We start from the raw sequence: 115,343 nt of genomic DNA on the forward strand, positions 1-115,343 counted from the left end.
CTGTTTCTCCGGAGTTTCAGGGGAGTACGGCGAAAAAGAAGATCGGCGGGGGTGACGGAGGTGGGGCTTCCATGGTGACGGGGTTGGTTTTTGACATAAAAAAATACGCAATTAACGACGGTCCGGGTATCAGGGTGGCTGTGTTTCTCAAGGGGTGCCCACTGAACTGTGCGTGGTGTCATAACCCGGAGAGTATCTCGCCGAAGGTTGAAAAAATGTATAACCCGGACAAGTGCATCGGCTGCCAGTACTGCATTGAATCCTGCCCGGAGGATGCATGTTTTCTTACCCCTGACGGTATCGTAACCGACAGGAATCTATGCACCGGCTGTGGAGAATGTGCAAAGATATGCCCGACCCAGGCTGCCGAGATGTCAGGCAGGGTGGTAACCGTTGTCGATATCGCAGAGATCGCCGAGAAAGAGCGTCTTTTCTTCGATCAATCCGGGGGCGGCGTGACTATTTCCGGCGGAGAGCCGCTTCTCCAGCCTGAGTTTCTCAAGGCCCTGCTGGATGAACTGGGCGCGAGGTCGATCCACAGGGCGGTGGATACCACCGGATTTGCACCAAGCGAACTGATGCTGGATGTGGCCGGGCGCACCGATCTCTTTCTGTACGACCTTAAGATGATGGATTCCAACCGTCATAAAAAGTGGACGGGGGTAGGCAATGAAAAAATCCTGCACAACCTGCGTCTTCTCTCCGAGACCGAAGCAGAGATACATATCCGTATTCCGCTGATCAGGGGAGTCAATGACGATATCGACAATATCGAACGAACCGCCGCTTTTATCTCCTCGTTAAAGGGAGGTTCAGCCAAAACCATCAACCTGCTGCCTTACCATAACATTATGGTGAACAAGTATAAAAAACTAGGCAGGTACTATAATCCCGGGGAAATTTCAGAACCTGGGAACGAGGATTTGTCAGCCATAGTGGAGATATTTTCCAAATACGGCCTGAGCGCGACTGTGGGCGGATAACAGGTATGTGAGAGTGGGCCGTACCGCTCTGTTTCACCACTGTCCTGGCTACTTGGCAAGGTGGCTGCATACCACACAGGATTTGTCAGAATACTAAAGGCGGAGCCGCTTGGGTTCCGCCTTTATTGTCTGCGCCCAGAGTCGCACAGGTTTGGCGATGCTCTTGACAGGGCCAGTCCGCTTCTTATTCTTCATATATCACGATGTGGTGCTAGAATTGGTTCAGGAATTTACGGCAGCAACTGCCGGCGGTGCCATGGCGCAGAAAAAAACGTGTGGAGAGTAAAATGATCATACATCAAAGAGAAGTCGCATACAGTGAGGATTATGAGAAATTTTTTCAAGCGCTCGTAAAAGCCAAGAGTCATCTGGAGAAAAAATTTCCCGAAGTCTCCGTCGAGCTCATGTACAACCTGGCAGGACAGAGAGGGTGGGCGACCATCCAGACACGGTATCGGTCGCTGGCAGACTATGAGAGGATTGATGGTGAGATGGATAAAGACGAGGAGTACGTGGCGTTGCTCAGGTCGGTGATCGGCGATACCGGACAGCTGCCGACCGATCAGTTTTTCAGGGTAATTGAGACTGCGTAATTTTTCCCGGCGGCCTGGTTGTAACCATCCGGCCGGCAATAGAAGGCGCAGGTGAAATCAGGCCAGGGGCGGGCGGGGCTGACGGGGTTCGATCGCACCGCTTGGCCTTGGTGTGTGCGGTGCGGCTGGTAAATTTCATTTATAGTCTGGAGTAAATCGTGCAAACCCTTTATTATGGCTGTTGCCCTGCATGGCAGCGACCATGTGGCCCCGGGAGGATAGCTGCCAATCCTGTCGACAGCGTAATCAAACTGCCATGACCTTGCAGCAGCGATCAACCCAGGGAAAAGATCATTGTCGCCATCGGCTGTCCCGAATGTGATTTCCTGGCAACCCGAACCAGCTTGCAACTATCCGGAAAAGCGATGTCCGGTTCAACGAAGAAGAGAAGAGGTCCCATGAACAGTAGCGGTTATCAGTTTGAGACAGGAATGTATCGTCCCCCGAGTGAAGGAGGGAGCGCATCTCTTCTGGTTCGGTTTACCAGAAACTGCCCCTGGAACCAGTGTACTTTCTGCGCCATGTACAAGACGGAAAAGTTTCAGCTGCGGCCCGTGGATGAGATCAAAGCGGACATCGATGCGATGGCGGCTTTGGCCGGCGACCTGAAATCGGAATCGATCCGTCTGGGCGGAAACGGCCGGGTTACCAGGGAGGCTATACTGGCCCTGGTTGACCGATGCCCCGAGTTGAACTATCACCAGGGGGCCGACATGTTTATCCAATGGCTGCTTGCCGGCGGAAAAACTGCCTTCATCCAGGACGGCAACTCTCTGATCATGCCCCCCGACGACCTGATCGAGGTACTGAGCTATCTGAAAGCCTCGTTTCCCTCTATCGATAGAATAACCACCTATGCTCGGGCAAGGACCATTGCCCAGAGATCTCCTGAAACTCTGCAGGCTATCAGGGCGGCAGGACTGGACCGGGTTCATCTGGGACTGGAAACCGGCGATGACGAACTACTCAGGCGGATCAAAAAGGGGGTGGACAGCCAGGGACACGTCACCGGGGGGCAAAAAGCCATGGCCGCCGGGTTTCAGGTCTCCGAATACTGGATGCCTGGGTTGGGCGGCAAAGAGATGTCCCGGCAGCATGCCCTCAATACGGCGCGGGTGCTTAATGAGGTCAACCCCCACTATATCCGTTCACGGCCCTTCAGGCCCATTCCCGGCACCCCGATACACGACCAGGTCAAGGCTGGCGAGACGATTTTGCTCTCCCCGAAAGAACAGCTTCAGGAACTCAAACTGATGATATCGGCTCTTGAGGTCACCTCGAAGGTCTGCTTCGACCACGCCGGCAACTACTGGCGCACCTCGAAGGGGGACCTTGTTTTCTCCCATGGTTACGAAGGGTATCAGTTTCCCGATGAAAAAGACCTCGTGCTGGAACGGATCGAGCAGGGGTTGGCTTTTGACCGGCAGCAGGAAAAATTTATCCGCCTGTGACACCGGTTCTTCGGTCTTGCGCCTGGAATCAGCCCGACCTGCACGGGAGCCGGGTTGTTTTTTTTAAGAAGGTCCGGCCGGTGGACGACAGCCACCCGGCCTGTTAATAGAGGATCTTGTTGGACCAGTGGACGGCGAACTTGACGAGCTCGGTAAAGTGTTTGAGCTTCAGCTTTTCCTTGAGGTTTTCGCGGTAGGTGCCGATGGTCTTGATGCTCAGGTGGAGACGTTCGGCGATCTCCTTGGTGGAGTATCCCTCGCCGATCAGCCTGAGCACTTCCAGCTCTCTGTTGGTGAGGATGTCCAGGGGCGACCCGCTGTCACCCGCCGCCTGGTTGGTCAATCGTTTGAAGACCTTCTCCTTCACGCTCTGGCTGGCATAGATGTCGCCGCCGAGCACCTTGCGCACAGCCTCCACCACCTGCGATATCGCCTCCTGCTTCATTATGTAGCCGCTGGCGCCGGCGAGTAGAGCCCTTTCGGCATAAAGGGATTCGTCGTACATGGAGAGAACCAGCATCGGGAGTCCTTCATACTGTTTCTTTATCTCCTGGACCAGCTCGATTCCGTTGCCGTCTTTAAGGGAGATATCGATGATAACCAGGTCCGGTTTGAGGTTGTCGATGGCCTCCGGAGTCTTCTTCATCAGTTCAATACTGCCGCAAACCTCAAGGTCTTCTTCCTTGTTGATGAGTTCCGTCATGCCAAGGCAGAATATGGGATGATCGTCAACGATCAGTATCCTGTTTTTTTTCAGCGGTGTCATCTTCTTCCCTGTTCATGGCTCTATGGCGAAATGGCCGGCTGTCCCGTCTCCGGTGTTTGTGGTATCCTGATGCCCGGAGTTTTTCATAAACAGATGAATAACGGTGCCTCCCCCTTCCGGGGTGGTGATCTCGAGGAACGCGCCGATAACCAGGGCGCGGTGCTGCATTATCCTGAGACCGATGCCGCCGTTTTTCCGGCCGATGTCGATTCCCGTGCCGTTGTCCGTTATTTTCAGATGAGTATACCCCCCTTTTCGGTAAAGGGAAATATCAATACGTGAACCACAGGAGTGTTTGACCGCGTTGTTTACCGCTTCCTGCACGATATAGTAGAGGTGTGTCGCCAGGGTGTTGTCGCTAAAGACAATGGAGGTGTCGCCATCAAACGAGCAGGTGATCCCCGATGAAGCGGTGGTCTTTTCCGCGATCTCTTTCAGCGCCGACTGCAGGCCGAAAGAGACCAGGTGCACAGGACATAGTCCTCTGGCCAGGTTTCTTGCCTTTTCAGTCGCCTCATGGATCAGTCCGATGATGTGGGATGCGAGTTGCGCTCCCTCGATGTGGTTGTCCTCAATGGTTTTTTTCAGGGCTGACGCCAGCCCGCCGGTACCTATCAGGTGGGGGCAGAGGTCGTCGTGAAGGTCCTGGCCTATGGCCTGGCGGACATTATCACCGATATCCATGAGTCGTTTGGTCAGTCTCTTGGTTTCGGTTATGTCGCGCAGGATCACCACGCTTCCGGCGAGTTGCTGATCGTGCCCGCGAAAAGCGGCGCCGCTTATACTGACGGTCCGGATATCGCCCCGGCTTGTGTATCGTTTGGTCTCGGTCGCCTCAAGGGACTTTCCGGCCTTGATGGCTTCGATCATGAGCTGTGTTTCCGGCCAGTTTTCTTCCGGAACGAAGTGGTCGAGTTTTTTTCCCATGCATTCACCAAGGCTCCAGCCGAAGACTTTGTGAAACGCAGGGTTGAAGTAGGTTACCTTCCCTTCCATGTCGTAGATGACTATGGGGTCGGCGGCCGCCTCCATGACCAGCCGGTAACGGGCTTCGCTTATCCGAAGATTTTTTTCGGTCTCCCGCCGGCTTCTGATCTGGTTCTGCAGGTTGCTGCTGTATTCTTCAAGTTGCTGCATGAAGTTATTGTAATACTTTGCCAGTTCGCCTATCTCATCTTTGGAGGCAACCGGCATACGCTGGCTGAAGTCACCCATGGAAATGGAGAGGTGGCCCATGAGCCTTCTGAGCGGGGCGGAGATCGATTCGCTTATGCCGAAGGTCAATAAAAGGACCAGCAGCATGGTGACGCCGAAGGTTATCGACCCGAGAATGGTTACGGTTTTCAGGGGACCGTAGAATTCGTCGTAATAGCTGGCGGCGCCGACGAACCAGTCGTACTCCTCGATGTGGTTGAAGATGCAGAATTTGCGGCGGGACTGCTGTTCGCCTGGGTTCTTCCACGGGTATTCGATCCTGCCTTTCCTGTTCTTGAGTATGTATTCAAGACCCTCGTTGGGGATCTCCTCGATGGTCAGAATGTTGATTCCTTCGAGTTCGGGGTGAATTATGGCGGTACCGCTGGCGTCCATGACAAAGGAATAGCCGCTCTTGCCGAATTTGAGGTCGAGCACACTCTGTCTGAAATCGTCGATATTTACCAGTCCGTTAAACTCTTCCCGGTACGACGAGACGCAGACAAACCAGTCCCAGGGTTCGAAGTAGATGGTGTAGAGGGCTTTGGGCCGGGGGCTCTGTTCGTCGGGGTTTTTCCAGTCGTATTCAAGATAGCCTTTTTTTCTGACGATCAGATCCTTGACGAACGAGTATTCGGAAACGTCTGCCTGCAGCAGTTCCTTTGACGGATGGACTACCACGATCCCGTTGCCGTTGAGACAGTATATATAGCCCGATTCGCCGATGGTCTGGCTGAGAAGAACATGGGCGGCCTGCTGCTTGGCCTCCTGCTCGGTCAGGATCCCCCGGCGGTGTTCCCGGTAGAAACCGTTTATGATCTCAACATTTTTTTCCGCGGCGCTCCGCAGGTAGTTCTTGATGGATACGGCGGCGGAGGTCTTGACCATGTTGTAGATGGTCGTTGTGGTATTGTTGAGCTCGCTCTCGATATTGGCCTTGATGGTGTTACGGATGATGAAATAGAAGGTGGCGAATCCGATCAACAGGGAAAGCGCGTACAAAAGCGAGTAGGAGATCAGCAGCTTGTTGCGGATTCGCGTTTTGGAAAACATCCTGTAATAGTCCCCCTGAACCTGTTATTTGTAAGAATTCCGGCTGACGATAACTCTCTCTATAGCTCTTATTGCTCCTGCAGGCAAAGGAAATACGGGATAAAAAAGAAGGAAGGGAAGAGTATCCCGGAGTGTTGCGAGGTTCAGGGCAGGCAGAGAGGAGAGCCGGGTTGTGAACCTCTTCCCTTCGTTTTGCGATCCGGCGGTAGGCCGCCGGATACTGTTTTTTTTCATTTACATCTTTATGTTCATACGCTTGGCATGTTCCAGCAGTTCTTCCCTGAAATCCGGGTGAGCGATGGAAATGAGCGCCTTGGCTCTTTCCCAGGTCGATTTGCCCTTGAGGTTTACCATCCCGTACTCGGTGACCACGTAGTTGACCATGACCCGCGGCAGGGTGGTGATAGTGCCGGGTTCGAGAAACGGCCTGATCCTCGACTTCCGGTTTCCTTCCTTGTCGACAACGCTTGAGGCAAGGCAGATGAATGCTTTGCCGCCGCGGGAATGGTAGCAGCCATAGGTGTAGTCGAGCTGTCCGCCGGTACCCGAGATATGTCTGGTGCCGCACGACTCCGAGGAGACCTGGCCGAACAAGTCGATTTCCAGGGCGTTGTTGATGGCTATGGCCTTGTCGTTGGCGGCGATATTGTTGAGATGGTTGGTGTAGTTTACCGGATAACTGCTGCAGGACGGATTGCAGTCGAGAAAATCGTAAAGTTTTTTCGACCCCAGGGCGAAGGTGTAGACAAATTTTCCGTAATCCTGCCTCTTGTTGCGGTTTGAAATGCAGCCCGACTCGTAGATATCGACATAGCTGTCACAAAGCATCTCGGTATGGACGCCGAGGTCGCGCAGGTTGGAGTTGGATATCAGCTTGCCGATGGCGTTGGGCATGGCGCCGATGCCGAGCTGCAGGCAGGAGCCGTTTTCGATCTGGGAAACGACCAGCTCGGCAATCTGCTCATCGACGTCTGAAATTACCGGGTCGGCCATGCTGAACAGTTCCTCGTGATCACTTTCGACAACCCCGTCCACCTCGGAGATATGAATCTGTTCCTCGTTGCCGCCGTAGCAGTAGGGCATGTTTTCGTTGACCTCGACGATCACCTTCCTGGCGGCCGCTATCTGTGCGCGGGTAAAAGAGTTTGACACTCCGAAGTTGAAGAACCCCTTGCTGTCCATGGGGGTGGTCCTGAGCAGCATGACATCGGTGTTGATGTCGTTCTTTTCGTAATAGCCCGGTCCCTCATGGTAGAGAAGGGGGATGTAGTTGCAGCATTTCTGGTCGTGCAGTTTCCGGTCGGCTCCGGTAAAGTGCCAGCTGTTGTAGCTGAAGCTTTTACCTTCCGGGTCAGCCTTGGCCACAGCTGCCAGGCCCGGAAAGCCAAGGGCCCGTATTTTCACGTCCTCTACCTTGCCGACCCTTTTCGCCAATTCCCTGTCAAGGGTTATCGGTGTGGCGAGAAAACATCCGTAATCAACCCAATCACCGGAGCTTATCATCTCAACTGCATCACTGGGCGTCATCAACCTGTTGTCGTATGCTCTTCCGAAATCCACTGTGTTTCTCCTTCCATATAGGGATGTTGTTGTCCTCGGTATCAGTTTCCCGGTATAGTCGATGAACAGCATAAAGGATCTTGACATTTCCGTGCAATCGGCTGGGGTCTGAAATTTGTCTGGTGTTTTTACCGAATCTTTCTAGGTTAATCACCTAGTCCTGCCGCTCCCCCTTTCTTCGTCAACCCTGTCTGAGGGTAAGCTGTCGTTTTCCTTGTAAATTTAAGTCCTCTAGGCTATGGACCTAGGGCGCCTCAGTAAATTCTGCAGAGAGGAATAGGTTCCCTGCCGATTGCCTTGCAGGGAGGAATCAAATAACCTTGTTGCCGGTTTGCCAACCATACCCGCAGCCGGATGAGAACAGTGGTTTTTTCCTTTTTCAACCGGCAGAAATGAAGGAGAAACACAACGATGTCTTACTCAACCTCCGTCAACCGCGACACTTTAACCCCTGTATCGTTTCTCAAGCGCAGCGCGCAGGTGTATCCGGACAAGGTCGCTGTTGTTTACGGACAACGAAAATATACGTACCGGCAGTTTCTTGACCGGGTTGCAAGGCTGGCCGGTGCGCTGGAAGCGGCAGGAATAGCTGCCGGTGACAAGGTCGTCTTCATCTGTCCCAACACGCCTCCGGTACTGGAGGCGCATTTCGCCGTTCCCATGCTCGGTGCGGTCCTGGTGACCGTCAATCCCCAGCTGACCAGCAATGAATACCACTATATCATCGACCATTCCGACGCCAGAGCACTGTTTGTCGATGACGAGTCCGGCGATCGGCTGCTGCCGGTGATCGACCATCTGGGTGGAGTTCGCCTGGTGGTCAACATCTGTGAAAATCCTGGTTCCCCGGTTCTGTCGGGGCCCGAGTATGAATCGTTTTTGAACACCGCTGCCCCGGTTGCTCTGACAACCGGCAGGATCGACAGCGAGGACGCGCTCATTGCCATCAACTACACTTCCGGAACCACCGGCAGGCCCAAGGGAGTTATGTACAGTCATCGCTCCACCTACCTGCATTCCCTGGGTGAGGTCATCGAATCGTCGCTCTCCCCGGATTGTGTCTATCTCTGGAGTCTGCCCATATTTCACTGCAACGGGTGGTGTTTCCCCTGGGCGGTCACGGCGGTCGGCGGAACCCAGGTCTGCCTGCGGCGCAACAGTCCCAGAGAGATATTCCGCCTGATAGAAAAAGAAGGCGTCTCTCACCTGTGCGCTTCTCCGACCGTGCTGCAGATGATGGTATGCTACCCGGAATCCCGGAGGGTCAAGCTGCGCCGGCCCCTGCAGGTCATCACCGCCGGTTCCTCGCCATCCCCGGCGGTCGCCCAGGGGATGGAGGAGATTGGGGCCAACATCAGTCATGTATACGGTCTCACCGAGCTCCATGGCCCCCACTCGATCTGCGCATGGCAGTCATCCTGGGTCGAGCTGGATCCTGACAATGTGTCGAGGATGAAGTCTCGCCAGGGGGTGCCGTATACCACCTCCGTGCACATGTCCGTGGTCGATCCGGAGACCATGCAGCCGGTACCGGCCGACGGGAAATCCATTGGCGAAGTGGTCATGCGCGGCAACAACGTCATGCTCGGTTACTACAAGGACGAGGAGGCGACCGGGGATGCCTTCCGCGGCGGCTGGTTCCACAGCGGCGACCTGGGGGTGGTTCACCCGGACGGTTACGTCCAGATCGCCGACAGAGCCGACGACATTATCCGCAGCGGCGAGGATCTCGTCTCTTCCCGTGAGATCGAGGATGTGATCTACCAGCATCCCGATGTTTTCGAGGTCGCCGTCGTTTCCGCACCGGATCCGGTAAAAGGAGAGGTGCCGAAGGCGTTTGTGGTGCTCAAGCAGGGGGCCAACCCGGCGGCAGAAGAGATCATCGACTTCTGTGTCCGCAACTCTGCCGGGGCTAAAGCCCCGAACAGCGTGGTATTCAGCAATATCCCCAAAACGGCCACCGGAAAGATAATCAAGGCCGAGTTACGCAATCGTGAGAGAGCATCAGGGACCGGGCGTGATGAGTGATAGTCGCCGGCGATAACTCAAGACAAGATGCCGGAACAATGAGCGGAGGTCGGTGGGCCGCTTTTGATCAATAATTTCTAACAGCTGAAGGAGGCGTGCAGGGTATGGAAAAAGTTGTCGTTGTCAGTGGAAGCAGGACCGCGGTAGGAGCCTTCGGGGGCAGCCTCAAGGATGTGGCCGTCGTTGATCTGGGAGCTGCGGTTATCCGCGAAACCCTCTGCCGGGCCGGGGTCCGACCGGTTCCCCCCCGTGACTACGCCGATACCGTGCCGCAAAAGCTGTCCGGTCGGCAACAGGTGGATATCGAAAAGGAATGCGGACGGTACGATTCTTCGCTTTGTGAACTGGTAATAGACGAGGTGATCATGGGCAATGTCCTGCAGTCGGGACAGGGACAGAACACCGCCCGGCAGGCCATGATCAGGGCGGGCATCGCCAAGGAAACACCGGCGTTTACCATCAACAAGGTGTGCGGTTCCGGGCTCAAGGCGATCGCTCTCGGCGCCCAGTCGATCATGACCGGCCAGGCCGACGTCATTGTCGCCGGCGGCCAGGAGAACATGAGCCGTGTGCCGATGGCGCTGATGAAGGGAAGGTGGGGCCACCGGATGGAAGTGAGCGGTATCGGCGAGGTGCACGACCTGCTGGTCTATGACGCCCTTTACGAGATTTTCTACGGCTATCACATGGGGGTGACCGCAGAGAACATTGCCCGCCTATACCAGATCAGCCGTGAAGATCAGGACCGCCTGGCGCTGATCAGTCATGACCGGGCGCTTGCGGCAATCGACAGCGGTCTATTCAACGACGAGATCGTTCCTGTGTCATTTATGTCGCGCAATAAAGAGGTCATCGTCGACAGGGATGAACGGCCGATGCAGACCAGTATGGAAAAACTTGCCAACCTGCGTCCGGTGTTCGACAGAAACGGGTCGGTAACCGCCGGAAACGCCTCCGGAATCAACGACGGGGCCGCAGCCGTTCTGCTGATGAGCGAGACTAAGGCCCTTGAACTTGACCTTAAGCCGCTGGCTGTGATCGAGGGGTTTGCCTCCGGCGGACTTGATCCGGCCTATATGGGACTCGGACCGGTGCCGGCGATCAGGCGGGCGCTCAGTCTTGCCAAAATGGAACTTGACGATATCGAACTGATTGAACTCAACGAGGCGTTCGCTGCCCAGGCCATCGGCTGCATGCTCGAACTCGGTATCGATATCGAGAAACCGAACCGGTGCGGCAGCGGCATATCCATGGGGCATCCCGTCGGCTGCACCGGCGCCCGCCAGATGGTGACCGCGCTTAACCAGATAGAGAAAAACGGGTACGGAACCGGGCTCATTTCCATGTGCATAGGCGGTGGTATGGGGATGGCGATGGTGGTTACCAATCCGAATTGATACGGCAACTGAACCTCTTGATAAAACAGCAACGGTGAGATTTCCCACCAGGAGAACAACATGCAGATACGAACCTTCGGCGTTATCGGGGCAGGACAGATGGGCGCCGGCATCGCCCAGACGGCGGCAGTAAGCGGGCTTCATGTGATACTTCAGGACATATCCGAAGATTTTGTCGGCCGGGGGGCGGCCCTGATTCGTAAGAATCTCGCGAGAAACTGTGAAAAAGGAAGGCTCAGCCACGACGATTTTGTAGCGGCAGCGGCGAGGATCATCACCACAACGGACATTAGTGCCATGAAGGATGCTGATTTTGTCGTCGAGGCGGCTTCTGAAGTTGAAAAGATCAAGTACGAAATATTCAGCCAGCTCGATAAACATTGTCCGGCGCACACCATCCTTGCCTCCAATACCTCTTCGATTCCCATTGGCAGGATCGCCGCCAATACACGACGACCGGAGAAGATTATCGGTATGCACTTCATGAATCCGGTTCCGGTCATGAAACTGGTCGAGGTCATACGGGCGCTGCCTACTTCGGAAGAGACCTTCCGGACCACGCTTGAACTCTCCCGCATTATGGGGAAGACGCCGGCGGAGGCGCATGACTATCCGGGGTTTATCGCCAACCGTATCCTGCTGCCCATGATCAACGAGGCTGTATTCTGCCTCTACCAGGGAGTCGGCAGCAGAGAATCCATAGATACGGTAATGAAGCTCGGCATGAACCATCCCATGGGGCCTCTTGCCCTTGCCGACCTGATCGGCCTGGATACCTGCCTGGCCATTCTCAACACCCTTCACCAGGGACTCGGAGACCAGAAGTATCGTCCCTGTCCGCTGCTGCGGCAATATGTAGAGTCCGGATGGCTCGGCAGAAAAAGCGGTCGGGGATTTTACGACTACAGCCGGGATCGGTAGAGGATGCGAGGGGCCGGTGTCGTGACGACCTTTTATTCAAGGCGGATGGTAAATTCCGCCTTGATAATCATATTTTCGCCCCAGCCGCAACATCTTGAAAAAACAGATAACAGCCTTCTGATTGCAAGCACGGCCTGAACGGGAAGGGGAGTTGTACCCGCTTGAATGCCGGAGGGACCGGGAAGGCGACGGATAAAAACAATAAACGGGAGAATCATCATGAACTTCGAGTTGACAGAAGAACAGAACCTTATTCGCGACATGGTACGAAGTTTTGCTGAAGCAGAAGTGGCGCCAACCGCCGATGAACGTGACGAAAATGAGTTGTTCGATCGCGAGCTGATGTTTTCCCGGCTTGCCGAACTGGGACTTACCGGAATTGTTTTTCCCGAGGAGTACGGCGGCGCCGGTGCCGACTACATCAGCTACGCCATCGCTGTAGAGGAGTTGTCCCGGGTGTGTGCCTCGACCGGGGTGACCCTCTCGGCCCATCTCTCGCTCGGATCGAACCCGATTTATCTTTTCGGCAGTGAAGAACAGAAAAAAACATTTCTTACCCCTCTTGCCCAGGGAGAGACCATGGGAGCTTTCGGCCTGACCGAACCTTCCGCCGGCTCCGATGCTGGGGGGACCAAAACCTATGGTGTCCGTGATGGCGATGACTGGATTATCAACGGCAGCAAGGTGTTCATCACCAACGGTGGTGAGGCGGACACCTATGTAATTTTTGCCCGTACCGACAAAGATGCGCAGAAACATCACGGTATCAGTGCATTCATCGTAGAGAAAGGTACACCCGGCTTCACTTTCGGCAAGAAAGAGAAAAAAATGGGAATCCGTTCATCCCCGACCCTGGAGCTTGTCTTCGAGAATTGCCGCATCCCCGGATTCAACCTGCTGGGCGAGGAAGGTCAGGGGTTCAAGGTAGCGATGAAAACCCTTGACGGCGGACGTATCGGCATCGCTTCACAGGCTCTTGGTATCGCCCAGGGAGCGCTGGATGCCACCAGGGCCTACGTGAAGGAGAGGGAACAGTTCAACAGACCGCTGACCGCTTTCCAGGGGGTCCAGTTTCAGCTGGCCGACATGGCGACGCAGGTGGAGGCGGCCCGGTTTATGGTTTACAACGCCGCTTATCGCGCCAGTTCCGGACTCGCCTATTCCCAGGAATCGGCTATGGCAAAACTGTTTGCAAGTGAGACGGCGATGAAGGTCACCACCCAGGCTGTTCAGCTGCACGGCGGTTACGGGTATACTCGCGAATTTCCGGTTGAGAGAATGATGCGGGATGCGAAAATTACCGAGATTTACGAAGGAACCAGCGAGATCCAGCGTGTTGTGATCGGGGCGGCTCTTGCCCGGTAACTGTTCCCAGATTTGTTGAAACATTGCAGCTATCCTGCGCCGGTTAAACCGGCCCGGCAAGCAGGCGCCTGCGCAATACAACCCTTGTCTGGAGTGAACAATGGAAATCAGCCGTGAGATTTACTGGAACGTCGGCCATGGGGGCGCCACCCTGGTTTCCAACTGCCCCTTCTGTCTTACCCTGTTTGAGGACGGCGTCATCAAGGGGGCCGGGGTCGAGGACATGCTCAGGCCAAAGGATATTGCGGAAGTCCTGGTCGAGCGGCTTTAAAGATAAACGGAAAAAAGAGCCCGACCACACTGCTTGCCGACACAACCATCAGTTAAGCCAAGCTGTACAGACCACGCCCTTTGCCCGACTTGTCAACAGGATAGCGTGTCGTTCAAAGGGCGGAAACAGCGGGAGGATGAAAATGAAAATTCTGGTATGCATCAAGCAGGTTCCGGATATGGAATCAAAATTTAAAATAGATGGCGACGGCCTCTGGTATGAACGGGACGAACTTGCCTGGCGGATGAACGAGTATGACGAATATGGCGTGGAACAGGCGGTGCAGTTGAAAGAGCAGACCGGAGGGGACCTCACCGTACTCTCTATCGGTCCGGAACGGGTGAAGGAGACCATGAAAAAGGCGCTGGCCATGGGATGCGATCGGGGGGTGCATATCAGCGACGACCTCTGCCATCTCAGGGACTCGTTCGAGATCGGTTCGATGATCGCGGAATTTGCAAAAGACAAAGGATTTGACATGATTTTTACCGGCATGCAGTCCCAGGACCGTGGCAGTGCACAGGTAGGCGTCATTGTCGCAGAACTGTTGGAGATGGAGGGGATCACCACAATCGTCGGCTTTGATTACCACCAGCACAGGATCACGGTCAGACGTGAGCTGGAAGGCGGTGTCAAGGCGGTTGTTGAGGCGCCGCTTCCGGCCGTTGTTACCTGCCAGCTCGGACTCAACATTCCACGCTACCCCACCTTGCCAAATATCATGAAGGCCAAGAAAAAGGAGATGGTCACTGTTGACGGTGATGAACTCAACAGGGTCGGCAGCCTTCAGCAACCGGGCGCAATGTCCGTTCCCGTCAAGCAGGGCGGGGGCCTTTATCTCGATGGGCAGGTGGAAGATATCGCCGAGAGGCTGCTTGCGATCATCAAAGAAAAAACCAGCGTGCTCGCGTAACGGGGAGAACAAGATCATGAAAACCTTACTGGTGGCTGAATACAGACAGGACACCCTGCAGGAAAATTACACCGAGCTGATAGCCTTTGCCAAGCGGTTCGGACCGGAAATGGCGATGTTTCTTGTCGGCAACGGCTCCGGAGAACTTCCCCGCTTCCAGGGTCCCCTCTATCTTGCGGAGGCATCGGAATGCGGCGAATACAATCCCGGACTGCACAAACGTTTGCTGCAAGACGTGGTGAAAAAACAGCAGCCGGATATGATCGTCTTCTGCCACAGTTCCTACGGGTGGGACCTGGCACCGAGACTGGCAGTTGGGCTCAAGGCCGCCCAGATTTCTGAGGTTGTGGCGGAACAAGATGGTAAATTGACAGTTCCTGCCTGTAACTCAAAACTCTCAAGAACTGTCGAAATTACTGATAAACCGGTGGTCGTCACCCTCCAGGCGGGGGCTTTTCCCCTCGGCTCTGATCCCGACGGAACTCCCGAGATCATTGCGGTCAGCGCCGAATATACCGGAAACAGCAGGTTGACGGGCTACGAAGCGGCGGAACGCACCGGGGTTGACCTGACCAGATCGGAGGTGATCGTCAGCGCCGGCAGGGGGATCGGTAAACCGGAAAACGTGCCCATTATAGCCGAGCTCGCCAGGGCTCTCGGCGGGGAATACGGCGCCAGCAGACCGGTGGTGGACTCGGAGTGGGTCGAACACAATCGCCAGGTGGGTACAACCGGACTGACCGTCTCCCCGAAACTCTACGTGGCGTGCGGTATTTCCGGGGCGGTGCAGCACCTTGCCGGTATGAAAAAATCGGAGTTTGTGGTGGCTATCAACACCGACCGTGATGCACCTATCGGCGAGGTCGCCGATGTTTTTGCGGTGGCCGACCTGAAGCAGCTGGTTCCCGTTCTCACTGAAAAAATCCAGGCGCGGTGATCCCCCTGGTCCCCGGAAGGGTCCATTCTTCCGGGGACGGAGCTAGACTTTCCCGCCGATCACTGCTGTTCTTGTCCCCGCCCCGTTATTGTTCTGTAACTGGTTCCAGAAGACTGGCAAGTCTTGACAGGGACCAATGAATAACAATACTATTCAGAACAATAACGGTACATATCCGGCAATGATTTTCATCTATGCTCTGTAACACTGCTCCCATCTTGTTCTTTTTCAGCTGAGAAGAAAAACAGGTAACTATCAGGGAGCAACGCCCGGTAATACCTTCATATAAGAACCGTTATTGCAGATGGTAAAGGCCCCGGCCCAACTCACCCACTGAAGGGAGGACTGTTTATGGGACCAGCACCGCAGCCGGTCAATGAAGCTCTTTATGGCAAATGCATCGAAGTCTCGAAAAGGGTTCGGTGGGATCTGGACAAGGATGTTATCCGGGGGCGATCGTTTCAGCTTTCCCATAAGTTTCTTCCGGACGGACTTTCCGGAATCGACCGGTTTGACTTCCTTGGCGAAGACGATAAACGGCTGGTCAGCCAGGTTCAGGGCCGGACCTATGCCAATATGTTCGGCTTCGTCGAACGATTCATCACCGCGAAAGTGCTCGACTGTACCAGGGACCATTGGCTGGGGAGCCAGGTCGCCCTGGAATCGCTCGTTCGGTTCTGTGACGAGGAGCTGAAGCATCAGCTGCTGTTTCGCCGGATTGAAACGATGATGGCCGAGGAAATGGTCCCGGGGTATATATTTGTGCCCGACCCGGACGCTGTTGCCAAAGCCGTGCTGAACTATTCCACCTGGGCGGTGTTGGGGCTGATCCTGGAAATAGAGCTCTTTACCCAGGAGCATTACAAAAAAAGCATTGAACCCGACAGCAACCTCTCCGAACTGTTCAAGGATATCTTCTTGTTCCACTGGAAAGAGGAGGCCTCCCACGCTATGATCGACGAGCTGGAGTGGGAACGGGAAAATAATAAAATTTCCGATGAGGAACGTGACCGGGCGGTCGACGAGCTCATCGCTATTGTAGCGGATGTGGACGGGATTCTCCAGCTCCAGAGCGCAGCCGATGCAGAATATTTTATCAAAGTATCCGCCGATTCCTTCTCCGGGGATGAGGTGCGGCAACTCAAGACGGGTTTTTTGAAGGCTTATCGCTATCAATACATCTTCTCCGGAGTAAAACATCGCCGATATCAGGAAATGTTGACAAACAACACCACCGAACCACAGCGTCGGCGACTCGAACAGGCGCTGGGTGGTATCGAGTCTTCAGCCCGTTGACCAACCATAATGGAGGTAGGGCAATGAACAATAGTATCAATTCATTAAGACTTGCAGTTCTTCTCATCTTTTGTTTGACCGGTCTGTTATCGACTTCTGCCTCCGCAGAGCAGTACGACAGCCTCAAAGGTCTCAAGTCGGTCAGGACTATCTTCGATTTCCGGGACGGCAAGCCCGGGTCAGCCTTGATCCATCTAAAACTGGTCCACGACACCTTCAGGGATCAGGCCATTCAGGCAGTTTCCGACAAACCTGAGATGGTGGTGGTTTTCATGGACTCTTCGGTCTTGCTGCTGTCGAGTGACCGGGATAAATTCTCGGAGGTGGATAGGATGCGGCTTGAGGAATTTGACCAAACGCTTGAAACCATGGTCAAGGACGGCGTCCGGCTTGAAGTCTGCATGTTTGCGGCAAATCTCTGGGGGGTGCGGCCGGAGAGTATTCCGGTTGACATTGACCGGGTTGCAAACGGTTGGATCGCCTCACTTGGCTACCAGCAGAAGGGATTTGCCCTGGTGCCGGTCTTTTGAGCCCCGAGGTGCGGCCGGGATGGAACGATAATCTGGTGCACCGCTTCTGATCAACCAGCCGGGCCGACGTCGACAGGCCGATAAAGACAGACGCGGCCCCTTGGGTTGATTATTTTGCCGGAAAAAATTACTGGATGCGCTCGATTGTCACCTCGACCACCGGGTTGCGCCAGTCGTATAGAGCTGCATCGAGGCCGTCCGGGCCGCCAATACCGTGAATTCCGGAATGAACGTGGATGTATCCCTCACCGTTTTGATCGATCCCGTCTCCGGTTACGGGGTTGTCATCCGTTGCGCCGAGAGCGCCAATACTCTCGGCGCTTTCCTCATTCTGCTCGCTGCCGGCATCGTAACCGTTGGCCCAGACGCGGGTGATCTCACCGATCCCTTTGGGCAGTAATGCGCCGCGTACGGCGTAGAACGCGTCGTTGGTTGCCCCGAGCATTGCCGCGGCGCTCAGGTACCTGGCGTTGTCAGAAGCGTGGATGATGATGGAGTTGGATTCGCCCGGGAGCAGGACGGGCGGCGTCCGATCCGTCAGCAGGGCCACCGCCTCCCAGACAGCGTCCGAACCGCCAACCTCGTTTACCAGGGGGACAGGAGAGCCGGTCTCCGCAGCCGTTGCCAGGCCGAAATATAACGGGTATCCGGGGTCTCCCGGGGCTGGGGTCGACCCCAGTTCGAAAAGCCTGAATTGATCGGTATGTGTTGCAATTACCGATGGCGCGACCGGCTGGCCCGGGGTTGCGTTTGAAATCGTGACAAGATACATGCGCTCTCCCCCCTGGCCGTTGGAACGGGCCATGGCGTCGGACGTTATGATCATGGCGCCGGCACCGATCACCGCCGCCAGCAGAACGATTTTCCAAGGTATTGTTTTCAGATCCATAGTGACCTCCTCTGGCCCTCATATCGGGGGCCATTGCAGAATTGAATATGTTCTTGCACCAGCCGACACAGATCAAGGTGAAAATTGGTTCTGTGTTGTTGTTATGGTAATGGCGCTGTGTAAAGACAGGTTAAAGCGCGAGTAAAGATTTTATAAAGAGTGCGCTCTGTAAAAAATGGCGACCTGTCGGGAGGACAAAAAACATCTCCCTGCTGCTGGAAAATATCCGCGGCGGCGATTGTTAATCGCAAATAGTCTTCCAGCACTTCACCCGGATTGTTTTTCTGTGCTATAAGACAGGTAAGCCGGATAATTCAGCCCGAGACGATCTCTTGGCTGAATGACCATAACGGTGCTTTGATTTCCTGTGCATCTGATTGATTAACTCAAGGGGAGGAGCGGAGTTGTTGATCCTCCGGGAGAAGAGACGACATGACGGATAAAACAGCGGATCTGGCAGGACCGGGAATAGGCGATTATAACAAGCTCATGGGGGAGCTGCCCGATAATTATCAACCTCTTCTGTCACCGCTTTCCAGGATGAAAGCGGTTTTCGCGATCAAGAATTACATAGAGGCCAACCTGTGCCGGGAACTCAACCTGAATATGGTCCAGGTGCCTCTTATCGTTGACAGAGACAGCGGGGTCAACGATTACCTGGACCGCGACGGCTCGCGGACGCCGGTGGAGTTTGATTGCGGGCTGGGGCTTGAAACACCGATCAGGGCCCAGGTCGTGCAGGCTGCAACGAAGTGGAAACGCGTGGCGCTTGGCCAGTTCGGCTGCAAGGCGGGCGAGGGGATCTGTACCGATATGAGGGCGGTGCGCAAGGACTACTTCCTCGACCATGATCACAGCGCTTACGTGGACCAGTGGGATTGGGAGCTGGCCATCACCCCTGAAGACCGTACAATCGATTTCCTCAAGGATATAGTTTCACGGATATGGAAGGTGATAAAAGGAGCGGATACCATGGTGCAGGAGATGTATCCGCAGCTGAAAAGTTGCGGCTGTCCCGATGTCCCGGATAAACTCAAATTCTTCCATGCCGAGGAGATCCTGGCGCTTTACCCCGACCTGCCCCGGAAACAGCGTGAAACAAGGCTTCTCCTGGACCACGCTCCGGCGGTTTTCATAATCGGCATCGGCTGGCCTTTAAAAGACGGATATCCCCACGAGATGCGCGCCGCCGATTACGACGACTGGGCAACCGAGACCATGGTCGAAAACGGCGAGCAGTACCATGGATTAAACGGTGATATACTGGTGTGGAATCCGGTGACCCGGCGACGACATGAGTTGTCGTCAATGGGGATAAGGGTTACCCGCGAAACCCTTAAAATCCAGCTTAAGATGTCGAACCAGGAGGATTTTCTCAGCCTCCCGTATCACCAGGCGATCATCAACGACCGGATCCCTCTCAGTATTGGCGGCGGTATCGGCCAGGCCAGAACCTTCATGTACCTGTTGCGTACGGTCCACCTGGGAGAAGTGACCGTCTCGGTGTGGCCGGAAGCGCTCAAAGATATCTGCAGGAAAAAAAATATCCATCTGCTCTAATAGAGATGCGGCTGCGGCGAACAGAACGTTCCGGTAGGTGCGAGGCTTTGGTGGGATCCTTGTTGACGAAAACATAAGCTCCTGTCTGCGGAGATCCCGGCAGACAGGAGCAATATTTGGGTGAACGTGCTAAAAAATATATTTTTCCTCCCGGCTGACGGCGTCGGCCAGAAGCCGTTTTGCCCCAAGTAGATCGCATGGCCCTAGTGGTGCTTCTGCCGCCAGAAACGCGATAATTTCTTCATCTTGTAAAAACAGGGCACATTTCTCAGCACCGGTGATGAAACTGCTTCTTCCGGTAAAAGCACAGATCTTGATCACGGCGCGGTACAGCTCTTGTCTGGCCGCACTGGCCTGAAAAGATGCTTTACCTGCACGAAGGACAGCGCTTTCAAGGGCGAAGATCTGTATCGCCATATCGGCCAGCGCCAGAAGGACTTCCTGTTCCCCGCCGATAGTGTCGCCGAATTTTTGTGCGGCGCGTCCGCTGAGCGCGAGATAGGTCCGTTTCATGGTGCGCAGCAGTTGCCGTTCTTTACCAAACAACTCCTCGTCCTCAAAGTGGCCGGCGTCATCGGCCTGTTGCGATGGCAGCTTACGCATGAGCAGGGTCGGAATCAGCAGCCGGTTGATCTCGTTGGTTCCCTCGTAAATCCGCTGCACCCTTTCGTCGCGGTACATCTGCTCGATGGGATATTCGGCAATGTAGCCGTACCCGCCGTGAACCTGAAGCATCTCATCTATTACCCTGGCTGCCGCTTCGGTGCAGAAAACCTTGGTCAGGGCACATTCCGCCGCATACTCTTCTATCCCTTTCTGGTAATCGGCGTAATAGTCGTCACTGTCTCGGTCAAGGAGCGCGAGTCTGCTGTCGATCATTCCGGCCAGGCGGTAGACGACCGCCTCGGAAGCAAAGGTGAGGGCGGTCATGTCAGCCAGCTTCTCCTTGATTGCGCCGAAGGTACTGATCGCTACGCCGAACTGCTTGCGCTCGTTGGCGTAGCGGGCGCCTTCGGCCAGGCCATATTTTTCCTGGCCGACACAGAGCGCGCCGAGCTTGAACCTGCCTATGTTCAGGACATTGAAGGCGATTTTATGCCCTTTGCCGACTTCTCCGAGGACATTGTCAACGGGGACCTTCACCCCGTCCAGGATCACCTGGCGGGTGGAAGAACCGTGTAACCCCATCTTCTTTTCTTCCGGACCGAAAGAGAGGCCGGAATAGTTTCTTTCCACCAGGAAGGCGGTGAAGTATTTCCGATCCACCTTGGCAAAAACGGTAAACAGATCGGCAAAACCGGTGTTGGTGGTGAACTGTTTGGTGCCGTTTAAAATATAATGTTTTCCGTCTTCTGAAAGGGTTGCCGTTGTCTTGGCGCCAAGCGCATCGGAACCGGAATCCGGTTCCGTGAGGCTGTAGGCACCGATATACTCGGCGCTCACAAGCTTTTCCAGGTAGCGCTCTTTCTGCTGCCTGGTGCCGTAATAGATCAGCGGCAGCATGCCGATACCGGTATGGGCCATATAGGTCAGACCGAAATTGCCGGCCCAGGCCAGTTTTTCGGTAACCACCATGGAAGTCGCCTTGTCAAGGTTCATGCCGCCGTATTCTTCCGGAGCGTCGATCATCATCAACCCGAGCTCGGCGGATTGCCTGAGTTTTGCCACCAGCAGTTCAAAGTCCCCGGCCTCCAGCCGATCATTGACCGGTTGGAGCTCGTTTGTCACAAACTGCTCAGTTGTTCCGGCTATCTGTTTGTGCTCGTCGGAAAAATCCTCCGGCGTAAAAACATCCTGGCAGCGGATATCCTCACTCAGGAACCCGGCGCCGCAACCATAAGTCGTTGTCATTGTTATTCCTCTTGTTTACGTTATGCTATGGCAGCTTTCAGTTTTTCAGGGTCTTGCCGGTCTTCAGCGTATGGCGGATGCGCTCAAGGGTTTTTGGATTACCGCAGAGCCGCAGGAGGACTTCGAGTTCAAGATCGAGCAGGTGCTGTTCCGTTATAGCCGTCCCCGCCGCCACGTCTCCACCGGTCATGACGGCCGCGAGCTGGCCGGCAATGTCCAGGTCGTAATCGGATATCGACTTTATCCCATCGCTTTGATGAAGCCGCTCCATAAGGCTTGCTGCGGCGCTGCGGCCGGCAGCTCTCAGCCCTGCTGGCGGGTGCGGCTGCCGGTATGAGCCGGCAAGAGCGATAACCTTCTGCCTGGCCTCAGGGATCAGCCTGTCCTGGTCCATGACGACGCTGTCGCCCCGGCGCAGGTATCCCATGGCAAACAGCTGGTCGGCTGCGGCGGAGGTTTTTGCATGGACCATGTTGCGGAAAAATTTTTCAAGAAAAAGAAGGGGATCGACGTCATACTGCAGACCGAGCAGCATGGCCCGTTCCGACATCTCCTTGGTGCCTCCTCCTGCTGGAATGAGCCCCACTCCGACCTCCACCAGTCCCATGCAGGTCTCCGCAGAGGCTGCCATACTGTCGGCATGAAGGGCTATTTCACAGCCTCCGCCGAGTGTCAGGCCAAATGGGGCGGCCACCACCGGGATGGCGCAATATTTGATGGCTGTTACGGCACCCTGGAACCTCCTGATGAAAGACTCTATCTCCTTAAAATCTTGTGATTCGATCGCCTCTGCCATATAACTGAGGTTGGCCCCGGCGGAAAATGTTCTGCCGTGGTTTGCAATCACCAGACCGACGCCTTCACGCTCGGCCCGCTCAACGGCACGGTGCACCATCTCCACGGTGTCTGTATCGAGGCTGTTCATTTTTGAGTGGAACTCAAGACCGAATACCCCGTCCTTGAGGTCGTGGATTGAAGCACTGTTGTTGGCTGCCACCACCGAACCGGTCCGGCGCAGCACGCGCAGGTCCAGAGAGGGTTTGTTGTCGGCCGGGGGGATGAACTTTTGCTGCTGCAGATCCCAGATCATTTGTGTCGACCCTTTTCGTCCATAGAAATGGTCCACTTTTTCCAGGGAGTTTGGAACCGTCAAACCATCCGCCTTCACCCGGTCGATGAAAGATTTCACCCCGATCGCATCCAGCATCTCAAAGGGGCCGAGGGACCAGCTGTACCCCCACCGCATGGCCTGGTCGACGGCGACTATCTCGTCGGCTATCTCCGGAATGCGCCTGACGGTATACAAGAGGGTATCGCGAAGATTGAGCCAGACAAAGCGGCTTGCAGGGTCGTCCGCGGCCAGAACCGTTTTTAGTTTTTCCCCGGGATCCGATATCTTTTTTACCGCCGCCAGGACTGCAACTTCCGGTTTTTCTAGCGGCCGGTAGCAGCTGTTGCGGTAGTCGTAGCTCATAAAGGTACCGTCAGGCTGGCGGCGGTAAAAACCCTGCCGGGCCTTACGGCCGATCAGGCCTTCGTCCACCATCTGCCGGACAAAGGCTGGCAGCCGAAACACCTCGCGGCTCTCGTCAGACTCCAGCAGCCGATAACTGTTTTCGGCCACCAGCACCATCGTATCGACACCGATCAGGTCGAACAATCTGCACAGCGCACTGTTCGGGCGGGCGGTGGCAGGTCCGAAAACCGCGTCCACTTGTTCCACGCTCAGTCCCATCTGTTCCATGTGATGAAGGGCATTGCACAGGGAGAATACCCCGATCCGGTTGGCTATGAAATTCGGGGTGTCCTTGCCCCGCACTATCCCCTTGCCCAGACGGCGGCTGCAGAATTCGGCCAGGTTCTCCAACAGTTCCGGGTCGGTCTCCTTGGCGGGCACCAGTTCGAGTAACCGCATGAAACGGGGCGGATTGAAAAAATGGGTGGCCATAAAACGGCTTCTCACCTCTTGGGGCAGCGTTGCGGCCATCTCATTGATGGAAAGACCGCTGGTGTTGGTGGTGAGAATGGCACCTGGTTTGAGGTTGCAGACGACCTTTTCCCGGAACAGGTGCTTCTTGATGTCCATATTCTCGATAACCGCCTCGATAACCCAGTCACACTCCTGCAGCTGCTCGATATCGTCGTCGAAATTTCCGGCCGTTACCAGCCGCCTGGCATCTTCGCTGTAGAAACCCTGGGTTTTCGCGGCTGTTTTTATTCCGGATTCGGCCAGGCGGTTGCGTACCTTCCGGTCCTCTATCGTCAACCCTTCCGCCTTCTCCCGGTCGTCGGGGTGTTGCGGTACCATATCAAGGAGCAGCACTTTCATGCCGCCGTTGGCCAGCTGGGCTGCGATACCTGCTCCCATGACCCCGGCGCCGAGGACTGCCGCCTGTTTCAACTGTTGCATAGTCGACCTCCAAAAGTTTTGTTCTAAACGTTGCCGGCGATGGCTCGATGTGCGAGAAAACTTTCTCCTGATCAGGTGAAAATCTCCTTGTATGTCTCGCGCATGGCCCTTTTCAGGATCTTGCCGGTGGGCGTCTTCGGCAGCGCGTCGACAAAGACGATTTTCTTCGGCACCTTGAAGGAGGAGAGCGTTTTCCTGCAATGATTCATGAGTTCGTCATCCGACAGCTCTGCCCCGGATTTGATCTTGACCACCGCGGTGACCGCCTCGACCCAGCGTGGATGATTAATCCCTACCACCGCAACTTCCTCGACCGCCGGGTGCAGGTAGAGCGCTTCCTCCACCTCTCTTGAGGAGACATTTTCCCCTCCGGTCTTGATCATGTCCTTTTTCCGGTCAACCACGGTGATATAACGGTCCAGATCGAGGATTCCCAGATCTCCGGAATGAAACCATCCGCCCTTCATGGCCGCTTCGGTTTTTTCGGGTTCCTTGAAATACATGGTCATGACATGGGGGCCGCGACCGCAGATCTCTCCGGGGATGTCCGGTTCGGTGATCTCGTTGTTGGTGTCGTCTTCGATGCGGGACTCCATGTGCAGTCCGCCTTTTCCTGCGGCGCCGAGTTTTTCCAGGGCATCTTCGGCTTTGAGGATGGTGTGGTAGGGGGCCAGTTCCGTCTGGCCATAGTAGTTGTAGACTCCGGCTTTGGGAAATTTTTCGAGTATTTCCCGGAGGACCTCTTTGGGCATGATCGATGCCCCGTAATAACACTTCACCAGACTGCTGAGATCATATCTGGCAAAATCGGGGTGGTTGAGTATGCCGATCCAGACGGTCGGCGGGGCGAAGAACATTGTCGCCTTCCACTGCTCGATGGCTGCCAGGATTTGCCCCACATCAGGAGACATCAGGATATTGGTTCCGCCGATCCAGAATATCGGGTTCATGAACACATCCCTCTGGGCACAATGATAGATGGGCAGCGCGTTGATGTTGATATCGGCAGGATCGTAGCGGCCGTCGATAATACAGCCAAGGTACTGGGCTATGAGAGCCTGGTTGCTGATGATGACCCCCTTGGGCAGTGATTCGGTGCCGCTGGTGTAGGTCATCTGGGCCGGGTCCTCGATACGGAGGATAACGTCGGGTTCGGTGGCCGGAGCGGCTGAATACCATTGATCGAAGTCGATGAAATCTGCAGGCGGCGCCATCCCTGCGCCCTGGGCTGACCAGATGAGATGGCGCACCGAAGGAATCCTGTCGAGCACCGCTTCGACCTGGCTGTAGAGGCTGTCTTCAACTATGAAGACGGTGCTTTCCGAGTGGTTGATGCAAAAAGCGATATCCTCGTCTTTTAACAGATAATTGACCGCCAGGTAGATCGCCCCCAGCTTGGCACAGCCCATCCAGGTCAGGAAATGATGGTGGGTGTTATGGGCCAGAATTGCCACCCTGTCATACTTTTTTACCCCGAGATCGGCGAGCGCGTTGGCCACCTGGTTGCACTGGTCTTCAAGCTCGGTATAGGTAAGGCTGATATCACCGAACACCAGGGCGGTTTTTTCCGGGAAGTGATAACGGGTTCGCCGGATCATGTCGGCCACGACCCAGCGGCTTGTCCTGTTGTTCCGGTTCATCAAGAAATCGATATTTTCCTGGTTGATTGTGCTGTAGCGAAGTCGGTCGTCCTGAGATAGCGATACGTATGGCATGATGTTGTTCTCCTTGGCAAAGGGTAATTATTCGTGCAAACGTCTACATCTTCCTGGATTGTCCTTATCCGGTAAAAACTCCTTATGTTTGTTGTGACTGGACAGCTTGGCCTGCGGCCAGGGTCAGACCATTTCAATGGCGCAGGCCATGGAAACCCCACCGCCGCCGCAAAGTGTCGCAAGGCCCAGAGACTTGCCGCGCTTTTTCATGGCATACATCAGGGTTACCATAATGCGCGCCCCGGTGGAACCCACCGGATGGCCGAGGCCGATGCCGGAACCGTTGACGTTGGTTATCTCGCGGTTTAACCCCAGCTCTTTCTCACAGCCGAGATACTGGGCGGCAAAAGCTTCATTGACCTCGATCAGTTCAAAATCATCAAGGCTCAGCCCGGAAGAAGAAAGCAGATTCCGTACCGCCGGGACCGGCGATAGTCCCATGACCGAGGGATGACACCCCCCCCGGGCCACCGCCCTGATTGTCGCCATCGGCTGCAGTCCCAGCTCTTTTGCCCGATCGGCGGACATGAGGAGCATCCCGGTGGAACCGTCGTTTATGCCGCTGGAATTTCCCGCCGTGACTGTTCCGGTCTTACCAATGAACGCCGGCGGAAGGGCGCGCAGCTTGTCCATGGTCATCCCGGGACGGAAATGTTCGTCTTTGTCAAAGATAATGGTTTCCTGCCGTTTTTGGGGCACCTCTACCGGCACTATCTCCTCGCTGAAGGAGCCGTCCCCGGTCGCCCGCTCCGCTTCGTTGTGGCTTCTCAGGGCAACCTCGTCCATCTCCTCCCGGGTGATGCCGAGATGCTGGGCGATAAACTCCGCTGTATTTCCCATGATATACGGCTTGCCGACAAACATGCTGAGCGGAGGCCTGGTAGCGTCGACCGGTCCGTCTTCAGGATGGGGGATCAGGTGCGAGCCGCAATGCAGTGCCCGGATCAGGTTGTCGACAAAGGTTTGGTCCTGGAGCCTGCAGCCCCAGCGGGCGCCGGGTACCGAATAGGGTACACTTGACATGTGCTCGGTCCCCCCGGCGAGGATGATGTCGGCCATTCCTGCCTGGATCATCGCCATTCCCGAAACAGCCGCTTCCATCCCTGAAATGCAGACCCTGTTGATGGTAGCTGCGGTCACCGTTTCCGGAATACCGGCGAGAAGGGCGCCTACCCTGGTGACGTTCAGGGTGTCCGCCGACTCCATGCAGCAGCCGTAGCGGATATCATCGATCAGCGCCGGATCGATACCGGCCCTGGAAATCGTCTCCTTCATGGTTACGCTCGCAAGGACCGCACCGTTGAGGTCGCGCAGGGTTCCGCCAAAAGCGCCGATTGCGGTTCGACATGCAGCTACGATGACAACGTCTTTCATGGTTTTCCTCCTCTTTTTCCGTGTTCTGCCCGGTGGTGGGACAGGTGTTATCTGTCTATGCTTTTATGCCGTTAAAGATGAGATCAGATATAAACCGGGCCGTCTCGCTGGTGGCCACCGGTTCGTCGAATATGACCCGGTTCAGGCACGAATGCTCCAGGGTGCCGAAGATGGCGTTGCGGATATAGGCGGGCGGCAGGTCGCTTCTGATTTCACCCTGGGCAATCCCCTCCTTGATAATGCCGATGATGATGGTGTTGAATTTCTGGACCAGGGTGTAGGCTTCACTTTCGAAATACCTCTCCGAATTTCTCACCTCAAGCAGGATGATCCGGGCGAAAACCTTGTGGTTGGCGTATCGCTCAATGCTTGACCAGATAATCTTTTTCAGCCTGTTCAAGGCGCCGTCTATTCCCTGGAGATCCCTGTCGATCTGGTTGAGAAATATCTCGTAATGCTCTCTGAGGACATGGTGCAGCAGGTCTCGTTTGTCCTTGAAATATTTATAGATAAGGCCTTCGGTTACTCCCGCTTCAACGGCGATCTCTGCAATGGTTATTGTCTCAAACGACCGGTTCTCGAGCAGGTTTCGCATGGCCTGAACAATTTTCTTTTTCCCGGGCGGCAGGGATGTGGATTTTGGCTTCATGTTAAATAAAATTTACTTTTCTTTCGTAATATTGCAGGAATTTGCAATGTGTATTGTTGTAACATATTAAAATAAAAGATAGATATATTTTGGTAATTAAGTAAATAAAATTTACTTACCTGAAAAAATATTGTCAAGGTGTTTTTCTCCACCGGAGCCGGAGACGGTCAAAACAGGGGAAGTAGTTTGTGACTCAAGAAGTTTGAGGATCAAAATAGTTGACGGTGAAAATATATCTGATATGCTGCCCCTAAAACACAATCTGTTGAGGAGAAAATAGTGTATGGAACTTGAAACTGTTCTTGTGGCGGCGATTCAGTCGAGTTTTCTGCTGGGACTGCTTCACGGCGTCAACCCTTGCGGTCATTCCTGGCTGGTGCTGGCGCCGTTTGTCTCCGGTGAAACAAAAGGTACGCGCGTAGCGCTGATCACGGCGATGTTTCTTGGCGGGACGGCGCTGGCCTGTCTGGCGCTGGGGGGGAGCCTTGGCGGTGTTTCCCGGATCATGCCAGTGTCGGCGGGGCTGTGGGTTGAAATAATAACTTCGGTGGTGCTCATTGTAATAGGGGCTCTGCTGCTCTACGATCCGCACATCCTGCACAGCCACGATCACGATCACGACCATGACCACGATCATGACCATCATTGTCACTGTGATGACCGCGGGTTGCGGGCCCGGCTTAAAAAACTGACCGGGAAAAAAGAACTTCTTCCTGGGGCACTGTTTGCGATAGGTTTTGTCAACATGATAATTCCCTGTCCAACCGTTGCGCTGATGTACTCTTACGCGTTGAATTCCGGCAGCGTACTGGCGGCTGTTATCGTTTTCGGCACATACGCCGTTTCAACGGCGATTGCTGTAGCTGCGGTTATCTACTTGATTTTTAAAGTGACCAGCATGGCTTGCCGCCTGCAGAAAGATTGGGTTGAACCCCTGATAATGAGGTCTGCGGGGGTGGTGATTATTATTTTTTCCGGCTATGGGATATATCACTTGGTTGCCGCATAGCGCAAATTGGAGACTGGGCACCATGACCATAGAAACCCTTACCAATCAATTGATAGAACTCTATGACAAGGTGTCCTCATGGGAGCATTCCGTTGTCAAGGACAGCGGATTGTCGCCGGCGCAGATGCACACCATAGAGGTCATAGGCCACAGGAAGAACCTCAGGATGAAGGAGCTTGCTGAAAAGCTCGGGGTCACCACCGGAACCCTCACCATCGGCGTCGACAACCTGGAAAAACTGGGGTTGGTTGCAAGAAAACCTCACACTACCGACCGAAGATCGTTTTTTGTGGTGCTGACGACCGAGGGAAAGAGGATATTCGCAGAGCATCACCGTTTTCATGAGGACTTCACCAGGGAGATCTCCGTGGAGCTTGATAATCACGAAGTTGAAGCGCTCTGCGGTCTTTTGGGTAAAGTTCTCGACAAGATGTGATGTCGTTGCCATCCTGGCCGGTTGCAGGCGGCAGCTAGATTTTTTCAATCCACCCGCTGCACGACCTGCATCCACGTTTTTTCGGTAGCGACAACAAAAGCCGTCGTGATTGTTTTTTATGGGAGCCAGCCGCAGGGCGATTGGCTTTTACCGCTTATCCGCACCCTTCGCCGCTGCCGCCGCAGGTGGTGTCGCTGCAAGCAATCCTGCGGCCGCGTAATGTCTCGGTTTTCCGGTCGTGGTAAATAACCTGCAGCCCTTCCTCGATAAAGCCTGCTGCTTCCACCACCTGTATGTTGTAGCCGGCAAGGATTTGCCGGGGAGTGGCGCCTGCTCCGCTCACCAGCACGCTTCGGCAGTCGCCCAGAATCCTTGCCAGCTTATGCCATCTCTTGATGCCGCCCCCGGCCCTGGGGGCCTTTCGCTGCTCGACCTTGCTGTATCCCGTGGTGTGCTGTTCCCAGATTGAGAAAGAGACAGCCTCTCCGAGGTGTTTGTTGATGAGTATGCCTTCTTCAGTGGCAACGGCAACGTAGGGACGCTGGCCGCCACCAACACCTTTTGGGGCCGAGCAACTGCTCAGGCATCCGCGGAACTCTTCCGTTTTGTCCTCGTCCAGAAGTCCCGCGGCATCGGCCCGGCATCTGGTGCAATGTCGCATCTGGGGGAGATGTTTTTCCGCGCTGCTGCGGATTTCCTCCATCATCTCCGGGGCCGGCTGGGGGATGTCGCCAAACGGGGTGTTGACATTTGGGAACATCGCCATGGCATTGAAGAGATCCGCCCCGCACCGCTTCACGGTTTTTGCCACCTCCTCGATATGGTGGTCATTGATGCCCGGGATCACAATGCAGTTCACCTTGACGGTGATGCCGTGCTGTTTGAGCTTTTCGATCGCTGCAAGTTGTCGTGACAGAAGCAGTTTCGCTCCCTGCAGCCCTCGGTAGACGACATTGCCGTCCTTGACCCACGAATAGATTTTCCTGCCTATCTCCGGATCGGTCGCACATACGGTTATGGTTACGTGGGACACCTCGAGTTCGGCAAGCTCCTTTATATACGAAGAGATGTTCATACCGTTTGATGAGACGCAGAGCAGGATGTGCGGATGTTTCTTGCGCACTGTCCGCAGGGTGGCCATGGTTTTTTCGCCATTGGCAAACGGGTCTCCGGGGCCGGCTATGCCGGCCACCGTGATTCGCGGTTCCTTTGCAACAACGCGGTCCACGTAGATTCCTGCCTGGGCGGGGGAGAGCAGGTTTGAGGTGACCCCGGGGCGCGACTCGTTTACGCAGTCATATTTGCGGTCGCAAAAATTGCACTTGATATTGCATTTCGGGGCAATGGGCAGGTGGACCCGTCCATATTTGCCCTTGACGTCTGCATTGAAACAGGGATGTCTACTTATGTCTGTGTGTTTGGAATGGTTCATGATATTTATCCTTTCCCGGCAAATAAAAAACAGGAGTGACAAAAAGCCGTGGTTACATATAGCTGTAGCCCACCGGCGAATCGCTCTGCTTCCTGTCGATGATTGTGTTGGCTATAAGATCAAAAAGAGCTTGTGCGCCCCGATATCCGAGATGGAGGATGCGCTGTCCGCCGATACGGTCGTGAATAGGAAAGCCCACCCGGATTAAGGGCAGGTTCTCTCTTCTGGCCAGCGCGTACCCCTTGGAGTTGCCGATAACGATATCGACGCCGATATCTTTTGCCAAAGCTTCGATGTCGTAGAAATCGACGCCGTCCCTGACAATGGGGGGCGGGCAGTCGAAGCCTTTTGTTATCTCTTCGATTCCGGCCTTGAATTTTCCGCTTTTGCCGCCCGATGCGCACAGCACCGGATGGATGCCTGTTTCCACCAGAAAAGAGGTCATGCCGATGACCAGCTCTTCCTCGCCGTAGATGACCGCACGTTTGCCGAACAGGTATTTGTGGCCGTCGACCATGCTGTCGACAAGACGTCCCCGCTCTGCCCTGTATTCCGGCGGTATCGGATTGTTGCTTAATTTTTCCAGCAGGTCGAGAAAAGCGTCTGTTGCCCGGATGCCCATAGGGAGCCCGGTACGGTGCAGCGCAACATTGAATCTGTCCGCCAGGAATCTGCCTCCGGTTTTCTCGGGCAGGCTCCAGCCAAGTTCGAGCGACGCCACCGCGCCTCCCATCTTTTTTATCGACTCAACAGGGGTGCCCCCCTCGGGGATGAGCGGGTAGTCGTCCAGGGCGGGACCGTCCAGGGTGTCGGAGTAATCCGGTATGATGGTGGCCTGTTGCTTGAATTTCCGGCAGACCTCCTTGAGGTACCTGATATCGGCGGGTGAGACGAAACCGCTGAACATATTCAGGCTGTTGGTTGTCTCCGATCCCGCTGCCAGCTGCTCCACCACCGCGGCAACGGCGGCTGTGAACCCCTCCATGTGCGTGCCGGAATAACTGGGAGTTGATACATGAACCAGTTCCGGGGAGTCCTCGGTGGAGAATTCCCTGTTGTATTCAGCCAACAGCATGGGAACGTTGTCGCCGATTGTCTCGGTAAGACAGGTGGTGGCGACCCCGATGAGTTGCGGGCAATATTTAGCCGTTACGTTTTTCAGTCCGAGCTTGAGGTTCGGGCCTCCGCCGTATATGGCATTTTTTTCTCCCAGTGATGACGAAGCGATATCTATCGGTTCGTTGTAGTGGCTTATGATGTAGCGGCGCATGTAGGTGGCGCAGCCCTGGGAGCCGTGAAGGAAGGGGACGCATCCCTCAATTCCCCGAAAAGCGATGGACGCCCCGAGGGGACTGCAGAGTTTGCATGCGTTTGTTGTTGCAGTGTAATTCGTCATTTTAGTCATGATTGTTCTCCTCTGCTCTTCGCGGTACAAATTGCCAGACGGGGCTCATGACGGAGCTGTATACTTCCCGGGCGAAATTGAGCATGCCTGAGAATCCGGCGAGCATCTCCTTTCTTTCATGGTTGTGGTCGCAGAAGGCGACTCCAAGCTTATAAGCAATGGGGCGTTCTTTTACGCCGCCGACAAAAAGGTCGACGTCTTTTTCCTTGAGAAAGCTCGATAGCTCAAGGGGATTGGAGTCGTCAACGATGATGGTGCCGTCGTCGGTTATTTCCTCAAGCTCCAGATAGTCTTCCCTGGTGCCGGTCTGCGAGCCGACCATTACAACCTTCATGTCGAGAAGGCGAAACGCCTTGACCAGGGAAAAAGCCTTGAAGGCGCCGCCTACATATATGGCGGCTTTTTTCCCGGAAAGACTTTTTCTGTATCCGGTAAGCTCCGGCAGCAGATCTTCGAGTTCTTCCTTTACGACCTGCCGCGCTTTTTTTATAAGTTTCGGGTCGCCGAAATGACGGGCGACGCTGTAGAGCGCTTCGGCCATGTCTTCAATACCGAAATAGGAGACGCGGATTGACGGTATGCCGTACCGCTCTTCCATTATCTTCGCCAGATCAGATGTCGCTCCCGAGCACTGGACCACGTTGAGCGCGGCGCCGTGGCTCCGCTGTATATCGGCGACCCGCCCGTCTCCGGTTATATTGGCGACACACTCGATACCTATTCGCCGGAAATAATCACGAATAAGCCAGATTTCTCCCGCGAGGTTGAAGTCGCCAAGAATGTTTATCGAGTAGCTGGAGATGTTGGCAGTGTCTCCCGTGCCGACCAGCCTGGCCATGGCGGTGCAGGCTGCCTGGTATCCCGCCCGCTTGTTTCCCTTGAACCCTTCCGATTGAACCGGCAGTACCGGAATCCCTTTCTCTCTGCTCATTTTGCGGCAGACAGCTTCAAGATCGTCGCCGATTATGCCGACGATACAGGTGGAGTAGACAAAGGCGGCTTTCGGTTTATGCAGGTCGATGAGCTCATCCAGGGCTTTGGCTAGCTTTTTTTCACCGCCGAAGATGACGTCTATCTCCTGGAGATCGGTTGAGAAAGAGAGCCTGTGCAGTTCGGGGCCACTGGAGAGAGCTCCCCGTATATCCCAGGTATAGACGGCACAGCCGATCGGGCCGTGGACCAGATGCAGGGCGTCGGCAATGGGGTAGAGTACTACCCGTGAGCCACAGAAAACACAGGCTCGCTGGCTTACGGCGCCGGCAAGGCTGTCTTTGTTGCAGTCAAGAGCAAAGGCGCCTTCTCCTTTGCGGTGGATCTGGGCCGAACGTGTTTTGAGCGGTGGTATGGTACTCATCGGTGTAGTCCTTTTACTGTTGGTTGTTGTTGCCTGTAGTACAGCAAAGGACGTGCCAGTAGGAAAAAAAGTTGTATCTTGCTGAATTTGCATATTGTTTTTCGAGGCGATGGGTTGTTTTGAAAAAGTGACGTTTGTCGTATCCTGCAAAAACGACAAAATTGCAGGGAGGAACTCTTTTTGTCGGGCTGGCAACAGGAGATCGCGATAAACGCCAATCGCCTGTTGTCCCAAAACGTTGCCAAGCTCTGCTCGGCTACGATCCGATGCCGGAGTGTTGATGGCAGGTAACAGATTGTCCTCTGGTGTTTTGGTGTTTGAAAATCTGCAGGCCCAGTGGAAAATATGGACGGGGGTAGGAGAAAAGGATCCGGCCTCAATATTTCCCTGTAAACCGGGCCGGAGCAAGAGAGTAACGTAAGATGAAAATATTCAGGTTAATAACGGCAACAGAAGATTTCTGACCTCACGGCCGATGGCCAGGATCTTTATTGCGTCATCTCGGGTAAGAGGGTGGGTGACGTAGCTGTCGAGATCGCATATTTCCTGAAATTTATCAAGAAATTGCAGTTTTTCTGCAAAGCTTTCAGAAAGGTTGATATGTTTTTTCAGGGCGTATGCCAGGTCCTCCATGGTGTGGTTTTCCGCCAGGTCGCCGTGTTTCATGAGAAACGCCATGATGAGCTTTTCTATTCCCATGCAGGCGATGTTGTACAGGATAACCGGCGTAAATATTTCCGATCTCTTGATCAACGCCCTGTCGGCAGTCCCCAGAAATTGCTCGCCGTCCCGCAAGTATTCCTGCCAGTTGTCTATCTGTACAATATTCATCATGTCCTCATGCGGTGTGGTATTTACGCAAACAGATCAGTTTCGTCTCCCGCCAGTTTTGGCTCCTATAGAACTGCAGTGCCTGGTGGTTTTTTTTGTCTGCCAAAAGCTGCATCCGGCCTGCGCCGCAGCTTCGGCCCCACCCGGCCAGAGCGTCAAGCAAAGTGGAGCCGATTCCCTGTTGCCGGAACATGGCATCGACAATTACGTCTTCGATAACAAGGGCGGGGGCCCCTTCAGCCGTAGATATCAGTATCTGTCCGGCAGCCATGCCGATGACCACACTGTTGAGTTCCGCCACCATGATCCGCCCGTTTGGTGCCGCAAGCAGCAGTTCCAGCCCTTTTGCCTGTTTTGACGGGTCATAGGTGAAGTCTTCTTCGATGTCAAAGAGCTGCTTGAGCAGCCCTGTCATTGCCGCGAGATCACCTTGCTGCGCAGGTCTTATTTTCATGTCGCTGTTATTTGATGAGGTATTCGTCAGGGGGACTGTTATCTTCCACCCCGTCGAGGACGGCGTCTATCGCCTCCTCGCTGCCGATGTTTTTAAACCACCAGTTTTCCGGCTGGATAACCATAATCGGTCCGGATTCGCACTGTTTGAGGCAGCCGGTGGTTATGATCTGCATGTCCAGGCCGCGGTCCAGGATCTCTTCCTCGATATACTGGGCAAATCCGTCGGTCTGCTTGTGACAGATGCCTTTGGGGTCGCCGTTTACTCTGAAACTTTGGCAGAGAAGAATTTGTTGCTGCGGGAGTGCCATGGTTATTGCTCCTTGTTGTTTTTTTTCTTGTTGTCGCCGTAATACAGTCTGTCGACCGTTCCCTCGATATTATCGCGGGCAAGGACGACTGTAACGCCCTCTTTGGACAGAATGTTTTTTGGAGAGTCTCCGGCGCTTGCAGTCAGCAGCGCAAAACAGTCCGACAGTATCGTCGCCGCTTCCTCCCACCTGGCCTTTCCGGAACCGGGCTCGGGGGCGTCCCTTGTCTCAAGCAGGCACGGCAGCCCGTCGTCGCGCGGTCCGTAGATAAGAAACCTGTCTGCGTGGCCGAGGTGAAGGTTGACTTCCATGCCGTCGGAGCTAGTCACCGCCACGTTGGGTTTTTCTTCGGTCGGTCCGGCAAGACCGGAGAAGGCGGTCGCTGCGGCGCTTATACTTGCCGTGAGGTTGCGGGAATTGATCAGTGGCCCGGTGATCGGAAGATACTTCTCAGTTTCCCCGCTTACGGCTTCAACTTCTTCGGTCGTGGGAGAGGCGAGATCCACCTCGGTCCCGGGTTCGAAAGAGTAGGGTACCAGGGCGATGGTGTCGGCTCCGAGTTCCTGCATCTCCCGGCCGATGCCGGAGACGTGGTTCAGATTGTATCCGGGGTAAAGGGTTGAGCGGATACAGACCGTCAGGTTGTGAAACTTCAGGGCCGGTACGCCATGGCGCTGCTGCTGTATCAGTATCTTCGCCGCTTGCGATATTTTGAGAGTTTTTTGCCCCGGCCTGATCCATGCGTAGAGTTTTTCCAGTACCTCGGCCCGCAGCGCATCCACCTGGAGTTCAATGTAGTCTGCTCCTGCTTTGGCAAGCTCTCCGGCAAGTTTCTCGCTTCCCATGCCAAGGGTTCGGATGCCGATTTTCAGCTCGGGGTAGAGTTTTTTAATCTGTCTGACTGCATGCAGGGTAATATCAGGGGTCGCCAAAGGGTCGCCCGGACCAGATATCGCCGCCATGAGGGTTATGGTTTCTTGTTGTAGTGTTGTTTCTCGCAGTAGTGCAAGTGCTTCGGCTACCGTCCAACTTCGGCCGCACAGTGGCTGCACCGGCGAGAATCTGGTCCGGGCGACAAGCTGGGGCGCCACCGGCATGCAGAAAACATTACTGTCCTTTATTGTTGCAAGCGCAGCTCTGGTACTGTTTTTCTGTTTTGTGGTGGTGGCGATCATCTGTTTTGTTCCTTTTGGTTGTGGTGGCGGCAGTTGGTGGCGCTGTTTCCGTTACCGCCGTAGAATCAGAGAACCAGTTCGAATTTTTCCTCGGTGTCGTCCCTTTCTTTTCTGTCCAGCAGGCAGTTCAGGATTTTTTCAAGAAGCCTCAACCCACCCATGTAACCTATTGAGGGAAAGTATTGATGCCCCTGGCGGTCGAGTATCGGAAAGCCCCAGCGGACAAAGGGGATGTCTTCATCACGGGCGATATATTTGCAGTAGCTGTTGCCGATGATGAGGTCGACGGGTTCGTTTTTGATCCACTGATGAAGAAGAAACATATCTCCTTTTGCTTTTACGTTTACCTCGCAATTCAGCTCTGCGGTGATCTCCTGTATCCGTTTCTCAAATTTCTTTCCCGGAGTGCCGGTTATGATATGGACCGGGAGCATATCGATGGAGACCAGGAATTCGGTCATGGAGATCAGTTGATCGGGGTCTCCGACAAGGGCTACTTTTTTGCCGTAGAAATATTGGTGCATGTCGGAAATCAAATCGACCAGCCTGCCTCTTTCTGTGGCGATCTCGTCGGGGACCGATGTGCCGGCAACAGTGCGCAGGGCATCTATAAATCGGTCCGTGGCCTTGAGACCGACCGGGATGTCGAGAATTGAGCAGGGCACTTTGCACTGGGTGTCGAGCAGGCGGGCACCGTCTGCCGAGCACCACTCTCCAAGAGCGAGAGTGCCGCTGGCGTTGCCGGAATCCCTGATCTCGGCAATGGAGGTGCCGCCATCCGGAAACATGTTGTATTTCCCGGTCAGCGGCGTGTTGAGAACGCCCGACGTGTCCGGGTAGATGCTGATTTTCACCCCCATCAGGGCCGCGATTCTTTTTATTTCCTCCATGTCCGACGGCTCAACCCAGCCGGGAAGGATGTTTATTTTGCCGTTCCTGGTCCCGGTGTTTTCCGCCAGACCGGCCATTGCCTTGACCATATTGGAAAAGCCGGTCACATGGGATCCCACGTAACTGGGCGTCGGCGCCCCCAATAGTGTCTTGCCGGGAGGAACTTTCTTCTCCTTGATCGCCTTGTTGAAAATCTGCGGCAAATCGTCGCCTATCGTCTCGGACAGACAGGTGGTGTGAACGGCGATCGCTTCCGGTTCGTACACCGTAAAAATATTGTTGATTGCCTGCAGCAGGTTTGCCTGTCCGCCGAAAACCGAAGCCCCTTCCGTAAACGAGCTTGTGGCGGCCGATATCGGTTCCTTGTAGTGTCTGGTCAGGGTGGACCTGTGGTAGGCGCAGCACCCTTGCGAGCCGTGACTGTGAGGCAGGCAGCCCTTTATTCCCAGAGACGCGTACATGGCGCCTATGGGCTGACATGTTTTAGCCGGATTAATGGTCAGAGCCTTACGCTCTGTAATCACTTGTGGTGTATGTCTCAGTAACATTGTCTTACCTTTAATGAAGGTTGTCCGGTGTTTTTCGAAAAAACTTGTGAGATTGGTAGAGTTGTTGTTGTAACGTAACTTGTTATTCCCAGGCGTAGGTGGCGGAAAGTTCGGGGTTTTCCTGCCAGGGCGCCTTCATGTAACCCCATACCCTGCTGTTTACCAGCCTGTCTATTTCGTTGTAGAAGTTGATTGCTCCGGTAAACCCCGCATAGGGACCGCCGGAATCGTAGCTGTGCAGCTGCTTCATCGGGACGCCGAGTTTCTGGATGGAAAATTTTTCCTTTATCCCGGCGCAGAAAAGGTCCGGCTTTAACAGTTCGACAAGTTTTTCCGCTTCATACTGGTTCAGGTCGTCGATGACGATGGTGTTTTCGTCCATCGCCTCGTTCAGTCCCGCGTATTCCTTGAAGTCAACCCCCTCTGCTTCGAGCTTTTTTATCTCCTCTTCGCTCTTCCTGGGTTTGTAGAGCTGCGGATCGGGGCTGACTTCTATTTCCTCGATGTTTCTGCTGTCGGCGTCGACTTTGAGGTGGGGAATGACGTGGCGGCCCTCATAGTCGTCGCGATGGGCGAACTCGTATCCGGCGGAAAGGGTTTTCATCCCCAGCTCGGTAAACAGTTCCTGATAGTGATGCGCCCGGGAACCGCCGACAAACAGCATCGCGGTCTTTCCCGAAGTCCTGGGGAAAACATCTTTTCGCGCCGCTACCACCGGAGCCATCTCCTGGGCGATGACCTCTTCGACTTTTTTGGTCAGCTTTTCGTCGTTAAAATATTGGGCTATCTTGCGCAGCGATTTTGCTGTCGCTTCCGCACCGATGAAGTTGACCTTGATCCAGGGGATGCCGTATTTGGTCTCTAGCATGTCGGCAACATAGTTGATTGACCGGTGGCACATGACGCAGCTGAGATCCGCCTGGTTTGCCGAGGCAAACTTGTCGTAGGTGGCGTTGCCGGAAAAGGTCGAAATGTTGGTTATCCCGCATTTGTTGAGGATCCGGTCAATTTCAAATCCATCGCCGCCGATGTTGTATTCACCCAGCAGGTTTATTTTATACTCTCCGGTTTTTTCGCTGTCGGAGTCGCCGACCACGTGGGTGAACACCTGGTTGTTGGCGATATGGTGCCCGGCAGACTGGGAGACCCCTTTGTACCCTTCACAGCTGAAGGCGAACACGTTGCAGTCGCCGAACTTGGTCTTCATCTCTTTGGCGACCGCGTGGATGTCGTCGCCTATTAGGCCGACCGGACAGGTGGCGAACACCGCGATGGCTTTCGGATGAAACAGGTCGTAGGCCTCCTGGATCGCCGCCTTGAGCTTTTTTTCCCCGCCGAAGATGATGTCGGAGTCCTGCATGTCGGTGGACATCGCATAGGTGATATAGTTGGCGTTGGTGTCGTTTATCGCATCGGTCTGGTTTCTCCGCGTGAGCCAGGCGTAAAAGCTGCATCCGATCGGTCCGTGGACCAGGTTGACAATATCACTGGTCGGTCCCATGATAACGCCTTTGCAGCCGGCGTAGGTGCATCCCCGCATGGTGATTATGCCCGGAATGGTACGTACGTTGGCCGTGATCTCGGGGGTGCTGTTCTCCAGGGCCTCGTTGACCATTATCTGTTTTGCTCTTTTTCGGGCGACTTTCGGCGGGTATTTTTCCAGCAGTTTGTCCTTGATGTCGTGGGGATCCCACTGCACCAGTTTTTGCGCTTTTCCCATTGTTGTTCTCCTTCAGCGGTTTATTCTATCGATTTTTTACCCGTTTCCCCGGTGCGTATACGTATGCCGTCCGCCACCGGCAGTATAAAGATTTTTCCATCCCCCGGCTTGCTGGTCCTGTTGCAGGCCATGATTGTCTCTACAACGTCGTCCACCTTGTCGTCTTCCACAACGACGGTGATCATCCTTTTAGGGTAAAGCTTTCCTTTTTCACCGAGAAGGGCTGCTGCTTCTTCGTATCCTTCCTCAACGCCCTCGATCAATTTGCGGTTGACAAATCCCCAGCCGCGTCCCTGGGCCTCGTGTGCGAAAAAGGAATCGATTCCCGACTCGGTCAGACCTTTTTTGGTGTTGTTCATCATGTCCATCCTGACAACCGCGATTACCTCTTTCATGCCGTCTCCTCCAGCCCTTCTTTGATCCCCGAACTGATGGTGTAGACTTCCTCGACTTCAGTGACAAAAATCTTGCCGTCGCCAAAGGCCCCTTTTGCTCCGGTTCTTGCGGCTTCGATAATGGTTTTGATGGCGAAATCTCTGTCCGGCTCGCGGACCACGCTCATCAGCATGGTCTTGGGGATTTCGTCATAGGTGATCTCGCCTATCTTTATGCCCCGCTGTTTGCCGCGCCCTGTCACCGAGTATTTGGTTACCGCCGGAAATCCCGCATCCATAAGAGCCGCCAGTACGTTGTCCGCTTTTTCCGGCCTGACTATCGCCCTGATCATGATCATCATCTTGTTGTCTCCTTGTCTGTTTTTTTGTTGTTTGGGTCAGGAAGAAAAAGATCAGGCTTCCAGAAGTCCGAAGTCGAGCAGGAGTTGTTCCAGTTCCTCGATCTCCAGAGGGGTTGGGATTACGAACATCTTGTTTTCGTCGATGGCTTTGGCGAGGCCCCGGTATTCATTTGCCTGCCCGCACTCCCCGTTCCATTCGATCACCGTTTTCCTGTTGATTTCAGCCCGCTGGACATCATTGTCGCGAGGAACGAAATAGATCATCTGGGTTCCGAGTTTTTTTGCCAGTTCTTCTATCATCTCTTTTTCATTGTCGACATTTCTTGAGTTGCAGATGAGTCCTCCCAGCCGCACTCCACCGGACTGGGCATACTTCATGATTCCTTTGCAGATGTTGTTGGCGGCGTACATGGCCATCATCTCGCCGGAACAGACGATGTATATCTCTTCCGCCTTGCCGTCTCTGATCGGCATGGCGAAGCCGCCGCAAACAACATCGCCCAGGACGTCGTAAAAGGCATAGTCCAGCCCTTCGCTTTCATCGTAGGCACCGAGTGATTCAAGCATATTGATTGAAGTGATGATCCCGCGTCCCGCGCATCCGACTCCCGGCTCGGGGCCTCCTGACTCAACGGACCAGGACCCGCCGAAACTCTGCTTGCGGATATCGTCGAGCTCGACATCCTCTCCCTCTTCCCGCAGGGTGTCCAGCACCGATTTCTGCGCCAGGCCGCCAAGAAGAAGCCGGGTCGAATCCGCTTTAGGGTCGCAGCCGACAACCATCACCTTCCTTCCCAGTTCGGCAAGACCGGCTACTGTATTCTGGGTTGTTGTGGATTTGCCTATTCCGCCTTTGCCATAAATTGCTACTTTTCTCATTGTGGTCACCTTGACATGTTGGTTGATCTTGCTGCTCAAACGAGGTTTGATCGTACCATTGCAGAGGCTGTGCCACCCGGACCTGATGTTTTTTTATTTCGTTGAAAAACAATATCTTGTCAGGTGTGATCCTGTTTTGGTCCCGTTGTCCGCCGCATCCTTTATGTGAGAAAGATACAAAAATGTAACAAAAAAATGTTTCAAAGAAACACTTTTGAAGAAAACAAATATTGTTGCAAAAATGTAAAATAAAGACTAATAAGTACCGTATCGACGACAAGCGGGCACGGCAGACGCTTGCGGTTCTCTTGTCAAAGAGTGAGAAGCTGCCGGGTAGACACCACCGGCGAGCTTGCCTGGCAATATCAAGATAAAGTGTCAAGGAGTGCTAACCAATGAAGCTGACGGACAGGACCGGGGTTGGTGCAGACAACCACACTCAGGGGATGGAGCTGCTCGCCCTTCACAGAATAACTGAGTTGATAGGTTCTGCTGTCGACCTTGAGACCACCCTGCAGAAGATCCTCGGGGTGCTGGAGAACACTTTGCAGATGGAGCGGGCCACTCTGCTGTTTCTGGACAAAGTGAAACAAAAGCTCGTCATCAGGGCTTCCTGCGGCTTGTCCGCCCATGAAGAACTGCGGGGGGTGTACAATCTCGACGAGGGGGTGTGCGGGAAAATATTTCAGACATGCTCGCCGTTTGTCGTCCCCGACATTGAAAGTGAACCGCTGTTTTTAAACAGGACCGGGGCGCGGACCCGGGTCAGCCGGTCGAAAATATCGTTTCTCGGCGTTCCGGTGGTGGTCGGCGGCAACCCCGAGGGCGTGCTGACAGTCGATCGTCTGTTCGGTGACGAGGTTTTTTTTGAGGAGGATGTGAGGTTTCTCACCATTCTCGCCACTCTTGTGGCACAGTTTGTCATGCTGCACCGGGAGATAGAGAAGAAAGAGGCGAGGCTGATTGAGGAAAACCAGTCGCTTAAGGCCAAATTGCACCAAGTACACGGCGATCACTTCATCATCGGTCATTCCAAGCCGATGCAGGAGGTCTTCAGCATCATTGATAAAATTTCCAGCAGCAATGTGACCGCCCTTCTGCTCGGGGAGTCGGGGACCGGCAAGGAACTTGTGGCGCGGGCGATCCACGAGGGGGGCAGCCGCAAGGACAAGCCGTTTGTTAAGATCAACTGCGCAGCCCTTCCCGAAACCCTGCTGGAAAGCGAACTGTTCGGTCACGAGCGGGGGGCCTTTACCGGCGCCCACGCCGAACGTCCCGGCCGGTTTGAACTTGCCGACGGCGGTACCATATTCCTTGACGAGATCGGGGAAATGCCGCTTGCCCTCCAGGCGAAAATGCTCAGGGTGCTCCAGGAAAAACAGTTTGAACGGATCGGCGGCTCCAGGACCTACGATGTAGACGTGCGGATTGTCGCCGCAACCAACGTCAGCCTTGAACTGGCAGTGGAAGAGGGGAGCTTCCGGGCGGATCTTTATTATCGGCTCAACGTTGTCCCCCTGGTGCTTCCCCCCTTAAGAGAGCGCAATGAAGACATTCCCCTTTTGTTCAGCCATTTTCTCGGCAAAAGCAACGAAAGGAATAACAAGCAGATCAAGCTCACCTCCGAGCTGCTTGACTTCATGATTACCTATCCGTGGCCCGGCAACGTCAGGGAGATGCAGAACCTGGTGGAACGCATGGTAATCCTGGCAGAAAATGACAGGCTGACCCTGGCGGATTTGCCGCCAAACTTCTTTAAGACGGAAAAACCACCACGTGAAGTTGAGAAGAAAAATGAAGCTATTGTCCAAAGGACGGTGGAGCCGAAGAGAAAATCCCTGCAGGAAATTGAGAAAATAGAGATCGAGGCGGCGCTCAGAAGAAACGGGTGGGTGCAGGTGCGGGCCGCCAAAGAACTCGGCCTGACCGAGCGGCAGATCGGTTATCGCATCAGAAAATACGGACTGAACCGTTACGATTCCTTTCGCTGAAAGAAAGCGGCCGCCGCTCTCTGTCTGCCCTGGTCACAAGATCGGCCCGGGTTTGCGCCATTCGGTTGAAAACCCCATGTCCCTAAGAAGTTCTATTGCAGTCGTCATGTGGTTGCCCACCGAGTCGACACTGTGGGAGTCGTCGCCCGGAACCACCGCAATTTCCATTTCACGTACTTTCTCAAGAATCCTCCGGGAGATGTAGGGCTCATCGTTTCCCTTGTACAGGGCGCGCAGGTTGAGGTCCAGGATAAGGTCCTTTTGTCTAATCAGCTCAAGGTTTCTTTCAATTTTCCGGTTTATGTCAGGGCGCAGCAGGCGGCTGCGGTAGTCTGGATCGAAGATGCGGATCAGGTCGAAGTGGCCCACCACCGGCGGGTTGAGCAGGTCGATCATCTCATACTGCAGGTCGAAGTATTTCAGGTAAAGGTTGTCGATGGACCCTGCGCTATCTATTGCCCGCCGATACAGTTTTTCCGAATAGTCGAAGTTGATGTCGCCTACGAAATGCACGGAGCCGACAAAATAGTCGGGCTGAAAGGTTTTGACAAGGAAGGGGACGAATTGGCGATAGCCGCTGTATGTCTCGATTTCCATGGCGGCAAATATTTCCAGGCGGTCCCTGTAAAGCTGCTTCAACCGCCTTATTTCAACGAAATAGTCCGCGAATTTTTCAAGCAGCGACTCAGCGGTGAATCCAAGCTTTCGCTGACCCGGGTCGAGCAGGTTGTCGGATATGGGTGGGGTGTGCTCGGTTATACCGACCCAGGTGAAGCCGAGCTCGATATAACGCCTTATAATCTTTTCAAGAGTGTCCCTGGCGTGGTCGCAGAACTGGCCGCTGTGTCCTCCGTGGATCGATACTAACGAAGCTGGTTTCATAGTGGATTGGATTGCCGGTGAATAAAACTGGGAAAAAGTCTGCAGATCACCTGCGCATTCGTCAATGGAGGGACCGACCGGTGCTCGACATGGCAAGATTTGCATCGCGCACCCCTTTGAGCGCATTCAGCCTGTCCGCCAGATCCTGCACCTCTTTTGCCTTGCCTCTTACCACGATCACCTCCAGGCAGTTGTCATGGTCCATGTGGACATGGGTGGTGCACACGATCTGGTGATGATAGTCGTGCTGCACCAGGGTCACTTTTTCCTGGAGCTTGTGCTGGTGATGGTCGTAAACCAGGCTGATGACGCCCATAACCTGTTTGTCAGACATCCATTCTTCCTTGACAAAAGCTTTTCGAATGAGATCCCTGATGGCTTCTGACCTGTTTGAGTAGCTGCGGGCTTTGATATGTTCGTCAAAGATCTTCAGCAGTTTTTCCTCAAGCGATATGGAGAACCTTTTCAGCATTGCGGCAACCTTTATCCGGAAGAACTGGTAGTCAGTCTGAATATTTCATGAAAAGCGGGTCTGATCCGCTAAAACGACAGACGAAAAATATTCAGCTAAAATGGTAAACACGTTGGCCCTCATTATATATAGAACGTCGAACCAGCGCAACAAAACAGTAGTGAGAGCCGCCTGGTAGTGCCAGATCCCTCTATTTCATCGGTCATGGTGCGGTGTTCGAGGTCTGGGCCGGAACTTTTCTGTAGGTGTCGGTTTTCCTGAGGCGGTATCCGCAGTAGATCATCAACACCCCTGCGCAGCAGAGCGTATACCACGGAAACCATCCGATTCCTTCCATAAACGCCCGGTTTTCCACAACCGTTACAGACCAGTCGGGGTGGGCAGAACTCTCTTTTAGGCGGAGGGTGGTTATCAGGGCCGCAAAGAAAAAGCCGATAAGTCCGTAGGCCAGATTGAAAGCCAGCCCCTTGAAGCTGAGCACCGTGGCGCGCTGGTGTGATTCGGTAATCCTGTTGAGGTAGTGGCTGACGAAAAAAGAGACCAGCATCATTGCCCCAAAAATGCACCCCATGGGGATCAGACCCCAGTAGGGCACAAATCCTGTGAGGCCGACAAGTCCTGCCATGGCGATTGCGAGCACCCACAGCATGTTGGTTCGCGGCGAGTTGGCAGCGGCCATCCTCTCGGCGATTTTGGGGGTGATAAGGCCAAGCAGTCCCATCGCCGAGCCGATGAGGCCGAAACTCGCCTCCGGAAGATCGATAAGGCGAAAATATTGACTGGTCATTGTGACGATCATCCGTAAGATGTGATCGTAACACATGCCGAACAGGATGACACCGAGGGCGAAAGGAGTGCGGCCGATCCAGAGACCGGCCCGCCAGGTCTTCTGCAGCGCCCCGGCAATGCTGAAACCGTTTTCCTGCTGTTCCGTGCTCCGCTCTTCCTCCATCTTCAGCGCTACGACCGTCGCCAGGATCGCCAGGACCAGGGTGAGATAAATGGGAAATCGCATGGTTGTCTGCTGGCTGATGGAGGTCTCAATCCCGGCCAGTGCCAGGAGTCTGGCAACAACCTGGGGATCATACAGCAGTGCGCCGACGGTCATGGTGATCATCGACGCAAACGAGCGGAGCCGCATCTGCAGGCTGAGAACCCTGGGCCAGTCGTCGGGGGTGCCGTTTGCTACCAGGGTGTCGTAGGCGATGGCTTCGTCGGCACCGCTGGCCATGGCTTCTGCAAGACCGCTGAGGACACGGTTGAACAGGAATACCCAGAAGATGACCGCGGAGTTGCCAAGAGGCACAAAGGCAATGAGGCACATTTCCATCACCATCAGCACCGAGGTTGTGACTATCAGGTACTTTCTGCCCAGGATATCGGCAAGTACCCCGGAAGGAACCTCGGCGCTGACAATGGTTATGGCCCAGACGGTGTTGAGCAGGGCAAATTGTTCGATGGTGAGACCGAAATCCAGGAAAAGGATGGTAAAAACGGGATAATAGAACCTGGCGTTGAAAAATACTCTAAAGGCGATAAAGAGCCTGATGTTGGGCAGCGAATATGGCGAATTGGATTGTTTTTTCATAAATACCCGCAAAATCAAGGACCAGTCTGCTGATAGGTGGTCATTACCTGTTCCGTTCGTCGGAGATGTTTTTCAATTTTTCTGACCATGACAGAGAGCAGGAGGCAGACAGAAAGGTACATCAGGGATATGGTGATCCAGACTTCGATGGTCGCCTGGGTCGATGCCATTACCTGCATCCCCTGGAAGGTCAGTTCCTGGATGGAGATGATTGAGACGATCGAGGACCATTTTATGGTGTTGATGAATTCGTTGGCCAGAGGCGGCAGCATGATTTTTGCCGCCTGGGGCAGAATGATGAAGCGCATCTGCTGCCATCTGCCCAGTCCTATCGCTTTGCCGGCTTCCCACTGTCCGGTGTCAACTGCCTCTATCCCGGCGCGGACGATTTCGGCAATGTATGCGCCCTGGAAAAGGGCCAGGGTGAGCATTCCCGAGAGAAACTGGGGAATAAGAACGGGCTTGGTGAGAAAGAACGAAAGGTATTGCCTGGTCGGACCGGAGCTTGCCCGCACCAGTTCTTCCACCTTCAGGGCGGTAAGGATCTGGTCGCTTATAAAATAGTAGAAGATAAACACCAGCACCAGGGGTGGGGTGTTGCGGATGGCTTCTATGTAGGTGCGGCCGACCATCCGGAAAAAGAGCCGTGGGGAAACCCGCATCAGCCCGACAACAACACCTATGACAATTGCCAACAGGGTGCCCCAAACGGACAATTTTATGGTGGTTATGAAGCCGTCAAGGAGAATGTTGGTCGTCCACGCCCGGGTCTCGCTGTCGAAGCGGACCAGGTAGGTGAAAATAACATCCCAGTTCCAGTTGTAATTCAGGGAAAAAAAGAGACGGTAGGCAAGATAGGCGAAAAACGCCAGGATCAGAAACAGAACGACCACGTCGAGCAATGTTACAGCAGGTTTTCTTGCGTGCATAAAAATTACCCGACGGGTCTGATTGGCGGTATCCGGCTATGGGAACAATGGAAGCGGCTTCACCCCAGTCCGGATCTGTTGTCAAATGAGCCGTTACGGTTGTGTCCTCTATTGAATCTGGTCGATCCAGTCCTTTGTTCCGAACCAGTAGGCGTGCCTTGCATCGAGCCATCCCTCGAGCTGGACGACGGTGATCCAGCTGTTGAAGTAGGCCAGGGTATCGGGGTCGCCTTTTCGTAAAGCAAAGCCTATGGGTTCCTTGGTGAAGGTCCCCTGGAAAGGCAGAAACAGCGAGTCGGAGTAATCGACGGCCTCGTAAGCCGGCCGGGGGGCAGAGCCCACGACCGCGTGAACCTTTCCGTTGCGCAGCTCCTGGTAGGCCTGGGGTTCGGAGTCAAACATGCGGAGTTTGGCTTTTGGGATGAACTTTTTCGCCGCCGCCGCCGCGGTGGTGCCGAGTTTTACAGCGATTTCCACGTCCGGGCTGTTGAAGTCTTCCAGCGAGTCGAACCCCGCAGCAAGTTTTTTGTGCGCCACGATGCTCATTCCGGAAAACTCATAGGGCTGGGTGAAGTTTACCTGCAGGGCGCGTTTGGCTGTTATGCCCATGCCGCCGATGATAACATCGAACTTTCCTGTCATCAGCGCCGGAATGATGCCGGACCAGGCGGTAGGTACAAATTCCACCTCTACTCCCATGTCCTGGGCAAGGCGTTTGGCCACATCGATCTCAAAGCCGATCAGCTGGCCGTTTTTGTCCTTCATCGCCCAGGGCTGGAATATATCCATGCCGACTTTAAGCACTCCCCTTTTCTTGATCGTCTCAAGGGTGCTTGAACCGGCGATCTCCTGCTGGATCGAGGCGGCTTGACTTATGCCTGCAAGGCAGAATGCAAGGATGAGGGCTATGGCTGACGACCACAAGCGATTTCGTACCATTTCGTGTCTCCTGTTGGGGTTAGCTGGTTGATAATCGTTTAACAGCATTAGGGTAACTTAAGACGTTTTTCCATAAAACCAACAACTACCGATAAAAATAGTGTCATTGCCAGGTAGATCGCCGCAACGGTAAACCATATCTCAAAGGTGAGGTAGGTTTCGGCAACGAGAAACTGCGCCTGCATGGTCAGGTCGTATATTGCGATGGTGCTGACCAGGGCCGAATCCTTGACCAGCGATATCGCCTGGCTTGTCAGCGGCGGGAGGATGGTCCTGATGGCCTGGGGCAAGACGATATGGCGGTAGGTGTAGTATGTGGACAACCCGAGGCTGCGGGCCGCCTCTATCTGTCCCTGGGGTACCGACTGGATGCCCGATCTGAAGATTTCGGAGGTGTAGGCGCCTTCAAAGATGGAAAGCGCAAGAACGGCGGAAAAAAAACGATTGAAACCAAGCGTCGGTCCAAGGACGAAGTAGATGAAGAATATCTGGATCAGCAGCGGCGTGTTGCGGCTGGTTTCCAGGTAAATAGTAGCCAGGCACCTGGCGACGAAAGAGCGCGAGAGGCGGAAAAAGGCGGTGGTCAGCCCTATGGCGAGGGAAAAGAGAAGGCTGATACCAGATATTTTCACGGTAATTCCCAGCCCTGTGAGCAGCGGCCCGGCGGTGAAGCCCGACTGGTCAAGGGTAAAGAGATACTGGGGGATTCGGTACCACTGCCAGTTGTACCCTGTTGTCGCCCCGCTTCGAAGTACCAGCAGGCCGAAAACCAGTATGAGTGCCGTAAACTGTATTACGTCAAACAGCGGAGACCTGAAAAAGGTGCGGATCGTCCCCCTGGTCGATCTATTGGTAAACGCGGCTGGCATGTCCTGTCGGTCTGGCACTATGGTTTAACGTCAATAAGGCTTAGAACCCCGGCAATCTCAGCTGGGTTTGAGTTGTTGTCGGATCTGTTCGGTAATGGTTCTGAAATCAATTTTGCCGCTTCCCATCTTGGGCAGACTTTCCCATACCAGAAAAGCTTTCGGCAGGGCGATGGGCGGCAGCTGTCCGGCCATCTGTTCAAGAATTGCCTGTTCGTCGACCTCTCCGGTGACAACGGCTATTATCCGCGACCCCTTGATCGTATCGGGTACCTCGACGACACAGCAGAACGAATCCTCGGGAAGCAGTTTTTCCAGTACATGCTCTATCCTGACAAGCGAGACCATCTCCCCGCCGATTTTCACGAACCGCTTGAGTCTACCGACATGCCAGAGGTAGCCGTCTTCGTCGAGGTTGCCCATGTCGCCGGTATCGTACCAGCCGTCTTTGACATTTTTACAGGTCTGTTCCGCATCGTTATAATACCCCTTCATCACGCTGTCGCCCTTGACCTGGATACGGCCGTCCACCCCTGGTTTGCACTGGTCTTCCGTTTCGTAATGGATAATGCGCACCCGGGTCCCGGGAATCGGTTTGCCGACGCTTCCGGGGCGGTTGCAGGCAGGGGTGTTGGTGGAAATGATTGGGGAGCACTCGGTGGCGCCGTATCCTTCCAGTACGGTGATGTTGTGCTTGGTTTTAAAACCTTCCCGCAGCGCGTCGGAACATTTGTCGGCCCCGGTAAGCGCTATTCGGAGACTGGCGAAGTCGCCGGGGGAGGATTTACGCAGGTAGCCCCAGAAAAAAGCGGGGGTGCCGATAAGGAAGGTGGCCTGGTGTTCCCGGACGATAGTGCAGATTTTCTGGTAATCGAGCGGATTTGCGTAGGTGAGCATGGTCATCCCGTGGTAAAGGGGCAGCCACAGGACCGCGGTCAGGCCGAATACATGAAAATAGGGCAGGGCGCACATAAAGATATCGTCGCTCCTGAATTCGAAGATCGGGGTGACGGAGCTTACGTTTGAAAGGATATTTTTATGGCTGAGTTCCACCGCCTTGGGATCTTTTTCGCTTCCGCTGGTAAACAGGATTACCGCGGTGTTGTTTTCGTCGCCGCAAGATACCAGTTTCTTGAGCAGTCCCGCAGGAAAAGACGCGGTAATCAGTGCCCTGATTTTGTCAAAACCGGTGACGGAGGCCATGATATCTTCGAGAAAGACCATGCCTTCTACAACCGGGCATTCTATTTTCTCGAGCAGGGTTTTCGAAGTGATAATGGTTGTGAAATTACATTTTTGCTGGGCATATCTGGCGTTTTGCTCAGCCCCGGTGGAGTAGTTTATCATTACCGGGACGCGCCCCGCCATGAGGATGGCAAGTTTAGCCAGGATACAGCCGGCCGATGTCGGAATCATGACGCCGATAAAACCGCTGTGGTACCGCTTTATGATACGGGTCAGTATCAGGCTTGCTATAAGTGTTTTTTTATAGCTCAACTCCCTGTTGGTCGAAAAATCGTGAATCGCCTTCTTGCTGCCGAATTTCTTGGCAATGTCTATAAACCTTTGATGGAGCAGCACCATGACCTCCCGGCGGTTGTTTATATTCAGGTTAATGCCGGTATCCGGCAGGAATTGTTTGATAGATCATCTGACCTACCACTTTTTCGCCTGTTTGGCAACGTCCGCTACATTTACCGGTCGTCACCATCATCACCGTTTATTTCGGCAACCTCGGTGATAGAGCGGGGCAGGTCCTTTTTTGTCTGGACCCCCAGGGACTTGAGCTGGGACGCCTGGGACACCAGGTTGCCGCGTCCCCTGGTAAGTTTGTCAAAGGCCGCTTCATGGCTGCTGTGCACCATGGCGAGCTGTTTGCCGATTTTTTCCATATCTTCCATGAAACCACGAAATTTGTCGTACATCAGTCCGGCCCGCCTGGCAATCTCCTGGGAATTCCTGCTCTGGTGTTCGAAATGCCAGATGTTGCCGACCGTCCTCAGGGTTGCAAGCAGGGTCGTCGGGGTTACGATGATAATGTTTTTGTTGAGCGCGTCGGTTACCAGGGTGTCATCGTCTCTGACTACCGTCGAAAAAGCGGCTTCGATAGGCAGGAACATGAGCACGAAGTCGAGTGAATTTATTCCCCGGAGCAGCTGGTAGCTTTTCTCGCTGAGCTGGTTCACATGAGTTCTTATCGATCCTGAAAGTTGTTTCAGGTGATGCGTTTTCAAGTCCTGGTCATCGCAGGAGACGAACCTCTCCCAGCTCAAAAGCGAGACCTTGGAGTCGATGACGATATCCTTGTCGCCGGGCAGGTGGACAATGATGTCCGGCTTGAACAATTTGTTGTCGGCGTCCCGGAAAGCTCCCTGGGTCCGGTATTCGTGTCCTTTTCTCAGTCCGGATTTCTCCAGGATGTTTTCAAGGATCATCTCGCCCCAGTTGCCCTGACTCTTGTTGTCGCTTGTGAGCGCCCTGGTCAGGTTCTCGGCTTCTCTGGCCATCGTCACGTTCAGCTCCTTGAGCTGCAGGATCTCCTGTTTGAGCGAGGTGCGGTCTCTGGTCTCGCTCAGGTACATCTCGTTTATTTCACTCTTCAGCCTCCCCAGCTGGGTGTTGAACGGACCGAGGATTGCGTCGAGCTTTGTCTGGTTGAGCTCACTGAACCTGGTCGACTTATCTTCAAAGATCTGTGCTGCCAGGTGTTCGAACTGAAGTTTCAACTCTTCCCGTGCGTCCTCGAGCAGCTGCAGTTTTTCATGGCCGTGCTGCCTCTCGCTTTGCAGTCGGGCGGAAAGCTCAGCTTCCCGAATCAGGGCGCTGCTGAGCTTGTCGGCACATGACTTTTCGCTCTGTTCCTGCCTGGCCAGCTGTCGCTTGAGCCACCTGTTTTTGAGCAGCAACAAGGCGCTGCAGCCGGAGGCTGTAAGACAGAGGAGAAAAAAGAGCGAAAGCAAGACGGCAGGGTCTATCCAGGGTCTGAAAAACATTTCCAGCCCGTTTGTAATAAGTAGCGATAGTTGCTGCATAGGGTGATCAGTTGCCACGCTCTCGTCCCCACGTTCTACGGGCCGGTCGGCCGGTCCGACTCCAGACGGACAAATCCGGTCGCCGGGTAACGGCTCGTTGGACGACAGCTGCCCGGGTTACATCGGCCACGGCCTGTCCTTGCCGCCAAGGATATGCATATGGATATGGAAGACTTCTTGGCCGGCTTTTTTGCCGTTGTTGAAGATGACACGGTAGCCGTCGTCAACGTTCTGTTCTCTTGCTATTTGGGCGGCGACGCGAAACAGTTTGCCAATCAGCTTTTCGTCTTCTTCGGCGACGTCGACAGGGGCCGGGATGTGTTTTTTGGGAACCACGAGAAAATGTACGGGAGCCTGTGGGGAAATATCCCAGAATGCGATAACGTCATCGTCTTCATACAATTTCTGGGAGGGGATGTCGCCGGCAATTATTTTACAGAAAATACAGTCATCCATCTCTGTTCTCCTGGAGCTTTTGGTTGTTGTGAAAACAAAAGGTACGGGCCAACTCTTTTATATAACAGGTTAAAAAAATACCGCAAAATAATTTCCTGAAGAAACCACCCTGCGGTATGTAAAGTCTGCAGCGGTAAAGGCAGCTGGTATAAATCGGTGTTACGCGCTATTTAAGGTAACTGAAGGTCAGTTCCCCCTCTTTGTTGTCGACGGTAGCCTCACCGCCCTTGGCGAGCTTGCCGAACAGTATCTCCTCAGTGAGGGTGTCGCCGATCTCTTTCATTATAAGACGTCGCAGAGGACGGGCGCCATAGTCGGGATCGTAGCCCTTCTTCGCCAGATATCTTCTGGCGTTGTCGGTGAGCTTGATGGTCACCCGTTTTTCGGCGAGCTGGCTCTCGAGTTCGCCGATAAGCTTGTCGACAACCTTCTCGGTTGCTTCCTGATCAAGCGAACTAAAGGAGACGATGGCGTCGAGACGGTTTCTGAATTCCGGTGCAAACAGTTTGTTTATCGCCGAGGTGTCCTTGCCTTTTTTGCTGGTGACAAAGCCGATAGACTTGCTGGCGAGCTCCCGCGCCCCGGCGTTGGTGGTCATGATGATAATGACGTTCCTGAAATCCGCCTTTCTCCCCGAGTTGTCGGTCAAGGTCGAGTGGTCCATGACCTGCAGCAGGATGGAAAAAATATCCTGGTGCGCTTTTTCTATCTCGTCCAGCAGGAGGACGCAGTACGGATGTTTACGGATAGCTTCGGTCAGCAGGCCTCCCTGGTCGAATCCCACATAACCCGGGGGGGAACCGATAAGCCGGGCCACCGCGTGTTTTTCCATATACTCGCTCATGTCGAATCTCTCAAAATGAACATTGAGGACGGCGGCGAGCTGCCTTGCAACCTCGGTTTTACCCACGCCTGTCGGACCGGCGAAGATGAAGCTGCCGGTGGGCGAATCGGGATTTCCGAGCCCTGCCCGGGATCTTTTTACGGCGGTGGTCACCGCTTCGATCGCCTGATCCTGGCCGAATATGACTTTCTTCAGCCGGTTGGCAAGCTCTCTGAGCTCGTGGACTTCCGATGTCGTGCTGTTTTTTGCGGGAATCCTGGCCATCTTCGAGACGACTTTTTCAACATCGGTAATTTTTACCATTGACCCCTGCCGCCCTTCAAGGCGGAACAGCGAACCAACTTCGTCCATCACATCGATCGCTTTGTCGGGCAGAAACCTCTCGTTGATGTACCTGTACGACAGCTCGGCCATCGCTTTCAACGAGTTCTTTGAGTAATGGATATTGTGATGGTCTTCATATTTTTTCTGCAACCCCTTGAGGATCTTTTCGGTATCCTCAACAGACGGTTCGTCGATATCAATTTTCTGGAACCGTCTGGACAGGGCACGATCCTTCTCTATCTGGTTCTTGTACTCCTCGTAGGTAGTAGAGCCTATGCAGCGCAGTATACCCGACTGCAGCGCAGGCTTGAGAAGGTTTGAAGCATCCATGGAGCCGCCGCTGGTGGCGCCGGCGCCAACGATGGTATGCATCTCGTCAATGAAGAGGATGGCGTTTTCCTTCTGCTCGATGGCGGCCACCACCGCCTTGAGCCTTTTCTCGAAGTCGCCGCGATACTTGGTGCCCGCAACCAGGGTCCCCATATCCAGCAGGTGGATTTCGATATCCTGGAGCAGTTCGGGAACCTGTGCTTTTTCACCATTTGCACGGGCAACCTTGTCTTCGTGAATGCGCAGGGCCAGTCCTTCGGCCATGGCGGTTTTTCCGACTCCCGGTTCTCCCACAAGCAAAGGGTTGTTCTTCTTGCGCCTGCAGAGCACCTGCATTATCCTGGAAATTTCCTCGGACCGGCCGATGAGCGGATCAAGACGCCCCTGGGCGGCATAGCTGGCGAGGTTGATAGTGTATTCTTCAAGGGCTTTTGCTTCCTTGGTGTTAGGATGCGTTCCCGGGCGTGTTGGAGGAGACCTGAACGGTTCTTTCTGCAACCCATCGGCGGGCAGTTCATGGGAGATAAAATTGACCACCGCCATCTTGCCCAGCCCCACAGCGGTAAGGAAATAGACTGCATGGGACTCTTCCTCACTGAAGATAGATACCAGCACGTCCCCGCTGTCCACCTGCTGTTTGCCGCAACTCTGCACATGGGCGACAGCCCGCTGCAGTACCCGATTAAAAGCAATGGTCTGGGCGGGTTCACCGGCGCTTCCCGCCGCGATTTTTGGGATCTCGCGGACAAAGAACCTCTCCAGCCGTTCCTTGAGCACCTCGGTAGATCCCCCGCACTCATTGATGATGTAGCTGGTCAGTTCATCGTGAAGCAGACCGTAAAGCATGTGTTCTACGGTGACATACTCATGATTATGGTTTTTTGCTTCCCGAATGGCCAATATCAGGGATTTCTCAAGTGTTTTACTCAGCATTGTATCAGCGCTCGGTTGCGTGAAAGATATCTTTCACCAGTTAAACTGTTTCCATTGAACAGCGAAGCGGAAACTCATTTTTCTTAGCCAATTGATGTACCACGGATATCTTTGTCTCACAGATCTCTCTGGTGTATACACCAGCTATCCCTATCCCCTCATTGTGAACATTAAGCATTATTTTAGTAGCGTCATTGGTCGATTTATGAAAAACGGTTTCCAGGATGGAGATGACAAATTCCATCGTTGTGTAATCGTCGTTGTGCAGCAGCACCTTGTACAGCTTTGGTTCTTTTACATCGGTTGCGTCCTCTGTAAGAACAGAGCTTTCGTGTTGGTTTTTATTCTTGGCCATGGCTCATCTTACCAAAAATTGTTGTAATGTTTTAATCCTGTAATGTTAGGGGGTTGAATAAACACTAATACCGTCCTCTTTAATTACAATATAACACATAACACCCGGGTTGGAAAAGGCCGTCTACCGCCTGCACCAAAGACTGGAACTTCCCGCTCGAAACCCTTGCAATCCCCTGGCTGTTATCAAGCAGAAGAGGCTGCGGTCATGAAAGATCCGGGCCGGTTTTGCCCTTGAGCATCGAGATAAAGAGCTCTTCGAGTATCAGCCTTGAGGGAAGGGCGGAGCTCTTGATTTTGTATTCCGCGTCAAGCAACAGTATAAGCCATCTTTTAAGACCTGCAACCGAGTATTCCGAAGCCTTGGTGAAGCTCATGTACAGGGCGTAGGGATGCCCCGAGAGCAATTCCTTCCATTCTCCCATGGCTTTGAGCTCGGGGAGATACCGATTCTGGAAGTCCCTGGCGTTCATCCCCCTCCGCCATGCCGGAGCTTCTTTGAACTGCAGAGAGCGGAATACCAGGAGCCGACGGAGATAGTTTCTCATGGTGGCGATCAGCGCCAGGCTGTGAACCCCCTGATCGAGGAGGCTGTTCATGATCGCAAGGGTCTGACCCAGCTGTTTTCTGCCGAACGCATCGGTGAGTTCATAGAGCACGTCTTCCCGGTTCTTGGCAACCATCAGGTTGAGATCATCGACGGTTATGGTCCGCCTGTCCCCGACGTAGTGGACCAGTTTCTCGGTTTCGGTGACGACTGCGACGGGATGAAAGCCGACCCGGTCAAGAAAAAGCTCAACCGCCTGCGGGTCGATCTTTTTATCGAATGCGGCCACTGTTTTCAGCATCATCTCCTCCACCACGACTTTCTGGTCCTTCCTGGCGACACTTGTGGACCCCGCAGTCACGCTGCAGTCGACGACGGTTCCGTTTTGTTTCAGGTAGGTAAAAAGGCGCTGTCTTTTATCCACCGTTTCGGTGGTAAGAATCAGCAGGTTGGCTGCGGGGAGCCCCTTTTCCAGAGCGGCGATGTAGCTGTCCACAGGAGTCGTTCCTTTCGGGTGAATCCGGTCTCTGTTTTCAAAGACAATCCTGTCGGCCCAGGCGAGGTCTTCTGCGGGTTTGGCGAACCCGAACAGCTTCTTCCACTCTGTTGCGGACATTTCCGAGAGCGGACTCCGGGAGTCAACGCTCATCCCTGCGGTCTGGACCATGGCGCAAAGGTTTTTCCGGGCCGCGGTGTGCCGGCCCTCACTGTTGCCGGCATCGGCCTTGTTCCATAGCTCCGATGCAACCGTCCGGGAATGAAAGATGCCGCTGTCGTTTACCCGGTAGATCTGCAGGCCGGGCAGCAGGCTGAAACTCATCAGGCGCGACAGAGTCCGTTCCGGGTTCTCCAGCTCGCCGTCGATGAGGTGGATGGTCCCCGCCTGGTTCGCCAGCAAAACGTCCTGGAGCCGGTCGGCCGCCTGTTTGCAGAGAAATCGTTCGCCGAAAAATAGAAAACAGCGTGACGAGACGGGGGTACCGGTGTCAAGGGCTGCGAGAAAGTCTGTACGCTTAATGACTGGCATCGTTTTGTAATGTGTAGAACAGTTTATGCATAATCGCTGGCAGGGACCCTGGTTGTAGGTAATCCATGTCGGCATTTTCGGGGAAAACAGGAGCGGTCAGCTCCGCTGCCGCTTTCCAGGTTGCAGGCGGCGACGGGGAAGCGAAGAGTTCCAGCAGCCTGATGTTGTACAAATCATTTACTTCAGTTCTGCCGGTCCCCACAGCTGCAAAGATATCCACCCGTCCGTTGAAAAGGCTGTTCAGGCTCTGGTACGACTCGATACCCCCGCAGGAGCCAAGGGACAGCAGGTGAGAAAAGTCTGCCGGCAGGCTGGTCGGGTACTTCTCCCGGTCAGTGAGCTTTTCAAGGGGGGTCAGCAGCTGGAGGTAACGCCAGTAACTGTGGCCGCGCTGGCAATACATTTCCACCCCGCCTGAAAACAGGTCCCTGAGGAGATGCAGCTGCACGGCTTCCCCATGGTATACACCGACTGAGTGCACGATTTCAACGCCATTCGTCGTTTTTCGCCAATCGATAATCACCGGGGTTTGTACGCACTTGAGATAGAGGTCGGCCGCCAGCCGGTGAAAATCGGCTGGCACTGTCCTGATGTTTTTCATGAAGCGGGTTACACTCTCCGGGACCGGCTCCGGGTTGAAAAGTGTCGACAAAAAAGGGTGATAGTCATGGTGGAGCAGCTCCACGGTAAACGACAGGTAGGAGCTGCGGCCGTCTTCGTCAGGGTGGAATACGGAAAGGCTACGGAGTTTTTTGTCCTGCAGCCAGCTTGCCAGCGGTAACGGCGGATATGGTGTATCTATTTCTTTGACAGATCTTTTCGTCAGAGCTGTGGCGATGTTCTTTCGGTCCTGTGGTGCCAGTAACCGGCTGTGGTTGGCGAGGTGGTAGTCGAGTATCGTCTTCAGCAGCAGCTGCATCCGGGCTGGCGCTTGGTCGAGTTTTGCAACAAGCGCTGCGATGTAGTACGATCTGCACTCGGGGGTGAAGGCGGGCAGGAGGTTTTCGAAAAAAACCGAAAAACGCAGCAGGCTCTGCGGGGAGTCGAGCAGTCTGTTACATATCAGGTCGAGCAGTTGCTGCTGCTGAGCGGACCCTTGGGGCATAAAAAGAGGCATCATGCCCCGCCACGCCAGGTTCGTTATAAAGCTTGCGGTGTACAGCCCCTGCGGGTCGACAGCCGCCAGAAAATCAAGGAGGCTCTGGTACTGGGTCATCATCCGATCAAACAGCTCCGGGGCCAGGATGTCGCGAAAGGAAGAGGTGTAAAGCTGGTCCTGGCGGCTGAGCAGAACGTAGATATGGGCGCTGGTCAGTTGTTTGGCAGCAAGGTGTCTGGCTTGTTCGGTTGCCTGGTGCAGGATTGCTACGGCAAGCTCCGACTGTCGACGCTCAAGAGCCTCTGCAAAACGACCGGCCAGCCTACTGTCAGCCGGAAGCAGCAGGTTGTCGAACAGCTCCTGCAGCTGGCCGTCGTTCATCTTCAGCAGGACCGCGTTGGGAATCTCCCTGCCGTCCGGGTCGGTCACATCGTGGAGGTTGTTGATCAGGGTGATCGGATTTCTGGCCCCGTATGCATAGGATTGCAGCAGGATATTTTTCTGGTGCGGCAAGAGAGCGCGATAGCTGTTTTCCCGTTGTGCGACCGGCTGCGGCAGAAAATCGGTAAACCAATATTTCAGAGATTCGGGGGTGATCAGCGGATGGCTGAGGAATCCGCCGGCGCTCCACCGGGTGTTTACGGAATAATTGCTGATCGCTGCGACAAGAGAAGCCGCTTCGGCAGCCTCCCGGAAGGTGATCTCCGGCCGCTTTAAATATGCGGTAAGCGGGTCAAGGGTCGGCTTCGGGAGCGAGGAAATCGTATCGATTGTGGCGAGAAGCTCTTTGAAGTCTCCCCGGTATAATGGAACCAGACCTTTTACCGTCCACTGCTGGGCGGTGGTAAGCGAGGTGAACCGTTTGAAGAAATCAACTGTCTGCTGGCAGGATATCTCCATGTTGTCAGCCATAAGAGACAGCGTGGCGTCGGCCATGAAGTGGTCATGGCCGATGATTTGCAAAAGCTCGAGGGTCTTGTCGACGGTGGCGTCGGCTTGGGCGGTGAATTTGTCGAGAAAGACAATAGTGTCGAATCCCAGGTCCTGGTTGTGCAGCTGAGCGAAAATTTTCTTGGCCTGCAGTCGGTTTACCTCGGTAAAGCCGCAGAAGGCGCGGATTATCCGCTGCTGCCTGTAATTCAGCGACGACAAAAACTGCTGGGGCGGCTCCGTCCGGTGATGCAACAGCGCGGAATCCCCGCATCTTGTAAGGGTTCTGTCGCTCGCATTTTTAAGGGTTGTTCCCGCAACAGGAAAAGAGCAGAGCAGCAGAAGGGCAATCGATGTCAGGATGCGAATCGCGCCGAGACGGTATGTCTGGTGAAAATGAGCAATCATTGTCAGGAAAATCACAGACTGCGGAAAAAAAATCTTCTCACAAAAACAGATCGTAGACAGCATTATCCGTCTCTTCCTGGTACCGGTAGCCGATGGTGTCGAGCAGGTTGGCAAGATCGCGGCTGCTGTCGTTGGGGCATTCCAACCCTATGAGAACTCTGCCGAAGTCCCCGCCCTGGGCACGATAATGGAAAAGGGAAATGTTATGTTTACCCCTGATCGCCTTGAGGAACCGGGCCAGTGCGCCCGGAGTTTCCGGAAACCAGAAACGGAAAACCCGTTCATTGACAACTTCGTCTGATTTGCCGCCGACCATGTACCTGACGTGGGTCTTGGCAAGGTCGTTGTCGGTCAGGTCGATATTGTCGTAGCCGGCCCTGTCGAGCTGTTTGGCAAAATCAACCCTCTCGTCTTTGTTGCTGATGGTGATGCCGACAAAGATGTGGGCCCTGTCCCGGCTGGCAAGGCGGTAGTTGAATTCGGTTATGTTGCGCCGTCCTACCAGTTCTGTGCAGAATCGTTTCAGGGCTCCGGGACGCTCCGGGATGGTTACGGCAAAAAGCGCCTCCTGCTTTTCACCGATCAGTGTTCTTTCCGCAACATACCGCAGCCTCTCAAAATTCATGTTCGCGCCGGAGTTTATCGCGATAAAAGTCCTCCCCGTACATCCGGTTTGCTGGATGTATTTCACAACTCCGGTCATGCCGAGGCCACCTGCGGGTTCGACTATGGAGCGGGTTGCCAGATAAATGTTCTTTATGCCGGAACAGAGTTCATCGGTCGTCACTGTCACGATCTCGTCGACATATTTACGGCACAGGTTGTAGGTAAGCTTTCCCACCCTCCTCACCGCAACACCGTCGGCGAAGATGCCAACCGAGTCGAGCGTTATCCTGCTGCGTTTTGAGAGTGATCTGTGCATCGCGTCGCTGTCTTCGGGCTCGACGCCGATTATTTTTATCTCCGGCCGGAGGGTTTTCAGGTAGAGTCCTACCCCTGCGATCAATCCCCCCCCGCCAATGGGAAGAAATACGGCGTCGAGACGGCCGGGATTCTGCCTGAGCAGCTCGACGCCTATGGTTCCCTGGCCGGCGATTACCAGTTTGTCGTCAAAGGGATGGATCGATACCAGGCCTCTTTCCTGCTGCAGCTGGTCGGCATGGGCTGCGGCTTCGGAATAATTGTTGCCATGCAGAACAACCTGGCCGCCTAATCGCTTGACCGCTTCTATTTTGATCCTCGGTGTGGTCACCGGCATGACGATCAGGGCACGGATGCCGAGCTTCTGGGCGCCAAAGGCAACACCCTGGGCGTGGTTTCCGGCACTGGCAGTGATAACGCCGAGCTTGCGCTGCTCGGGGTCAAGGTGGGCTATCTTGTTGTAGGCCCCACGAATCTTGAAGGAAAAGACCGGCTGCTGATCTTCTCTTTTTAGCAATATCCTGTTGTTGAGTCTGGCGGAAAGGGCGGTAGCCTCGTCCAGGGATGATTCGATGGCCGCTTCGTAGACACGGGAGGTGAGAATTTTCTTGAAAAGATCTTGCACTCGAGTTCCTTGTTAAAAGGTACAGCGGTTGAGTTTATATGTGTTACCGGTATCTGTCGGCGGATTACACCACGGTTTTGTCATCTCAGGCTGTCGTTTATTTTCTGCAATTCGGTGTTGCCGGGACACAGATCGTTTTCCGTGAGCGAATTCAGGGGCCTCAGGCTGGTATTGAGAATATCATGGGTCTCGCGGATCTGCTGATTCACATAGAGTAGTCCGGTGAGCAGTCGTCCTTTGGCCTTTTCCTCCTCCAGCTTGTTGACCGAGTTCAGCCGGTTGGTCACGTCTTCTTTTGAGTCGACCTTGTGCAGATGAATAATAGACCCGTCGTGCATTATCACTTCCTGGGTGGTGCCCTCAGCATAGTCGGTCAGGATTTCCCGCTGCAGCGGGATAAAATCGAAGGTGTTCGTCGCTTCGATATGTTCGCGGACATATTCATAGCTTTTGGTGGAAGTGGAAGTGTTGTTAAAGGTTACGCAGGGGGAAATGACATCGATAAAGGCGAGTCCGCTGTGGGCAAAAGCTCCCTTGATCAGGGGAACCAGCTGTTTCTTGTCCCCGGAAAAACCTCTTGCCACATAACTTGCTCCAAGCTCGATTGCCAGCTCGCAGAGGTCGATGGACGCGTAGGGGTTGGGGATGCCCCTTTTCCCTGTCGACCCCATGTCCGCCGTTGCCGAATCCTGTCCCTTGGTGAGTCCGTAGCAGCCGTTGTTCATGCAGATGTAGTTGAGGTTCAGGTTTCGCCTGAGCGCGTGGGCGAACTGTCCCATGCCGATCGACGCGGTGTCGCCGTCTCCCGATATGCCGATGTAGAGCAGGTCCCTGTTGGCCATGTTGGCGCCGGTTGCGATCGACGGCATGCGGCCGTGGACCGCGTTGAACCCGTGGGATCTGTCCAGGAAATAGGCCGGCGTTTTCGAGGAGCAGCCGATACCGGACATCTTGGCGACCCGGTGGGGTTCGATGTTGAGTTCGAAACAGGCCTGGATGATGGCGTTGGTCGTCGAGTCATGTCCGCAGCCTGCACATAAGGTCGATACTGCGCCTTCATAATCTTTCCTCGTTAAGCCGAGACTGTTCTGGGCCAGTTTGGGGTGGCGGAATGCTGGTTTTGTCGAGGTCATGGTTGTTTTTTCCCGGCGGTGGAACCGGCCTCCAGCAGAGCGGATATTTTTTCGGTGATGAAATCCGCGGTAATCGGCAGTCCGTCGAAATTGAGAACGGACTGAAGTTTTGTCGGTGATATCGAGTTTTCGGCAATAAGCAGGGTGCGCAGCTGAGCGTCGCGGTTCTGTTCGATGACAAAAACCTGCTGGTGCTGGTCGATGAAGTTGATCACCTCGTCCTGGAAAGGGAATGCCCTGATGCGCATCGAGTTGGTGACTGTGCCGCGCTTTTCCAGCCTCGCCATGGCTTCGTATGCCGCGTGGGTGGTCGTACCGTAAAACACCAGGGCGATGTTTTTTTTGGGGTCGCGGATCTTGGTTCTTGGCGAGGGGACCAGGGTTTTCGCGGTGTCCCATTTTACCAGCAGCCGCTCCATTCCCGCCTTGTATACCGAGCTCTCCTCGGTGTAGGCGGAATATTCGGTATGGGATGTTCCCCGGGTAAAGTAGGCACCCTTGGTCGGGTGGGTACCGGGATAGGTCCGGAAGCAGATGCCGTCCCCGTCCACATCGAGATACCTGCCCCATTTTTCATGCCGAGTTTCCAGGTCTTCATAGCTCAGCACCTTGCCGCGGTCATATTTCCTGCTGTCGTCCCAGGAAAGGGGGCCGCAGACGTGATCGTTCATGCCGAGGTCGAGGTCGCTCATTACGATAATCGGCGTCTGGAGCCGTTCGGCAAGATCAAAGGCGGCGGCTCCAAGCTCGAAACATTCACGCGGATCGCAGGGAAACAGCAGAACGTTCTTGGTATCCCCGTGCGAGGCATAGGCGCAGCTGAGCAGATCCGCCTGTTGCGTCCTGGTGGGCATGCCGGTGGACGGACCCGCCCGCTGGATATCGACCACCACCACCGGAATTTCGGCAAAATAGGCAAGGCCCAGGAACTCGTTCATCAGGGAGATGCCCGGACCCGAGGTCGGGGTGAAGGAGCGGGAACCGTTCCATGCAGCGCCTATGGCGATCCCTATGGCGGCCAGCTCATCCTCCGCCTGCAGGATGGCAACCTTGCTGCGGCCGGTATCCTTCTCGATCCTGAAGGTCTTGCTGTACCGGTCGAACGCTTCGATCACCGAGGTGGAAGGGGTTATCGGGTACCAGCCGGCGACTGTCGCTCCGCCATATATAGCTCCAAGGGCAAAGGCGGAGTTGCCGTCCATGAGAATGTCGTCTCCCAGCTTGTCCGTCTTGGTGATGGTAAGACCGCAGGTATCCTGGTAGTGCTCGCTGGCGTAATTGAAACCGATCTCAAGGGCCCTGATATTGGGTTCGGCAAGTTTGGGTTTCTTTTTAAACTGTCTGGTGACCGAATCGGTGAACAGGGCCAGCTCGATGTCGAGCAGAAAAGCCAGGGCGCCGACGTATATGATATTTTTCAGGAGCTGTCTCAGCTTGGGGTTGCTGAACTCCTCACTGCACAGGCGGGTGAGGGGAATGCCGATGACAATGACGTCGTCCCGCTGGAAGTCTTCGGGCAGCTGCTTGGATGAGTCGTAGAGATAATATCCCCCCGGAAGCAGGTCATGGTAATCTTTCTGCATGGTTTGGCCATTGATCGCCACGGTCATGTCGATCCCCCCCCGCCTGCCCAGAAATCCGTCGCCGCTGACCCGCACTTCATACCAGGTGGGGAGCCCCTGAATGTTGGAGGGAAATATATTCTTTGGGCTTACCGGAACCCCGGCCCGGAATACCGCCCTGGCAAACAGGTTATTTGCACTGGCTGAACCGGAACCGTTGACGTTGGCGAACCGAATGACAAAATCGTTGACGCTTTCAATCCTGTTCATCTATCTTATCTCCAGCTTCTGCTGAGTTATACGTGTATTTTTTCATCTCCCAGGATGCGGTGGGGCATCGTTCGGCGCAGAGCCCACAGTGAAGGCAGACATTTTCGTCTTTTACCATAACCCTGCCGGTGGGCAGGATGTCGGAGACGTAGAGGGCCTGGGCGGGGTTGTCGGCGGCTACTGTCAGGTTCTGCCGCAACTCCTCCTCGCTTGCATTTTCTATAAAGTTAATGCACGATTCCGGACAGATGTCAACACAGGCGTCGCATTCGATACAGGTTGAGTGGTCAAAGACCGTCTGCACGTCACAGTTCAGGCAGCGAAAAGACTCCTGGTGGCCGGTTTTCTTGCTGAACCCCAGTTCGACCTCCACCAGCCTGTTTTTGAGCGATTTTACCCTGTCGACCGTGGGAACCGCATACCTCCTGTCTTCGGTGACCTTGGCGTCGTACAGCCACTCCTGCATTCCCATCGTCTGGTTCAGCAGGCTGGTTTTCGGGGCGGGACGCCGGTGCAGGTCTTTGCCCCGGCAGAAAATATCGATCGATATCGCCGCTTCATGGCCATGGGCAACCGCGGTGATGACATTTCTAGGGCCAAAGGCCGCGTCGCCGCCGAAAAAGATATGGGGAACGGTCGACTGGTGGGTGATCTTGTCCAGTTTCGGGGTGCCCCGTTCGTTCATCTCAATGCCGATATCCTCTTCAATATACGGAAAGGCGTTCATCTGCCCCACCGCCAGCAGCACCAGGTCGCAGGGGTAGAATACCGGGGGGGCATCAAGCGGGACAAGCTCTTTTTTGCCATCATTTGTGTAACGCACCTGAACTTTCTGGAAGTGCATCCCCACAAGCTTGCCGGCTTTGACGACGAATTCCACCGGGGAGTGGTTGTCTATTATCGGGATGCCTTCGTCGATCGCATCTTCGATTTCCCAGGGCGATGCCTTCATCTGCTCCCGGGGGCTTCGCACCATGACCTTGACATCTTGCGCTCCAAGTCTTTTGGCCATCCTGCAGCAGTCCATGGCGGTATTACCGCCGCCAAGGACAAGAACCCGGTCCGGAGCGTTGGTGATATGACGATAGAGGATGGCCGCCAGCCACTGGATACCTATGAAAATCGAGGAATCCCCGGCCTCTCTTCCGGGCAGGTCGGGCAGATCGCGTCCCCTGGGGGCGCCGGTACCGATGAAGATGGCATCGTAATTTTTATCAATGATCTTTTTCAGCGAGTCGACATAGTGGTTGAAATGGGTGTTGATCCCCATTTCGATGATCCTGTCGACCTCCTCGTTGAGGACTTTTTCCGGTAACCTGAAGGAGGGGACCTGGGTGCGGATAAATCCCCCGGCCTTGCTCTGGTCGTCGTAGAGGTCTATCTCGTATCCCAGAGGGAGCAGGTCGCGTGCAACCGTAAGCGACGCCGGTCCGCCGCCGACAAGGGCGATCTTCTTGCCGTTTTTCTTTTTTGGAATGGCGGGTACAAAGGAGGTGTCGCTGCTCTTGTAGTCATAAGTAACCCGTTTGAGTCGGCAGATGGCCACAGGGTTCTCCTCAACGCGTCCTCTGCGGCAGGCAGGTTCGCAGGGGCGGTCGCAGATGCGGCCGAGAACACCCGGGAATACATTGGAAATCCAGTTTACTTTGTACGCTTCATCATATTTGCCTTGGGTAATAAGCCGCAGATATTCAGGCACCGGGGTGTGCGACGGGCAGGCGTACTGGCAGTCGATTACCTTGTGGAAATATTCCGGATTGTCGATGTTTGTAGGTTTCAAGACAAATTCCTCTCTGTCGCTGGTGGGAGATCAAATGGAAATTTCGCCACTAAGGATATAAAATAGCTCCTTTAATTAAAAGTAAATTTTAATCTTTTCAAAGCAAGAAGAACATCACTGATTGCGGTTTGTACCAGCCTGCTTTGCAGGCACAGCTGTATATTCCCTCCGGCTGAAGAAGGCGGGGCATCATGGTGAGGCGTGGATGCGAAAGACTCTGGTGTCTCCCTGCGTGCCTTGACCGGTGATGCCAGCGGTTTCGGTATCCGTACCCGGTACGGCTTGCGCGGAAGCGGCGGTGTTGTTCGGCAGCGGCAGCCGGGGGGCGCGGCCACGGCGATAAGGCCGGGTAGTTTTCGCCCGGCCAAACCGTTGGGCTGCATTTTTTTACTGCTGCTGGTAATGGAATCGGCCGTGCAGCTTGTGTCGACCGTGCGGTTTCTCCTTGGAGAAACCCGTGAGAAATCGGGTCTGGTCACATATCAGTGGGTATTGTAGGCCACCAGCCTGACGCAGAGTTTTTTCTCCAGGTTCCTGATTTTTGCCAGGTCATCGTCGGCCAGGTTTGCCGGGGAAGGCGGAGCGTAATAGGCCATAATCTGTTTGCCCGTCTCTTTTTCCAGTTGCTGAATAGCTTTGATGCCGTCTTCGTCGAGGTAGTTTGCTAAAGAGTGATCAAAATCCATGGTTTGTCTCCTAGAATAAGGTTCATGAGATAATTGCCCACTAAAATCTTATAACCACGGACAGACCAAAATCAAGCTATATGTTAGTTTGTCCAAAAGGCCGCCGGTTGAAAAAAAACTGGCATCCCGGCAAAAAAAAAAAGAAGGCCCCACGGCGGTGCGGTGGAGCCTTCTTTGGTGGTCGGGGGTAAAAACGTCCTGTTACCCCTGGCGGTTGAGAACGGTGTTGTCGATCAGCCGTATTTTGTTGAGGTTCACGGCAATTGCCAGCAGGGCCGAATCCTCTATCGATGAAACGGGGTCCATGGTTTCGGTGTCGCAGATGGAGACGTAGTCGATGGTATTTTCGGCAAACTCGGAAAGTATCGCCGTTACCTGCTGGATTATGGAGGTCGCATCCGTTGTCCCGTCTGCCACCATCTGTCTTGCGTGTTGTATCGATCTCGACAGACTGAGAGCCGCTTTTCGCTGGTGATCCTTGAGATAGGCATTTCTTGAGCTCATGGCGAGTCCGTCCGGCTCGCGAACTATGGGCCCGCCCATAACCTCTATGTCGAACTTGAGATCCTTCACCATTCTCCTGATGGTAGCCAGTTGCTGAAAATCTTTTTCGCCGAATACCGCGACATGGGGTTTGACGATATGGAACAGCTGCGTCACTACCGTCGTAATGCCTTTGAAAAATACCGGTCTGGACAGACCACACAAGTGGTTGGGCAGATGGGCAAGTTCGACATAGGACTGGTAGCCGTCGGGGTAGATTGTATCGGCTGACGGCAGAAACACCACGTCGACACCTTTTTCCCTGGCAAGCTCGATGTCTTTTCCCTCGTTTCGCGGATAGGAGTCCAGATCTTCATTGGGGCCGAACTGGGCCGGGTTTACGAAAATACTGAGAACGACTGTGTCGCAATTTTCGCCGGCTATATCTACAAGAGACAGATGCCCCTGGTGGAGATAACCCATGGTGGGAACAAAGCCAATTTTTTTGCTATCTGCCCGCAGCTGATCTGCATACTGCTGCATTTCTGTTATGGATTCGATGATCTTAATCTCAGCACCTCATTTGTGTAGTTTGACAAAAAACGATATCTAGCAGGTAGCACCATTTTTCACCAAAATAACAAAAAACACAAGCCGGGAAAACCGCCTCGGCAGCGGGGACGTCGTTTTACCCCGTCCGCCGAGGCACAACCCCGGCGGCCCCGTTATGCCTTTTCAAGAATCGCCCTGCTCCTTTTTACCGCACAGAGGTCGCCGCACATGGTGCAGACATCACTGTCGATAGGCTGTGAGGATTCCCGGTAGGCTTTTGCCTTTTCCGGGTCGATTGCAAGATCAAACATTTTTTTCCAGTCCAGCTCCTTGCGGGCGTGGCTCATTTTATTGTCCCACTCGATCGCTCCGGGAATACCCTTGGCAACATCGGCTGCGTGGGCGGCAATCCGCGAAGCGATAATCCCCTCTTTCATGTCGTCCATGTCGGGGAGACGAAGGTGCTCGGCCGGGGTCACGTAGCAGAGAAAGTCCGCCCCGTTTGCCGCGGCAAGAGCGCCGCCGATAGCCGAGGTAATGTGGTCGTATCCTGGTGCCACATCGGTCACAAGAGGTCCCAATACATAAAAAGGGGCGCCGTGGCACAGTTTCTTTTCCAGCTGCATATTGGAAACCACTTCATTGAGCGGTACATGTCCCGGGCCTTCGATCATTACCTGGACTTCCGCCGCCCATGCGCGCTTGGTCAGCTCGCCCAGGACTATCAGCTCCTGGATTTGCGCAGCATCGGTGGCGTCGTGAAGACTTCCCGGTCTGAGTCCGTCTCCCAGGCTGAGGGTAATATCGAACTGGCTGCAGATGTCGAGCAGCCGGTCGAAATGGGTGAAAAACGGGTTGTCGCAATCGTTCCTGTGCATCCAGTCGAGCAGCAGGGAGCCGCCGCGGCTTACCACGTTGGTGAGCCGCGGGTTGTTCTTGAGCCGCTCCACCGCCGACTGGTTAAGGCCTGCATGGATGGTCAAAAAATCGACGCCGTCTTCGGCATGCATCCGGACCACATCGAAAAAGTCGTCTACGGTTATAGCTCCTACGTCCTTACCGTAGCGGGCAACGGCATCGTACACCGGGACGGTGCCGATCATAACAGGCGAAATTTCAACGGTTTTCCTCCGAAAAGTCCGGGTGTCGCCAAAGGTTGAAAGGTCCATGATCGCGTCGGCTTTCAGTTCGATCGAACGGCGGACCTTGTTGAGTTCTGATTCAACATGGCAGCAGTCTTCGGAGACCCCGAGATTGACATTGATTTTTGTCCTGAGTCCGGTGCCGATTCCTGCCCCGAGAAGGCTGCTATGGTTGCGGTTGGCAGGTATTGCGATCTGTCCTGCCGCCACTTTTTCAAGCAGGCTGGTCTCGTCTATGGACTCGGTGGCGAGAATGTTCTTCATCTGGGGGGTCACGATGCCCTTCCGGGCGGCATCTTTCTGGGTTGTATAGGTACTCACGATATATTCTCCACTGATAAGATTTACAGCTGATCGGCTGTTGGAACTTCGCTTTTTCACAAGCGAAAACGGTTATGATAACATCGCTTTTGCAAGCGAGGTCACTGTCTTGCTGATATCGTCTGCTCCGACTATTTCCGTCACCAGGCAGACGGTCTTTGCACCGCGTTTTACTACTTCTGTTATGTTGTGTTCTTTTATTCCGCCGATTGCGGCGAAGGGCAGGGGGCAGTTTGTTGCCACATATTCCAGGTACTCCAGCCCCACGGGATCGACCACGTTTTCCTTGGTCCGGGTCGCGTAGATGGGACCCACCCCTATATAGTCGGCGCCCGCTTCCTCCGCACCTGCCACCTGTTCCGGCGAATGGGTGGAAAGGCCTATTATCTTGTCGGGTCCCAGGAGTTTGCGCACCTCTTTAACCCCAAGGTCCTCCTGTCCGACGTGGACCCCGTCCGCGTCGACCAGAAGTGCGATATCGACAAAATCGTTGACGATGAAAACAACACCGCTGTCCCGTGTGATTTCCCTGATTGCGTAACACTCGTCAAGGATCTCACGGTAGTCCTTCAGGTGTCGTTTTTCCCGGTACTGGACAGTAGTCACTCCGCCGTCGATCATCGCTCTGACGACCTCCGTGTTGGAGCGGCCACGGGAAAATTTTTCAGCAGTTATGCCGTATATTCCCTGGGGCAGGGATGGTTTGTTGTCAGTCATTGTATCCCCCGTAGGTTAAGACTATTTCCGCCATTTTTGCCGCCACCGCCGCCACCTTGCAGCAAAAAAGCGGGTGGTCGTGAATATCTCTTGTGAAATCACCGACCACGAAACAGTTGCCTATTTTTCTGGTGGTGATGGCGTCAAGCTCGAGCCCGGCGATACCGCATGCCGAAACCGTCAATTTCTTGAGCGGTCCGAGCAGCTCAAGGACCATTTTTTTGTCTTCGCTCCTGTCAAATCCCTCAACAATGATATCGCAGTCACCAAAGAGCGTTTCGAGGTTGCCGTTGTCAAGTCTGGTGCAGCGGGTAACCAGGTTGACACCGGGATCTATCCTTTTGAGATTGGCTGCAAGCATTTCAACCTTGGGCTTTCCTATCTGGTCGGCAAAATAGAACTGACGGTTTAGGTTCGATGGTTCGACCAGGTCGAAATCGATCAGCGTAAGATCGGTGACCCCGCTGCGCACCAGGTTTACAGCAACGTTTGAACCAATGCCTCCTACACCTGCAATTCCCGTTCTCATCGGATGTCGTCCCAATCTTTGTAGACGGGCTGGTATCCCTGTTGCCGTATGGCTGTTGCGACTTCGGCGACGCTGCGCTCATCGGTGATCTCGAACTGGGGTGTGTCGCTGCTGTCTGCCTTGCTGTATCCGCCTACGGTGGTGCAGACCCCGGCGGAAAAACGGGTCGCTCCCAGCCGGGTGAGGTTATCGCGCATGGCGCTGCTCTCCCTGGTCGAGACCGTGATTCCGGCCCTTGGCAAAAACAGCCGGAACGCCATCAGGTACTGGACAAACAGTTTGTCATTCACCGAAAAGGGAGGGTTGTAGTCGCACTCCGCTTCGTTGAACCTGGGCAGGGAGACGGCCACTTCGGTGTCGAGAAACTGCTGTTCCAGATATGCGGCGTGAAGACCGGTGAAGAAGAAGTCTCTCCTGCTCTCGGCAAGGCCGAGCAGAGCGCCGATATTAACGGTGCGGAAACCGGCGCGGGCTCCCCGTTCGGGGCCGTCGAGCCTGAACCGGAAATCTTTTTTCCTGCCGGCAAGGTGTACCTTCCGGTATGTCTCCTGGTCGTAGGTTTCCTGGAACAGGGTGAGTCCGTCCACTCCTTCGCGGTACAGCAGGCGGTATTCTTCCTCTTCCATGGGAAATATTTCGATCGCCACCGACGCAAAGTATTTTTTCAGGCAGCGGACGGTGTCGACCAGATAGTCGATGGGTGTTGCCTGCAGCGATTCGCCGGTGAGCAGCAGCACGTGCTGCATTCCCGTCCGTGACAGCGCCGCTGCCTCCTCTTCGATCTCTGCAAGGGTCAGGGTCCGTCTCTTGATCTCGTTGGTATGGTTGAACCCGCAGTAGATACAGTTATTGGAGCAGTGGTTCGAGATGTAGAGCGGGGTGAACAGCTGAATGGTCTTGCCAAAATACTGTACCGTCAGCTGGTGGGCTCTTTGGGCGATCAGTTCCAGGTGGTTGGCGGCGACAGGGGACAGCAGAGCCAGAAAGTCGGCGGGACGCAGCTTATCCAGCGTCACTATGCGCGCTATATCCGCATCGGTGACTGTGGCGAAATAGTCATCGAATGAAAAGTCTTGATATTGCGTTAATACTTCAAAAAAAGACATGTTTTCCTCCTTGGACAAAGCCGTTGTCTCGGCTATTGTCCGGAAAATCTCAGTTGAGAAAACCGGTAAGCGGGGATGAGGCTACAGCCTGGTCGGAACATTGTCCCCCCCCTGAAAGATACGCTTTACGGCCTGCCCGAACCGCCAGTTCAAACGCTTTTCCCATTGTCACCGGATCACCTGCGGTGGCGATGGCCGTATTGACCAGAACCGCGTCTGCTCCCATTTCCATGGCCGCAGCGGCGTGAGAAGGCAGTCCCAGACCGGCGTCGACTATGACCGGTACCCTGCAGTTTTCGATCAGCATGGCGATCAGCGGCTTGGTCTCCAGACCCCTGTTGGTGCCTATCGGCGCGCCAAGGGGCATGACCGCCGCAGCTCCGGCCGACTCCAGTCTCTTGGCCAGGGGGAGATCGGGCAGGATATACGGCAGCACAATGAAACCTTCCTTGGCGAGAATCTCCGTTGCCGCGAGCGTCTCCTGGTTGTCAGGCATAAGATACCTGGCATCGGTAATCACCTCTATTTTTATGAAATTGGTGCCGCTGGCCGCACGGGCTATCCTGGCTATCCTGACCGCCTGTTCCGCAGTTCTCGCGCCCGAGGTGTTTGGCAGCAGGGTTACGTTTTGGGGGATAGAGTCGAGAATATTGTCCGTCTTGCTCTGTTGGTCTATTCTTCTCAGGGCCACCGTGATGATCTGTGAACCGCTCGCCTCAAGCATCCCGGAGATGAGCGCGTTATCGGCAAACTTGCCTGTGCCGGTAAGAAGCCGGCTGGTAAAGGTCTTGTTGCCCAGTTGCAAAGTGTCGTCAGTCATTTTCATCCTCCACCGACAAAGTTTAGCAGTTCCAGGACGTCGCCTTCCTCAAGCCGTGTCGTCGCCCATTGGTCCTGTGGTACTAACCGCAGATTATGTTCCACCACCAGTGATGACGGGGGAAGATCCATCTGGTCGATAAGTTCCGTAAGACTGCCGGTGTCAATGTCTTGGTCCCTGCCGTTTATCTTGATCCGCATGTGTTGTTTCTCCTTGATGTCAGTTAGCCAAAAAAAAAGCCACTTACCCTGAAATAAGGGTAAGTGGCTTTGGTGAGACTTGTAGTTTTCCCAACATCAACTTTAGCCGCTTCCCTTCGCCGGTATTATCCAGATCAGGTTCTAAGGGTTGGATCGAAATCCTCTCAGCGGAGAGCACCCCTAGCGTTACTCTCCTTATAAACGGCTTCGGGACAATTGTCAATATCTGTTTTGGCTCCCTTGCAGGACAACGTTGGATGGTGATTTCTTGTTTTAAGACAATGGGTTACATAGATTCCACGGCAGGCTGGTATCATGGCGTGCGGCAGCGTGGGGGGACAGGGCAGTGTTGAGGTCGGGAAGGAAGAGCCGTACACCAAAAGCGGCCGACTCTTCCGGGAGCATTATCCTGGTGATCTGCGGATCAGTCGATAAAAGTAATGGTGGCGTCTTTGGGCAGTGCCAGCCCGACGCTTACTTCCAGGGCCTTGAAGGTGCCGGAAATCACCGGGCAGGAAACGTGGGGGATGGTTTTCAGCGCAACATCGAGAAGTCTGGAATTCAACTCGCCGGTTTGGCGGTTTTTAAACAGTTCGGTCATAACGTTGATATCATCGTCTGCCAGGATCTCGTCCACCTTCTTCCAGTTGGGGCACTGGCTTGTGATTTTCAGGCCGGCCTTGTATCCACCCCGGTCCTCGCTCTGCACCGTTGTTGTAAAGCCGCATATTCCGGCAAAAATTTTCACTTGTGTCATCGTGGTCATCTCCGGTTGTATTGTTCATCGACACGGGCTGCATACTCTGCGCCTGTCATTAATTGTCTCAGGATGCAGTTTTATCCACATTGTATAATTGTTCAACTATTTAATGAATTATTTGTCTGGGGGCGCCTGTCAAGCCGATCATGGTCCGCTGCAACCGGGACCGGGTCCGCTACGAGGTTGAAGTGCCGCTCGATTACACCATAGGTCTTCTCGTTTCTGCGGTGACGGTCGTGTCCTGGTCTTTATCGCCGTATGTGCCGGGACTGGCGAAACTTGTCCAGGTGAAAATTCACCGGGCTGAAGGGGGGCGCACAACCGGTAACAGGTTGGGCGCCATAAAAATAAAATTCCCTGTTGTTTTGAGGTTATACACTTTGTATCCTGTACGTGGTATAATGAGGTTGCCCCGGATTCCGGGATACCTGTGTTGTTCCGGTGTTACGTAATAAAGGAGAAAATATGCTGCAGGCAAAAGATATTATGACCAAAAAGGTTGTCACGGTACAACCCGAGACCAGCGTTATCGAACTGGCAAAACTCCTGGCGTCAAACAATATCAGCGGGGCTCCCGTCGTGGCTGACGATGGCACCTTGCTGGGCGTCGTTACCGAGAGTGATCTGATCGACCAGAAGAAAAAGATCCACATTCCCACCGTTGTGACGATTCTGGATTCCGTCATCTATCTCGAAAATCCTGACAAAATGGAAAAGGAGATAAAAAAAATCGCCGGGGCGACCGTGGGGGATATCTGCTCGAAAAAACCGGTCACCGTCTCCACGGTGACCTCCATTGAGGAGATGGCAACCATTATGGCCGAGAAGGGGGTCCACACCCTGCCGGTGATGGACGGCGACCGCCTGGTGGGCGTGGTCGGCAAAAAGGATATAATACGAACCCTTATCTCCTGATCGGCAAGGGTTCGTCTGTTGCCGCCGCCGATTGCGCGGCTGTCAGAAATAGGGATCGAACCTGAAGGTGCACTCCTTCATGGTGCTGATGCCGTCTAGCATCTGCACGATTCTTTCCCTGATGATGCCCTGCTGACTTTCCGGCGCCTTTAAAGATATCAGCGCGTTGCTGTCCTGCACGCTTACCGAAACGTTGGGATAGTCGAGAAGCCTGGTCCTGATGAGGGCGCTGAGGGCCATGTCCCCAAGGGTTTTCTGCGATTGTTCCGTTTCCTGAAAACGCTCAAATCCGGCGGTGGTGGCGATAAGCTCCACCGCTTCTTCCTCCGATATCTCTCCGATATTGACAATCAGGTTGTAGTGCTGGGGGTCCACGATATCTACCCCGTGAAGAAACATTCCCCACTTGCGTCGTTCTTCATCGTCGTTTTTCAACAGAAAGTACGCCTGTTCCTCTGAAATATTGGAACGATGCATCTCGTCCGCCACCCGGTTGTCGATGTCGGCGATAATTCTCACTTTCAGTACATGGGAAACATCGCGTACGAAATAGTGGCCGGCCAACCCGTGGAACACAACATTGCCGGGGAGGAAATGTTGCAGAACCGACGATGTTATCGCCGTTACAAATCGCTGCTTGCCGTGGGAAAATCGATCGAGAATGGAGAAGGAATCCTTGAGGCCGCGGACAAGCTTGATCTCGGGCAGATGAAACTCCTCAAGGCTGTCTATAAGTTCGTCACGGGACAGGCAGGGGTACCCGAGTCTTGCCGCCAGTTTTTCGGCGACGGACTTTGCGTGGTGATAACTGCCCCTGGAAATAGTGATAATCGGCATGAAAATCTCCTGTTTGAAGAAACGAGCAATCTGTGGCGTCGCTCTGCAGTCTCAACCCGAATGGCGACACATTCATGGCGAGCCGCTGAACTCGCAAACTGTGCGGGGTAACAAACTATTTTCAGAGTAGATTTTTTTGGGGCAAATATCAACTGGTAAAAAAGGTGCGGGGGCGGGGGCGGCTTTGGCCAGATTCTGCCTCGCTGTTGTAACGAAATAAAAACAGCTGGCGGCAATCCCTCCGGTTCTTCCGTCCGGGAACTTCGATTGCCGCCGTGTGGTGTGACTGTTACTCGGGAAGAATGCGAACCGCGCCGGTATCGGCGGAAGATGCCAGCAGGGCATACGCCTTCAGGGCGCTGCTCACCTGCCGGTCCCGGTCCTGCGGAGTGAAGGCGAGGCTTCCCCTGGCTTCCTCCCGGCGCCTCCTGTTATCCATCTCTTCGTCGGAAACCAGTGCCCTGATTGACCTGTTGGGGATGTCGATCTCTATGGTGTCGCCGTCTTGCACAAGGCCTATTTCTCCTCCGGCGGCCGCCTCCGGCGAGATATGGCCTATAGACAGTCCCGAGGTGCCGCCGGAGAACCTGCCGTCGGTTATCAGGGCGCACTCCTTGCCGAGATGGATCGATTTAAGGTACGATGTCGGATAGAGCATCTCCTGCATGCCCGGGCCTCCTTTGGGGCCTTCATAGCGGATGACGATAATGTCTCCGGCAACGATGTCGCCGCCGAGGATCGCGTCGCAGGCGGCTTCCTGCGAGGAGTACACCTTGGCCCTGCCAACAAACTTGAAAATCGAGGGGTCAACCCCGGCGGTTTTGACGATGCATCCGTTTCTGGCTATGTTTCCAGTGAGGACGGCGAGTCCCCCGTCCTTGCTGTAGGCGTTGGCTATATCGCGGATGCAGCCGTTTTCCCGGTCAAGGTCGGCTTCCTTGTACATGGTCTTTTGCGATCCCATTGTAAGGTTGGCGCCGGTGCGGGCAGGAGCGCTGAGGTAGAGTGTCTCCGCTTGTCCGGTGTGGCTGGGTCTTGTTATATCCCAGCGGTCGAGGGCTTCGCTCAGGGTGGTCCCGTCGGCCCTGCTGACGCTGGTGTCAAGCAGCCCGCAACGATCAAGTTCGCCGAGAATACCCATGATACCGCCGGCCCGGTTCACGTCCTCGATATGGTAATCAGAATTTGGGGAAACCTTGCACAGGTTGGGCACCCTGCGGGACAGTGAATCGATGTCGGCCATGGTGAAATCCACTTTTGCCTCTCTGGCAACGGCGAGCAGATGCAGTACCGTGTTGGTCGACCCGCCCATGGCAATGTCGAGGGTCATGGAGTTTAAAAAAGCAGCCCTTGAACCTATGGAGCGCGGCAACACCGAACTGTCTTCATTCTGGTACCAGGCCGTTGCCATTTCGACTATTCTTTGGGCCGCGTCCTCAAACAGTTTTCTCCGTCCGGCATGGGTGGCAACCACGGTGCCGTTGCCTGGCAGGGCCAGGCCCAAGGCCTCGTTGAGGCAGTTCATCGAGTTGGCGGTGAACATACCCGAGCAGGAACCGCAGGTGGGGCAGGCGCACCGTTCAACCCGGTCGATCTGCTCGTCGCTTACCTCCCTGTCCGCCGCCATTACCATGGCGTCTACCAGGTCGTAGCGTTTGTCGCCGTCGACTCCTGCTTCCATGGGACCGCCCGATACGAAGATAGTAGGAATGTTGAGCCGCATGGCGGCCATCAGCATGCCCGGGGTGATCTTGTCGCAGTTGCTGATGCAGATCAGCGCGTCCACGGTGTGGGCGTTGCACATGTATTCGACACTGTCGGCAATGAGATCCCGGGAGGGGAGGGAGTAGAGCATCCCCGAGTGGCCCATGGCAATGCCGTCATCAATGGCAATGGTGTTGAATTCTGCAGCAAAACAGCCTGATTTTTCAATTATGCCCTTGATGTGCTGACCAATTTCATGGAGGTGAACGTGCCCCGGGACAAACTGGGTGAAGGAGTTGGCGATGCCGATGATGGGTTTGCCGAACTGTTCTTCCTTGACACCGTTTGCACGCCACAGGCTTCGGGCACCTGCCATTCTCCGCCCTTGGGTCGTGGTTGCGCTGCGCAGTGGAATTGCCATGATGAAATACTCCAGATTATTGAATTGGATTTGGAAAATCGAGAAATTTCTAGAAAAAACGCTAAAAAGCTTGTATCAATTGTTAGATAAAGAGACAATATACTATTATTAATAGCGGTATTGCACTTATTTTCAAGGGAGGGGCATGAAAAGAACTGAAATAGATTACTGGATTGCGACGATGCTGGAATCGCACAGCAACGTGTCGGATCTCAATATCACCGTGGGCAAAAGCCTGCAGGTGGAATCAGCCGGTATCCTGGTGCCGGTGGAGGTTGAGCCGCCCGTAAAAGAGTTGACTCCTTTTCAGACCGAAACTTTTGCTCTTAACCTTATTGGAAAAAATCAGCGTCTGCTGAAAGACCTGGTGGAGAAAGGGTCCTGCGACCTTTCTTACGCCCTGTCCGACAAAGCCAGGTTCAGGGTCAATGTGTTCACCCAGAAAGGGTATTTCACCACCGTTCTGCGTAAACTTGAAACCACCGTGCCGTCAATCGAATCGATGAAATTCCCCGAGGCGTTCGGGATGATGGCCGCAGAACTCAACGGGCTTGTGCTGTTCACCGGCGCCACCGGTACCGGTAAGACCACAAGCCTTGCCGCCCTTCTCAACAGGGTCAACCAGGAGCGGGCGGTGCATGTGGTGACTCTTGAAGATCCCATAGAATACGTCCATGCCCAGCGTAAGGCCACGTTCAACCAGCGTGAACTCGGAAACGATTTCGAGACCTTTGCCGGCGGTATGAGAGCGGCGCTCAGGCAGGCGCCCAAGGTTATCCTGGTCGGTGAAATGCGCGATCGGGAGACCATGGAGATCGCACTTACCGCCGCCGAAACCGGTCACCTGGTGCTTTCGACCCTGCACACCATTGATGCAGGGCAGACCATGAACCGTATAATCTCCATGTTCGATCAGGAAGAGCAGGCCCAGATCCGCAACCGGCTGGTGGACACCATCCGCTGGGTCGTCAGTCAGCGCCTCATGCCGCGGGTCGGCGGCGGAAGAATCCCGGCGATGGAGATCCTTCGCACCAGCCTCCGGGTAAAAGACCTGATTTTGAATGGGGAAACCGAGGACAAGACGTACTATTCCATACTCAGCCAGGGTGCCGCCCTGCATATGCGTACTTTTGACCAGCATATCCTGGATATTTACGAACAGGGACTGATAACCGAAGAGACCGCTATCATCTACTGTTCGCAGAGGGCCGAGTTGAAGCGCGGAATTGATCGGATCAAGTCCGAGCGCGGGGAATCGACCACCAACCTGACCAGCCTGAGTATGGAAGAGCAGGAAGATGACCGGTTCGCCAGCGGCTACGGTTGATATGCGTCCAGGACGTTTTCATCACCGATGCAGATATCTCTTAGCTAAATGATTTTTTTCAGTGCGAGGAAATAATGGTAGTCAACTGCCCCCATTGTGCAAAACAGCTCAAACTCAACGACAAGGCCCTTGAGAGCATAGGTCGGCTGCAGGCCGGCCAGAAGATTAAAGTCAGATGCGTACAGTGTTCCGAGGGGTTCAACCTTGATAGATCGAGCCTTGCCGGCATGGCTGCAAATCAGCCCGGAACGGACGCCCAAAAAGGCGGACAACCGGCCGCATCCAGGGTGGTGCCACCCTCGCCGCCGGACATAGAGTGGCTGCGGGACGGTTCGTTTGAGGACAAGGAAACCGTCGATGACATCCCCAGCGCCCTGATACTCTTTCCCGATATAGCGGCAAAGGAGACGATCAGGAAGGCCGCATCCGATTTCGGCTATCACGTGGAGAGCGCGGAAAATTCCGCAGAAGCCATTGAAAAAATGCGTTTTGTCAATTATGCCGCGGTGTTTTTGCATGAAAATTACGAGCAGGCGGGGTTGGAGAACGGCGCTTTTCATCAATATATGCGGACTATGACAATGTCCAGGAGACGATACATTTTCTATGTCCTTGTCGGCGGCAGGTTCAGCACATTATATGATCTGCAGGCCCTTGCCTGGTCCGCCAATCTGGTAATCAATGACCGGGAAACCGAGTATATCCATACTATTCTGAGAAAAGCCATCCCGCAATATGAGGAGTTGTTTGGCCCGGTAATGGAAGCCTTGCGGTTTGCCGGAAAATAACAGCTGAGGATGCACTTTCCAGTTCGCCGGTCACCCGGGTGCCGTCTCCATCTTTTTTCCAGGTGGAGACGGCACTTCTTCTTTGGGGCGTGGCGGGTACCGGCTCACCGCGTGTCAAACTAAATACAGTGAAATTGAATGAAACAGATCATCATCTCCGCACGTTCGAAAATCCGTAAGATCCTGCAGTCGGGCAAGAACCGATGCAGGAAACTGGTTGAAAAATCTTCCGTTGACCGCAAAAGCGATTCCCCGGCCGTCCAACAGCAGGTGTCGTCGCCGGGTACTCAGGGCCAGACCGAGCCCAGGACGCCCGAGGTTAAAAAGGCCGGGCGAACTGGGAAAAACGGCCAGGACCGGAAACCGAAGAGGGAACCGCCGTGGAGTCTGGAACAGTTTCCGGTGGTCCCGGCAGAAGGCAAGAGTCGTTTTCACGATTTTGCCATTCCGCTCAGGGTCATGCACGCGATAGCCGACCAGCAATTCGAGTATTGTACCCCCATCCAGGAAAAATCCCTGGCACACGTGCTGGCGGGCAAGGATCTTGTGGGCAAGGCCAATACCGGCACCGGCAAGACCGCGGTGTTCCTTATCGCCATTGTCGCTCGTCTGCTTGGGGAAAAGCCGGGTGGTACAGGTGCCGTCCGGTCGCTGGTGCTGGCGCCGACCCGTGAGCTCGTGGTGCAGATTGCAAAAGATGCCAGGGGAATAGCCAAATACAGCAATCTATCGGTGAGGATGGCATACGGCGGCGTCGATTATCAGAAACAGCAGGATCTGCTCAAGGACCGGCGATGCGATATCCTGGTCGCCACCCCCGGCAGGCTTCTTGATTTCCTCGGCAAGGGGGTGGTGGACCTGTCGCGGTGCCGCGTCCTGGTACTCGATGAGGCGGACAGGATGCTTGATATGGGGTTTATTCCCGATGTCCGGAGGATTGTAGGGCGGTTGCCGTCGCAGGATCAGCGGCAGACCATGCTTTTCAGCGCCACGGTTCCCGATGACGTCAAGCGCCTCGCGTCGCAGTGGTGCGTCAAGCCTAAAGTGGTGGAGGCGGAGCCTGAGCAGGTTGCGGTGGAAACGGTGGAACAGGTGATCTATCTCACCACTGCTGAAGAAAAGTACCGTGTCCTGTACAATCTTATCCAGGCGCACCCCGATGACCGGATCATTGTGTTTGCCAACATGAAGAACGAAGCGAAAAGGCTTGCCGACAGACTTGGCCGCAACGGGGTGGAGTGCGTGCTGCTCTCAGGAGACGTCGCCCAGGACAAGCGCATGAAGCGGTTGGAGAACTTTCGTGAAGGCAAGGTGAAAATCCTGGTGGCAACCGACGTCGCCGGACGGGGAATTCATATCGAAGGTATAACCTTCGTCGTGAACTACACCCTGCCTTACGAACCTGAAGATTACGTGCACCGGATAGGCCGGACGGGGCGGGCGGGAGCCGAAGGAAAAGCGGTCAGTTTCGCCTGCGAGGAAGGGTCTTTCTACCTGCCGGATATTGAGGAGTATATTGGTAACAAATTCAACTGTACGGTGCCGGAGGAATCACTTCTGGCCGAGCCCCCGCCGGAGCAGCGCGATAAACCGGGGACCCGGACCGGGGGCAGGGAGCCCGGCAAAAAACGACGCCGATCCGGCCGGCGCCAGAAAAACAGGACGCCTGTTGCAAAAAAGAGTGGTTCTTCCGGCCAGGCGGACAAAATGGAATAGTTTAACAGTTGCGGCCGGATAACAAATTGTATAATCACACGAGGATAACGCAGTCGTGATATCACGATGATCGTTTTTTGTGTGAAAATCTCAAGAAGAGTTTGTATTATTGTCGAAAATTTGATATACAGTACTGTTCAAGTAAGAAAAGGTTGTGTCTTGAGGGAAAGAGACAACCTTTGTTTTCTTTCTGCGTGGGGGCGTCCCCGTGCAGGTAACCGTAAACCTTAACCTTATCCTCGATCCGTATCGGACGTGACGAGGCCCACAGGAAGAGTAAAATCCATGACAGAACAACTTGACAAATCAATCCAGGACGGCAGTGAAGATCTGAGCTTTGCAGAGCTCTTTGAAATGGAAGAAAACAACAGAGTGGTAGCTGTTGGTGACGTTGCCATGGGAACGATCATTGGCAGTGTAGATGATTACCTCCTGGTTGATGTCGGCGACAAGGCTGAAAGCTATATCGCCAAATCCGAATTTCGCCTGGAAGAAGGTGAGGAAATCAACATCGGCGATGTTTACGAAGTTTTTGTCGAGCGTCGTAAGGAAGAAGGCGGGCTGCTCCTGTCGCGGGAAAAGGCCATCGCCATCAAGGTATGGGAGAAAATCGCCGAGATCCAAGAAGCCGATGAGACAATTACCGGAAAAATTGAGAGCCGGGTTAAAGGCGGTATGTCCGTCGATATCGGTGTCCCGGCATTCCTGCCCTATTCCCAGATCGACCTTCGTCCTGTCAAAGATCTTGATGCATTAGTCGGTAATGCGATGGACTTCAAGATTCTGAAGTTCAACAAGAAAAGAAACAACGTCGTCATTTCACGGCGGGCCATTCTTGAGGAAGAGCGCAACAAACTGCGTGAAGAGATGCGTTCCAAGCTGGAAGAGGGACAAATCATCAAGGGTGCCATCACCAATATCACCGATTACGGCCTGTTTATCGATATGGGTGGCATGGACGGCCTCTGTCATATCACCGACCTCAGCTGGGGCAGAGTATCCCATCCGGCGAAACTCTACAAAGTCGGCGAAGAACTCGAAGTCAAGGTGCTCAAGTACGACCGGGATAACGACCGCGTATCCCTTGGTGTCAAACAGCTCCGTGATGATCCGTGGGAAACTGTGGTCGATAGATATCCGGTCAACGAGACCACTTCGGGCAAGGTCGTGTCGATTACCGATTACGGCGTGTTTGTGGAGCTCGAGGAAGGCGTGGAAGGACTTATCCATGTGTCGGAGATGACATGGTCCAAGAAACCCAGACATCCCTCCAAGATGGTTTCGGTAGGTGATGACGTTGAGGTTATGGTGCTCAACATCGAGACCGAAACCAAGCGGATTTCCCTTGGCATGAAGCAGCTTCAGCCGAATCCATGGGATCTCGTCACCGAAAATTATCCGGTGGGCTCCGTTATTGAGGGCAAAATTAAAAATATCACCGACTTCGGTGTGTTCATTGGTATTGAAGAAGGAATTGACGGGCTCATTCATGTGTCCGATCTGTCCTGGACCGAACGCATCAAGCATCCGTCGGAAAAATATGCCAAAGGGGAAACCATTCAGGCTGTAGTGCTGAAGATTGACAAGGAGAACGAGAGATTTTCCCTTGGAATCAAGCAGCTGGTACCGGATCCGTGGCAGGCGGCCTATAACAACTATCCGTCGGGGACCGTGGTGGAAGGTGAAATCACCAACGTTACCGACTTCGGTGTATTTGTCAAACTCGAGGAAGGCATCGAAGGGCTGGTGCATGTCTCCGAGCTGAGCAAGGACAAGGTGAAGACTCCGGTCGGTATGTACAAGGTCGGCGACGTCCTCAAGGCTATCGTGATAAATGTTTCCGCAAAAGACCGCAAGATCGGCCTCTCGGTAAAAACCCTTGAGGGAGACGACGAGGAAACTGCAGTCGAGCGGTTCAAGAAAGCTGAAAAAGAGGCGTCAGACGCCGCACCATCTACTTTTGGAGACCTGCTCAAAGCGGCCGCAGAGGGCAGTGACTCAGCGGATAACGACTAAGTTTCCTGAAGGGAAGGTGGGCAGAGTGTAGCTCAAAGGTTGTCTTGCCGTAAATCCGGCAAGACAACCTTTTTTTATACTGTCCGTGACGCCGCCTGCGCAGGCGTCGCTCTAATTTTTACTGGAAGTTGATGAACGTATGCTGAAAAAAGATTTAGTTGATAGGGTAAGTAGTGAGTTGTCCATGCAGAAGCAGGACGTGAGCCTGGCAGTTGATATAATGCTTGATGCCATGTCAAAAGCGCTGATTGAAGAGAGGCGGATAGAATTGCGTGGATTCGGCAGCTTTTCCGTACGATCGAGAAAACCGCGGTCGACCAAAAATCCGCGTACCGGCAAGATAATGGAAATACCGGATCGTAAGACCTTGCACTTCACCATGAGCAAATCGCTCAAGGAAGCATTGATCAGCGAAACGGAGTAACGTCTCCTTTACCTTCACGCAGTATCTCGGGGTAATCGCTGGTAAGGTCGATTACCGAGGACGGATCGGGAAAAACTGGACCTGCATCGATGATCAGGTCTATTCGTTTTCCGAGATACTGCTCGATTTCGTATGGGTCGGAGAGCACGGTGTTAACATCTTCAAGTTGGACACTGGTATTGATTATTGGGTTGCCGAGGGTTTCGAGCAACAGCCTGCTGACCGGATGAGCGGGTACCCGTATACCTACAGTTTTCTGCTTTGTAGCCATTGTCTTGGGTACCAGTTTTGTTCCGGGTAAAACGAAGGTGTAAGGGCCGGGCAGGTTTTTCTTGAGTAACCTGTACGCGGTGTTTGACACGTGGGCAAAGCGGCTGATATCTTTGAGATCGGAACACATAAAGGAAAAAGGCTTGTTATTCGGTCGTTTCTTAAGCTGTATGACCTGTTTGATAGCCTTCTGGTTGAACAGGTCGCAGCCGATCCCGTAGCCGGTGTCTGTAGGGTAGCAGATGACACCGCCATTTTTTAAGAATTTTACGGCTTGTTCTATGAGCCGTTGCTGTGGATTTGTAGGGTTGATTGCAAGCAGCATGGTCGACTTGATCCTCTGGTTCGGTGTCTGGGGTGCATTCCGGTAGCGCCCGATAGACAAAAATTAAGCATGTTTTCTGCTGTTTGAACTTATTTTGGATTTTGGCAACAGCAAAACAATGTAAAATTTAGTAATTTTTTTATCTCAAGATTTATTTCTTGACTGTAATCCCTGATGAGGAGGGAACATGTTACCAGATCATATAGAAACTGCACTCACATTTGACGATTTACTTCTTGTTCCGTCTGCTTCCGAGGTGTTACCGAACCAGGTAAGCCTGGAAACACGGCTTACCGATACCATCATGCTGAAAACGCCCCTGGTGAGCTCGGCCATGGACACCGTGACCGAATACCGGACGGCGATTGCCATGGCAAGGGAAGGGGGGATCGGCATAATCCACAAGAACATGACCATTGACGAGCAGGTCCTCATGGTGGAACGGGTAAAAAAATCCGAGTCGGGGATGATCATCGACCCCATCACGGTAACCCAGGACCAGTCCGTGGCGGAAGTACAGAAGATAATGAGCATCTATAAGATCTCTGGCCTTCCTGTGCTGCATAAGGGAAAGCTGACGGGTATCGTCACCAATCGGGACCTGCGTTTTGTCTCCGACGACGGGTTGCGGGTAGCCGACGTGATGACCTCGAAAAACCTGGTTACCGCCAAGGTCGGCATTACCCTTGAGCAGTCCAAGGCTCTGCTTCATGAGCATAGAATTGAAAAACTGCTGGTGGTGGATGACAATGGCGGCCTGAAGGGTCTTATTACCATCAAGGACCTTGAAAAAATCAAGCGATATCCCCTGGCGGCCAAGGACAGGTTCGGCCGGCTGCTAGTTGGTGCCGCTCTCGGGGTGGGCGCAAATATAGAGAGCCATGCGGAGAAGTTGCTGCGGGTCGGCGTCGACGTGGTGGTGGTCGATTCCGCCCATGGCCACTCCAAGGGAGTGATCAATGCCGTAAGGCGCGTTAAAGAAGCTTTCCCCGAACTTTCGGTGATTGCCGGAAACGTGGCAACCGGGGAAGGCACCGAGGACCTGATAAAGGCCGGCGCCAACGGAATCAAGGTCGGTATCGGACCTGGGTCGATCTGTACCACCAGGGTGGTTGCCGGAGTAGGGGTGCCGCAGATGACGGCACTGAAAAAAGCCGTTGCGGTGGGCAACAAGTACAATATCCCGATAATTTCCGATGGAGGTATCAAGCATTCAGGGGATATCGCCAAGGCGATCGGCGCCGGGGCAAGCACGGTAATGCTCGGCTCGCTTTTCGCAGGAACGGACGAGACTCCCGGAGACACGTTCCTCTATCAGGGCCGCACCTATAAATCCTATCGCGGGATGGGCTCGCTGGGTGCCATGAGTCAGGCGGACGGCAGTGCCGATCGTTATTTTCAGTCCGAGGTGGAATCCTCCTCCAAGCTGGTACCGGAGGGGATTGAGGGCAAGGTACCCTACCGGGGACCGATCTCAAATGTTCTGTACCAACTTCTCGGGGGACTGCGTTCAGGGATGGGGTATGTGGGAGCGGCAAGTATTGCCGAACTTCAGCAGAGGGCAAAATTCGTCAGGATATCTCCGGCGGGCCTTCGCGAATCCCATGTCCATGACGTGATCATCACCAAAGAGGCACCGAATTACCGCACCGCCTGAGAGGCTGGCGCTGTAACATAAATTCTTAACCGAAGAAGAAAGATATGGATATTCACAGTGAGAAAATAATCATCCTCGATTTCGGCTCCCAGACGACCCAGCTTATTGCCCGGCGCATCAGGGAGCAGAAGGTGTACAGCGAGATTCATCCTTTTTCAATCTCTCTTGACAAAATAAAGGAGCTCAAGCCGAGCGGAATTGTCCTTTCAGGCGGCCCCTGTTCTGTTTACGATGCCGATGCGCCACATTCCGATCCTGGTATTTTCGAACTGGATATTCCCGTTCTGGGCATCTGTTACGGGGCGCAGCTTATGCTCCAGCAGATGGGCGGCAAGGTTGAGAAAGCCGAGAAACGCGAATTCGGCAAAGCCGAGCTCACGATTCACTACACCGCCGGTCTTTTTGCCGGGTTGGAGACGGATAAACCGATCCATCAGGTATGGATGAGTCACGGAGACCGGGTGGAAGAGATACCTGAAGGTTTTGCGGTGACGGCCACCAGCGTCAATTCGCCCAATGCGGCACTGCGCCACAAGACAAAACCTTTTGTCGCCGTTCAGTTCCATCCGGAGGTTGCCCATACGGTTATCGGCAACGATGTGCTGAGGAACTTTATTTTCGGAATCTGCAACTGCAGTCCGGAATGGACCATGCACTCATTTATCGAGCAGAATGTCCGGGCAATCAAGAAAAAAGTGGGCAGCGACAAGGTGATTTGCGCTCTTTCCGGCGGGGTGGACAGCTCGGTGGTGGCGGCTATAATCCATCGGGCTATCGGTGATCAGCTGACGTGCATCTATGTCAACAACGGCCTGATGCGCACCGGAGAGAGCGAATCGATCATGCGGTTCTTCAAGGAAAAGACGAAGCTCAAACTTATCGATATTAATGCCACCGACTTTTTTCTCGGCGAACTTGACGGAGTTGAAGACCCGGAAGTGAAAAGAAAGCGGATCGGTCTGGGATTCATCAAGATTTTCGAGGAAGAGGCCGGAAAAATCGGCGGAGTGAAGTATCTGGCACAGGGTACCCTCTATCCAGATGTCATTGAATCGGTGAGCTTCAGAGGGGAGGCGCCGATAAAATCCCACCATAACGTGGGTGGACTGCCGGAGGTTATGCAGCTTGATCTTATCGAACCTCTTCGCGAGCTGTTCAAGGATGAAGTCCGGGAACTGGGCCTAGAACTCGGACTTCCCGAAGAGGCCATTTACCGCCAGCCATTTCCCGGGCCGGGGTTGGGGATACGGATTATGGGAGAAGTGACGGCGGAGAGGTTGAATATTCTGAGGCAGTCGGATGTGATAGTACTGGAAGAAATGCGCCGTGCCGGCTGGTACAGAAAGGTGTGGCAGTCCTTTGCGGTACTGCTGCCGATCCAGACCGTAGGGGTCATGGGCGACGGGCGGACCTATGAACATGTTATCGCCATTCGTTCAGTGGATTCCAGGGACGCGATGACCGCGGACTGGTCGAAACTGCCCTACGAGATCCTTGGCGAGATATCGAGCAGGATTATCAATGAAGTGCGCGGAGTCAACCGTGTCGTCTATGATATCTCCTCAAAGCCTCCGGCGACGATTGAGTGGGAATAACCCTGCGGTTCTCAGGAAGACATGCTGAAAACAGGAATCTACGTTGATGCCGAAAATATCAGAATGTGCGGCGGCTACGGTATGCGCTACGACGTTTTGGTGGACCTGGCGGAGAGCGGTAATTCGATACTGCTCAGGGCCAACTCCTACCTGGCCGAAGACAGGGAGCGGACCAGGGATGACGCCGATTACCGGCAGAAACTCTATCGCTATCACGACGTCATAAGGCAGTGCGGGTTCAAGGTCATTAAAAAGTATGTTAAACATTTCGTTGATGACGAGGGGATACTGACCACCAAGGCCAATGCCGATATGGATCTGGCCATCGATGCCCTGCTGCAGGCGAGAAACCTGGACCGGATCATCCTGCTCACCGGCGACGGCGATTTTATACGCCTGGTGCTGGCACTGCAGAATATGGGCTGCCGGGTGGAGGTGATAGGTTTTAACCACGTCAGCCACGAACTCAAAGAGGCGGCGGATGCTTTTTTGTCAGGCTTTCTGGTTCCCGGACTGCTGCCGATTCCTCCTCTGAACGGCGAAGACAGGTATCGCGGTATTCCCATAAACTACAACCCGGACCGGGGGTTCGGGTTTCTTCGCTACTACACCCTGGGGCCACAAGGGCTGTTGCCGGAATCGGTTTTTTTTCACTGCTCCAAGGCACCGGATATAAGCGATGCACTGTTCCTGGATTCGGCCAATATCTTTGAATTCACCATTGTAACAAATACTGACAACAACAGGACCGAGGCGTGGAACATACAGCTGCTTGATGAATAAAATCGGCTCATAGAGAAACGACGGGTATCCTGGCACTTATGGTAATTGCGGTCCGTTTGTTTTTGTGTTAGGAATAGTTGATGTTGATAACGTTACGTTTTAACAGTATATTCTTTGCACGGAGGAGAAATGAACTTGCGCTTGGATATGGTCAATGGTGAACTTCTGAAAAATATGCAGCCGGTCCTTCTGTCGTGGGGTGGGAAGATAGTCGCCGCCCTGCTTGTTTTCTTGATCGGGAAATGGGTCGCGTCAAGGATAACCATCCTGGTTGTAAAGATTCTTGAGAAGAAAAATGTCGATGTTACGCTGATACGTTTTCTTCGCGGCATAATTTATTATGCCCTGCTGATAGCGGTATTGATCGCCGCGGCGGGACAGCTCGGCATTCAGACAACGTCGTTTCTGGCGATTCTGGGCGCGGCCTCGCTTGCCGTGGGTCTTGCCTTGAAGGATTCCCTGGCGAATTTTTCCTCGGGGGTAATGCTCATCCTGTTCAGGCCTTTCAGGGTCGGCGACTGGGTGCAGGTCGGTTCTGAAGCGGGCACGGTGCAGGAGATCTCTGTTTTTTCCACCATACTGCACACTGGGGACAACCAGAAAAAAATTATTCCCAACGGAGCCATTGCCAACAATACCATCACCAATGTCACCGCCAATGCCACCCGCAGGATAGATCTTGTAATCGGCATAAGCTATGACGATGATATCGACAAGGCCAAACAGGTCCTGGCGAAGATCCTCGACGGTGAAAAGAGAATACTTCCGGAACCGGCACCGCTCATCGCGGTATCCGCTCTCGCCGACTCTTCGGTGAACCTGGCGGTACGCCCCTGGGTGAGAACAGCTGATTACTGGTCCGTCTACTTCAGCCTGACTGAAACCATAAAGAAAACCTTTGACGAGGAAAATATTACCATTCCCTATCCGCAACGCGATATACACCTGCATGGGCAGAACGGTTGATCGTTCTCTTTACTGCACGCAAATGTTACGACCGGTAACAACCGTTTTTAAAGGGGGAAACAGGTGACTGTGTTCATGGTCGGCGATATCGGCGGCTCCAAAAGTGAGTTTGCGATTTTCTCCAGTGATGATCCGGCAACTCCCCTTGATTTTCGTCGCTATGCGAATTCCGGCTTCAACAGTGCGGAAGAGGTTATGGAAAAATACCTCTCCCAGTGCAGCCACTCTCCCCAGACCGCGTGCCTGGCTGTGGCGGGCGTGGTTGAAGCCGAGCGGGCACAGATGACCAACCTCGATTGGCATTTTGACGCTTGCGCTCTTGCCGCCCGATTTTCTTTTGCCAAAGTGGTTCTCATAAACGATATGACCGCACTGGCCAGTTCCCTGCCTCTGCTCGACCGCAACCATCAACTCATGACACTTAACAGTGGGAGCGGTAAGCAAGGTGCGGTCTGCGGCCTGGTGGCGCCCGGTACCGGACTTGGCGAGGGGTTGTTTGTCCGGTTGGGGCAAAACTCTTTTTTTGCTCTTGGTTCCGAGGGAGGCCATGGTGGTTTTTCCCCGGCAGACAAAGAACAGCTGGAGCTTCTGCAGTGGCTGCAACAGAAGGTGAGCCCGGTAAGCTGGGAAATGGTCGCTTCCGGCAGGGGGATTCCGGCGCTGTTTGCGTATTATACCCAACATTGCGGCATGGCCCCGTCCGGGCGGATAACCAGGGAGCTTGCGGGGGGCGACGACCAGACAAGGATCATTATCGATGGCGGGGTGACCGGTGACAGATGCCCGGTATGTGCCAGGGTGGTCGAGCTGTTCCTGGCAATTGTCGGCAGTGAGGCCGGCAACCTGGCATTAAAGCTCAACGCCACTGGTGGAATCTATCTGGGAGGCGGAATCCTGCCCCGGCTTGTCGGCAGAACCTCGTTTGCACCGCTGGTGACAGCGTTTGGCGCCAAGGGTAAGATGACGGAGCTGGTAGCCAGGATTCCTCTTTATCTGATCCTGGAAAAAAAAGCGGTGCTGATGGGGGGCGCCAATTTTGTAACGGGAGGACAGCGTGGCTAACTCAACCGTTCCCGGGAAGATACTCGCCGCCTTTGGGGTAGATGAAAAAAAGAGTTCGATCAGCAAGCTGGGGCGGGGCAGGATCAACGACACCTATCTGGTGGAGAGCCACCGGACCAGTTTCGTGCTGCAGAAGATAAACGATGCGGTTTTTCCCCGTCCGGAAATAGTCGCCCGCAATTTTGCGGTGATAACAACACACTTGAGGGCCAAGAAAAAGAGTCTTGCCCCCGGGTTTATCTTTGCCGAGTCACGGTTGACCGCCGACGGGCAGATCATGGTGCTGGATGATGAGTACAAACTCTGGCGGGGCCAGCAGTACATCGGGTACGGAACGCTACCCCTTGAGCCGGATAATTTGCAGGTATTTCACATCGGCAAGACGCTTGCGTCGTTTCATCTCCTGGCAGGTGACCTCGATGTCGGGCTGCTCGGGGAGGCGCTGCCCGGGTTTCATAATCTGCCTCGTTACCTTAAGATACTGGATTGCCAGGTTGCAGGCCGCAGCCCTGACGAAACATGGCTCGATCGCTATTGCTCCGGATCGGTGGCGATGTTTCGCCACCGGGGCGGTTGCCTTGAAGATGGCCGGCTGCAGGGAAAATTGACGCTGCGTCCGATCCACGGCGATCCCAAGCTGGATAACTTCATCGTCGACAGCGACGGCCGGCCGGCGGGGCTCATCGATCTTGATACCGCAGGGCCGGGGCTTGTGCTCCACGATATCGGCGATTGCCTGCGCTCCTGCTGTAGTTCCGGCGCGAAACTTCCCCCCGGCTCCGGGGGCAGGCGGTTCGACAACGAAAAATGTCTGCAGCTGCTTAAGGGATACTTTTCAGTGGGTAAAAACATGTTGTCGGCCATTGAAAAAGATTACATCTTCGATGCGATGCTGCTGCTGCCGTTTGAACTGGGGGTACGGTTTTATACCGATCACCTGCAGGGGGACGTCTACTTCAAGGTTGACAACCATGGCCAGAACCTCTATCGGGCGGCTGTCCAGTTCGCTCTTGTCCGGGAGTTGGCGGCTAACGAGAATCGCATCCGCATGGAGATTGGTTCGGTCCTGGCTGGAGGCAGCTGAATTTTTTATGGCAACCGAATCCGACCAATGCTATAGAAACGGTAACCGAACCGACGACCGGTGGTGGTCCGGAGCAGTCTCATAACCCCAAAAATCTTTTACTATACAGTCATACAATGTCACAAAAATCGCCATTTACTCTTCACTGTCTCTCAACCGAGTGTGATGCCCGCAGGGGCGAGGTCAGGACCAGACAGGGGGTTTTCCAGACACCGGTGTTCATGCCGGTTGGTACCCAGGGTACCGTCAAGGCGGTAACGCCCGAGAATCTTATGGAGATGAACGCCCAGATAATTCTTGGCAATACCTATCATCTTTTTATCCGTCCCGGTCACAGGCTCATTGAGAGTTTTGGCGGGTTGCACCGGTTTATGAACTGGAAGGGGTCGATCCTTACCGACAGCGGCGGGTTTCAGATCTTCAGCCTCAAGGAACTGGCGACAATTACCGAAGAGGGCGCGGCGTTTCGTTCTCACCTCGACGGGTCAAAACTATTTCTCTCTCCCGAAGATGCGGTTGAAGTGCAGCAGTCTCTCGGTTCGGATATAATGATGTGCCTTGACACCTGCATCCCTTTCCCGTCGACCAGAGACGAGACGATCAGGGCCACGGAACTGACCACCCGGTGGGCCAGAAGATGCCGAAGCGCTCATAGCAGAAGAGAGCAGCTGCTGTTTGGCATAGTCCAGGGGGGAATGTATCCCGAACTCAGAAAAGAGCATGCCGAGGCGCTTATCGATATCGGTTTTGACGGATACGCCATCGGCGGGTTGAGCGTGGGGGAAAAGCCTCAGATCATGTACGACATGACCCGGGAGACGGTCGCCTCGCTGCCCGCGGATTATCCGCGGTACCTTATGGGGGTGGGAACTCCGGAAGATCTTGTCGAAGGCGTCTGGCGCGGGGTTGACATGTTTGACTGCGTCATGCCCACCAGGAACGCCAGGAATGGGTCGCTGTTTACTTCCAAAGGGAAAATTTCCATTAAAAATGCTCGTTTTCGTGATGACCACTCTCCTGTTGATGAAGAATGCGGCTGCTATACGTGCAGGAACTATTCCCGGGCGTATCTGCGACACCTGTTTCAGGCCAGGGAGATTCTCAGTTATCACCTTAACACCATTCATAATCTGCATTTTTACCTTACCCTTATGGCAAATATCAGAAAAGCGATCGAGAAAGACAATTTTGCCCGTTTTCGGCAAGATTTTTATAGCAAGCTCGAGTACGAATGATTAGCATGGTCACGGTTAATATATTATAATCAATTGTATCGGAAGAATATTTTAATTCAGGTTTATCACGTTTTTGCAATCTTACTGGAGGAATTATTATGACAGAACTTGCTCATGCAGCTGCTCCTGCTGCAGGTGGCGCCGGAGGCTTCGCCTCTTTTATTCCACTTATTCTTATTTTTGTCGTGTTCTATTTTCTGTTGATAAGGCCGCAGCAGAAGCAGGCGAAGAAACATCAGGCATTTCTCAATGATCTGAAAAAAGGCAACAAGGTTGTTACCAAGGGTGGAATTCACGGACAGATCGTTTCGCTGAGCGATAACGTTGTTACCCTTGAAATTGCCAAGGACATAACAATTAAAGTTTCCCGTGATGCGATCGGAGGCCCTCTTGGCAAGGATGGCACCACTGAACAAAAAGAGATCAAGAGCTCCGGAGGGTGAGGCATTAAAGGTTGCTGATCCCCAGGTTGTGGAGCTGACAAGTCAAGCCGGATTTCCTGTTACTACGGGAAATTCGGCTTTTCTTTTCTGTACTGTACCTGCCAAGTATGGCCGCTGTCGGCCTGCGGCGCAGCGAAGGTACAGGTGTTGCTGACAGAATATTTGGCAAGCGGATGAGATAATGGCGAAAAAAAAGTATTATGCGGTGGCGGTCGGGAGGAAAAACGGGATATACGATGACTGGTCGTCTGCGGAAAAGCAGGTAAAGGGATACCCGGGGGCAAAGTACAAAAGCTTTGCCACCCGGCAACAGGCGGAGTCATGGCTTGACGACCCGGTATACGATCGTACTCCGCGAAAAGCGGCGACAAAACAAGCTGCGGCCGGAGACGACCTGGTTCCCTCCGACGGGATCCTGGTCTATACCGACGGCGGTTCCATTAATAACCCCGGACCGGGGGGATATGGGATTGTCATTATAGAAGGAGACATCAGGCGGGAGTTGAGCGGCGGTTTTCGCCGTACTACCAACAACAGGATGGAGATGACCGCGGCGATTGTCGCCCTGGATGATCTGCAGGAGAAGAGCAAAACGATCCACCTCTATTCCGATTCCAGTTATCTGGTCAACGGTTTTATCAAGGGGTGGGTGAAGAAGTGGCAAGGCAGCAACTGGCGAAAAAGCGACGGGCAGCCGGTGCTAAATGTCGACCTGTGGCAGCGTCTTGCAGCTCTTGCCGGAAAGAACGTGATTTTTCACTGGGTAAAAGGCCATGCCGGAAATGAGTTCAACGAGAGGTGTGACCAGCTTGCGGTTGCTGCGGCCAGGTCCTGTCCGGAAGACGTTGACGCCGGGTATGAAGAGCAAACCGGGTGAGCGTTTGTGTCATGTGGCGCGGCGCTGTGGCTTACCAGGGTTTTTTGAAGAATTTCAGGTAGTAAAAAACAATATCTAAAACCTTTCAGACCGATGAGTAAACGACTGTTTAAAGGGGCTGTTCTTTTCGGGCCGATACCGGCGGTACTGGTTACCACCATAGACAAAGAGGGACGTCCGAACGTATTTACCGTCGGCTGGACCGGGGTCGCCTGTACCCATCCGCCGATGGTCACCGTCGCCGTCAGAAAAGAACGTCTTTCCTATGATAATATACGCGAAACCGGGGAGTTTGTTATCAATCTCACCACCCGGGAGATGTTGAAAATCACCGATTTCTGCGGTTGCCGTTCCGGGAGAAAAGTTGACAAGCTCAAACATTTCGGCCTGGAAATAGAGCCCGGGACCGATGTGGCGGTCCCGTCCCTTAAAAAAAGTCCCGTAGCTCTTGAGTGCAAGGTTAAGAGCGTGACCGAACTCGGCAGCCACGATCTTTTTTTGGCAGAGATTGTTCGCAACAAGGTGGAACCGTCAATTATCGACGCCAACGGCAAAATCGACATGGCAAAGGCGGGACTTCTCGCCTATTGTCACGGCGAATATTTTGGCCTTGGCAAGCGGCCGCTTGCCTCGTTCGGACATTCCGTCGCTCGCAGGTCCACCCGCAAAAAGGGTCACGGAAAAAAGGTGCAGGCGACCAGGTCGTACCGAGGGAAAAAACGGAAGTAGAGCGGCGTCTGGAGCGGGTAACAGGAGTGGAGGCTGCAGTGAAAAAATCCGGGATGTTGACCGCCACGCCGTTATGCAATAAAGTTGCATTCGGGAAATGTTCGCAGATCTTTTATACAAGGGGAAAACATGCATCGTCTCAATATCTGCCTGCTAATGTTTTTTGTCCTATTTACAGGATGTTTTCCGGCATGTGCCGAGCCGGAACCGATGGTGTTTGTTTCCATACTGCCGCAGAAATACCTGGTGCAACAGGTTGGCAAGGATCTTGTTCATGTGGAAGTGATGGTACAGCCGGGGGCAAGTCCCGCCACCTATGAGCCGAAACCTTCACAGATGAGAAAACTCAAGTCGAGCAGTGTTTATTTTGCCATAGGGGTCCCATTTGAGCAGGCCTGGCTTACCAGAATCAGCCGGATGAATCCGCAGATGACCGTGGTGCACACCGATGCCGGAGTGACAAAACGTGCCATGAAAAAGGACTACTCTGACGCCTTGACTCACGATGAAGCTCACCCGGCAGACGGCCACTTCCATGAAGGGCTCGACCCGCATATCTGGCTTTCCCCTCCCCTTGTCAAGCAGCAGGTTGTCGTCATACGGCAGACCCTTGAACAGCTGCTCCCGAACGAAAAGCATATGTTGCGCAAAAATGAACAGCAGCTGCTTGAGCTGATCGATGACCTTGACCGGAAATTGCAGAAGATGTTCAGTAATCTTCAGGATAAACGTTTTCTGGTTTTTCATCCGACCTGGGGCTATTTTGCCGATCACTACGGGCTTGAACAGATCGCCATAGAGATCGAGGGTAAAAGTCCAAAGCCCGCCCAGCTGCGGCAACTGATAGGGTATGCACGAAAAAACGACATCAGGGTAATTTTCGTGCAGCCGCAATTTTCGGTTAAGAGTGCAGAAATTGTCGCAAAAGAACTTGATGGCCGGATGGTCACGGCGGACCCGCTTGCCGGAGACTGGCTCATGAATATGGAAAAGGTCGGTGCTGCCTTTGTGGAGGTGTTGCGGAAATGACGAAAACAGAAAGTAAGGTACTGGTCGATATCTCCAGCCTCTGCTACACCAACGGCGGGGTCGATATCCTGCACGATATCAATCTGACGGTAAACAGGGGCGATTTCATCGCTGTAATCGGCCCCAACGGTGGAGGAAAGACAACTCTTCTGAAGCTGATCCTGGGACTTTTGCAGCCGACCCGGGGGGCCATTGATGTCCGGGGGCTGCGTCGTGCATCGGGCACCGGTGCAATCGGGTATGTGCCGCAGCATGTCAATCATAATCTTAATTTTCCCGCTACCGCGCTCGATGTTGTCCTGATGGGGAATCACTCGGCTTCGAGGAGGTTACGTTTCGGCAACAGCCGCCGGGAGGTCATGCAGGCCCATGAAGCTCTTGAAAAACTGGGAATCAACGATTGCGCCGACCGGAAAATAGTCGCCCTGTCCGGCGGCCAGCGGCAGCGCGTGCTGATTGCCCGGGCGCTCGTCGGTCAGCCTGAGCTCCTGGTACTCGATGAACCGACGGCGTCCATAGATACCAAGGGGCAGACCGATTTTTACGATATGCTCAAGGAGTTGAACAAGGACCTCACTATCCTGATGGTCTGCCATGATCTGATGATTGTCGCATCCTATGCCAAGTCGATCGCCTGTCTCAATCGCAGACTGCATTACCACGATTCGTTCAGGTCGTCGGGGGATGTTATCGATATATTTTACTCGTGTTCGGTTCAGGAGATGTGTCCTGTGGGGGTAATTACGCAGAACATCAAGGATATTCGACCTGTCGGGGGAAAAGATGATTGAGGTGCTGCACTATGAATTCATGCGTCATGCGCTGCTTGCCGGTCTGCTTGCCGCCGTTGTCTGCGGGGTTATCGGAACCCTGGTGATCGTTAATCGCCTGGTTTTTCTCTCAGGCGGGGTAGCCCACAGCGCCTACGGCGGCGTCGGCCTGGCCTTTTTTCTCGGCTGGCCCTATATGATCGGCGCAACACTTTTTGCCTTTGGCTCGGCGATGATAATGGCGGCGGTGTCGATAAAATCCAAACAGCGCACCGACACCATCATCGGGGTCATGTGGTCTGTGGGGATGGCCGCCGGTATCCTGCTTCTCGATCTTGCTCCGGGATACAACGTCGACCTGATGAGTTATCTGTTCGGCTCCATTCTCAGCGTTCCGGCGGGGGATCTTGTGGTCATGGCGATAGTGACCCTGGTCGTTCTGCTGCTTGTCGCCTATTTCTACAGCGATCTGCTGTTGATGTCCTACGATGAAGAATTCGCCGAGGTCAAGGGGGTTCCGGTCCGTCCTCTCTATTTCATGCTGATAGGCATGGTAGCCGTTACGGTGGTCATGGTGGTGCAGGTGGTGGGCCTTATTCTGGTTATCGCCCTGCTCACCATTCCTCCCTACATCACGGAAAAATATACCAGGTCCCTGTTACAGATGATGGTTTTCTCAAGTCTTCTCGGAATGGGGTTTATTCTTGGTGGATTGTGGGCTTCCTACATTTACGACCTCACCTCCGGGGCGGCAATCATCTTTGTTGCCGGAACCGTTTTTTTCCTCTCCCTCGGGGTGGACAAACTTATTGCAATGAAAAAACGGCGGGTCTGGTTACGGTCTCATCAATCTCTTGAGTCCGGGAGAACCGGCATCGTTGACAGCTGATACGGGACGGGGACTAAACATGTGTGAGCTGTGCGACTACAACCTGATGCTCGAGGAGGCTGGGCTTGCTCCCAACGACAATCGGCTGCGTATCCTGGAGGTGATCGGTGCCAACGCCTATCCGCTCACAGCAGCCGAGATATTTGCTGTTATCGACAGGACCAAGCCTGTTAACCGGGTGACCGTTTACCGCATCCTCGACAGCCTGGTGCAGCGCAGGATCGTCGAGAAGATATCCGGTTCCAGCCGCGCAGCCCATTACGGCCTGGCACCCAACGACAACCACCTGCCGCATCCCCATTTCCACTGTACCAGTTGCGGCCTTGTCGATTGCCTTGCTCCGGAGACGTTGTCGGTGGACCAGGACAGGTTGATGAAAACCTTTGCCGGCGAGATCGAACGGGTTGACGTACGGATAGAGGGAACGTGTAGGAACTGTCTGAAGCTGAAGAACCGCACATAATTCCAGACGAAGAGGCGGTCCTGGCCGGACGGAATCGGAAAAGCTGATTTTTGCGGCCGCCACTATCGGAAAATAAAATTGTACCCGCAGCCCGGAGTGTCGTATGTTGCGTTCGAGTCATACATCTGCCGTAGAGTTTGGCAATCATACTACAATGTCCGGAGATATAAATGAAAAAGATTATAGTGTTACTTGGGTTTATGGTGGCTGTTTTTTCCCCTTTCTGGTGCCTGGCTGCGGTTTCGGAATCGTCGGGCGTGATCACCATGGAATTTGATCTCACCGACCATCCTGTCGACAAGGAGATGAAACTATGGATTCCATATCCGCTTTCCGACTCTGACCAGATCATCTCCGATATCAGGGTTGAAGGGGATTATGCGGAATCTGCGATATATTCGGATCAGAAATATTCCACCCCCATGCTTTTTGCCCGCTGGGAAAAAGGGGCGGCCAGTCGAAAGCTGGCGCTTCGTTTTCATGTCACCCGCCGGGAGGTGATAAAAAAGGATTTTCCGGCTGCAGAGGGACCATGGGACCCTGCGGATTATGCGCTATATCTTGCCCCTACAGGGCTGGGGCCGGTGGATGGCGCGGTCAAGCTTCTGGCCGATCAGATCGTTTCGGGCAGGACAACAGTATATGCCAAGGCCAAGGCCATATACGACTGGATCTGTGAGAACATGTATCGTGATCCCGACACCAGGGGGTGCGGTACCGGGGACGTCTGCGCTCTCATTGCAGCGCCGGGCGGCAAGTGTACCGACATCCATTCCGTTTTTGTGTCTCTGTGCCGTGCCGCCGGGGTGCCGGCGCGTGAGGTTTTCGGTATCCGCCAGGGGAAAATCGACATTCAGGATATAACCGGGTGGCAGCATTGCTGGGCGGAGTTCTACCTTCCCGGGTACGGCTGGGTTCCCGTCGATCCGGCCGACGTCAGGAAGATGATGCTCAAGGAAAACCTGACGCTTGATGATGAAAAAACCGATCAGTACCGGGAGTATTTCTGGGGCGGCTGGGACGCCTACCGGGTAAAGCTTGCGGTGGGGCGTGATATTGTTCTCAATCCACCGCAAAAAAGCAGGCCGCTGAACACTTTCGGCTATCCCTACGCAGAAGCGGACGGCGCCCCGCTTGACTGGCTCGACCCAAAAACCTTTTCCTATGTATTCACCTACCGAAAATGACAGGTTAGCTGGCTGTTGCCGGGTTACTCGGCAAATATATCCCCGCTCTGGCCCTGGGGCAGCGGGGATGTGTTAAATTCTTTGCAACGGAGTGGTAAATGCGATAGGTTTGACTGTCAGTATAGTAGGCAGTGCCTGGATTGAGGAACTGCATGGCATGTTCAAGACCACCCCGCTTCGTGCACCCCCTATGGATCCGATTAAAATAAGCCTTGTGTTGTGGCGCATGTGCGTCAGTAGTGATTATCGCCTTGTCAGGCTGCGAAAAGTCTTTGATCCGGGCTACTACCTGGCCCTTGCCGGAGGAGATGAACGGGAGGCTGTCGATCCCCTGTGGTATTATCTGCAACTGACAGGAGATGATCTCTTTACCCCGGATCTCGCCGCCAGGGGCTGGCGTCAACTGGCCGATCCTCACCCGCTTTTTGATACAGCCTATTATCTGCTCAGATATTTTCCTGAAGGGCTGAAAATGAACCCCCTGGTTCATTACCTGCGCATCGGCTGGAAAAAAGGGTTGCATCCGGGGCCGTTTTTCGATCCCGAAATTTACCGGCGAAGAAGCGGCTGGCGTAATGGCGATCCTCTCACCCATTACAGCCGCTATGGCGCGGCGGCAGCCATCAGTCCAGGACGGGGGTTCGACATAGACTGGTATCTCGACCGCAACCCGACACTTGTGTCGGTCAAGCATGAAATCATTAAACACTACAAACTCCACGGAGCGAGGATAGGCAAAAGTCCTCTGCCACTCTTTGATCCGGCCTATTATCTTCAGCAGATTGTCGATTCCAGGGGAACTGAAGATTTGCCCAGTGATCCACTGGCCAGCTTTCTCACCTCGGCGACACTGTTTCAGCGGCCCGCTCCTTGGTTTGATCCGGCTTATTACATCCACGACGATTCATCCCTTGAGACCGCCGCCGAGGCGCTCCTCCATTATGTCGCCCGTGGCGTATACCAAAAAAAGGCGTGCGATGCCAAAAGAGACGCCCTGACTGAAAATCCCAAAATTTCAATCTTGGTACCGGTCTATAATCCGGACCCACATTTTTTGCGCAACTCCATCCGGTCCGTTCTCTACCAGACCTATGACAACTGGGAACTCTGTCTGGCCGATGATTGCAGTACCCGTGACGGGGTGAGGGAAATACTGGAGGACTGGGCGGCAAAAGATGACCGCATAAAGGTTACGTACCTGGACTCCAACAGCGGTATTTCCGGGGCGACCAATGCGGCGGCAACTCTTGCCACCGGAGATTATATCGGCTTTTTAGACAACGATGACGAGCTGGCACCCGACTGCCTTTACCAGGTGGTGGAGAACATCTGTGAAACAGGTGCAGAGCTCGTCTACACCGACGAGGACCTGATAGGCGACGACGGCACCAGGCTGTCGATTTTCCGCAAACCCGACTTCAATGAGGAGCTGTTGCTCAGCCACAACTACATCACCCATTTCGTGGTGGTCTCCCGCAAAATTTTCGAACAGGTCGGCGGCCTGGCGACCGAGTTCGACGGCGCCCAGGACTACGACCTGATGCTGAAAATCAGTGAGAAGGCGGACACCATATCACACATTCCCGAAATTCTTTACCACTGGCGGGCATCAGAGACATCGACGTCGATCAACCACGAACAGAAAAGCTATGCCCACCAGGCGGGACGCAAAGCTCTTGACGCTGCCATTTCCAGAAGAAAAATACAGGCCCGGGCGGAAGACAGCGGACTCAATTTTTTCTACCGGTTGGCCTATTGCGTTGACAGCGGGGCAACCGTCGCCGTCTTTGTGTGGATACCTGAAATTACCGCAGAATATATACACTCGCTGGCCGAACTGTTCAAAACCACCGCCAGCCTGAAGGTGCGTCTGATCGCGGTCTCTTCGCTGCCGGAGCTTCACAGCCGCGTTGTCTCTGAATTCCCGGAGGCAGCACGTGAGATAGAAGCAGGGCGGCTCAAAATTGTCAAGGCGGATGCAGGGTTGTCAAAGGCCGGGGCGCTGGCCCAGGCGATAGAGGAATGTGTGGATGACTATATCGCCTTTGTCGAGTTACCCTTTCAGCGTCTTTGTGAAAACTGGACAGAGATGCTGATGGGGGCGGCCAGGAACAGGGATGTCGGCATGGTAAGGGGCAGGATAACCTTTGACGGTACCGATGGCGTCTCCTATGCGGTACCCGACCTTGACGATGTCAGCCTGAGCGCGTACTATCGTTTTCTGCTGGATCATCCCCTCCATGTCAACGGCATGCACTGTTCCCAGGAAACGGGATGTTGCGGCTGGGAACTGGTGCTCATGCGGCGGGAAGTGTACCGGGCGTCAAACGGTCTTGACTGGGAAAATTTTCCGATGCTCTTTGCCATGGCGGACCTGGCGCTGAAGATCAAGGGCTGCGGCAGGAAAATTGTTTATATCCCTGATGCAGGTGTTGATTTTTCAAACGAGGTGCAGGCTACAGACGCCCCAGAACTTGAAGCTGAAAAAAAGATGTTTCAGCAGAAGTGGTACCGGCGTCTTGCCGGCCATGACGCCGGCTATAACAGGGGAGTCCTCGAAGATAACGGCGTCGACCAGGCCATGTTCCATCTCTGGTACACCGGCCGCGAAGAGATCGTCGAATAGTTTCACCCCTGATGCTTTTTCCTGAGGTAGGCTATGATGTCGTCGCTCTCGTACATCGAGAAGTCGCCGTCGATGAGAAAAGGTACCATCGCTTTGCCTCCGACCTGCAGTACCGTATCCCTTCCCGGGGTGAACGGTGCGGCATTTATTATTTCATAGTCTTTGCCCGCACTCAGCCCCATTTCCAGGGTCGCTCTTTCCACCTTTCTGCAGTATGGGCAGTCTTCGCGCATATAGAGTTGGATCATAACGGTTCCTTGTAATAAGAGGTTTTTCTTGAAAATTCAGCTCCTGGTTCCCACCCCTTTTTTCAGGAGTATCAGGTTTGCCGAGAACAGGGCCACCGAAAAGAAAATAAGCATCGTCAGTCCCACCCAGACATTGATGTCGGAAGTGCCCAGAAAGCCGTAACGGAAACCGTTTATCATGTAAACTATCGGGTTAGCCCTGGAGACGGTCTGCCAGAAATGGGGCAGAAGGCTGATCGAATAAAAGACCCCGCCCAGATAGGTGAGAGGGGTGATAACGAATGTTGGAACGATCGATATATCGTCAAATTTTTTCGCAAAAATGCCATTGATCATTCCGGCCAGGGAAAAAACGAAGCTGGTCAGGAAGACAAACAGGACTGCAACCGGGAGATTGTGGATGGGTAGCCTGACAAAGATAAGGCTGACCAATGAAACCAGAAACCCGACGCTTATTCCCCTGGCCATGCCGCCACAGACGTAACCGAGGACTATCACCCAGTTCGGTGTAGGGCTCACCAGCAGCTCTTCTATATTGCGCTGGAACTTTGCGCTGAAAAAGGAAGAGACCGTATTGGCATAGGAGTTGGTGATCACCGACATCATTATCAGGCCGGGAGCGATAAATGACATGTAGCTGTAATCACCGATGTTTTTGAGCTGGGAGCCGATAAAACTGCCAAATATGATGAAGTAAAGGGTGAGGGTGATCACCGGCGGCACCAGGGTCTGTATCCAGATACGGAATATCCGGATAAGTTCTTTTCTTATAATGGAATAAAGAGATATAAGGTGTTGCTTCATCGTTCCACCAGTTCCATGAAAAGTTCTTCGAGTCTGTTGGTTTTGTTGCGCATGCTCTCGATCACGATGTCTTTTGACTCGAGATAACTGAAAATCGAATTGATGGAACAGGCCTTGGTCTTGGTCACCTCAAGGGTGGTTTCGTCAAGTTTTTTGAATTCAATGCCGTCCACCGATTCTACATGGTCGACACTGTTTGCGCATTCCAGCACAAAAGTTTCCCTGTCCAGCTGCCGCAACAGATCTTTTTTCCCGGTGTTCTCTATTATTTTACCGTGATTGATGATAGCTATCCGGTCGCACAGTTGCTCCGCCTCTTCGAGATAGTGGGTGGTGAGGATGATGGTGCGTCCCTGGCGGCTCAGTTCCAGCAGGAAATCCCACATGCCGCGGCGCAGCTCGACGTCGACGCCGGCGGTCGGTTCGTCGAGAATGAGAAGTCTCGGTTCATGCACCAGCCCCCTTGCGATCATCAGTCTGCGTTTCATCCCTCCTGAAAGCTCTCTTGCCGCAGTGTATCGTTTGTCCCACAGCCCCAGCTTCCTGAGATATTTTTCCGCGTTCTTCCGGGCAACGTCTCTTGACAGACCGTAATATCCGGCCTGCTGGGTGACAATATCCAATACCTTTTCAAAGATTGAAAAATTGTATTCCTGGGGAACCACCCCGATAAGCTTTTTCGCCGCCGGAAAATCCCGATCTATGTCGATGCCGAAAACCTCAACCTGGCCCCGGGACTTGGTGATCAGTGAGGTTATTATACCTATGGTCGTGGTCTTGCCGGCGCCGTTGGGCCCGAGCAGGCCGAAAAAATCACCCTCCTGTACGTCGAGAAAAACACCGTTCAAGGCCTTGAAGCCGCTGCGGTAAATTTTGTGGAGATCGTTAATCTCTAATGCTTTCATAATTGCCGTACCAGCTATTGCACCTGCCGGATAAAATAGTCGACTATTTCACCCGCCAGGTTCCGGTTATCCAGATCGGAAATCTGGATGATTCCGGTGGGACAGGTAATGTTGATCTCGGTAAGTTTTTCGCCGATAAAATCGAGCCCGGAAAAATGGATACCCTGGTCAACCATCCAGGGACCCACTTGGTCGACTATCTGTTGTTCCCGGTCGGTCAGCTCCGTTTTGAGCGCGTCGCTGTTGGCAAAATTTGCATGGAACCCTTGTCTGGGCCTGCGCATGGCCGCCCCCAGCACCCTGTCTCCGAGCATGATAACCCGTTTGTCTCCCTGGTAGACCCTGTCGAGGAATTTCTGCACCATCACCGGTTGTCCTCCGCACGCCGTCATCTCGTCGATAGCGGTCTGGTCGCCGACTTTGAGCTGTTGCACCGATTTCCCCTGGAAGGAGTCAAGGGATTTGATGACACAATGACCATGTGCATCAACAAATTCGGCAATCAGTTCCGGCGAGGAAGCCACCAGGGTAGGCGGCATGTGATCCACAAAAGGGAGCGCGATCAGTTTCTCGTTAAAGTTGCGAAGCGCAAGGGGACTGTTGATAACCCGGGTGCCCGAGAGGGAGAGCAGCTGGGAGGCGTAGTGAAATCTCAGGTCATAGGGAGGTTCCTTGCGCATGAGGATCAGGTCGTAATCGGCCAGTCTTCGCCTGGTCTTCCTGTTTTTCAGGTCTTCGGCCAGGACCGAGGCGCAACTGTCGAAAAACAGGTTCTCTATTGTCGCGGTATCGACTGTTATTTCCTGTCTTCGACCCTCGTTGATAAGCGCTATCGAGGTATCTGTTGTCGCTATTAAACCTTCAATGGGGTCAAGTACCACCAGCCACTTCATCAAGCATCCTCCTGCCGGCAAAACGATATAGGTTTGACACACAGACGGGCCGTATCTGGCGGGGATGCGGTCAACCTGCGTCTTCATATCTGCAAACTGTTGGCGGTATGGCGATGGACCCTGGCCTTGTCCAGGTGAAATCAGATACATCATACCCCTTCCGGTTTGGCAATCTCCAACACATTGATAAGTCCTGATGCGGTTTTTGTCAAAATCGGAACAATGAAAAGAGGTACAGCTGCAGGTATGCCGGTAGGATAACGGGCTTACCCGCGGACGCAAACCGGAGGCAAGCCTGCAGACATTTGTGCGCTACGAAAACAGTTGCGGCACTGGCGATATAGGGGTATTTTATCCGATGGCTCTCGAACGAGCGCTCGGTTATATTCGTGTGGGATCGATAAGTGATAGCGAAACTAACCTCATCAAAGGAGAGATTCGATGAAATCGGCAAACGTAAATAAGAGTATCCTCACGCCGGTAGAGTTTCTGACCAGGAGTTTACTGGTTTACCCTGACAAAAAGGCGGTTGTTTATAAAGGGAAAAGCTTTACCTACAAAGAGTTTGCGGCAAGGGTGTATCGGTTGGCGAACGCACTCCGGGAAAAGGGTGTCGGAAAAGGGGACAAAGTGGCGTTCATCTGTCCCAATATCCCGCCGATGCTTGAAGCGCATTACGCCGTTCCCATGATCGGTGCTGCACTTGTAAGTGTAAATATTCGTCTTTCTTCTGCGGAAGTTTCCTATATCGTTGATCACTCCGATGCTAAAGTGTTGGTGGTCGACAGTGAATTCGCGTCACTGGTAGAGCCTCAGCAGCTGCCGAAAGTTTCGACCTACGTTACGGTTTGCGACATTAATCAAGACATTGCAATAGAAGGCAGCCTGGAGTACGAAAGTTTTCTCGAATCGGCCCCGGCGCAGGCCCCGGTGTTCGATATCGACTCGGAAGACCAGCTGCTCGCCATCAATTACACCTCCGGGACCACCGGACGGCCCAAGGGCGTCATGTACAGCCACCGGGGAGCGTATCTCAACGCCATCGGGGAGATTCTCGAGTCGGGGATGACAGCCGCATCGGCGTATCTCTGGACGCTGCCCATGTTCCATTGCAACGGCTGGTGCTTTACCTGGGGGGTAACCGCTGCCGGGGCAACCCATGTCTGTCTGCGGGCGGTTGTGGCCGAGGATATCTTCCGGCTGATTGACCAGGAACGTGTGACCCATCTCTGCGCCGCGCCGACCATACTCATCATTATGAGCAGCTGGCCCAAGGCTGCAGAAGTGGAACTGAAAAATCCGTTGAGGATCATGACCGCAGGCGCCCCTCCGGCGCCCGCCATTATTCGTAATATGGAAAAGATAGGTGCGCAGATCACCCACACCTACGGGTTGACCGAAGTGTACGGTCCCCACAGCGTCTGTGCCTGGCAGCCTACCTGGGACGACATGAGCCAGGAGGAGCTCGCGGAGATAAAATCGCGGCAGGGTGTTCCCTATATCGTTACCCACTATATGGACGTGGTCGACCCCGGGTCCATGACTCCTGTTCCCAGAGACGGCGTCACCATGGGGGAGATCGTGATGCGGGGCAATAACGTAATGAGCGGCTATTACAAGGACGAAGAGGCCACCGCAGCGGCTTTTGCCGGCGGCTGGTTCCACAGCGGTGATCTGGCGGTGATGCATCCTGACAACTATGTGCAGATCATGGACCGGAAAAAGGACATCATAATAAGCGGGGGAGAAAACATCTCGACCGTCGAGGTGGAAAACGTCATCTATTCGCACCCCGACGTTCTGGAGGTTGCGGTGATTCCGGTTCCGGACGAGCGCTGGGGCGAAGTGCCGAAGGCCTACGTTGTCGCTAAACCGGGAACGAATCCACAGGCGGAAGATATTATAAACTTTACCAAAGAACGCCTGGCCCGTTTCAAGGCGCCCAAGTACGTCGAGTTTGGCGAGCTGCCGAAAACTGCGACCGGTAAAATTCAGAAATTCAAGCTTCGGGAAAAGGAGTGGAAGGGGAAAAAACGCGTGAATTAACCGGCGGACTGCATGTCTGTTTCAGAGCCTGATCCGGCGTTTTGGTGTCGGCTCTGAAAAAAAAATCATTAACAACCTGAATCTGCATATTTTTACAGCAGCCAGACGGTGCCGTTTTCACCAGGGTGTCCCCGGCAGAAAATAGTTGTGGAGATGGCGCCATTAGGCTAGGATACGAGCCGCGTTGCAGGAAAAATCCGTTAACTTTTAAGCTATCCGGCATCATCTGCCGACCGACCACCTCAGACTGTCGGGTTCAAGGTTTTATGGGACGTACACTGCTGTTAAATCTCTGGCAACTGGTATGGAATCGTTATACTGCGGCTGTCCTTATTTTTCTGCTTCTGGTGGAGCTTGTGACCATTTTTGCCCTATGCGCCTTTGGCAAGATAGATGTCACGATGAGCTCGACTTCCGGGGAGCAGGTGAGGATCTATTATTCCGGAAAAACCAAGGAGCATTCCAGGTTTGAAGATATCTTCTCAACAGCCCCTGAAGAAAGACCGGGCCCTGCCCTGAAAAAGATTACTTTCAGGCTGCGCAACGAGACTGTACAGGCTCTGCGCGTTGACCCGGGGAGTGGTCCGGGAACGTATACGATCACCAGGATCGTATTGTACAGTTTTTTCGGACCACCGGTTGTTCTTGACCCTGCCATGGACGATCTTCAGGTCCGGACCGATCCCCATTCCCGGCTGGTGGCCACCAGGGAACGGTGGACGCTGGTAACTGACAAAGAGGATCCCTACCTGATCTTTACCGGTGATATCCAGACGACAAATCCCTACCTGAAATACCTGTTGCCGGGGGTGATAAGCCTGGTCTTCTTTTTCGCTATCAGGGGAGTCAGGGTTCGTGACTTTGTCTGTATAAGGGATATTTCCGGGAAAAAACCGTCCAGCGGCCATAACCTCACTTCGCTTGACGGTTTGCGCGGGCTCGCGGCTCTTCTGGTACTGGGACACCACATAGGCTGGGAGCCGATACACGATATGGGCCCAAACGGAGTGGTGGCGTTTTTCTGTCTCAGCGGTTTTCTGCTGTCGATGCCTTTTGTCAAGCAGCCCGAACGGGTAAAAGATCCGCTGTTTGTCCGGAACTATTTCTTCAGAAGGCTAAAACGAATCCTGCCGATGTTTTATCTGGTGGTTACGGCTTCCTACCTGTTTCAGGGTAATGTCGCCGATTTTGTGCGTACCATCCTGTTTTTGCAGGGAAACGGTATCTGGTGGACAATTTTGCAGGAAGTCTATTTTTATACACTGCTACCCCTGTTTATGTTTGCCGGTTATTTTGTGTTTCGCGGTAATCGGTTATGGGCGGCGCTGTTCTTTTTGTGTGTGGCGGTGGCGCTGAATGGTGGCCATATAAAGTTGTTTCCCGTTTATGGCTACGACACGCTGATGAAGCTGCATGTCGGTATTTTCCTGTGCGGAATGGTAATGTGTTATCTGTACCACTACCTGGCCAGTGTCGGCAAACCGGCGTTGCTGCAGAAGATCGCCGATAACCATCTGGTTGGCATCGTGCTGCTGACCGGGTTTCTGGGCAGTCAGTATCTTCACCACTATCTGGTTGTCGGCCTGACACGCCATCAGGATTCCGGTTGGGTCTATCACGGTAATTACAGCGTATTCGTCGCGCTGTTCATCCTGTTCCTGACCCTGTCGAAGAAGAATATACTGGTCCGGCTGCTCTCCTTGTTTCCCCTGCGGGCGATCGGGGTTGTCGGCTACAGTTTTTACCTGCTCCATGTGTACGGCATGAAAAGTGCCATCATAGTGTGTAATCATTATCTGGGAATCAATAGTCCCAAAATCGTCATTTTTCTCGTGGCGACGTTGCTTACCTACCTGATGTCGGCGGTGACCTACACCTATATTGAAAGGCCTTTTTTTTACAGGGATGCAGATATTCCTGATAGCAGGACCGCTACTACCTGCAGTTGTTCCTCCGGTTGAGCAGGCCTGGAAACCATTTACTTGACGAACCATGGAACCTCTTGGCTTTTCACTTGAAATCATCTGTTTTTTGTTTGGCGCTTCCCTTGTCGCCGGTTTTATCGATACCCTCGCCGGAGGCGGCGGGCTGATAACGCTGCCGGCGCTTATCATGAGCGGGATTCCTCCGCTTTTTGCTCTGGGGACGAATAAGCTGCAGGGTACCATGGGGACGGCAACAGCCACGCTGATGATGTTCAGGAAAAGAGCGGTTCGGTGGGATGATGTGAAATTTCATATGCTTTTTGCCTTTATCGGGGCGGCGCTCGGGACGGCGGCAGTGCAGCTGGTAGACGCAGAACTGCTCTCGCTGGTTATCCCGGTTGTGCTGGTTGTCATCGCTGTTTATTTCCTGCTGTTTCCGCAACGAAGTGTTGTCAGCAGCGAACCGCGCATGGGGCGAAAGCTTTACCGGAGTCTTGTTGTGCCCGCTGTCGGCTGGTATGACGGCATGTTTGGACCGGGCACCGGCTCGTTTTTTGCGCTTGCCGGGGTGGCGCTCAGGGGCCTGCGGTTGGTCGAATCGACCGCTGTAGCCAAGACGCTGAATTTTGCCACCAATATTGCCTCGCTGCTGGTTTTTCTGCTTGGCGGAAAAGTGGTCTGGCTTGCCGGGCTGGTCATGATGGGGGGGCAGGTCTGCGGCGCCTGGCTCGGTTCACGCTTCCTGTTTCGGATAAATCCGCTCCATCTGCGTTATTTAGTGGTCGCCATGTGCCTTGGAATGCTGGCCAAATACCTTGTAAGCCTGGTGGCTTCATCCTGAATGGCTGTCGAGTTTATCTCGTATATTTCTGGTACCTGCGGCTTTTTTTCCTTGAGATTATGAAATTGAACGCGCCATAGAGAACCAGACCAGATACAACGCCGGCCAGAAAAATCTGCCAGCTTTTCCCGGGCTCAGAAGTCGGCTGGGTCTTATCGACTAAATCTTTTTCGACAATTTCGGCTGTGCTCTCATGGCGGGTGGTGGTGCTGTCCTGTTTTGTGGCGGTTACCGTTTGCTGCTTGGGCTCTGCGGCTGCAGGAGGCGGTGGTACCATGGCAAATCCGGTCTCAAGGAGTTCGGCAGCCTTGGCGTCCCTTATTTTTCTGCTTTCACTGCCGAGGACGACAGAGATTATGCGGACGCCATTTCGTTTGGCCGTGGCCACGATGGAAAAACCGGCAGCCGCGAAATATCCGGTCTTGAAACCGTCACAGCCGTATACTTTATCAAGCAGGTGATTATGGGTGCGCATCACAAACTCGCCCTCCCGGAACTCCTTGACCCTGGTTGCGGTATACTGGAAAACTTCCGGGTAACGGGTCAATTCCCGGGCGAGAATCGCCAGGTCCCTGGCGGTGGTAACGTCGACCTCCTGACCTTTTCCCGGAGGAAGTCCATGGACGGAATGAAACCGGCTGTTGGTCATCCCCAGCTCCTTTGCCTTCCGGTTCATGAGCGAGACGAAAGCCTCTTTTGATCCGGCGACATGGGTGGCAAGTGCCACGGCGGCATCGTTTGCCGACTGTATCATGAGGGCATATAGCAGATCATTAACAGGAAACTGTTCACGGGGATCGAGATACACCTGGGAGCCACCCATGCGCGCCGCTTCTTTCGTTACCTGAACCATTTCGTCGAGTCGCAACCGGCCCGTTTTTATCTGATCGAGAATAATCAGCAAATCCATGAGCTTGAGAACTGATGCGGGATAGGCGGGTTGGTCCCCGTTTTTCTCAAACAGTATCTTTCCGCTTTGCGCATCGACAACAATGGCAGACAGGTAGGGGGCCCGGGCGATGTGGGAGACTCGTGCGCCAAGGGCCCAGCCGGGGTAAGCGATAAGGATAAAGACCAGAAAAAGAGCTGTTCGTATCATGTGGAATCCGGTGGGAAAAGTGAACGTTCGGTATTGCTGGCAGCAAGCCTTCGGGAAGACCGTGGCGGTTACCTGCTGTCGTGTAAATAAGCGACGACTGCAGAGTCCGACAGCCATTGCCAGGACCTGTAATCCGGTACGGCGCTTGTGGTGCTACATCTGAAAAGATTGTGCCTGGGCAACTTCGATTGCCAGCCGTGACCGTGAATCGGCATCCATTGGTATGTTCTTTTCCCTGCACCATTGCGGGAATGTTTCTGGGTCGATATACACCTTGATTACCTGGTCGCCAATTGACTCGACTTCCTCTTTCTTCTTCTCGGCCCGGCTCAGCCACTGGTCGAACGTGACGGGGAGCTGGTCTCCGTCGGCAAAGATCTTGCGAAGTTCCAGGTAATGTTCTTGCCGGTACCAGACCATCGCCCGGATCATCGGCTGTCTCTTCTGTTCCTGCTGGGCACCCTTGTTGTTACTCGATCTTTTTTTTTGCATCCGCGCCACGGTCTGGCCCGAGCCGCTAAAAGCCGGTTTTTTTGCCATTGTTCTGTTCCAATAAGTGATTGCGAAGGGGGTGACCGTTGACCAGCACCTTTCTGGGTGGGTGCCGGACAACGATTTTACCCGGGATATTCTGATATTTTGGCGAAACTGTCAAGGGGGCAGTGTCGAAAGACGGATCGTTTTTAACCGTGGAGGAGTCGGCTTTCTTTGGCAGGGCGGACCGGCAAAACGTCAAAAAAAAACGGTTGGGGTCGAAAAAGATGAACTTAACGGGTAAGTTAGAGATACAATAGAGTAGAAGATTACCGATAATACCGGTCTTTCTTTCGGCAATCCACATAGTGGTGGATACTGGAGAAAAATACCCTCTGATATTGTTATGGAATTTCAGCCGAAAAATTTACAGCAGCGGACCTTTATCTATATCCTGCTTCCGACCTTCCTGCTCCTGGCCGCGCTTTCTACTTCAGGGTTTGTGTTTCTGCGGGGGGTTCTCCTGGAACGGTGGGGAGAGAACGCCATCGCCGGATTGCAGCGTGCCGCCCATATGATCGATATGGAGCTGAGCGAGCCAAAAAAACTTCTCGGTCTTTTACAGAAGAGCAGTCCCCGGGAGACAATCAACGAGGATGTTTTTGAGTTCATCTTCAAAAAGCTCGAACAGCTGGAACAGGTTATCGACGTTCATATCACCTGGCCCGGAGAGCCTTCGCCGGTGGTGCAGAGCCACAGAATGGGGCAGATGATGTCGCGGGCCGGAGAATTCCGGGTCCGTCATTATGGGGTCGGCGAGCCGGTCTACGACAGTCGGCTCAGCAACAGAACGGTATCGCTTGTCTCCGAATTTATCGACCAGAATAATAAGGTGCTTGGCCGGATCGAAGTAACGGTCGCTTTCGATCCGCTGATCGAGCAGGTGACAAATACGCCGAAACTGGCAAAACACAAGGTCTACATTATTGATCAGCACGATAATGTCCTGGGCAGCGGGGGACCGGGGTTCGACCTTGAAGACGAGTATCCCAATCGGGTTTTCGGTTCGCTGAGTAAACTTGAGAACGACACCCTTGAGGCAATCCGCCGGATGCCGTTTGGAACGGTCTTCGGCTCCGGAATGCCGCCCCGCGAGGTCAGCGGGTTCTATCACCTGGCTGAGGCGCCCTGGACAATGGTGATTGTGGCACCGGGAAAAGAAGCGCTCGGCTCCATAGTCAGGTTTCGTTTTTTTTACATCATGGCCGGAGTTCTCTCGATCCTCTTTGTGCTGTTTTTTATACGAAGAATTTTAAACAGTTACACCCAGAGGATAAAAATGGTTTCAGACGCCGCCACCCGGCTTGCCGGAGGCGGTTTCGGGCCGCCGCTGGCGGTAAGCGGCCGTGACGAAGTGGGCGAGCTTACCGCCAACTTCAATACAATGAGCCAGCAGCTGCAGCAGCGGCTGGCGATGAAAGAAGCCATTAATGTGGCGCGGGAAGTGCAGCAGAACCTGCTTCCCCATGATCTATTTGAATGCGATGGCGTAAGCGTGAGCGGGGTCAGCCTCTATTGCGACGAGACGGGGGGGGATTATCTCGATATCATCAGGTGCGATGATACTCCCCGCCAACTTTCCGTGGTGGTGGGCGATGTCGTCGGCCACGGCATTGGTGCGGCTCTGCTGATGGCAAGCGTACGTGCTTTTTTACGATGCCGGGTCGCCCAGCCTGGAACACCGGAGCGGATAATAGGCGACGTTAACGGGTTGATCTGCCAGGATACCGACAGGACCGGGAGTTTTGTCACCCTCTTTTTTCTTCACATAGACCAGGAAGAGAATATGTTTCACTGGGTCAGGGCCGGTCACGATCCCGCCATCATCTATACCCCGTCGACAAAAAAATTTGTCGAGCTCAAGGGCAAGGGGCTGGCTCTGGGAGTGGATGATCAGTATCGCTTTGAATGCAACCATCTGCCTGTATCCCAGACAACCCAGATTATCCTCATCGGCAGTGACGGCGCGTGGGAGGTTGAAAACGCAGAGGGCGAGCAGTTTGGCAAGGAACGTATCAAAAAATTACTGGTTCAGTACAGTGAATGGCCCGCGGCCGAGATGCTGGAAATGATGGTGGAAAAAATAAATGAATTTCGCGGCACCGCCCCTCAGCGCGATGACATCACGCTGGCGGTGGTCAAGACCGGCTGAGCAGATTGTTCCTGTGTGGACAACACCGGGGCATGGCTGCTGAAAAGGGTGCAAATTACACCATAATGAAAACAAAACTGCCCTGCCAGCTGCTGGTCATCTTCTTTTTCCGGCTGCTGCTCAATACCGGACGACGCTTTATCTACCCGTTCGCTCCGCTCCTAGGGCGGAGTCTTGGGGTTCCGTTGTCGGCGATAACTTCTGTTCTCGCGTTCAGCCAGTTTGTTTCCCTGGCGGGGGTGGTGAGCGGTCCAGTAACTGACATCATCGGCACCAGGTTCATGATGCGCATGGGGCTGGCAATGCTTGCGGTCGGCATGCTCATCTGCGGGTTGGTGCCACACTACTGGTTTGTTTTTTTCGGGCTGGTGCTTGGCAGTATGGGCAAGACTGTTTTTGACCCGGCGATACAGTCCTTTATAGGAAACTACGTGCCGTATGAACGGCGGGGCAGGGTGGTGGGGCTGATTGAAACCTCCTGGGCCGGCGCAACGCTTATCGGCATACCGGCTCTGGGACTTATCATCGATCATGGCGGATTGCCCGGCTGTTTTGTTATCCTCGGAGTGCTGGGTGGTCTGAGCTGGATGGCGATCGGTGCACTGGTGGTTTCAGATGGGGAAAAAACCGGCCAGCGGCTTGGCGCCGGAGCTCTCTTTACCTCAATTATCGGCCTGTTTCATGTTCGGCCGGCAGCAGGGCTGCTCGGTTTCGGGTTCTGGATATCGCTCGCCAATGACAGCCTTTTCGTGGTGTACGGCAACTGGTTTGAACAGGAATTCATGGTCGGTGTCGCAACCCTGGGGTTCAGCACCGTGGCTATTGGCAGTGCGGAACTGATGGGAGAAGGAGTGACGGCGTTTTTCGCTGACCGTGCAGGGTTGAAGAAAATGGTGACAATCGGTCTGACCATGTCAATTGGTGCTTATCTTCTGTTGCCTGTTATCGGTCAGAATCTGTTTTTTGCCATGGTCGGGATATTTCTGGTTTTCCTGTTTTTTGAGACCACCATGGTGACGAGTTTCTCGCTTGGCACCGAGCTTCTCCCAGGTTCCAGGGCAACAATGATGGCCGGATTTTATGCGACTGCCGGGATGGGACGCATGGCCGGGGTGCTGCTCGGTGGAGTCCTGTGGCAGGTCGGCGGCATACAAGCGGTATCGTGGAGCGCCGCGCTGCTGTCAGCCGTCGGTCTGCTGTCTCTGCGCTGGGGGCTCAAGGGGTGGCGTCCCCCGAAAAGTTCGTCGTCCCACTCTTGAATCATGACAACTTTCACCTGGCGAAAAAATCACGTTTGTGTGGTGTCTTATCCTGTAATTTCTCATGTATTCTTCTTGAAATCAGCGGAAATGACTCCGTACCGGCGCATCAACCGCTGCAGTGCTTGCCGTTCCAGGCCACAGTGACCTGCCGCGTTGGTTACGTTGCCGTTATAAAGCGAAAGGACATTGTTCAGGTACCTCAAGCTGAACCGTTTGAGGATTTCCGCCTTGGCATCGTTATAGGGGGTATGGAGGAGATCGCTGAAAGACCCGGGTGACGAGGGGAGGCGGGGTGTCCCCCTTTTCCCCTGCTCCAGCAGTTCCTCCAGTTCCACCGGCTGCAGGATGTCCCCCGATGCGAGCAGGACCAGTCTCTGAATCGAATTTTTCAACTCCCTGACGTTTCCCTGCCACTTTCGCTGGGACAGTTGCTGGAGCACTTCCGAGCTGACCTTCAGCTCTTCACGATTGTACCGGTTTTTATAGAGTGACAGGAAATGGTGAATCAACAGCGGTATGTCTTCCCGGATTTCGACCAGGTTAGGCATGACAATCGTGACCACGTTGAGGCGGTAGAACAGATCTTCACGAAATTCTCCCGCCCTGATTTTGGCTTCGAGGTCTTGGTTGGTCGAGGCGACAACCCTGACGTCGACCTTGATCGTTTTGTTCTGGCCAAGCGGCTGAATTTCCTTTTCCTGTAGCACCCGCAGCAGCTTGGTCTGGACAGAGACGGGGATATCGGCGATCTCGTCAAGGAGGATGGTTGATCCGTCCGCTTCCAGGAAAAGGCCTTTTTTTTCGTGGGTGGCTCCGGTAAAGGCCCCCTTGCTGTAGCCGAACAGTTCGCTTTCAAGCACGTTTTCCGGAAGCGCCGGGCAGTTGACCGTGATCATTCGGCGCCTTTTACGGCCGCTCATATTGTGAAGAGCCCTTGCCGCGACCTCTTTACCGGTGCCGCTTTCTCCCCTTATGAGCACCGTGGCATCGGTATCGGCAACCCGTGAGAGCAGCTCCTGGACCCGTTTCAATGGCGGACTCTGGCCGATAAATCCTTCGGGGGTGTCAAGACTGCTCAACCTGTCCTGCAGTTCGATGTTGGTACGCACAAGTGCGGTTCGCTCGACACCGTTTCGTACCACCCGGACAATGTGATCCTTGTCAAAAGGTTTCTGCACAAAATCGTAGGCACCATCTTTGAGTGCCTGTACCGCCATCGGCACCGTGCCGTATCCGGTCATGATCACCACCGATATGGTGGAGTCGATCTCCCGTACCCTGGTCAGCAGCTCCAGCCCGTCGAGGTCCGGCATCTTGATGTCGGAAACGATGACCTCGGGGCGACAGTCGTTGAGGAGTTTAAGGGCGGCTGAACCGGAAGGCGCGGTAACAACGTCACAGTCGCATTTCTTGTCGATCACCAGCCTGAGCATTGACAGCATGTCCGGTTCGTCATCGACTATCATTACCAGTTTGCGCGTGCTGCCGGTCCCTTGCTCAGAGCTGTTCATCGGTTGTTATCCTGGTCAGAAACTGGAAGTATTTTTGGAGGAATTTCCCGGAGATGACGTCGTATTTTTCAACTGACGGCAGGGGCAACTCAGATTCATGATGAAAGAGTGTCCGGAAAATTTCGGCGGAAAGTTCTGTGAGCTCAAGGCTTATGTCGGTCATCTGGGCATCGGTTAATACAGCGTTGCCGATGCGGCAGCGAATCGGCCTGTACTGGTGGAGCAGGCAACGGTCACCCTGAAAAAGGGGGCAGCTGTGGTGTCCGGGCCGGATGTTTTGCGCCGCAATAGTCTCAATTATCTGTTTTCGCTGTTCTACAGAGAGCTTTCTGTTGACATAGTCATGAAGGTAAATGGCTTCAATGGGCGCAAGAGAGAAGCTTTGGTTGCACCATTGCCTTCTCGGATCGACTTTTGCCGCCGGTGAAGTTTCAGTTACAAAGCGGTCTATTTTTTTCAGGAGCCGTTCATATCGCTCATAAAATAAACTCAAGTCCGTTTCTTTGCGATTTTGCGGAGTCGCTTTGCCAATCTTGAGCCG

103 protein-coding genes and 1 riboswitch (1 of these 104 running past the window's edge) are annotated in these 115,343 nt (G+C 54.0%); of the genes, 44 read left to right on the forward strand and 59 right to left on the reverse strand.

Annotated features, from left to right (window positions below; genetic code table 11):
• Positions 1-71 precede the first annotated feature (71 nt).
• The 3 genes from BLQ17_RS09085 (at position 72) to BLQ17_RS09095 (ending at position 3,027) form a co-directional block, all read left to right on the forward strand.
• On the forward strand, positions 72-983 hold the full coding sequence (locus BLQ17_RS09085) for a glycyl-radical enzyme activating protein (protein ID WP_092222277.1): 912 nt from the start codon (positions 72-74) through the stop codon (positions 981-983).
• A 287-nt stretch (positions 984-1,270) separates the two neighbouring features.
• Positions 1,271-1,576, forward strand: a complete 306-nt coding sequence (locus BLQ17_RS09090) for a hypothetical protein (RefSeq protein ID WP_092222050.1) — start codon at positions 1,271-1,273, stop codon at positions 1,574-1,576.
• Between the two features lie 398 nt (positions 1,577-1,974).
• Positions 1,975-3,027 (forward strand): radical SAM protein, encoded by a 1,053-nt coding sequence (locus tag BLQ17_RS09095; RefSeq protein WP_092222052.1) that lies wholly within the window; start codon positions 1,975-1,977, stop codon positions 3,025-3,027.
• 103 nt (positions 3,028-3,130) lie between these two features.
• Here the strand turns inward: BLQ17_RS09095 and BLQ17_RS09100 are convergent, their stop codons facing one another.
• The 3 genes from BLQ17_RS09100 to BLQ17_RS09115 form a co-directional block, all read right to left on the reverse strand.
• Positions 3,131-3,793 (reverse strand): response regulator, encoded by a 663-nt coding sequence (locus BLQ17_RS09100; RefSeq protein ID WP_092222054.1) that lies wholly within the window; start codon positions 3,791-3,793, stop codon positions 3,131-3,133.
• 12 nt (positions 3,794-3,805) lie between these two features.
• Positions 3,806-6,040 (reverse strand): cache domain-containing protein, encoded by a 2,235-nt coding sequence (locus tag BLQ17_RS09105; protein ID WP_092222056.1) that lies wholly within the window; start codon positions 6,038-6,040, stop codon positions 3,806-3,808.
• Positions 6,041-6,274: 234 nt separating this feature from the next.
• Positions 6,275-7,600, reverse strand: a complete 1,326-nt coding sequence (locus BLQ17_RS09115) for an acetyl-CoA hydrolase/transferase family protein (RefSeq protein ID WP_245695078.1) — start codon at positions 7,598-7,600, stop codon at positions 6,275-6,277.
• A 411-nt stretch (positions 7,601-8,011) separates the two neighbouring features.
• On the opposite strand from BLQ17_RS09115, the gene BLQ17_RS09120 reads away from it, so the two are divergent.
• The 3 genes from BLQ17_RS09120 (at position 8,012) to BLQ17_RS09130 (ending at position 11,946) form a co-directional block, all read left to right on the forward strand.
• Positions 8,012-9,628, forward strand: a complete 1,617-nt coding sequence (locus BLQ17_RS09120) for an AMP-binding protein (protein WP_092222061.1) — start codon at positions 8,012-8,014, stop codon at positions 9,626-9,628.
• 104 nt (positions 9,629-9,732) lie between these two features.
• Entirely contained in the window at positions 9,733-11,025 is a 1,293-nt protein-coding gene (locus BLQ17_RS09125; RefSeq protein ID WP_092222063.1) for a thiolase family protein, read from the forward strand.
• A 60-nt stretch (positions 11,026-11,085) separates the two neighbouring features.
• Positions 11,086-11,946 carry a 3-hydroxybutyryl-CoA dehydrogenase gene (locus tag BLQ17_RS09130; RefSeq protein WP_092222065.1) on the forward strand — a complete coding sequence of 287 codons (861 nt, stop codon included), beginning with the start codon at positions 11,086-11,088 and terminating at the stop codon, positions 11,944-11,946.
• Positions 11,947-11,978: 32 nt separating this feature from the next.
• Here BLQ17_RS09130 and BLQ17_RS09135 read toward each other — a convergent pair whose 3' ends face one another.
• Positions 11,979-12,167, reverse strand: a complete 189-nt coding sequence (locus BLQ17_RS09135) for a hypothetical protein (RefSeq protein ID WP_092222067.1) — start codon at positions 12,165-12,167, stop codon at positions 11,979-11,981.
• On the opposite strand from BLQ17_RS09135, the gene BLQ17_RS09140 reads away from it, so the two are divergent.
• The 6 genes from BLQ17_RS09140 (at position 12,166) to BLQ17_RS09160 (ending at position 17,258) form a co-directional block, all read left to right on the forward strand.
• Positions 12,166-13,311: an acyl-CoA dehydrogenase gene (locus BLQ17_RS09140; RefSeq protein ID WP_092222069.1), complete on the forward strand. Its 1,146-nt coding sequence runs from the start codon at positions 12,166-12,168 to the stop codon at positions 13,309-13,311. The two genes, BLQ17_RS09135 and BLQ17_RS09140, sit on opposite strands and share 2 nt — an antisense overlap.
• 100 nt (positions 13,312-13,411) lie before the next feature.
• Entirely contained in the window at positions 13,412-13,582 is a 171-nt protein-coding gene (locus BLQ17_RS22565; RefSeq protein WP_176761157.1) for a hypothetical protein, read from the forward strand.
• 142 nt (positions 13,583-13,724) lie between these two features.
• The gene (locus tag BLQ17_RS09145) at positions 13,725-14,495 is read left to right on the forward strand and encodes an electron transfer flavoprotein subunit beta/FixA family protein (protein ID WP_092222279.1); all 771 of its coding nucleotides are present in this window, start codon (positions 13,725-13,727) and stop codon (positions 14,493-14,495) included.
• A 16-nt stretch (positions 14,496-14,511) separates the two neighbouring features.
• A complete protein-coding gene (locus BLQ17_RS09150; protein WP_092222071.1) occupies positions 14,512-15,432 on the forward strand; it encodes an electron transfer flavoprotein subunit alpha/FixB family protein in 921 nt (306 codons plus the stop codon).
• A gap of 351 nt (positions 15,433-15,783) precedes the next feature.
• Entirely contained in the window at positions 15,784-16,728 is a 945-nt protein-coding gene (locus tag BLQ17_RS09155; RefSeq protein ID WP_092222073.1) for a hypothetical protein, read from the forward strand.
• A gap of 23 nt (positions 16,729-16,751) precedes the next feature.
• On the forward strand, positions 16,752-17,258 hold the full coding sequence (locus BLQ17_RS09160) for a DsrE family protein (protein ID WP_092222075.1): 507 nt from the start codon (positions 16,752-16,754) through the stop codon (positions 17,256-17,258).
• A 127-nt stretch (positions 17,259-17,385) separates the two neighbouring features.
• Here the strand turns inward: BLQ17_RS09160 and BLQ17_RS09165 are convergent, their stop codons facing one another.
• On the reverse strand, positions 17,386-18,147 hold the full coding sequence (locus BLQ17_RS09165; RefSeq protein WP_092222077.1) for a spondin domain-containing protein: 762 nt from the start codon (positions 18,145-18,147) through the stop codon (positions 17,386-17,388).
• 432 nt (positions 18,148-18,579) lie between these two features.
• On the opposite strand from BLQ17_RS09165, the gene BLQ17_RS09170 reads away from it, so the two are divergent.
• The gene (locus BLQ17_RS09170) at positions 18,580-19,707 is read left to right on the forward strand and encodes an aspartate--ammonia ligase (RefSeq protein ID WP_092222079.1); all 1,128 of its coding nucleotides are present in this window, start codon (positions 18,580-18,582) and stop codon (positions 19,705-19,707) included.
• A gap of 129 nt (positions 19,708-19,836) precedes the next feature.
• Here the strand turns inward: BLQ17_RS09170 and BLQ17_RS09175 are convergent, their stop codons facing one another.
• The 5 genes from BLQ17_RS09175 to BLQ17_RS09195 all read right to left on the reverse strand — a co-directional run bounded on the left by BLQ17_RS09175 (position 19,837) and on the right by BLQ17_RS09195 (position 27,706).
• On the reverse strand, positions 19,837-21,558 hold the full coding sequence (locus BLQ17_RS09175; RefSeq protein ID WP_092222081.1) for an acyl-CoA dehydrogenase family protein: 1,722 nt from the start codon (positions 21,556-21,558) through the stop codon (positions 19,837-19,839).
• Positions 21,559-21,595: 37 nt separating this feature from the next.
• On the reverse strand, positions 21,596-23,968 hold the full coding sequence (locus BLQ17_RS09180; RefSeq protein ID WP_092222083.1) for a 3-hydroxyacyl-CoA dehydrogenase/enoyl-CoA hydratase family protein: 2,373 nt from the start codon (positions 23,966-23,968) through the stop codon (positions 21,596-21,598).
• A gap of 71 nt (positions 23,969-24,039) precedes the next feature.
• Entirely contained in the window at positions 24,040-25,683 is a 1,644-nt protein-coding gene (locus BLQ17_RS09185; protein WP_092222085.1) for an acyl-CoA synthetase, read from the reverse strand.
• Positions 25,684-25,806: 123 nt separating this feature from the next.
• Positions 25,807-27,057: a thiolase family protein gene (locus BLQ17_RS09190; protein ID WP_092222087.1), complete on the reverse strand. Its 1,251-nt coding sequence runs from the start codon at positions 27,055-27,057 to the stop codon at positions 25,807-25,809.
• A 55-nt stretch (positions 27,058-27,112) separates the two neighbouring features.
• Entirely contained in the window at positions 27,113-27,706 is a 594-nt protein-coding gene (locus BLQ17_RS09195; protein ID WP_092222089.1) for a TetR/AcrR family transcriptional regulator, read from the reverse strand.
• A gap of 283 nt (positions 27,707-27,989) precedes the next feature.
• Here BLQ17_RS09195 and BLQ17_RS09200 point away from each other — a divergent pair, with 283 nt between their 5' ends.
• A complete protein-coding gene (locus BLQ17_RS09200) occupies positions 27,990-28,715 on the forward strand; it encodes an urease accessory protein UreH domain-containing protein (protein WP_092222091.1) in 726 nt (241 codons plus the stop codon).
• A 22-nt stretch (positions 28,716-28,737) separates the two neighbouring features.
• Positions 28,738-29,151 carry a MarR family winged helix-turn-helix transcriptional regulator gene (locus tag BLQ17_RS09205; RefSeq protein WP_092222093.1) on the forward strand — a complete coding sequence of 138 codons (414 nt, stop codon included), beginning with the start codon at positions 28,738-28,740 and terminating at the stop codon, positions 29,149-29,151.
• 154 nt (positions 29,152-29,305) lie between these two features.
• Here BLQ17_RS09205 and BLQ17_RS09210 read toward each other — a convergent pair whose 3' ends face one another.
• From BLQ17_RS09210 to nifH, 12 genes are all read right to left on the reverse strand, one after another.
• On the reverse strand, positions 29,306-30,583 hold the full coding sequence (locus BLQ17_RS09210) for a radical SAM protein (protein ID WP_092222095.1): 1,278 nt from the start codon (positions 30,581-30,583) through the stop codon (positions 29,306-29,308).
• Between the two features lie 52 nt (positions 30,584-30,635).
• Positions 30,636-31,988, reverse strand: coding sequence for a nitrogenase component 1 (locus tag BLQ17_RS09215; RefSeq protein ID WP_092222097.1), 1,353 nt, complete (start codon positions 31,986-31,988; stop codon positions 30,636-30,638).
• Positions 31,981-33,342 (reverse strand): nitrogenase iron-molybdenum cofactor biosynthesis protein NifE, encoded by a 1,362-nt coding sequence (nifE, locus tag BLQ17_RS09220; protein ID WP_092222099.1) that lies wholly within the window; start codon positions 33,340-33,342, stop codon positions 31,981-31,983. Before nifE ends, BLQ17_RS09215 begins: the two co-directional genes overlap by 8 nt.
• Before the next feature lie 432 nt (positions 33,343-33,774).
• On the reverse strand, positions 33,775-34,176 hold the full coding sequence (locus tag BLQ17_RS09225; protein ID WP_092222101.1) for a HEPN domain-containing protein: 402 nt from the start codon (positions 34,174-34,176) through the stop codon (positions 33,775-33,777).
• Between the two features lie 4 nt (positions 34,177-34,180).
• On the reverse strand, positions 34,181-34,627 hold the full coding sequence (locus BLQ17_RS09230) for a GNAT family N-acetyltransferase (protein WP_092222103.1): 447 nt from the start codon (positions 34,625-34,627) through the stop codon (positions 34,181-34,183).
• 7 nt (positions 34,628-34,634) lie between these two features.
• Entirely contained in the window at positions 34,635-34,937 is a 303-nt protein-coding gene (locus BLQ17_RS09235; RefSeq protein WP_092222105.1) for a (2Fe-2S) ferredoxin domain-containing protein, read from the reverse strand.
• A gap of 2 nt (positions 34,938-34,939) precedes the next feature.
• Positions 34,940-36,112: a NifB/NifX family molybdenum-iron cluster-binding protein gene (locus tag BLQ17_RS09240; protein WP_092222107.1), complete on the reverse strand. Its 1,173-nt coding sequence runs from the start codon at positions 36,110-36,112 to the stop codon at positions 34,940-34,942.
• Between the two features lie 65 nt (positions 36,113-36,177).
• Positions 36,178-37,551 (reverse strand): nitrogenase molybdenum-iron protein subunit beta, encoded by a 1,374-nt coding sequence (nifK, locus tag BLQ17_RS09245; protein ID WP_092222109.1) that lies wholly within the window; start codon positions 37,549-37,551, stop codon positions 36,178-36,180.
• An 82-nt stretch (positions 37,552-37,633) separates the two neighbouring features.
• The gene (nifD, locus tag BLQ17_RS09250; RefSeq protein ID WP_092222111.1) at positions 37,634-39,271 is read right to left on the reverse strand and encodes a nitrogenase molybdenum-iron protein alpha chain; all 1,638 of its coding nucleotides are present in this window, start codon (positions 39,269-39,271) and stop codon (positions 37,634-37,636) included.
• A 20-nt stretch (positions 39,272-39,291) separates the two neighbouring features.
• Complete coding sequence (locus BLQ17_RS09255) at positions 39,292-39,666, reverse strand: P-II family nitrogen regulator (protein ID WP_092222113.1); 375 nt, start codon at positions 39,664-39,666, stop codon at positions 39,292-39,294.
• Positions 39,663-40,007 (reverse strand): P-II family nitrogen regulator, encoded by a 345-nt coding sequence (locus tag BLQ17_RS09260; RefSeq protein ID WP_092222115.1) that lies wholly within the window; start codon positions 40,005-40,007, stop codon positions 39,663-39,665. Before BLQ17_RS09260 ends, BLQ17_RS09255 begins: the two co-directional genes overlap by 4 nt.
• Positions 40,008-40,058: 51 nt before the next feature.
• On the reverse strand, positions 40,059-40,886 hold the full coding sequence (nifH, locus tag BLQ17_RS09265) for a nitrogenase iron protein (protein WP_092222117.1): 828 nt from the start codon (positions 40,884-40,886) through the stop codon (positions 40,059-40,061).
• 395 nt (positions 40,887-41,281) lie between these two features.
• Here nifH and nifA point away from each other — a divergent pair, with 395 nt between their 5' ends.
• Positions 41,282-42,877, forward strand: a complete 1,596-nt coding sequence (nifA, locus tag BLQ17_RS09270) for a nif-specific transcriptional activator NifA (protein ID WP_176761158.1) — start codon at positions 41,282-41,284, stop codon at positions 42,875-42,877.
• Between the two features lie 33 nt (positions 42,878-42,910).
• Here nifA and BLQ17_RS09275 read toward each other — a convergent pair whose 3' ends face one another.
• The 17 genes from BLQ17_RS09275 to BLQ17_RS09355 all read right to left on the reverse strand — a co-directional run bounded on the left by BLQ17_RS09275 (position 42,911) and on the right by BLQ17_RS09355 (position 65,128).
• Positions 42,911-43,759: a histidinol-phosphatase gene (locus BLQ17_RS09275; RefSeq protein ID WP_092222284.1), complete on the reverse strand. Its 849-nt coding sequence runs from the start codon at positions 43,757-43,759 to the stop codon at positions 42,911-42,913.
• A gap of 61 nt (positions 43,760-43,820) precedes the next feature.
• Positions 43,821-44,231, reverse strand: a complete 411-nt coding sequence (gene nikR, locus BLQ17_RS09280; RefSeq protein ID WP_092222119.1) for a nickel-responsive transcriptional regulator NikR — start codon at positions 44,229-44,231, stop codon at positions 43,821-43,823.
• Between the two features lie 202 nt (positions 44,232-44,433).
• Entirely contained in the window at positions 44,434-45,819 is a 1,386-nt protein-coding gene (locus BLQ17_RS09285) for an MFS transporter (protein WP_092222285.1), read from the reverse strand.
• Between the two features lie 14 nt (positions 45,820-45,833).
• The gene (locus BLQ17_RS09290; RefSeq protein ID WP_092222121.1) at positions 45,834-46,748 is read right to left on the reverse strand and encodes an amino acid ABC transporter permease; all 915 of its coding nucleotides are present in this window, start codon (positions 46,746-46,748) and stop codon (positions 45,834-45,836) included.
• Between the two features lie 108 nt (positions 46,749-46,856).
• Positions 46,857-47,687 carry a transporter substrate-binding domain-containing protein gene (locus BLQ17_RS09295; protein WP_092222123.1) on the reverse strand — a complete coding sequence of 277 codons (831 nt, stop codon included), beginning with the start codon at positions 47,685-47,687 and terminating at the stop codon, positions 46,857-46,859.
• Between the two features lie 47 nt (positions 47,688-47,734).
• Complete coding sequence (locus tag BLQ17_RS09300; RefSeq protein ID WP_092222125.1) at positions 47,735-48,556, reverse strand: amino acid ABC transporter permease; 822 nt, start codon at positions 48,554-48,556, stop codon at positions 47,735-47,737.
• A 57-nt stretch (positions 48,557-48,613) separates the two neighbouring features.
• Positions 48,614-50,137, reverse strand: a complete 1,524-nt coding sequence (locus BLQ17_RS09305; RefSeq protein WP_092222127.1) for an AMP-binding protein — start codon at positions 50,135-50,137, stop codon at positions 48,614-48,616.
• A gap of 110 nt (positions 50,138-50,247) precedes the next feature.
• On the reverse strand, positions 50,248-51,603 hold the full coding sequence (locus BLQ17_RS09310) for a DNA recombination protein RmuC (protein ID WP_218121748.1): 1,356 nt from the start codon (positions 51,601-51,603) through the stop codon (positions 50,248-50,250).
• 99 nt (positions 51,604-51,702) lie between these two features.
• On the reverse strand, positions 51,703-52,041 hold the full coding sequence (locus tag BLQ17_RS09315; protein ID WP_092222131.1) for a histidine triad nucleotide-binding protein: 339 nt from the start codon (positions 52,039-52,041) through the stop codon (positions 51,703-51,705).
• 166 nt (positions 52,042-52,207) lie between these two features.
• The gene (clpA, locus tag BLQ17_RS09320; protein ID WP_092222133.1) at positions 52,208-54,472 is read right to left on the reverse strand and encodes an ATP-dependent Clp protease ATP-binding subunit ClpA; all 2,265 of its coding nucleotides are present in this window, start codon (positions 54,470-54,472) and stop codon (positions 52,208-52,210) included.
• A 40-nt stretch (positions 54,473-54,512) separates the two neighbouring features.
• Complete coding sequence (clpS, locus tag BLQ17_RS09325; protein WP_092222135.1) at positions 54,513-54,827, reverse strand: ATP-dependent Clp protease adapter ClpS; 315 nt, start codon at positions 54,825-54,827, stop codon at positions 54,513-54,515.
• Positions 54,828-55,032: 205 nt separating this feature from the next.
• Positions 55,033-56,400 (reverse strand): DNA polymerase III subunit delta, encoded by a 1,368-nt coding sequence (gene holA, locus BLQ17_RS09330; protein ID WP_092222139.1) that lies wholly within the window; start codon positions 56,398-56,400, stop codon positions 55,033-55,035.
• On the reverse strand, positions 56,387-58,900 hold the full coding sequence (locus BLQ17_RS09335; RefSeq protein WP_092222141.1) for a hypothetical protein: 2,514 nt from the start codon (positions 58,898-58,900) through the stop codon (positions 56,387-56,389). Before BLQ17_RS09335 ends, holA begins: the two co-directional genes overlap by 14 nt.
• On the reverse strand, positions 58,875-60,383 hold the full coding sequence (ilvA, locus tag BLQ17_RS09340) for a threonine ammonia-lyase, biosynthetic (protein ID WP_092222143.1): 1,509 nt from the start codon (positions 60,381-60,383) through the stop codon (positions 58,875-58,877). The genes BLQ17_RS09335 and ilvA overlap by 26 nt, the downstream gene beginning before the upstream one ends.
• Positions 60,384-60,463: 80 nt before the next feature.
• The gene (locus BLQ17_RS09345; protein WP_092222145.1) at positions 60,464-61,516 is read right to left on the reverse strand and encodes a 2-oxoacid:ferredoxin oxidoreductase subunit beta; all 1,053 of its coding nucleotides are present in this window, start codon (positions 61,514-61,516) and stop codon (positions 60,464-60,466) included.
• The gene (locus BLQ17_RS09350) at positions 61,513-63,348 is read right to left on the reverse strand and encodes a 2-oxoacid:acceptor oxidoreductase subunit alpha (protein ID WP_092222147.1); all 1,836 of its coding nucleotides are present in this window, start codon (positions 63,346-63,348) and stop codon (positions 61,513-61,515) included. Before BLQ17_RS09350 ends, BLQ17_RS09345 begins: the two co-directional genes overlap by 4 nt.
• Positions 63,335-65,128: an FAD-dependent oxidoreductase gene (locus BLQ17_RS09355; RefSeq protein ID WP_092222148.1), complete on the reverse strand. Its 1,794-nt coding sequence runs from the start codon at positions 65,126-65,128 to the stop codon at positions 63,335-63,337. Before BLQ17_RS09355 ends, BLQ17_RS09350 begins: the two co-directional genes overlap by 14 nt.
• A gap of 201 nt (positions 65,129-65,329) precedes the next feature.
• Between BLQ17_RS09355 and BLQ17_RS09360 the strand changes: the two genes are divergently transcribed.
• Complete coding sequence (locus BLQ17_RS09360) at positions 65,330-65,626, forward strand: hypothetical protein (RefSeq protein WP_092222150.1); 297 nt, start codon at positions 65,330-65,332, stop codon at positions 65,624-65,626.
• On the opposite strand, the gene BLQ17_RS09365 is transcribed toward BLQ17_RS09360, so the two are convergent.
• The 9 genes from BLQ17_RS09365 to BLQ17_RS09405 form a co-directional block, all read right to left on the reverse strand.
• Positions 65,611-65,814: a hypothetical protein gene (locus BLQ17_RS09365; RefSeq protein WP_092222152.1), complete on the reverse strand. Its 204-nt coding sequence runs from the start codon at positions 65,812-65,814 to the stop codon at positions 65,611-65,613. The two genes, BLQ17_RS09360 and BLQ17_RS09365, sit on opposite strands and share 16 nt — an antisense overlap.
• A 201-nt stretch (positions 65,815-66,015) precedes the next feature.
• Positions 66,016-66,867 (reverse strand): pantoate--beta-alanine ligase, encoded by an 852-nt coding sequence (gene panC / locus BLQ17_RS09370; protein ID WP_092222154.1) that lies wholly within the window; start codon positions 66,865-66,867, stop codon positions 66,016-66,018.
• Between the two features lie 155 nt (positions 66,868-67,022).
• Positions 67,023-68,312 carry a phosphomethylpyrimidine synthase ThiC gene (thiC, locus tag BLQ17_RS09375; RefSeq protein WP_281180519.1) on the reverse strand — a complete coding sequence of 430 codons (1,290 nt, stop codon included), beginning with the start codon at positions 68,310-68,312 and terminating at the stop codon, positions 67,023-67,025.
• A 72-nt stretch (positions 68,313-68,384) separates the two neighbouring features.
• Positions 68,385-69,029, reverse strand: coding sequence for a thiamine phosphate synthase (thiE, locus tag BLQ17_RS09380; RefSeq protein WP_092222156.1), 645 nt, complete (start codon positions 69,027-69,029; stop codon positions 68,385-68,387).
• Positions 69,022-69,558 carry a sulfur carrier protein ThiS adenylyltransferase ThiF gene (gene thiF, locus BLQ17_RS09385; protein WP_092222158.1) on the reverse strand — a complete coding sequence of 179 codons (537 nt, stop codon included), beginning with the start codon at positions 69,556-69,558 and terminating at the stop codon, positions 69,022-69,024. Before thiF ends, thiE begins: the two co-directional genes overlap by 8 nt.
• Positions 69,555-70,664: a 2-iminoacetate synthase ThiH gene (thiH, locus tag BLQ17_RS09390; RefSeq protein ID WP_092222160.1), complete on the reverse strand. Its 1,110-nt coding sequence runs from the start codon at positions 70,662-70,664 to the stop codon at positions 69,555-69,557. The genes thiF and thiH overlap by 4 nt, the downstream gene beginning before the upstream one ends.
• 49 nt (positions 70,665-70,713) lie before the next feature.
• Positions 70,714-71,484, reverse strand: coding sequence for a thiazole synthase (locus BLQ17_RS09395; RefSeq protein ID WP_092222162.1), 771 nt, complete (start codon positions 71,482-71,484; stop codon positions 70,714-70,716).
• Positions 71,485-71,486: 2 nt separating this feature from the next.
• The gene (thiS, locus tag BLQ17_RS09400; RefSeq protein WP_092222163.1) at positions 71,487-71,684 is read right to left on the reverse strand and encodes a sulfur carrier protein ThiS; all 198 of its coding nucleotides are present in this window, start codon (positions 71,682-71,684) and stop codon (positions 71,487-71,489) included.
• Positions 71,685-71,778: 94 nt separating this feature from the next.
• A riboswitch (TPP riboswitch) is annotated at positions 71,779-71,876 on the reverse strand.
• A gap of 232 nt (positions 71,877-72,108) precedes the next feature.
• Positions 72,109-72,441, reverse strand: a complete 333-nt coding sequence (locus BLQ17_RS09405) for a DUF6951 family protein (protein ID WP_092222165.1) — start codon at positions 72,439-72,441, stop codon at positions 72,109-72,111.
• Positions 72,442-72,909: 468 nt separating this feature from the next.
• Here BLQ17_RS09405 and BLQ17_RS09415 point away from each other — a divergent pair, with 468 nt between their 5' ends.
• On the forward strand, positions 72,910-73,359 hold the full coding sequence (locus BLQ17_RS09415; RefSeq protein WP_092222170.1) for a CBS domain-containing protein: 450 nt from the start codon (positions 72,910-72,912) through the stop codon (positions 73,357-73,359).
• A 42-nt stretch (positions 73,360-73,401) separates the two neighbouring features.
• Here BLQ17_RS09415 and BLQ17_RS09420 read toward each other — a convergent pair whose 3' ends face one another.
• Together BLQ17_RS09420 and ilvD are read right to left on the reverse strand one after the other, a co-directional pair.
• Complete coding sequence (locus BLQ17_RS09420; protein WP_092222171.1) at positions 73,402-74,196, reverse strand: cytidylate kinase-like family protein; 795 nt, start codon at positions 74,194-74,196, stop codon at positions 73,402-73,404.
• 289 nt (positions 74,197-74,485) lie between these two features.
• Complete coding sequence (gene ilvD / locus BLQ17_RS09425; RefSeq protein ID WP_092222172.1) at positions 74,486-76,321, reverse strand: dihydroxy-acid dehydratase; 1,836 nt, start codon at positions 76,319-76,321, stop codon at positions 74,486-74,488.
• Between the two features lie 145 nt (positions 76,322-76,466).
• Between ilvD and BLQ17_RS09430 the strand changes: the two genes are divergently transcribed.
• From BLQ17_RS09430 to BLQ17_RS09450, 5 genes are all read left to right on the forward strand, one after another.
• Positions 76,467-77,648 carry a type IV pilus twitching motility protein PilT gene (locus BLQ17_RS09430; protein ID WP_092222173.1) on the forward strand — a complete coding sequence of 394 codons (1,182 nt, stop codon included), beginning with the start codon at positions 76,467-76,469 and terminating at the stop codon, positions 77,646-77,648.
• Between the two features lie 74 nt (positions 77,649-77,722).
• A complete protein-coding gene (locus BLQ17_RS09435; RefSeq protein ID WP_092222175.1) occupies positions 77,723-78,436 on the forward strand; it encodes a hypothetical protein in 714 nt (237 codons plus the stop codon).
• Positions 78,437-78,574: 138 nt separating this feature from the next.
• Positions 78,575-80,152, forward strand: a complete 1,578-nt coding sequence (locus BLQ17_RS09440) for a DEAD/DEAH box helicase (protein WP_092222177.1) — start codon at positions 78,575-78,577, stop codon at positions 80,150-80,152.
• 285 nt (positions 80,153-80,437) lie between these two features.
• Complete coding sequence (locus BLQ17_RS09445; RefSeq protein WP_092222179.1) at positions 80,438-82,168, forward strand: 30S ribosomal protein S1; 1,731 nt, start codon at positions 80,438-80,440, stop codon at positions 82,166-82,168.
• 139 nt (positions 82,169-82,307) lie between these two features.
• A complete protein-coding gene (locus tag BLQ17_RS09450; RefSeq protein ID WP_092222181.1) occupies positions 82,308-82,592 on the forward strand; it encodes an HU family DNA-binding protein in 285 nt (94 codons plus the stop codon).
• Here the strand turns inward: BLQ17_RS09450 and BLQ17_RS09455 are convergent.
• Positions 82,576-83,187, reverse strand: coding sequence for an L-threonylcarbamoyladenylate synthase (locus BLQ17_RS09455; protein WP_092222183.1), 612 nt, complete (start codon positions 83,185-83,187; stop codon positions 82,576-82,578). The two genes, BLQ17_RS09450 and BLQ17_RS09455, sit on opposite strands and share 17 nt — an antisense overlap.
• Positions 83,188-83,374: 187 nt before the next feature.
• On the opposite strand from BLQ17_RS09455, the gene guaB reads away from it, so the two are divergent.
• The 16 genes from guaB (at position 83,375) to BLQ17_RS09535 (ending at position 100,582) form a co-directional block, all read left to right on the forward strand.
• Positions 83,375-84,844 (forward strand): IMP dehydrogenase, encoded by a 1,470-nt coding sequence (guaB, locus tag BLQ17_RS09460; RefSeq protein WP_092222185.1) that lies wholly within the window; start codon positions 83,375-83,377, stop codon positions 84,842-84,844.
• A gap of 44 nt (positions 84,845-84,888) precedes the next feature.
• The gene (guaA, locus tag BLQ17_RS09465; protein ID WP_092222187.1) at positions 84,889-86,439 is read left to right on the forward strand and encodes a glutamine-hydrolyzing GMP synthase; all 1,551 of its coding nucleotides are present in this window, start codon (positions 84,889-84,891) and stop codon (positions 86,437-86,439) included.
• Positions 86,440-86,460: 21 nt separating this feature from the next.
• Entirely contained in the window at positions 86,461-87,222 is a 762-nt protein-coding gene (locus tag BLQ17_RS09470; RefSeq protein WP_092222189.1) for a LabA-like NYN domain-containing protein, read from the forward strand.
• Between the two features lie 129 nt (positions 87,223-87,351).
• On the forward strand, positions 87,352-88,188 hold the full coding sequence (locus BLQ17_RS09475; protein ID WP_092222191.1) for a mechanosensitive ion channel family protein: 837 nt from the start codon (positions 87,352-87,354) through the stop codon (positions 88,186-88,188).
• 63 nt (positions 88,189-88,251) lie between these two features.
• Positions 88,252-89,250 (forward strand): glucokinase, encoded by a 999-nt coding sequence (locus BLQ17_RS09480; protein ID WP_143005475.1) that lies wholly within the window; start codon positions 88,252-88,254, stop codon positions 89,248-89,250.
• A complete protein-coding gene (locus BLQ17_RS09485) occupies positions 89,243-90,334 on the forward strand; it encodes a phosphotransferase enzyme family protein (protein WP_092222195.1) in 1,092 nt (363 codons plus the stop codon). The genes BLQ17_RS09480 and BLQ17_RS09485 overlap by 8 nt, the downstream gene beginning before the upstream one ends.
• Positions 90,335-90,450: 116 nt before the next feature.
• On the forward strand, positions 90,451-91,569 hold the full coding sequence (tgt, locus tag BLQ17_RS09490) for a tRNA guanosine(34) transglycosylase Tgt (RefSeq protein ID WP_092222197.1): 1,119 nt from the start codon (positions 90,451-90,453) through the stop codon (positions 91,567-91,569).
• Positions 91,570-91,667: 98 nt separating this feature from the next.
• Complete coding sequence (gene yajC, locus BLQ17_RS09495; RefSeq protein ID WP_092222199.1) at positions 91,668-92,012, forward strand: preprotein translocase subunit YajC; 345 nt, start codon at positions 91,668-91,670, stop codon at positions 92,010-92,012.
• A gap of 181 nt (positions 92,013-92,193) precedes the next feature.
• Positions 92,194-92,889 (forward strand): ribonuclease HI, encoded by a 696-nt coding sequence (rnhA, locus tag BLQ17_RS09500; RefSeq protein ID WP_176761159.1) that lies wholly within the window; start codon positions 92,194-92,196, stop codon positions 92,887-92,889.
• A gap of 93 nt (positions 92,890-92,982) precedes the next feature.
• On the forward strand, positions 92,983-93,618 hold the full coding sequence (locus BLQ17_RS09505) for a flavin reductase family protein (RefSeq protein ID WP_092222203.1): 636 nt from the start codon (positions 92,983-92,985) through the stop codon (positions 93,616-93,618).
• Between the two features lie 129 nt (positions 93,619-93,747).
• On the forward strand, positions 93,748-94,647 hold the full coding sequence (locus BLQ17_RS09510; RefSeq protein WP_092222205.1) for a metal ABC transporter solute-binding protein, Zn/Mn family: 900 nt from the start codon (positions 93,748-93,750) through the stop codon (positions 94,645-94,647).
• Positions 94,644-95,438, forward strand: coding sequence for a metal ABC transporter ATP-binding protein (locus BLQ17_RS09515; RefSeq protein ID WP_092222207.1), 795 nt, complete (start codon positions 94,644-94,646; stop codon positions 95,436-95,438). The genes BLQ17_RS09510 and BLQ17_RS09515 overlap by 4 nt, the downstream gene beginning before the upstream one ends.
• Positions 95,431-96,306 carry a metal ABC transporter permease gene (locus BLQ17_RS09520; RefSeq protein WP_092222209.1) on the forward strand — a complete coding sequence of 292 codons (876 nt, stop codon included), beginning with the start codon at positions 95,431-95,433 and terminating at the stop codon, positions 96,304-96,306. Before BLQ17_RS09515 ends, BLQ17_RS09520 begins: the two co-directional genes overlap by 8 nt.
• A gap of 19 nt (positions 96,307-96,325) precedes the next feature.
• Positions 96,326-96,769, forward strand: a complete 444-nt coding sequence (locus BLQ17_RS09525) for a Fur family transcriptional regulator (RefSeq protein WP_092222211.1) — start codon at positions 96,326-96,328, stop codon at positions 96,767-96,769.
• A 170-nt stretch (positions 96,770-96,939) separates the two neighbouring features.
• The gene (locus tag BLQ17_RS09530) at positions 96,940-97,956 is read left to right on the forward strand and encodes a transglutaminase-like domain-containing protein (RefSeq protein WP_092222213.1); all 1,017 of its coding nucleotides are present in this window, start codon (positions 96,940-96,942) and stop codon (positions 97,954-97,956) included.
• Between the two features lie 109 nt (positions 97,957-98,065).
• Positions 98,066-100,582, forward strand: coding sequence for a glycosyltransferase family 2 protein (locus BLQ17_RS09535; RefSeq protein ID WP_143005476.1), 2,517 nt, complete (start codon positions 98,066-98,068; stop codon positions 100,580-100,582).
• A 2-nt stretch (positions 100,583-100,584) separates the two neighbouring features.
• Here BLQ17_RS09535 and BLQ17_RS09540 read toward each other — a convergent pair whose 3' ends face one another.
• The 4 genes from BLQ17_RS09540 to BLQ17_RS09555 are packed head-to-tail and all read right to left on the reverse strand — an operon-like array spanning position 100,585 to position 103,519.
• Complete coding sequence (locus tag BLQ17_RS09540; RefSeq protein ID WP_176761161.1) at positions 100,585-100,827, reverse strand: glutathione S-transferase N-terminal domain-containing protein; 243 nt, start codon at positions 100,825-100,827, stop codon at positions 100,585-100,587.
• Between the two features lie 39 nt (positions 100,828-100,866).
• Positions 100,867-101,634, reverse strand: coding sequence for an ABC transporter permease (locus BLQ17_RS09545; RefSeq protein ID WP_092222219.1), 768 nt, complete (start codon positions 101,632-101,634; stop codon positions 100,867-100,869).
• Entirely contained in the window at positions 101,631-102,539 is a 909-nt protein-coding gene (locus BLQ17_RS09550; protein ID WP_092222221.1) for an ABC transporter ATP-binding protein, read from the reverse strand. Before BLQ17_RS09550 ends, BLQ17_RS09545 begins: the two co-directional genes overlap by 4 nt.
• 14 nt (positions 102,540-102,553) lie before the next feature.
• On the reverse strand, positions 102,554-103,519 hold the full coding sequence (locus BLQ17_RS09555) for an ATP-grasp domain-containing protein (RefSeq protein ID WP_176761160.1): 966 nt from the start codon (positions 103,517-103,519) through the stop codon (positions 102,554-102,556).
• A gap of 354 nt (positions 103,520-103,873) precedes the next feature.
• Here BLQ17_RS09555 and BLQ17_RS09560 point away from each other — a divergent pair, with 354 nt between their 5' ends.
• The 3 genes from BLQ17_RS09560 (at position 103,874) to BLQ17_RS09570 (ending at position 108,244) form a co-directional block, all read left to right on the forward strand.
• Positions 103,874-105,478 (forward strand): acyl--CoA ligase family protein, encoded by a 1,605-nt coding sequence (locus BLQ17_RS09560; protein WP_092222225.1) that lies wholly within the window; start codon positions 103,874-103,876, stop codon positions 105,476-105,478.
• 266 nt (positions 105,479-105,744) lie between these two features.
• Positions 105,745-107,439, forward strand: a complete 1,695-nt coding sequence (locus BLQ17_RS09565; protein WP_092222227.1) for an acyltransferase family protein — start codon at positions 105,745-105,747, stop codon at positions 107,437-107,439.
• A 31-nt stretch (positions 107,440-107,470) separates the two neighbouring features.
• Positions 107,471-108,244 carry a TSUP family transporter gene (locus BLQ17_RS09570; protein ID WP_092222229.1) on the forward strand — a complete coding sequence of 258 codons (774 nt, stop codon included), beginning with the start codon at positions 107,471-107,473 and terminating at the stop codon, positions 108,242-108,244.
• A gap of 13 nt (positions 108,245-108,257) precedes the next feature.
• Here BLQ17_RS09570 and BLQ17_RS09575 read toward each other — a convergent pair whose 3' ends face one another.
• Both BLQ17_RS09575 and BLQ17_RS09580 read right to left on the reverse strand, forming a co-directional pair.
• On the reverse strand, positions 108,258-109,343 hold the full coding sequence (locus tag BLQ17_RS09575) for a D-alanyl-D-alanine carboxypeptidase family protein (protein ID WP_092222231.1): 1,086 nt from the start codon (positions 109,341-109,343) through the stop codon (positions 108,258-108,260).
• Between the two features lie 153 nt (positions 109,344-109,496).
• Positions 109,497-109,883, reverse strand: coding sequence for a hypothetical protein (locus tag BLQ17_RS09580; protein WP_245695083.1), 387 nt, complete (start codon positions 109,881-109,883; stop codon positions 109,497-109,499).
• Positions 109,884-110,223: 340 nt separating this feature from the next.
• On the opposite strand from BLQ17_RS09580, the gene BLQ17_RS09590 reads away from it, so the two are divergent.
• Positions 110,224-112,029, forward strand: a complete 1,806-nt coding sequence (locus tag BLQ17_RS09590; RefSeq protein ID WP_092222235.1) for a SpoIIE family protein phosphatase — start codon at positions 110,224-110,226, stop codon at positions 112,027-112,029.
• A gap of 32 nt (positions 112,030-112,061) precedes the next feature.
• On the forward strand, positions 112,062-113,288 hold the full coding sequence (locus tag BLQ17_RS09595) for an MFS transporter (RefSeq protein ID WP_092222237.1): 1,227 nt from the start codon (positions 112,062-112,064) through the stop codon (positions 113,286-113,288).
• Positions 113,289-113,350: 62 nt separating this feature from the next.
• Here the strand turns inward: BLQ17_RS09595 and BLQ17_RS09600 are convergent, their stop codons facing one another.
• Both BLQ17_RS09600 and BLQ17_RS09605 read right to left on the reverse strand, forming a co-directional pair.
• A complete protein-coding gene (locus BLQ17_RS09600; protein ID WP_092222239.1) occupies positions 113,351-114,802 on the reverse strand; it encodes a sigma-54-dependent transcriptional regulator in 1,452 nt (483 codons plus the stop codon).
• On the reverse strand, positions 114,789-115,343 hold the 3' portion of the coding sequence (locus BLQ17_RS09605) for a protein-tyrosine phosphatase family protein (RefSeq protein WP_092222241.1). 441 nt of this gene lie beyond the right edge of the window; the window shows 555 of its 996 coding nt (coding positions 442-996); the start codon falls outside the window, past its right edge; the stop codon is at positions 114,789-114,791. Before BLQ17_RS09605 ends, BLQ17_RS09600 begins: the two co-directional genes overlap by 14 nt.

Origin of the sequence: Desulforhopalus singaporensis, assembly GCF_900104445.1 — a bacterium.
In the GTDB taxonomy this organism is placed as follows: domain Bacteria; phylum Desulfobacterota; class Desulfobulbia; order Desulfobulbales; family Desulfocapsaceae; genus Desulforhopalus_A; species Desulforhopalus_A singaporensis.

Bases quoted from the DNA above. Each gene is read 5' to 3' on its own strand.
- nifK (WP_092222109.1), bottom strand. From the start codon at position 37,551: ATGTTACTGAGACATACACCACAAGTGATTACAGAGCGTAAGGCTCTG.
- BLQ17_RS09335 (WP_092222141.1), bottom strand. From the start codon at position 58,900: ATGCTGTCTACGATCTGTTTTTGTGAGAAGATTTTTTTTCCGCAGTCT.
- BLQ17_RS09210 (WP_092222095.1), bottom strand. From the start codon at position 30,583: ATGAACCATTCCAAACACACAGACATAAGTAGACATCCCTGTTTCAAT.
- BLQ17_RS09545 (WP_092222219.1), bottom strand. From the start codon at position 101,634: ATGAAGCAACACCTTATATCTCTTTATTCCATTATAAGAAAAGAACTT.
- BLQ17_RS09225 (WP_092222101.1), bottom strand. From the start codon at position 34,176: ATGATGAATATTGTACAGATAGACAACTGGCAGGAATACTTGCGGGAC.
- BLQ17_RS09570 (WP_092222229.1), top strand. From the start codon at position 107,471: ATGGAACCTCTTGGCTTTTCACTTGAAATCATCTGTTTTTTGTTTGGC.
- BLQ17_RS09090 (WP_092222050.1), top strand. From the start codon at position 1,271: ATGATCATACATCAAAGAGAAGTCGCATACAGTGAGGATTATGAGAAA.
- BLQ17_RS09180 (WP_092222083.1), bottom strand. From the start codon at position 23,968: ATGCAACAGTTGAAACAGGCGGCAGTCCTCGGCGCCGGGGTCATGGGA.
- BLQ17_RS09085 (WP_092222277.1), top strand. From the start codon at position 72: ATGGTGACGGGGTTGGTTTTTGACATAAAAAAATACGCAATTAACGAC.
- BLQ17_RS09125 (WP_092222063.1), top strand. From the start codon at position 9,733: ATGGAAAAAGTTGTCGTTGTCAGTGGAAGCAGGACCGCGGTAGGAGCC.
- BLQ17_RS22565 (WP_176761157.1), top strand. From the start codon at position 13,412: ATGGAAATCAGCCGTGAGATTTACTGGAACGTCGGCCATGGGGGCGCC.
- BLQ17_RS09530 (WP_092222213.1), top strand. From the start codon at position 96,940: ATGAAAAAGATTATAGTGTTACTTGGGTTTATGGTGGCTGTTTTTTCC.
- nifH (WP_092222117.1), bottom strand. From the start codon at position 40,886: ATGAGAAAAGTAGCAATTTATGGCAAAGGCGGAATAGGCAAATCCACA.
- BLQ17_RS09475 (WP_092222191.1), top strand. From the start codon at position 87,352: ATGAACTTGCGCTTGGATATGGTCAATGGTGAACTTCTGAAAAATATG.
- BLQ17_RS09285 (WP_092222285.1), bottom strand. From the start codon at position 45,819: ATGAAAAAACAATCCAATTCGCCATATTCGCTGCCCAACATCAGGCTC.
- thiH (WP_092222160.1), bottom strand. From the start codon at position 70,664: ATGTCTTTTTTTGAAGTATTAACGCAATATCAAGACTTTTCATTCGAT.
- thiE (WP_092222156.1), bottom strand. From the start codon at position 69,029: ATGACTGACAACAAACCATCCCTGCCCCAGGGAATATACGGCATAACT.
- BLQ17_RS09430 (WP_092222173.1), top strand. From the start codon at position 76,467: ATGAAAAGAACTGAAATAGATTACTGGATTGCGACGATGCTGGAATCG.
- guaA (WP_092222187.1), top strand. From the start codon at position 84,889: ATGGATATTCACAGTGAGAAAATAATCATCCTCGATTTCGGCTCCCAG.
- BLQ17_RS09200 (WP_092222091.1), top strand. From the start codon at position 27,990: ATGGAACTTGAAACTGTTCTTGTGGCGGCGATTCAGTCGAGTTTTCTG.
- thiF (WP_092222158.1), bottom strand. From the start codon at position 69,558: ATGAGAACGGGAATTGCAGGTGTAGGAGGCATTGGTTCAAACGTTGCT.
- yajC (WP_092222199.1), top strand. From the start codon at position 91,668: ATGACAGAACTTGCTCATGCAGCTGCTCCTGCTGCAGGTGGCGCCGGA.
- BLQ17_RS09415 (WP_092222170.1), top strand. From the start codon at position 72,910: ATGCTGCAGGCAAAAGATATTATGACCAAAAAGGTTGTCACGGTACAA.
- tgt (WP_092222197.1), top strand. From the start codon at position 90,451: ATGTCACAAAAATCGCCATTTACTCTTCACTGTCTCTCAACCGAGTGT.
- BLQ17_RS09300 (WP_092222125.1), bottom strand. From the start codon at position 48,556: ATGCCAGCCGCGTTTACCAATAGATCGACCAGGGGGACGATCCGCACC.
- BLQ17_RS09230 (WP_092222103.1), bottom strand. From the start codon at position 34,627: ATGAAAATAAGACCTGCGCAGCAAGGTGATCTCGCGGCAATGACAGGG.
- BLQ17_RS09130 (WP_092222065.1), top strand. From the start codon at position 11,086: ATGCAGATACGAACCTTCGGCGTTATCGGGGCAGGACAGATGGGCGCC.
- BLQ17_RS09470 (WP_092222189.1), top strand. From the start codon at position 86,461: ATGCTGAAAACAGGAATCTACGTTGATGCCGAAAATATCAGAATGTGC.
- nifA (WP_176761158.1), top strand. From the start codon at position 41,282: ATGAAGCTGACGGACAGGACCGGGGTTGGTGCAGACAACCACACTCAG.
- BLQ17_RS09590 (WP_092222235.1), top strand. From the start codon at position 110,224: ATGGAATTTCAGCCGAAAAATTTACAGCAGCGGACCTTTATCTATATC.
- BLQ17_RS09560 (WP_092222225.1), top strand. From the start codon at position 103,874: ATGAAATCGGCAAACGTAAATAAGAGTATCCTCACGCCGGTAGAGTTT.
- BLQ17_RS09420 (WP_092222171.1), bottom strand. From the start codon at position 74,196: ATGCCGATTATCACTATTTCCAGGGGCAGTTATCACCACGCAAAGTCC.
- BLQ17_RS09165 (WP_092222077.1), bottom strand. From the start codon at position 18,147: ATGGATCTGAAAACAATACCTTGGAAAATCGTTCTGCTGGCGGCGGTG.
- guaB (WP_092222185.1), top strand. From the start codon at position 83,375: ATGTTACCAGATCATATAGAAACTGCACTCACATTTGACGATTTACTT.
- BLQ17_RS09550 (WP_092222221.1), bottom strand. From the start codon at position 102,539: ATGAAAGCATTAGAGATTAACGATCTCCACAAAATTTACCGCAGCGGC.
- BLQ17_RS09315 (WP_092222131.1), bottom strand. From the start codon at position 52,041: ATGGATGACTGTATTTTCTGTAAAATAATTGCCGGCGACATCCCCTCC.
- BLQ17_RS09455 (WP_092222183.1), bottom strand. From the start codon at position 83,187: ATGCTGCTTGCAATCAACCCTACAAATCCACAGCAACGGCTCATAGAA.
- BLQ17_RS09395 (WP_092222162.1), bottom strand. From the start codon at position 71,484: ATGACTGACGACACTTTGCAACTGGGCAACAAGACCTTTACCAGCCGG.
- BLQ17_RS09235 (WP_092222105.1), bottom strand. From the start codon at position 34,937: ATGGCACTCCCGCAGCAACAAATTCTTCTCTGCCAAAGTTTCAGAGTA.
- BLQ17_RS09195 (WP_092222089.1), bottom strand. From the start codon at position 27,706: ATGAAGCCAAAATCCACATCCCTGCCGCCCGGGAAAAAGAAAATTGTT.
- BLQ17_RS09525 (WP_092222211.1), top strand. From the start codon at position 96,326: ATGTGTGAGCTGTGCGACTACAACCTGATGCTCGAGGAGGCTGGGCTT.
- nikR (WP_092222119.1), bottom strand. From the start codon at position 44,231: ATGCTGAAAAGGTTCTCCATATCGCTTGAGGAAAAACTGCTGAAGATC.
- BLQ17_RS09520 (WP_092222209.1), top strand. From the start codon at position 95,431: ATGATTGAGGTGCTGCACTATGAATTCATGCGTCATGCGCTGCTTGCC.
- BLQ17_RS09190 (WP_092222087.1), bottom strand. From the start codon at position 27,057: ATGAAAGACGTTGTCATCGTAGCTGCATGTCGAACCGCAATCGGCGCT.
- BLQ17_RS09305 (WP_092222127.1), bottom strand. From the start codon at position 50,137: ATGGTGCTGCTCCATCAAAGGTTTATAGACATTGCCAAGAAATTCGGC.
- BLQ17_RS09140 (WP_092222069.1), top strand. From the start codon at position 12,166: ATGAACTTCGAGTTGACAGAAGAACAGAACCTTATTCGCGACATGGTA.
- BLQ17_RS09135 (WP_092222067.1), bottom strand. From the start codon at position 12,167: ATGATGATTCTCCCGTTTATTGTTTTTATCCGTCGCCTTCCCGGTCCC.
- nifD (WP_092222111.1), bottom strand. From the start codon at position 39,271: ATGGGAAAAGCGCAAAAACTGGTGCAGTGGGATCCCCACGACATCAAG.
- BLQ17_RS09150 (WP_092222071.1), top strand. From the start codon at position 14,512: ATGAAAACCTTACTGGTGGCTGAATACAGACAGGACACCCTGCAGGAA.
- BLQ17_RS09260 (WP_092222115.1), bottom strand. From the start codon at position 40,007: ATGATGATCATGATCAGGGCGATAGTCAGGCCGGAAAAAGCGGACAAC.
- BLQ17_RS09510 (WP_092222205.1), top strand. From the start codon at position 93,748: ATGCATCGTCTCAATATCTGCCTGCTAATGTTTTTTGTCCTATTTACA.
- BLQ17_RS09515 (WP_092222207.1), top strand. From the start codon at position 94,644: ATGACGAAAACAGAAAGTAAGGTACTGGTCGATATCTCCAGCCTCTGC.
- BLQ17_RS09450 (WP_092222181.1), top strand. From the start codon at position 82,308: ATGCTGAAAAAAGATTTAGTTGATAGGGTAAGTAGTGAGTTGTCCATG.
- BLQ17_RS09505 (WP_092222203.1), top strand. From the start codon at position 92,983: ATGAGTAAACGACTGTTTAAAGGGGCTGTTCTTTTCGGGCCGATACCG.
- BLQ17_RS09155 (WP_092222073.1), top strand. From the start codon at position 15,784: ATGGGACCAGCACCGCAGCCGGTCAATGAAGCTCTTTATGGCAAATGC.
- nifE (WP_092222099.1), bottom strand. From the start codon at position 33,342: ATGAGTACCATACCACCGCTCAAAACACGTTCGGCCCAGATCCACCGC.
- BLQ17_RS09595 (WP_092222237.1), top strand. From the start codon at position 112,062: ATGGCTGCTGAAAAGGGTGCAAATTACACCATAATGAAAACAAAACTG.
- BLQ17_RS09095 (WP_092222052.1), top strand. From the start codon at position 1,975: ATGAACAGTAGCGGTTATCAGTTTGAGACAGGAATGTATCGTCCCCCG.
- thiS (WP_092222163.1), bottom strand. From the start codon at position 71,684: ATGCGGATCAAGATAAACGGCAGGGACCAAGACATTGACACCGGCAGT.
- BLQ17_RS09365 (WP_092222152.1), bottom strand. From the start codon at position 65,814: ATGGATTTTGATCACTCTTTAGCAAACTACCTCGACGAAGACGGCATC.
- BLQ17_RS09170 (WP_092222079.1), top strand. From the start codon at position 18,580: ATGACGGATAAAACAGCGGATCTGGCAGGACCGGGAATAGGCGATTAT.
- BLQ17_RS09345 (WP_092222145.1), bottom strand. From the start codon at position 61,516: ATGACCTCGACAAAACCAGCATTCCGCCACCCCAAACTGGCCCAGAAC.
- BLQ17_RS09100 (WP_092222054.1), bottom strand. From the start codon at position 3,793: ATGACACCGCTGAAAAAAAACAGGATACTGATCGTTGACGATCATCCC.
- rnhA (WP_176761159.1), top strand. From the start codon at position 92,194: ATGGCGAAAAAAAAGTATTATGCGGTGGCGGTCGGGAGGAAAAACGGG.
- BLQ17_RS09255 (WP_092222113.1), bottom strand. From the start codon at position 39,666: ATGAAAGAGGTAATCGCGGTTGTCAGGATGGACATGATGAACAACACC.
- BLQ17_RS09555 (WP_176761160.1), bottom strand. From the start codon at position 103,519: ATGAAGACGCAGGTTGACCGCATCCCCGCCAGATACGGCCCGTCTGTG.
- BLQ17_RS09565 (WP_092222227.1), top strand. From the start codon at position 105,745: ATGGGACGTACACTGCTGTTAAATCTCTGGCAACTGGTATGGAATCGT.
- BLQ17_RS09405 (WP_092222165.1), bottom strand. From the start codon at position 72,441: ATGACACAAGTGAAAATTTTTGCCGGAATATGCGGCTTTACAACAACG.
- BLQ17_RS09350 (WP_092222147.1), bottom strand. From the start codon at position 63,348: ATGAACAGGATTGAAAGCGTCAACGATTTTGTCATTCGGTTCGCCAAC.
- BLQ17_RS09240 (WP_092222107.1), bottom strand. From the start codon at position 36,112: ATGATCGCCACCACCACAAAACAGAAAAACAGTACCAGAGCTGCGCTT.
- BLQ17_RS09205 (WP_092222093.1), top strand. From the start codon at position 28,738: ATGACCATAGAAACCCTTACCAATCAATTGATAGAACTCTATGACAAG.
- clpA (WP_092222133.1), bottom strand. From the start codon at position 54,472: ATGCTGAGTAAAACACTTGAGAAATCCCTGATATTGGCCATTCGGGAA.
- BLQ17_RS09275 (WP_092222284.1), bottom strand. From the start codon at position 43,759: ATGAAACCAGCTTCGTTAGTATCGATCCACGGAGGACACAGCGGCCAG.
- BLQ17_RS09175 (WP_092222081.1), bottom strand. From the start codon at position 21,558: ATGACAACGACTTATGGTTGCGGCGCCGGGTTCCTGAGTGAGGATATC.
- clpS (WP_092222135.1), bottom strand. From the start codon at position 54,827: ATGGCCAAGAATAAAAACCAACACGAAAGCTCTGTTCTTACAGAGGAC.
- BLQ17_RS09295 (WP_092222123.1), bottom strand. From the start codon at position 47,687: ATGGTACGAAATCGCTTGTGGTCGTCAGCCATAGCCCTCATCCTTGCA.
- BLQ17_RS09575 (WP_092222231.1), bottom strand. From the start codon at position 109,343: ATGATACGAACAGCTCTTTTTCTGGTCTTTATCCTTATCGCTTACCCC.
- ilvD (WP_092222172.1), bottom strand. From the start codon at position 76,321: ATGGCAATTCCACTGCGCAGCGCAACCACGACCCAAGGGCGGAGAATG.
- holA (WP_092222139.1), bottom strand. From the start codon at position 56,400: ATGCCAGTCATTAAGCGTACAGACTTTCTCGCAGCCCTTGACACCGGT.
- BLQ17_RS09215 (WP_092222097.1), bottom strand. From the start codon at position 31,988: ATGACTAAAATGACGAATTACACTGCAACAACAAACGCATGCAAACTC.
- BLQ17_RS09290 (WP_092222121.1), bottom strand. From the start codon at position 46,748: ATGCACGCAAGAAAACCTGCTGTAACATTGCTCGACGTGGTCGTTCTG.
- BLQ17_RS09145 (WP_092222279.1), top strand. From the start codon at position 13,725: ATGAAAATTCTGGTATGCATCAAGCAGGTTCCGGATATGGAATCAAAA.
- BLQ17_RS09120 (WP_092222061.1), top strand. From the start codon at position 8,012: ATGTCTTACTCAACCTCCGTCAACCGCGACACTTTAACCCCTGTATCG.
- BLQ17_RS09160 (WP_092222075.1), top strand. From the start codon at position 16,752: ATGAACAATAGTATCAATTCATTAAGACTTGCAGTTCTTCTCATCTTT.
- BLQ17_RS09580 (WP_245695083.1), bottom strand. From the start codon at position 109,883: ATGGCAAAAAAACCGGCTTTTAGCGGCTCGGGCCAGACCGTGGCGCGG.
- BLQ17_RS09435 (WP_092222175.1), top strand. From the start codon at position 77,723: ATGGTAGTCAACTGCCCCCATTGTGCAAAACAGCTCAAACTCAACGAC.
- BLQ17_RS09185 (WP_092222085.1), bottom strand. From the start codon at position 25,683: ATGCCATACGTATCGCTATCTCAGGACGACCGACTTCGCTACAGCACA.
- BLQ17_RS09440 (WP_092222177.1), top strand. From the start codon at position 78,575: ATGAAACAGATCATCATCTCCGCACGTTCGAAAATCCGTAAGATCCTG.
- BLQ17_RS09445 (WP_092222179.1), top strand. From the start codon at position 80,438: ATGACAGAACAACTTGACAAATCAATCCAGGACGGCAGTGAAGATCTG.
- BLQ17_RS09105 (WP_092222056.1), bottom strand. From the start codon at position 6,040: ATGTTTTCCAAAACGCGAATCCGCAACAAGCTGCTGATCTCCTACTCG.
- BLQ17_RS09600 (WP_092222239.1), bottom strand. From the start codon at position 114,802: ATGAACAGCTCTGAGCAAGGGACCGGCAGCACGCGCAAACTGGTAATG.